The 114,518-nt window shown below is 69.3% G+C and carries 100 protein-coding genes, 1 tRNA gene and 1 pseudogene (1 of these 102 running past the window's edge); 63 read left to right on the forward strand and 39 right to left on the reverse strand.

The features are described from left to right. Positions 1-1,006 precede the first annotated feature (1,006 nt). The 3 genes from GGR24_RS10030 (at position 1,007) to GGR24_RS10040 (ending at position 3,467) form a co-directional block, all read left to right on the forward strand. Complete coding sequence (locus tag GGR24_RS10030) at positions 1,007-1,558, forward strand: response regulator (protein WP_183395234.1); 552 nt, start codon at positions 1,007-1,009, stop codon at positions 1,556-1,558. A gap of 361 nt (positions 1,559-1,919) precedes the next feature. After that, complete coding sequence (locus GGR24_RS10035; protein ID WP_183395235.1) at positions 1,920-2,447, forward strand: flavin reductase family protein; 528 nt, start codon at positions 1,920-1,922, stop codon at positions 2,445-2,447. A 153-nt stretch (positions 2,448-2,600) separates the two neighbouring features. Next, positions 2,601-3,467 (forward strand): MBL fold metallo-hydrolase, encoded by an 867-nt coding sequence (locus tag GGR24_RS10040; protein WP_183395236.1) that lies wholly within the window; start codon positions 2,601-2,603, stop codon positions 3,465-3,467. A 46-nt stretch (positions 3,468-3,513) separates the two neighbouring features. Here GGR24_RS10040 and GGR24_RS10045 read toward each other — a convergent pair whose 3' ends face one another. Together GGR24_RS10045 and GGR24_RS10050 are read right to left on the reverse strand one after the other, a co-directional pair. Beyond that, the gene (locus GGR24_RS10045; protein WP_183395237.1) at positions 3,514-3,720 is read right to left on the reverse strand and encodes a hypothetical protein; all 207 of its coding nucleotides are present in this window, start codon (positions 3,718-3,720) and stop codon (positions 3,514-3,516) included. A 97-nt stretch (positions 3,721-3,817) separates the two neighbouring features. Then, a complete protein-coding gene (locus GGR24_RS10050; RefSeq protein WP_183395238.1) occupies positions 3,818-4,246 on the reverse strand; it encodes a cupin domain-containing protein in 429 nt (142 codons plus the stop codon). A 477-nt stretch (positions 4,247-4,723) separates the two neighbouring features. Here GGR24_RS10050 and GGR24_RS10055 point away from each other — a divergent pair, with 477 nt between their 5' ends. The 8 genes from GGR24_RS10055 to GGR24_RS10090 all read left to right on the forward strand — a co-directional run bounded on the left by GGR24_RS10055 (position 4,724) and on the right by GGR24_RS10090 (position 10,705). Next, positions 4,724-5,524 (forward strand): SH3-like domain-containing protein, encoded by an 801-nt coding sequence (locus GGR24_RS10055; protein WP_210286146.1) that lies wholly within the window; start codon positions 4,724-4,726, stop codon positions 5,522-5,524. Positions 5,525-5,557: 33 nt separating this feature from the next. Next, positions 5,558-6,319, forward strand: a complete 762-nt coding sequence (gene scnC / locus GGR24_RS10060) for a thiocyanate hydrolase subunit gamma (RefSeq protein WP_183395240.1) — start codon at positions 5,558-5,560, stop codon at positions 6,317-6,319. Further along, entirely contained in the window at positions 6,316-6,696 is a 381-nt protein-coding gene (locus GGR24_RS10065; protein WP_210286147.1) for a hypothetical protein, read from the forward strand. Before scnC ends, GGR24_RS10065 begins: the two co-directional genes overlap by 4 nt. Before the next feature lie 70 nt (positions 6,697-6,766). After that, positions 6,767-7,396, forward strand: coding sequence for a HupE/UreJ family protein (locus tag GGR24_RS10070; RefSeq protein ID WP_183395241.1), 630 nt, complete (start codon positions 6,767-6,769; stop codon positions 7,394-7,396). 173 nt (positions 7,397-7,569) lie between these two features. Continuing rightward, positions 7,570-7,881 (forward strand): hypothetical protein, encoded by a 312-nt coding sequence (locus GGR24_RS10075; RefSeq protein WP_183395242.1) that lies wholly within the window; start codon positions 7,570-7,572, stop codon positions 7,879-7,881. A gap of 315 nt (positions 7,882-8,196) precedes the next feature. Further along, positions 8,197-9,009, forward strand: coding sequence for a sulfite exporter TauE/SafE family protein (locus GGR24_RS10080; protein ID WP_183395243.1), 813 nt, complete (start codon positions 8,197-8,199; stop codon positions 9,007-9,009). A 393-nt stretch (positions 9,010-9,402) separates the two neighbouring features. Beyond that, positions 9,403-9,696: an Arm DNA-binding domain-containing protein gene (locus tag GGR24_RS17930; RefSeq protein ID WP_183395244.1), complete on the forward strand. Its 294-nt coding sequence runs from the start codon at positions 9,403-9,405 to the stop codon at positions 9,694-9,696. A gap of 391 nt (positions 9,697-10,087) precedes the next feature. After that, positions 10,088-10,705: a site-specific integrase gene (locus GGR24_RS10090; RefSeq protein WP_281375362.1), complete on the forward strand. Its 618-nt coding sequence runs from the start codon at positions 10,088-10,090 to the stop codon at positions 10,703-10,705. Here GGR24_RS10090 and GGR24_RS10095 read toward each other — a convergent pair. The 8 genes and pseudogenes from GGR24_RS10095 to GGR24_RS10130 form a co-directional block, all read right to left on the reverse strand. Then, positions 10,678-10,835 (reverse strand): annotated as a pseudogene (locus tag GGR24_RS10095) (IS481 family transposase); the annotation flags it as partial. The gene GGR24_RS10090 and the pseudogene GGR24_RS10095 overlap by 28 nt on opposite strands. Before the next feature lie 41 nt (positions 10,836-10,876). Next, positions 10,877-11,971, reverse strand: coding sequence for a 5-methylcytosine-specific restriction endonuclease system specificity protein McrC (gene mcrC, locus GGR24_RS10100; RefSeq protein ID WP_428978225.1), 1,095 nt, complete (start codon positions 11,969-11,971; stop codon positions 10,877-10,879). Positions 11,972-11,974: 3 nt separating this feature from the next. After that, the gene (locus GGR24_RS10105) at positions 11,975-14,083 is read right to left on the reverse strand and encodes an McrB family protein (RefSeq protein ID WP_246398308.1); all 2,109 of its coding nucleotides are present in this window, start codon (positions 14,081-14,083) and stop codon (positions 11,975-11,977) included. A 282-nt stretch (positions 14,084-14,365) separates the two neighbouring features. Continuing rightward, entirely contained in the window at positions 14,366-15,565 is a 1,200-nt protein-coding gene (locus GGR24_RS10110; RefSeq protein WP_343066235.1) for a GIY-YIG nuclease family protein, read from the reverse strand. After that, entirely contained in the window at positions 15,558-17,633 is a 2,076-nt protein-coding gene (locus GGR24_RS10115) for a DEAD/DEAH box helicase (RefSeq protein WP_183395248.1), read from the reverse strand. Before GGR24_RS10115 ends, GGR24_RS10110 begins: the two co-directional genes overlap by 8 nt. 3 nt (positions 17,634-17,636) lie before the next feature. Then, entirely contained in the window at positions 17,637-20,465 is a 2,829-nt protein-coding gene (locus tag GGR24_RS10120) for a class I SAM-dependent DNA methyltransferase (protein WP_183395249.1), read from the reverse strand. Between the two features lie 184 nt (positions 20,466-20,649). Beyond that, a complete protein-coding gene (locus GGR24_RS10125; RefSeq protein WP_183395250.1) occupies positions 20,650-21,327 on the reverse strand; it encodes a hypothetical protein in 678 nt (225 codons plus the stop codon). Then, the gene (locus tag GGR24_RS10130) at positions 21,324-21,845 is read right to left on the reverse strand and encodes a hypothetical protein (protein ID WP_183395251.1); all 522 of its coding nucleotides are present in this window, start codon (positions 21,843-21,845) and stop codon (positions 21,324-21,326) included. The genes GGR24_RS10125 and GGR24_RS10130 overlap by 4 nt, the downstream gene beginning before the upstream one ends. Positions 21,846-22,199: 354 nt before the next feature. Between GGR24_RS10130 and GGR24_RS10135 the strand changes: the two genes are divergently transcribed. From GGR24_RS10135 to GGR24_RS10150, 4 genes are all read left to right on the forward strand, one after another. After that, positions 22,200-22,757 carry a recombinase family protein gene (locus GGR24_RS10135; RefSeq protein ID WP_183395252.1) on the forward strand — a complete coding sequence of 186 codons (558 nt, stop codon included), beginning with the start codon at positions 22,200-22,202 and terminating at the stop codon, positions 22,755-22,757. A 182-nt stretch (positions 22,758-22,939) separates the two neighbouring features. Next, positions 22,940-24,778, forward strand: coding sequence for an AAA family ATPase (locus GGR24_RS10140; protein WP_183395253.1), 1,839 nt, complete (start codon positions 22,940-22,942; stop codon positions 24,776-24,778). After that, positions 24,775-25,683, forward strand: a complete 909-nt coding sequence (locus GGR24_RS10145) for an ATP-binding protein (RefSeq protein ID WP_183395254.1) — start codon at positions 24,775-24,777, stop codon at positions 25,681-25,683. The genes GGR24_RS10140 and GGR24_RS10145 overlap by 4 nt, the downstream gene beginning before the upstream one ends. After that, positions 25,664-26,893 carry a phosphotransferase gene (locus GGR24_RS10150; RefSeq protein ID WP_183395255.1) on the forward strand — a complete coding sequence of 410 codons (1,230 nt, stop codon included), beginning with the start codon at positions 25,664-25,666 and terminating at the stop codon, positions 26,891-26,893. The genes GGR24_RS10145 and GGR24_RS10150 overlap by 20 nt, the downstream gene beginning before the upstream one ends. A gap of 90 nt (positions 26,894-26,983) precedes the next feature. Here the strand turns inward: GGR24_RS10150 and GGR24_RS10155 are convergent. Further along, positions 26,984-27,058: transfer RNA gene (locus GGR24_RS10155), tRNA-Gly, on the reverse strand. A gap of 387 nt (positions 27,059-27,445) precedes the next feature. Here GGR24_RS10155 and GGR24_RS10160 point away from each other — a divergent pair. From GGR24_RS10160 to GGR24_RS10195, 8 genes are all read left to right on the forward strand, one after another. After that, the gene (locus GGR24_RS10160; protein ID WP_183395256.1) at positions 27,446-28,186 is read left to right on the forward strand and encodes a hypothetical protein; all 741 of its coding nucleotides are present in this window, start codon (positions 27,446-27,448) and stop codon (positions 28,184-28,186) included. Beyond that, positions 28,183-30,603: a T6SS phospholipase effector Tle1-like catalytic domain-containing protein gene (locus GGR24_RS10165; RefSeq protein ID WP_183395257.1), complete on the forward strand. Its 2,421-nt coding sequence runs from the start codon at positions 28,183-28,185 to the stop codon at positions 30,601-30,603. Before GGR24_RS10160 ends, GGR24_RS10165 begins: the two co-directional genes overlap by 4 nt. Positions 30,604-30,663: 60 nt before the next feature. After that, positions 30,664-31,185, forward strand: a complete 522-nt coding sequence (locus tag GGR24_RS10170) for a prolyl-tRNA synthetase associated domain-containing protein (RefSeq protein WP_183395258.1) — start codon at positions 30,664-30,666, stop codon at positions 31,183-31,185. A gap of 150 nt (positions 31,186-31,335) precedes the next feature. Then, the gene (gene rplU, locus GGR24_RS10175) at positions 31,336-31,656 is read left to right on the forward strand and encodes a 50S ribosomal protein L21 (RefSeq protein WP_183395259.1); all 321 of its coding nucleotides are present in this window, start codon (positions 31,336-31,338) and stop codon (positions 31,654-31,656) included. A 23-nt stretch (positions 31,657-31,679) separates the two neighbouring features. Continuing rightward, a complete protein-coding gene (gene rpmA, locus GGR24_RS10180; protein WP_183395260.1) occupies positions 31,680-31,955 on the forward strand; it encodes a 50S ribosomal protein L27 in 276 nt (91 codons plus the stop codon). Positions 31,956-32,086: 131 nt separating this feature from the next. Further along, entirely contained in the window at positions 32,087-33,253 is a 1,167-nt protein-coding gene (locus tag GGR24_RS10185) for a GNAT family N-acetyltransferase (protein ID WP_183395261.1), read from the forward strand. A gap of 51 nt (positions 33,254-33,304) precedes the next feature. Next, positions 33,305-34,351, forward strand: a complete 1,047-nt coding sequence (obgE, locus tag GGR24_RS10190) for a GTPase ObgE (protein WP_183395262.1) — start codon at positions 33,305-33,307, stop codon at positions 34,349-34,351. 171 nt (positions 34,352-34,522) lie between these two features. Beyond that, positions 34,523-36,340 carry a calcium-binding protein gene (locus GGR24_RS10195; RefSeq protein ID WP_183395263.1) on the forward strand — a complete coding sequence of 606 codons (1,818 nt, stop codon included), beginning with the start codon at positions 34,523-34,525 and terminating at the stop codon, positions 36,338-36,340. 48 nt (positions 36,341-36,388) lie between these two features. On the opposite strand, the gene ahpD is transcribed toward GGR24_RS10195, so the two are convergent. Further along, positions 36,389-36,934, reverse strand: a complete 546-nt coding sequence (ahpD, locus tag GGR24_RS10200) for an alkylhydroperoxidase, AhpD family (protein WP_183395264.1) — start codon at positions 36,932-36,934, stop codon at positions 36,389-36,391. 82 nt (positions 36,935-37,016) lie between these two features. After that, positions 37,017-37,571 (reverse strand): peroxiredoxin, encoded by a 555-nt coding sequence (locus tag GGR24_RS10205; RefSeq protein ID WP_183395265.1) that lies wholly within the window; start codon positions 37,569-37,571, stop codon positions 37,017-37,019. A gap of 193 nt (positions 37,572-37,764) precedes the next feature. Here GGR24_RS10205 and GGR24_RS10210 point away from each other — a divergent pair, with 193 nt between their 5' ends. From GGR24_RS10210 to GGR24_RS10260, 11 genes are all read left to right on the forward strand, one after another. Next, the gene (locus GGR24_RS10210) at positions 37,765-38,691 is read left to right on the forward strand and encodes a LysR substrate-binding domain-containing protein (protein WP_183395266.1); all 927 of its coding nucleotides are present in this window, start codon (positions 37,765-37,767) and stop codon (positions 38,689-38,691) included. Between the two features lie 104 nt (positions 38,692-38,795). Next, entirely contained in the window at positions 38,796-39,920 is a 1,125-nt protein-coding gene (gene proB / locus GGR24_RS10215) for a glutamate 5-kinase (RefSeq protein ID WP_183395267.1), read from the forward strand. A 100-nt stretch (positions 39,921-40,020) separates the two neighbouring features. Continuing rightward, complete coding sequence (locus GGR24_RS10220) at positions 40,021-41,307, forward strand: glutamate-5-semialdehyde dehydrogenase (protein WP_183395268.1); 1,287 nt, start codon at positions 40,021-40,023, stop codon at positions 41,305-41,307. Positions 41,308-41,422: 115 nt separating this feature from the next. Then, positions 41,423-42,007, forward strand: a complete 585-nt coding sequence (locus tag GGR24_RS10225) for a nicotinate-nucleotide adenylyltransferase (RefSeq protein WP_183395666.1) — start codon at positions 41,423-41,425, stop codon at positions 42,005-42,007. Between the two features lie 130 nt (positions 42,008-42,137). Beyond that, on the forward strand, positions 42,138-42,518 hold the full coding sequence (gene rsfS / locus GGR24_RS10230) for a ribosome silencing factor (protein ID WP_183395269.1): 381 nt from the start codon (positions 42,138-42,140) through the stop codon (positions 42,516-42,518). Positions 42,519-42,529: 11 nt separating this feature from the next. Next, positions 42,530-43,012: a 23S rRNA (pseudouridine(1915)-N(3))-methyltransferase RlmH gene (gene rlmH / locus GGR24_RS10235; protein ID WP_183395270.1), complete on the forward strand. Its 483-nt coding sequence runs from the start codon at positions 42,530-42,532 to the stop codon at positions 43,010-43,012. Between the two features lie 51 nt (positions 43,013-43,063). Next, complete coding sequence (locus GGR24_RS10240) at positions 43,064-44,353, forward strand: murein hydrolase activator EnvC family protein (RefSeq protein ID WP_183395271.1); 1,290 nt, start codon at positions 43,064-43,066, stop codon at positions 44,351-44,353. Next, positions 44,350-45,675, forward strand: coding sequence for a S41 family peptidase (locus GGR24_RS10245; protein ID WP_183395667.1), 1,326 nt, complete (start codon positions 44,350-44,352; stop codon positions 45,673-45,675). The genes GGR24_RS10240 and GGR24_RS10245 overlap by 4 nt, the downstream gene beginning before the upstream one ends. Positions 45,676-45,776: 101 nt before the next feature. Then, positions 45,777-46,946 (forward strand): divergent polysaccharide deacetylase family protein, encoded by a 1,170-nt coding sequence (locus GGR24_RS10250; protein ID WP_183395272.1) that lies wholly within the window; start codon positions 45,777-45,779, stop codon positions 46,944-46,946. Further along, positions 46,943-47,461 (forward strand): RNA pyrophosphohydrolase, encoded by a 519-nt coding sequence (locus tag GGR24_RS10255; protein WP_343066236.1) that lies wholly within the window; start codon positions 46,943-46,945, stop codon positions 47,459-47,461. Before GGR24_RS10250 ends, GGR24_RS10255 begins: the two co-directional genes overlap by 4 nt. A 15-nt stretch (positions 47,462-47,476) precedes the next feature. Next, positions 47,477-49,087, forward strand: a complete 1,611-nt coding sequence (locus GGR24_RS10260) for an AMP-binding protein (RefSeq protein ID WP_183395273.1) — start codon at positions 47,477-47,479, stop codon at positions 49,085-49,087. Between the two features lie 27 nt (positions 49,088-49,114). Here GGR24_RS10260 and GGR24_RS10265 read toward each other — a convergent pair whose 3' ends face one another. The 6 genes from GGR24_RS10265 to GGR24_RS10290 form a co-directional block, all read right to left on the reverse strand. Next, entirely contained in the window at positions 49,115-50,065 is a 951-nt protein-coding gene (locus tag GGR24_RS10265; RefSeq protein WP_183395274.1) for a cupin-like domain-containing protein, read from the reverse strand. Further along, entirely contained in the window at positions 50,062-52,716 is a 2,655-nt protein-coding gene (locus tag GGR24_RS10270) for a GNAT family N-acetyltransferase (RefSeq protein WP_246398310.1), read from the reverse strand. The genes GGR24_RS10265 and GGR24_RS10270 overlap by 4 nt, the downstream gene beginning before the upstream one ends. Before the next feature lie 129 nt (positions 52,717-52,845). Further along, complete coding sequence (locus GGR24_RS10275; RefSeq protein ID WP_183395276.1) at positions 52,846-54,654, reverse strand: long-chain-acyl-CoA synthetase; 1,809 nt, start codon at positions 54,652-54,654, stop codon at positions 52,846-52,848. Between the two features lie 100 nt (positions 54,655-54,754). Continuing rightward, positions 54,755-55,789: a CobW family GTP-binding protein gene (locus GGR24_RS10280; protein ID WP_183395277.1), complete on the reverse strand. Its 1,035-nt coding sequence runs from the start codon at positions 55,787-55,789 to the stop codon at positions 54,755-54,757. A 20-nt stretch (positions 55,790-55,809) separates the two neighbouring features. Continuing rightward, positions 55,810-57,150: a D-alanyl-D-alanine carboxypeptidase family protein gene (locus tag GGR24_RS10285; RefSeq protein ID WP_183395278.1), complete on the reverse strand. Its 1,341-nt coding sequence runs from the start codon at positions 57,148-57,150 to the stop codon at positions 55,810-55,812. Between the two features lie 105 nt (positions 57,151-57,255). Continuing rightward, the gene (locus tag GGR24_RS10290; RefSeq protein WP_343066237.1) at positions 57,256-59,025 is read right to left on the reverse strand and encodes a glucan ABC transporter ATP-binding protein/ permease; all 1,770 of its coding nucleotides are present in this window, start codon (positions 59,023-59,025) and stop codon (positions 57,256-57,258) included. A 260-nt stretch (positions 59,026-59,285) separates the two neighbouring features. On the opposite strand from GGR24_RS10290, the gene GGR24_RS10295 reads away from it, so the two are divergent. From GGR24_RS10295 to GGR24_RS10305, 3 genes are all read left to right on the forward strand, one after another. Continuing rightward, complete coding sequence (locus GGR24_RS10295; RefSeq protein ID WP_183395280.1) at positions 59,286-62,807, forward strand: tetratricopeptide repeat protein; 3,522 nt, start codon at positions 59,286-59,288, stop codon at positions 62,805-62,807. Positions 62,808-62,917: 110 nt separating this feature from the next. Beyond that, positions 62,918-63,400 (forward strand): DUF3429 domain-containing protein, encoded by a 483-nt coding sequence (locus GGR24_RS10300; RefSeq protein WP_183395281.1) that lies wholly within the window; start codon positions 62,918-62,920, stop codon positions 63,398-63,400. Between the two features lie 88 nt (positions 63,401-63,488). Continuing rightward, complete coding sequence (locus GGR24_RS10305; protein ID WP_246398312.1) at positions 63,489-64,184, forward strand: hypothetical protein; 696 nt, start codon at positions 63,489-63,491, stop codon at positions 64,182-64,184. Between the two features lie 21 nt (positions 64,185-64,205). On the opposite strand, the gene pdeM is transcribed toward GGR24_RS10305, so the two are convergent. Continuing rightward, positions 64,206-64,922, reverse strand: coding sequence for a ligase-associated DNA damage response endonuclease PdeM (pdeM, locus tag GGR24_RS10310; protein ID WP_183395282.1), 717 nt, complete (start codon positions 64,920-64,922; stop codon positions 64,206-64,208). A 59-nt stretch (positions 64,923-64,981) separates the two neighbouring features. Then, positions 64,982-67,435: a ligase-associated DNA damage response DEXH box helicase gene (locus GGR24_RS10315; protein WP_183395670.1), complete on the reverse strand. Its 2,454-nt coding sequence runs from the start codon at positions 67,433-67,435 to the stop codon at positions 64,982-64,984. A gap of 928 nt (positions 67,436-68,363) precedes the next feature. On the opposite strand from GGR24_RS10315, the gene GGR24_RS10320 reads away from it, so the two are divergent. The 3 genes from GGR24_RS10320 (at position 68,364) to GGR24_RS10330 (ending at position 72,183) form a co-directional block, all read left to right on the forward strand. After that, the gene (locus GGR24_RS10320) at positions 68,364-69,407 is read left to right on the forward strand and encodes a ligase-associated DNA damage response exonuclease (RefSeq protein ID WP_183395283.1); all 1,044 of its coding nucleotides are present in this window, start codon (positions 68,364-68,366) and stop codon (positions 69,405-69,407) included. 672 nt (positions 69,408-70,079) lie between these two features. After that, complete coding sequence (locus tag GGR24_RS10325) at positions 70,080-70,376, forward strand: GIY-YIG nuclease family protein (RefSeq protein ID WP_183395284.1); 297 nt, start codon at positions 70,080-70,082, stop codon at positions 70,374-70,376. 157 nt (positions 70,377-70,533) lie between these two features. Next, positions 70,534-72,183 carry a cisplatin damage response ATP-dependent DNA ligase gene (locus tag GGR24_RS10330; protein ID WP_183395285.1) on the forward strand — a complete coding sequence of 550 codons (1,650 nt, stop codon included), beginning with the start codon at positions 70,534-70,536 and terminating at the stop codon, positions 72,181-72,183. On the opposite strand, the gene GGR24_RS10335 is transcribed toward GGR24_RS10330, so the two are convergent. After that, on the reverse strand, positions 72,180-73,568 hold the full coding sequence (locus GGR24_RS10335) for a GntP family permease (RefSeq protein ID WP_183395286.1): 1,389 nt from the start codon (positions 73,566-73,568) through the stop codon (positions 72,180-72,182). The genes GGR24_RS10330 and GGR24_RS10335 overlap by 4 nt on opposite strands. A 15-nt stretch (positions 73,569-73,583) precedes the next feature. After that, positions 73,584-74,135 carry a gluconokinase gene (locus tag GGR24_RS10340; RefSeq protein WP_246398313.1) on the reverse strand — a complete coding sequence of 184 codons (552 nt, stop codon included), beginning with the start codon at positions 74,133-74,135 and terminating at the stop codon, positions 73,584-73,586. A 184-nt stretch (positions 74,136-74,319) separates the two neighbouring features. Here GGR24_RS10340 and pabB point away from each other — a divergent pair, with 184 nt between their 5' ends. Genes pabB through GGR24_RS10355 form a run of 3 tightly spaced genes read left to right on the forward strand, consistent with a single transcriptional unit; the run spans position 74,320 to position 77,161 of the window. Next, the gene (pabB, locus tag GGR24_RS10345; RefSeq protein ID WP_183395287.1) at positions 74,320-75,750 is read left to right on the forward strand and encodes an aminodeoxychorismate synthase component I; all 1,431 of its coding nucleotides are present in this window, start codon (positions 74,320-74,322) and stop codon (positions 75,748-75,750) included. Further along, a complete protein-coding gene (locus GGR24_RS10350; protein WP_183395288.1) occupies positions 75,747-76,340 on the forward strand; it encodes an anthranilate synthase component II in 594 nt (197 codons plus the stop codon). Before pabB ends, GGR24_RS10350 begins: the two co-directional genes overlap by 4 nt. After that, a complete protein-coding gene (locus GGR24_RS10355; protein ID WP_183395289.1) occupies positions 76,328-77,161 on the forward strand; it encodes an aminotransferase class IV in 834 nt (277 codons plus the stop codon). The genes GGR24_RS10350 and GGR24_RS10355 overlap by 13 nt, the downstream gene beginning before the upstream one ends. A 14-nt stretch (positions 77,162-77,175) precedes the next feature. Here the strand turns inward: GGR24_RS10355 and GGR24_RS10360 are convergent, their stop codons facing one another. Further along, positions 77,176-77,655, reverse strand: a complete 480-nt coding sequence (locus tag GGR24_RS10360; protein ID WP_210286159.1) for an invasion associated locus B family protein — start codon at positions 77,653-77,655, stop codon at positions 77,176-77,178. Positions 77,656-78,029: 374 nt separating this feature from the next. Here GGR24_RS10360 and coxB point away from each other — a divergent pair, with 374 nt between their 5' ends. The 12 genes from coxB (at position 78,030) to GGR24_RS10420 (ending at position 90,900) form a co-directional block, all read left to right on the forward strand. Then, a complete protein-coding gene (coxB, locus tag GGR24_RS10365; protein WP_183395291.1) occupies positions 78,030-78,890 on the forward strand; it encodes a cytochrome c oxidase subunit II in 861 nt (286 codons plus the stop codon). A 32-nt stretch (positions 78,891-78,922) separates the two neighbouring features. Further along, positions 78,923-80,530: a cytochrome c oxidase subunit I gene (gene ctaD / locus GGR24_RS10370; RefSeq protein ID WP_183395292.1), complete on the forward strand. Its 1,608-nt coding sequence runs from the start codon at positions 78,923-78,925 to the stop codon at positions 80,528-80,530. A 134-nt stretch (positions 80,531-80,664) separates the two neighbouring features. After that, on the forward strand, positions 80,665-81,633 hold the full coding sequence (locus tag GGR24_RS10375) for a heme o synthase (protein WP_183395293.1): 969 nt from the start codon (positions 80,665-80,667) through the stop codon (positions 81,631-81,633). 4 nt (positions 81,634-81,637) lie between these two features. Then, the gene (locus GGR24_RS10380; RefSeq protein WP_183395294.1) at positions 81,638-81,802 is read left to right on the forward strand and encodes a hypothetical protein; all 165 of its coding nucleotides are present in this window, start codon (positions 81,638-81,640) and stop codon (positions 81,800-81,802) included. After that, positions 81,799-82,398: a cytochrome c oxidase assembly protein gene (locus GGR24_RS10385; RefSeq protein ID WP_183395295.1), complete on the forward strand. Its 600-nt coding sequence runs from the start codon at positions 81,799-81,801 to the stop codon at positions 82,396-82,398. Before GGR24_RS10380 ends, GGR24_RS10385 begins: the two co-directional genes overlap by 4 nt. Positions 82,399-82,463: 65 nt before the next feature. Continuing rightward, on the forward strand, positions 82,464-83,297 hold the full coding sequence (locus GGR24_RS10390) for a cytochrome c oxidase subunit 3 (RefSeq protein ID WP_183395296.1): 834 nt from the start codon (positions 82,464-82,466) through the stop codon (positions 83,295-83,297). A gap of 76 nt (positions 83,298-83,373) precedes the next feature. Next, positions 83,374-83,754, forward strand: coding sequence for a DUF983 domain-containing protein (locus tag GGR24_RS10395; RefSeq protein WP_183395297.1), 381 nt, complete (start codon positions 83,374-83,376; stop codon positions 83,752-83,754). Then, complete coding sequence (locus GGR24_RS10400) at positions 83,751-84,506, forward strand: SURF1 family protein (protein ID WP_183395298.1); 756 nt, start codon at positions 83,751-83,753, stop codon at positions 84,504-84,506. The genes GGR24_RS10395 and GGR24_RS10400 overlap by 4 nt, the downstream gene beginning before the upstream one ends. A gap of 90 nt (positions 84,507-84,596) precedes the next feature. Then, a complete protein-coding gene (gene thrC / locus GGR24_RS10405; protein ID WP_183395299.1) occupies positions 84,597-86,015 on the forward strand; it encodes a threonine synthase in 1,419 nt (472 codons plus the stop codon). Beyond that, positions 86,012-87,286 (forward strand): insulinase family protein, encoded by a 1,275-nt coding sequence (locus GGR24_RS10410; RefSeq protein ID WP_183395300.1) that lies wholly within the window; start codon positions 86,012-86,014, stop codon positions 87,284-87,286. Before thrC ends, GGR24_RS10410 begins: the two co-directional genes overlap by 4 nt. 11 nt (positions 87,287-87,297) lie before the next feature. Next, positions 87,298-87,882 (forward strand): GNAT family N-acetyltransferase, encoded by a 585-nt coding sequence (locus GGR24_RS10415; RefSeq protein WP_343066239.1) that lies wholly within the window; start codon positions 87,298-87,300, stop codon positions 87,880-87,882. A gap of 96 nt (positions 87,883-87,978) precedes the next feature. Next, positions 87,979-90,900, forward strand: coding sequence for an EAL domain-containing protein (locus GGR24_RS10420; protein WP_210286150.1), 2,922 nt, complete (start codon positions 87,979-87,981; stop codon positions 90,898-90,900). 138 nt (positions 90,901-91,038) lie between these two features. On the opposite strand, the gene pyk is transcribed toward GGR24_RS10420, so the two are convergent. From pyk to GGR24_RS10435, 3 genes are all read right to left on the reverse strand, one after another. After that, entirely contained in the window at positions 91,039-92,469 is a 1,431-nt protein-coding gene (gene pyk, locus GGR24_RS10425) for a pyruvate kinase (RefSeq protein WP_183395301.1), read from the reverse strand. Further along, positions 92,466-92,927, reverse strand: coding sequence for a DUF1036 domain-containing protein (locus tag GGR24_RS10430; RefSeq protein WP_246398357.1), 462 nt, complete (start codon positions 92,925-92,927; stop codon positions 92,466-92,468). The genes pyk and GGR24_RS10430 overlap by 4 nt, the downstream gene beginning before the upstream one ends. Before the next feature lie 99 nt (positions 92,928-93,026). Further along, positions 93,027-94,346 carry a glycerate kinase type-2 family protein gene (locus tag GGR24_RS10435; RefSeq protein ID WP_183395302.1) on the reverse strand — a complete coding sequence of 440 codons (1,320 nt, stop codon included), beginning with the start codon at positions 94,344-94,346 and terminating at the stop codon, positions 93,027-93,029. A gap of 102 nt (positions 94,347-94,448) precedes the next feature. On the opposite strand from GGR24_RS10435, the gene GGR24_RS10440 reads away from it, so the two are divergent. The 3 genes from GGR24_RS10440 to GGR24_RS17660 all read left to right on the forward strand — a co-directional run bounded on the left by GGR24_RS10440 (position 94,449) and on the right by GGR24_RS17660 (position 96,002). Further along, positions 94,449-95,276 carry an N-formylglutamate amidohydrolase gene (locus tag GGR24_RS10440; protein WP_183395303.1) on the forward strand — a complete coding sequence of 276 codons (828 nt, stop codon included), beginning with the start codon at positions 94,449-94,451 and terminating at the stop codon, positions 95,274-95,276. Further along, positions 95,273-95,587 (forward strand): DUF1244 domain-containing protein, encoded by a 315-nt coding sequence (locus tag GGR24_RS10445; protein ID WP_183395304.1) that lies wholly within the window; start codon positions 95,273-95,275, stop codon positions 95,585-95,587. The genes GGR24_RS10440 and GGR24_RS10445 overlap by 4 nt, the downstream gene beginning before the upstream one ends. A gap of 160 nt (positions 95,588-95,747) precedes the next feature. Continuing rightward, positions 95,748-96,002 (forward strand): DUF2312 domain-containing protein, encoded by a 255-nt coding sequence (locus GGR24_RS17660; RefSeq protein WP_343066240.1) that lies wholly within the window; start codon positions 95,748-95,750, stop codon positions 96,000-96,002. Between the two features lie 15 nt (positions 96,003-96,017). On the opposite strand, the gene GGR24_RS10455 is transcribed toward GGR24_RS17660, so the two are convergent. From GGR24_RS10455 to GGR24_RS10475, 5 genes are all read right to left on the reverse strand, one after another. Continuing rightward, entirely contained in the window at positions 96,018-96,314 is a 297-nt protein-coding gene (locus tag GGR24_RS10455) for a hypothetical protein (protein ID WP_183395674.1), read from the reverse strand. 5 nt (positions 96,315-96,319) lie between these two features. After that, entirely contained in the window at positions 96,320-97,018 is a 699-nt protein-coding gene (locus GGR24_RS10460; protein ID WP_183395306.1) for a tetratricopeptide repeat protein, read from the reverse strand. A 3-nt stretch (positions 97,019-97,021) separates the two neighbouring features. Beyond that, positions 97,022-98,125 carry an aromatic ring-hydroxylating oxygenase subunit alpha gene (locus tag GGR24_RS10465; RefSeq protein WP_183395307.1) on the reverse strand — a complete coding sequence of 368 codons (1,104 nt, stop codon included), beginning with the start codon at positions 98,123-98,125 and terminating at the stop codon, positions 97,022-97,024. Between the two features lie 79 nt (positions 98,126-98,204). Next, complete coding sequence (locus tag GGR24_RS10470; RefSeq protein WP_183395308.1) at positions 98,205-100,598, reverse strand: N,N-dimethylformamidase beta subunit family domain-containing protein; 2,394 nt, start codon at positions 100,596-100,598, stop codon at positions 98,205-98,207. A 130-nt stretch (positions 100,599-100,728) separates the two neighbouring features. After that, complete coding sequence (locus GGR24_RS10475; RefSeq protein ID WP_183395309.1) at positions 100,729-101,169, reverse strand: N,N-dimethylformamidase alpha subunit family protein; 441 nt, start codon at positions 101,167-101,169, stop codon at positions 100,729-100,731. A gap of 865 nt (positions 101,170-102,034) precedes the next feature. On the opposite strand from GGR24_RS10475, the gene GGR24_RS10480 reads away from it, so the two are divergent. The 5 genes from GGR24_RS10480 to GGR24_RS17860 all read left to right on the forward strand — a co-directional run bounded on the left by GGR24_RS10480 (position 102,035) and on the right by GGR24_RS17860 (position 108,851). Continuing rightward, positions 102,035-102,706 carry a response regulator gene (locus GGR24_RS10480; protein ID WP_183395310.1) on the forward strand — a complete coding sequence of 224 codons (672 nt, stop codon included), beginning with the start codon at positions 102,035-102,037 and terminating at the stop codon, positions 102,704-102,706. Then, positions 102,699-104,255, forward strand: a complete 1,557-nt coding sequence (locus tag GGR24_RS17855) for an ATP-binding protein (protein WP_183395311.1) — start codon at positions 102,699-102,701, stop codon at positions 104,253-104,255. Before GGR24_RS10480 ends, GGR24_RS17855 begins: the two co-directional genes overlap by 8 nt. Positions 104,256-104,277: 22 nt before the next feature. After that, positions 104,278-105,525 (forward strand): ABC transporter substrate-binding protein, encoded by a 1,248-nt coding sequence (locus GGR24_RS10490; protein ID WP_343066241.1) that lies wholly within the window; start codon positions 104,278-104,280, stop codon positions 105,523-105,525. Between the two features lie 192 nt (positions 105,526-105,717). Further along, positions 105,718-106,554: a CbbQ/NirQ/NorQ/GpvN family protein gene (locus GGR24_RS10495; protein ID WP_183395312.1), complete on the forward strand. Its 837-nt coding sequence runs from the start codon at positions 105,718-105,720 to the stop codon at positions 106,552-106,554. After that, positions 106,551-108,851, forward strand: a complete 2,301-nt coding sequence (locus tag GGR24_RS17860) for a VWA domain-containing protein (RefSeq protein WP_183395313.1) — start codon at positions 106,551-106,553, stop codon at positions 108,849-108,851. Before GGR24_RS10495 ends, GGR24_RS17860 begins: the two co-directional genes overlap by 4 nt. A gap of 97 nt (positions 108,852-108,948) precedes the next feature. Here the strand turns inward: GGR24_RS17860 and GGR24_RS10505 are convergent, their stop codons facing one another. From GGR24_RS10505 to GGR24_RS10535, 7 genes are all read right to left on the reverse strand, one after another. Beyond that, positions 108,949-109,797 (reverse strand): urease accessory protein UreD, encoded by an 849-nt coding sequence (locus GGR24_RS10505; RefSeq protein ID WP_183395314.1) that lies wholly within the window; start codon positions 109,795-109,797, stop codon positions 108,949-108,951. Continuing rightward, positions 109,794-110,387 carry an urease accessory protein UreG gene (gene ureG, locus GGR24_RS10510; RefSeq protein ID WP_183395676.1) on the reverse strand — a complete coding sequence of 198 codons (594 nt, stop codon included), beginning with the start codon at positions 110,385-110,387 and terminating at the stop codon, positions 109,794-109,796. Before ureG ends, GGR24_RS10505 begins: the two co-directional genes overlap by 4 nt. A 260-nt stretch (positions 110,388-110,647) precedes the next feature. Further along, a complete protein-coding gene (gene ureC / locus GGR24_RS10515; protein ID WP_183395315.1) occupies positions 110,648-112,360 on the reverse strand; it encodes an urease subunit alpha in 1,713 nt (570 codons plus the stop codon). Between the two features lie 12 nt (positions 112,361-112,372). Continuing rightward, positions 112,373-113,068, reverse strand: coding sequence for an urease subunit gamma (locus GGR24_RS10520; RefSeq protein ID WP_183395316.1), 696 nt, complete (start codon positions 113,066-113,068; stop codon positions 112,373-112,375). A gap of 15 nt (positions 113,069-113,083) precedes the next feature. After that, positions 113,084-113,749, reverse strand: a complete 666-nt coding sequence (locus GGR24_RS10525; RefSeq protein ID WP_183395317.1) for an urease accessory protein UreF — start codon at positions 113,747-113,749, stop codon at positions 113,084-113,086. After that, positions 113,746-114,210 carry an urease accessory protein UreE gene (gene ureE / locus GGR24_RS10530; protein ID WP_183395318.1) on the reverse strand — a complete coding sequence of 155 codons (465 nt, stop codon included), beginning with the start codon at positions 114,208-114,210 and terminating at the stop codon, positions 113,746-113,748. Before ureE ends, GGR24_RS10525 begins: the two co-directional genes overlap by 4 nt. A gap of 48 nt (positions 114,211-114,258) precedes the next feature. Further along, positions 114,259-114,518 carry the final stretch of an aliphatic amidase gene (locus tag GGR24_RS10535; RefSeq protein ID WP_183395319.1) on the reverse strand. It continues 778 nt past the right edge of the window, so 260 of the gene's 1,038 nt are visible here — the last part of the coding sequence; its start codon lies beyond the right edge, outside the window; its stop codon occupies positions 114,259-114,261.

Here is a 114,518-nt window from a genome sequence, read left to right on the forward strand (position 1 = left end):
CCAGCTAAGTCACAACGTTTGACGAGGAACCACGCTGCCCTGACCATCTCACGATGATCGAGCGGCGTATTCCTTGAAACGTATAACCGCCGAAGCCTCTGTACATGCCCCCAGCTTAAAGCCAGAGGCCGCAAGAACCCCGCCGACCACGTTTCTCTTTCTCAAGATCAACTTGTCAAACAGCCAGCACCCAGCCGAAACCAGATGCGCACAGCCAAACGGGCATCCCCATCCAGCCGCTCAAGTCCGTCACAACCGGCTCCGGTCGATCGCTCGACTTTGCCGCTCTTTTGAGACAGATATCCAGGCCGCCGAGGCCGTTGTTGGCCGCCCCGTCGTCCGGTGTGAGGGCTATGTACGCCCGGGCCCTCGGGGTGTCAACGCCGGCTTTTTGAAAAACGTGCGGCGGAGCCCCGGCAGGACGGCTTATCCACAGAGGGCAGGGTGGCTGAGAGGCAGCTTGCGCCTTGAGAAATGAGCGTTCGACCACGGGCTCGGCGCGGCCTTCCGAAATCCCTCCACGCGGCGCCGAGCGGCGGCTCTCGGCTCGCCGTTACGGCCGCCCCGGGGGGCGATGACGGGCCTCGGGCCCCAAGCGACCGGACGGACGGCCGGGCCGAGCCGTCGCCGGCTGGGTCTCGGCGCCCGCCCGGCGCTCACCGGGAGGGGCCGGGCCGCTCCCGAGCCGACGTCGGGGGGGGCGCCGGCTAATCCTGAAGTCCGCAGGCCCCCGGCGGTTCCAGCCAATGCGCCGGCGTTCGATGAATTCGCCCGCCGGACTGGAGCGCGGGGGACGGGGTGTCCCCCAACGGTTCACCCGAGCTGCTTCAGCGTCTGCAGCATGCCAGATGGGTCTGGATAGCCGGAACGGCGACGATCGAGGCGCCCTGGGCCACGGGATCAGGCGCTCCGAAGCGTCTTGTGCGCCGCGGAGCGGGAGCGCCGGCCGCCCAGTTCGCGGAACGAAACGGCCTCCGAGGCGTTATGGCGCCCTTGTGAGGGACGCATGTCAGTCGAAAGCGCGTTGGTCGAGGAGCCCCGGGAAAGCGTCGCGAGCGGCGACCATCGGCTCGGCCTCGGCGGCGCCTCGCTCGCGCCTCTCGCCATGGCCCAGCGGGGCGGGCTCGACCCCGATCCGGCGGCGCCCGGCGCCTCGGCGCGGCCGGAACCCGAAGGCCTGACCGAGGCGGCCTCCGTGTCGGGGCTGTTCGCCCAGCGCCACGTTCTGCTCGTGGAGGACGACTTCCTGCTGGCGCGTCAGCTGAAGCGCGCGCTCGAGGCGCGCGGCGCAGTGGTGCTGGGGCCTGTGGCGCAGGATCGGGAGGCGGCGAGGCTCATCAAGGGCGCGACCCGGCTGGACTACGCCGTGCTGGACCTGGACCTCGACGGCCGCAGCGCCGCCCCGATCGCGATGGCGCTGCGCGAGCGCGGGGTGCGGATGGTGGTGGTGACTGGTTGCGACCTGACGGCCCTGCCGGCGCCGCTGCACGACGTCCCGGTTTGTCAGAAGCCCGCGACGATCGAGCAGATCGAGGCCGCCCTGTCGCGCATCGGGTGACCGGCCCCCGGTCCGGCTCGGCTCCCGCAGGACGAAGCAGGGCGCGGACCCCAGACCCGGCGGCGCCGGGGGGCAGGGTTGCCCGAACCGGTCATCCGCGCCAAAGACCCGCAGGATAATATCCCCGTGAGGGTCAGCGCAGCCGCGCCGATCCGCGCCCAGGCGGCAAGCTGCGGATTCGGACGCCCGCGGACGTCGTCGATCGGATGGAGACATATATGGACGAGGGCGGCGCTCACGGCTTGATGCGGGCGAGGCCGGGATGCTTCGGGGCGTTCGTCGACCTCGCGCCCGAGCCGCGGCGAGGGCGCCTGCCCACCGCCAATGGGGGCGCCGCCCTGCTCGAAAACCTGCTTCGCGCATGAGCGGCCCCGCCACAGATGCCGCGCAGCAGCCGCCGGCGACCTCCGTGGTCGAGGACTTCAAGGCGGCGTTCCGGCGGCTCGCCTCCGGCGTGTGCGTGGTCACGTTCGCGCGGGGTGAGGATCTCCATGGCTTCACCGCGACTTCGGTCACGTCGATCTCGGCGGACCCTCCGATGCTGCTGTTCTGCGTCTCCCGGCGTAGCGACAGCTTCGACAGCATGGTCCCGGGCGCGAGGATCGGCGTGTCCGTGCTGTCGGAGGAGCAGCGCGGCCTGTCGGACGCCTTCGCGAGCAAGGTCCTGCCGGGGCGCTACCGGCATATCCCGAGCTCACGGCTCGGCGGCGCGCCCGTGCTGCGGGACGCGCTCGCGCGGATCGCGGCCGTCGTGGTCCGGATCGTGCCGGCGGGCGACAACATCGTCGTGTTCTGCGAGGTCGAGGCCGCGGAGCCGGGCCGCCCCGGGCGGCCGCTGCTCTACGGCGAAGGCGGCTATCTGGCCGCCGACACGGAGCCCGCGGGCTGAGAGCCCGCGGTCCGGGGGCGCCGCCGCGTCCGATCGGTGATATGGTCTGGAGCCGATCCGGGGCCGCGAGGAGCGAGCGAGGCTCGGATGGGCAGGTCGCCGCGATCCGCCCGACCGCGGCCGCCGCCCCGCCACGGGTGAAGGAGGCAGATCATGACCGGTCGTCCGAACGTCGCGACATTTTTCGATCCCGCGACGAACACCTTCTCCTATGTGGTCCGGGACGCGGCGAGCGACGCCTGCGCGATCGTCGATAGCGTTCTGGACTTCGACTATGCGTCGGGGCGCGTTAGCCACGCCTCGGCCGACGCGGTCATCGCGCATGTCCGCGATCGCGGGCTCAAGGTCGCGTGGCTGCTCGAGACCCATGTGCATGCGGATCACCTGTCGGCGGCGCCCTACATCCAGGGGGCGCTCGGCGGGCAGGTCGCCATCGGCGCCGGCATCCGGGTCGTTCAGGAGACCTTCGGCAAGGTCTTCAACGAGGGCAGCGAGTTCCAGCGCGACGGCTCGCAGTTCGATCGGCTGTTCGAGGATGGCGACACGTTCCGCATCGGCGCCCTGGAGGGGCGCGTCATGCACACGCCCGGCCACACCCCCGCCTGCGTCACCTATGTGATCGGCGACGCGGCCTTCGTGGGCGACACGCTGTTCATGCCCGACGGCGGCACGGCGCGCGCGGATTTCCCGGGCGGCGACGCCCGCGCGCTGTTCCGGTCGATCAGGAAGGTCCTCGAGCTGCCGCCCGAGACGCGCCTGTTCATGTGTCACGACTACGGCCCGAACGGGCGCGAGATCCGCAGCGAGACCACCGTGTCCGACGAGCGCGCCCACAACATCCATGTGCGCGACGGCGTGACGGAGGATGAGTTCGTGGCGATGCGCACCGCGCGCGACGCCACGCTGCCCATGCCCAAGCTGATCATCCCGTCGCTGCAGGTGAACATGAGGGCAGGGGAGCTCCCCGAGCCCGAGAGCAACGGAAAGCGCTACCTCAAGGTCCCGCTCGACGGCCTGTGACGGCGAGCGCGCCGCGCGTCGCGGGCGGCCCGCCTGGTCGTGCGGCTCACAACCAGCGGCGAGGCGCCTTCCTGGTCGACACCCAGATGATCGGCACGACGGACAGCAGGATGCCGCTGACGAGCGCCCCGACCGCGATCAGGCCGCGACTGGAGATCTCGACCTCCGCTTCCGAAGAGAAGGGCCCGCAGCGCAGCTTCAGGGACGCGCGGTGCGGCTCGGTGCGGCGGACGGGAACCTGAGTGTCTGACATATGCGATCTCCTTCGCTGCTAAGGCGCAGCGAAGGGCGTCGGTTCCTCATGACGGGGGCTGCCTCGCGCGACGTCGCGCGGGCCTTCGCGTCCGCGCTCACTCGTCGAGGACAACGTTCGGCGTGTTCTTCTCGGTCTGGTCGATCACGAGCAGCTTGACCGGATCCGGCCCGACGCTGGCGCCGCGGTGCCGCTGTCCGATGGCCTCGAGGATGAAGTCTCCCGTCTTGAAGATCGTCGTCTCGCCCGTGACCGAGTTCGTGACGCTGAGCGTGCCCGCGAGCACATAGGCATAGCGGGGGTAGGGGTGCTCGTGCCACGGCAGCACCGCGCCGGGCTGAATGTCATAGGTGGAGACGGACACCTGGGCGTCCTTCTGCGGCAGCGTGATCGGCTGGCCGCTCGAGGTCTGCGACGTCGTCATGAGCGGCGTGACCACGATCGGCTTCTGCTCGGCGAGCGCCGCGCCGGACGACGAGGCGAGGGCGAGGGCTCCCGCGCAGAGGGCGCGCGTCAGAAACTGCATGTCGATCTCCAGCCTTGATGCCGCGCAGGAGGGTGACGACCGGAGCAGGTCCGCAGAACGTCGCCAGCCGCAGCTCGTCGTCGAGCCGGGCGAGGTTACACGGAAAGCGCGGCGACGCGACGCCGGGGGCCCGCTCGTATCTCACGGCGCGTTTTCCGGTCTTGCGGACTGACCGGGAACGCTCCGTCGGCGCCTTTGATAGCTGATCCCCATTGCAGCTCCTCAAGGCTGAGACCGACAGATCAACAGGCTGGCCGACAGCCTTTCGGCTCAACAAGCGACCGCTGCCAAAAGTTGATCGAGCGCAAAGCCACGTTCGGTCTCCGGTCGTAGAAACCATGAATTCTGCCCGAGCAGGGCGCCAGCCGATGTCGCGAGCGATGTAGAGCCGCCTGTCTCGACCCGGGAAAACAAAGGAGAAGCGCGATGCCGTCACCCAAGGAAACCCGAAGGATTTACGATGCCGGCTCCCATTTGATGCCGGCGATCCATCAAGCTCAGGATTGGCCTTACGAGGTCCCGCATACCCTGTACGAGGCCTATATTTGGCCGACGCATGACGTCGGCGGGCAGCCCTACGCGCCTCAGATATTCGAAGAAAAAGAAGATGAGGAGTGGGAGAACAACGTCTACATCACCTGCGAGGTGCTCGGCTTCAGGGGCATGTGGAACGCCGAAGAACGGCGCCGCCGCTACGCCAACGATATCGGCCTGACCCTCTATTACGGCTTCCCCTACAACGCGCGCTGGATCTGGGGCGCCGCGAAGATGCTCGTCGACAAGAACTATGTGTCGCTGCTCGAGCTGCAGGGGAAGATCGCGGAGATCCGGGAAAGGCTGGGCGTCAATTCCAACCGCCGAGGTCACGCTCCGTCGAACATCAACCACGGCGACACGACCAAGATTCACACCGGAACCGGGAAATCACCATCCTCTCCCGGAAAATACATCGACTATGGGCCCACCCCCCCTTGGGAACCCACCGGCGAGGTTCAGCCTGCCCGCTTCAAGGTCGGCGACCGCGTTCGCGTGAAGGACTTGCCCGCGATCTTCTACACCCGGACCCAGATGTATGTCCGGAACATGACCGGGACGATCGCTGCCCTGACATACCCGGACCTGGTTCCCGCCGACGAGGCCTGGGACCGCTACGATGCTCCTCAGGAGCAGTATTACATCGTCCGGTTCCAGCAGAAGGATCTCTGGGCGGAGTACCCGTTCGAGAACGACACCCTCCAGAGCGAATACCCGGACATGTGGCTCGAAGCTGCGGACTGACCGAAGCATTCGACCTCGCCATAGGAGCAGGACATGGCAGATAAACATAAAGATGGCGACCATCATCATTCGGGAGACCATGGTCACGACCATGCGGCGGCGCCGATGGTCGACGAGATCTCCGACTTCGAAATTCTCGAGCTGGCCGTCCGTGAGCTGGCGATCGAGAAAGGCCTGTTCACCGCCGAAGATCATCGCGCGTTCTCCGAGTGGAACGACGCGAGATCCCCGGCCGCGGGCTCACGCATGGTCGCGAGGGCCTGGACCGACCCGGCGTACAAGGCCCGGGTATTTGACGACCCGCTGAACGCCAGCAAGGAGGTCGGGGTCGACTGGAGCGAGCCGTCCGGCTTCGGGACCACAAGCGACTACATGCACCTGACCGTGCTTGAGGACACGCCGACGCTGCATCATGTGATCGTCTGCACCCTCTGCTCATGCTATCCTCGCCCGATACTCGGCCACTCGCCCTATTGGTACCGCGCGCCCAACTATCGTCGCAGGATTGTCCGCTGGCCGCGTGAAGTCCTGGCGGAGTTCGGACTGATCGTGCCGCCCGAGGTCGAGCTGCGGGTGGAGGACTCCAACGCGAAAAGCCGCTTCATGGTGCTTCCCGTGAGGCCCGAGGGCACCGAGGGCTGGACGGAGGATCAGCTCGCCGAAATCGTCACCCGCGACACCATGATCGGCATCGCCATGCCGAAGCCCGGCAGGACGACGGACGGTCCCCGGCCGATCCATAGGGCCAGCCGGCCGGTGCATAGCGGCGGCAGACCGACGGAGGCCCCAAAATGAGCGGGGAGAGCGTCGGCATCCAGGAGCAGACGGAAGGTCGGTACGTCGACCTTCGCCGCATCGATCTGCTCGAGTCCATACAGGACGAGGATCAGACCTGGGCGAAGCTTGCGCCGCGCTGGTGCGTCACCAATCCAGAACCGCCATGGAAGGTGTGCCTCGACGCGACCTGCGACTGTCTATCGGCGGGCGGGGCTCTTGATAACCTCGAGCGACGGCACGCCGAGGATGAGCTTGAGACGGTTTACAGCGCGATTCCGAATCCGGAACGCCAGCTTCTGACGCTCGCTCACATCATGGTCAGCCGCGGCCTTCTGACCGAGGAGGAGCTCGCCCGCCAGATCAGCGCCGTACGAGCGCGGCTCGAAGCTGTTTAGGACTTGAAGCTGTCTGGTGACAGCGCCAATAGAGGTAGATCAGGTCATGGCAATACATAAATCTCACGCGATGCGCTTCGCATGTGCAGGGCCTCTCCTTCTGGCCGGCACCAACGCGGCGCTGGCCCACCACGCGATGGGCGGTCTGCTTCCGCAGACTTTCGGACAGGGCATGCTTTCCGGCCTGGCGCACCCGGTGATCGGAATGGACCACTTCGCGTTCGTCGTCGCCGTCGGCATTACGGCCGCGCTTGCCGGGCGCGTCTGGGGGCTCACGCTCCCGTTCATCGGCGGGACCCTGGCCGGATGCCTCATCCATCTCGCGGGCGTCACGCTGCCGGTGGCCGAACTGGTCATCGCCGCGACGGTGCTCCTGCTCGGCGCCATCATCGCCACGAACCGCGAGCTTCCCGCGCTCATGCTCGGCGTTCTCTTCGCCGGCGCGGGGCTGTTTCATGGCTGGGCTTACGGAGAGTCGATCTTCGGCGCCGAGCAGACGCCGCTCATCGCCTATCTGGTCGGCTTCACGCTGATCCAGCTGGTCGTGGCGGTGCTCGCCGGTCTCGTCACGCGCTGGGTCATCGACAGCGATGCTGCGCGCCGGATGAATGTGCGCCTGGTGGGCGCAGCGGTCGCGGGCATGGGGCTGGTGCTGTTCGTCGGACACGTCGAAGGCGTCCTGTTCGCCGGCATCAAGTGACCGCGCCGGCCCGGGCCGAACTCGGGTCCGACGAAGCGAATACGTCGCCGTTCCGGCAATGAGCTCCGGCTCATCGCCGGAACGAAAGATCAGCAGTGCTTTGGCGCCGGGCATAGGCGGTGGAGATCGTGCCGCCTTACTGCGGAGCGCGCCGACAATTCTGGAGAGAGCAGATGGCGAAGTTCGAGAACCGGTTGGCGTGCGTGATCAAGGCGGATGGCACGATCGCCCGCGGCTACATGATCGACAAGTGCGAGAAGAAGGGCGAGAACGAATACCTGATCACCTGGAAAATCCCGCTCCAGGGCGAGGCCAAGACGAACTTCTCAGGCACGATCGGCAGCGCCATGGAAGAGGATGTTCAGCCCGGCTTCATTACGGTCGGGCTCACTCAAGATCCAAGTCAGATGCAGGTGCATACGTATGACGTGAGCGGCAAGCCTGCGCCGCGTCCATTTCATATTGCATGCTTCAGAGACGAGTAGGACGACAAGCGGGCCAGAGAGAGCCGATTGGATCTGCTTGCCCGCATCTACGCCATGAATCGAAGGCGGGACGTAGTCGATGGCGAATGTGGCCCCTGCCTTGACCCCGGCTGCATCCGGCTGAAGCCGGAGTTCTTCGCTGGATCGCCCAGGAGCGCTGGATGAGCAAGGGGCAGGCGGCGGAGCCGGGTTGGGCGGCCGAGCGCCCGTTGCGGCGCGATGGTCGGCGTCGGCCGCTGGCCTGATAGCTGGCGCCGGCCTCAGACAGCGCCACACGCCAACGCGCCCCTAGGCAAGGCAGAGGGACGCCACGCCATGGATGACCTCCTGCTCCGCGTCATCATTTTCGCAGCAGCCGGCCTGGCGTCCGGCTTCTTCGCGGGGCTGTTCGGCATCGGCGGAGGCACCATCCGCATGCCGATCTTCATCTATGTTTTCCCATGGCTCGGCATGGCCCATGCCGTGATGATGCATGTCGCGACCGCGACCTCGATGGCGCTCGTCATACCAAGCGCCATCTCCTCGACCCGCAAGCACTACGCGCTCGGCGACCTTGATCTCGCAGTATTCAAGACCTGGGCGATTGGCCTTTTTATCGGAGTCGCCATTGGTTTGATTCTGCTGCCTTTCGGCTCCACGGAGATTCTGCAGACCCTTTTCGCGATTTATATACTTCTGGTTGGCCTCTATATTGCGCTCAATCATGGGCGCTTTTTCTTCGGTCGGGAGCCGCCGAAAGGCGCGAAGATGGTTGGCGTCTCCTCGGTGGTCGGCTTCATCGCCGCGATGACCGGCACCGCCGGCGGCACGGTGGCGACGCCGATCCTCACGGCCTTCAATATGCAGCTGGAGCGTGCGATGGCGATTTCGGCCGCGACCGGTCTGATCACCGGCACGGTGGGCGCAATCGGATCCATCATCAGCGGCTGGAACGCCAAGGATCTGCCGTCTTACTCGCTGGGCTATGTCGATGTCGTCATCTTCCTTGTGATGATGCCGACCGTCATGATCGCCGCGCCGATCGGCGTGAGGGTCGGCCACAGGATGAACGAGCGGACATTGCAGCTCACCTACGCGGGCCTGCTGATTGTCATCGGCGTCGATCTCTTGCGGCGTCTCTTCGTCTGACCAGCCCGGCGGCCTCGGCCGAACCGCTGGCGCGAGAGGTGCTCCCGGGCCGAAGCGACGACCAGACGGTCGTTCTCGGCACAAACTTCACCGGGCGGAGAGTCCCGCGCCGGACGACGCCCCGGCTTCCCCGCCTTCCGAGCGGCGCCCCTGAAACGACGAAAGCCGCGGAGCGATCCGCGGCTTTCGTCGTTTGAAGAACTGGAGCGGGCGAAGGGATTCGAACCCTCGACCCCAACCTTGGCAAGGTGCGGCCGTATGTCCGCCAACGTTCGCCGAAATCCAGAAACTGTTCAAAAAGGAACGAAAAGCAAGATGCGGTGTCCGCCCGCATCCGCTACTGTCCCCCGACAGTCGACCATAAATGACACCCCAGACGACACCCCAAATTCCATGGCGCTATCAGACACCAAATTGCGGGCGATCCGACCGACCGGGAAGCGGCGCGAGATCGCTGATCAGAACGGCCTCAGCCTGCGGGTTTCGCAACGGGGCGTGATGACATGGACCGCGACGTTCCGCCTTAACAAGGGAGGGGGAGGGAGTGCGGCATCCGCCGCTAATCGGCGAAGGATGGCGTTGGGCGAATATCCGACCGTTAGTCTGGCCGAGGCACGGCAGCGCACCCTGGAGATTAAACGGATGGCCCCGGGCTGGGGTCGATCCCTCTCCGGCTCTAGTTCCTGAGCCAATATCCGTTCGAGCGTTCACGGTCTCCGATCTACTCGATCGCTACAAGGATGAGCACCTCACCCGAAATTTGAGGTCTGGAGCGAATGTCGAACGGCTCCTGCTGAGGCATGTGACGCCTGCGTGGGGAGAGCGGGAAGTCGCCTCGATTGGGCCCCGTGATCTCGTCGACCTCATCGAGCGCATTAGGACGCCTGCAGCGATGAAGATCGCGAGCAGGGCCGGGTCGTACGAGGGCAGCCGAGGAGGGCCCGGCGCGGCGGCTGAAGTCCGCAAGTGGACGCGGGCGATGTTCCAGTTTGCGGTCGAACGGCAGTACCTTCTCGAGAACCCTCTCGCGGGTGTGAAAAATCGCGACCGGCAGCGGCCCCGCAGTCGCGTTCTCACTATGGAAGAGCTGCGACGCGTCCGGGACGCTGCTTCTGCAATGGGGTATCCTTGGGGCAGCTATTTTCAGCTCATCTTGCTAACCGGCGACCGCCGGGGTGAATGGGCAAACGCTCAAATCTCTTGGCTATCGGCGGACGGAACGAGGCTTGAAATTCCGGCAGTCCATTACAAGACGGGAAAGGTGCAGGTAGTGCCGCTATCCGCTCAGGCGCTACGCGTAATCGACGCGATGCCTACGCCGGAGTATGGTCCTTACCTCTTGTCGTCTCTCGGTGGCGCGAAGCCGATCTCGGGCTTCAGCCGGGCGAAAAAGAGACTTGATGAGGTGATCGCAAGGGGCGGTCAAATGGAGCCTTGGGTCGTTCACGATCTCAGGCGATCCATGGCAACGCACATGGAGAGACTCGGCGTAGCTCCCCACATTATAGAAGTCTGCTTGGGTCACGCGCTAAAGGGAATCGGCGCGACCTACCGCCACTACACGTATCTCGCCGAAAAGACCGCAGCGCTGCAGATTTGGGCGAATGAATTAATGCCCTGGAACAGGCGCATTGAAAAACGAACGTGGGCGTTCAAACCCCACTCCCTGAACAGACAGGCCTTGCCGTCTTCGTAGCGCAGCTCGGCGATGTCGATGTGGAAGTAGCAATCTTGTAGGTCTTGAACCGCTTGAGCATCTCGCGATCGGCCTTCGGCAGGCGCGAGATGCCATGGCGCTGCAGGCAGCGGTGCAGCGACGATCGGGTCCGGGGGCCAGTTGGCAATTGGCACACCAGTTCAGCGCATGTCACGCTCCCACGATTTCAAGAAGCCTAGCACGAACATCAGCCCCGGACCGAGCGAGATCAACCGTGGCGAACCGGATGCGATGCCCCTGTATGGTGACGCTCTCGTCCACGTGGCGATCTAGGGAGGGATGGAGCAGCACCCCCTCGGCCGTGTCTCCCCGCGCATCGCCTCTTCCGGCCTGAGACCGGAGGTAGGCGTACATCTGGTAGAGGTGCGGGCTTTTGAACGACTCACCCCCGTAGGGCCGGGCCGTGAGGATTCCGGTGAACTTAGTATCAATCACCGTCCTTTGCTTCTCGTCATCTAGAACCACGTCGGCCTGCATGCCCGGGAGAAGCGCGGCTAGACCGGGTGTGGGCGCTGTCATGTCCCAATCGAAGCCGTGCTGTACTCGCACGTTCCATGTGCGCGCGAGCTCGTGCCGGTAGAAGCCCGCGATAGCCTTCTCAAATATCCGGCGGAGCAGCCGCTCGTCACGATCTAGACGCGTGAGGTGGAGATCGCCCGCCGCCTCCGCGGGGACCAGCAGGTCCAGCGCCATCGTCGCGACCGCCACCATCAAGCGGTCTTCGACCTCGTGACGCGCGACCGGGTCCTTAGAAGACTCCGAGCGGGTCGGGCGATTAGCGCTAACACGCTGAGCGGCCAGGGTGCGCGCGAGAGTCGCGCAGCGCCGGGACAGCTCCGGCCTTAAGACAATGGTCGCCATACGTTCGAGGGCGGCCCGCACCAGCCTGTTTCGCGGTGTGTCGTTGGTCAGCTCCTCAAAGCGGCAGGCGACAAGTCCGCGTCGAAGAAGAGAGCCGCTCTCCGTCACCAGCCAATCGATGCGGCCGCGCACCCTCGGAAGCGCGGCCTCGGTCATCCGGTAGCCGCGCGAGAGGCTGCGCCGCAGACGGCGCTCGACGACAGTCGCGAGCAGGGTCGCCAGGAGCTCGGGCAGCTCGGTTTTCTCGTCGACGTCCGCCTCTGCCCGTTCCAAGAAGCCGGCTAGGTCCGCGGCGTAGACCAGCAGCATCCAAAGGTTGCGGACGGGTATGCCGACGTGGCTGTTCCACGTCGTGTGCCCGTGGGCGCCCGAGGTAACGCTCACCTCTCAAGCCGTTAGACGGAGCGCGGTAGTGCGCTCATGCGCCTTATTCGGCTCGTCGAACCAATATTCCGCTAGCAGCGGCGCGACCTCGGTGTCGATGGTCACTTGGTACCACCGACGCCAGCCGTCCTCCGTCAAGGCGTCGTCGCTCGCCGGGGTCACGAAGCTGTGCCCGACCTGAAACTGGGGGCCGAGCGCCCGATCCTCGGCGATCGCGGCGTTGAGCGCGTTCATGCGCGCCCCAATCTCGGAGACCAATGCCGACGGGACTCCGCGATCAACGCACCATGCCCGCCACAAGGAGCCGAGTTCTGGCATGAGCGTGAGGAAGGCGAAGCGTCGGCGCAGTGCCAGATCGATCAACGCCAGCGAACGGTCGGCGAGGTTCATAGTGCCAACGATGTACAGGTTTTCGGGCACGTATACGCGCTCGTCGAGCGACCGCGGGTAGGCGAGGCGCAGCGCCTCGTCAGGGCCGCGTTTCGTGGCCTCGACTAGCGTCAGCAGCTCCCCGAGGATCTGCGCCGGGTTGCCGCGATTAACCTCCTCGATCACGAGGACGAAGGGCCGTCTCGGCTTGGCGGCGGCCGCTTGAACCGCCTCCAGGAAGGCACCGTCGACGAGCCTGAGGCCGCCTCGCCCGTCCGGCCGCCAGCCTCGCACGAAGTCCTCGTACGAGAGCGAGGGCTGGAACTGCAGCGCGACCAGCCGCTCAGTGTCCTTCGCACCGATCAGCGCGTAGCCTAGCCGCTTCGCGAGCCAGGTCTTGCCCGTGCCAGGCGGTCCTTGGATGATGATGTTCTTTTTGCGCCGCAGAAGCTCCACGGCGGCCTCGATGCGGTCCTTTCCGAGAAAGCAGCCCTCGTTGAGGATGGATTGCGCGTCGTAAGGTGGTGCGGGCGTCGCCGGCTGCACCGGCAGGCCGACAGGGTCCTCATCAGGAATCGCGTCGACTACGACGTCCTGCTCGGGCATGAGCCGCCACAGCCGTTCGAAATCCATTGGCAGCGCCGCAGCGTAATCATCCCCATCCTCCGTCAGCACAAGCCGCCCGCCCCCCGCCGAGCCGTCTAATTGGACGAGGCCAGCTAGCCTTGCCCAGGAGACAATGTGCGAACCGGGGAGAGTTGACGTCCACGTTGGTACGAGATCTTGCAAACGTCTGGCGGCCTCGCTGTGCCGGAGCGCGCCCGGCTCGCGGCCGATCATGAGCAGAAGGTGGCCCATCCCGAAGACCCGTCCCACCAGGGGCCCCCGGAGGACCTGCACGGGGTCGCTCGCGATTAGAAGCTCCTGGCCGCGCTCTGTAGGACGGTAGCTACCGTCCTCAAGCCGGATCAGCCCCAAGCCGCCCATCGCCTGGGAAATCATGTTGGGCGCCGAACTGGCGTTTAGCTGTGGCGCCTCGTTGAGGATGACGTCGATCAGGTCCTCCCGGGCGATGCCCTGCTCTGCCTCGCGCACCATCGCCACGAGCAGGTTGACATTGTCCTTGACTGCCGCCAGCGCCCGGCGCTGTGCGTTGGCCGGGAGGAGAGAAAGGGCGGGGAGCGCGTTGGCCTCGCGCTGGGGCGGCGGCAGCGCCACAGCGCCGTCGTCTGCGCGATCGACCTTTGTCTGCCACAGGAACCAGCAGAAGATCGACTGGTCGACTGCCTCCTCGATTGTCGCCGCCGCGCCGACCGCCTCGCGCACCCGTTCCCGCAGGCTCGAATGCTGTGCGACATAGGAGCCCGGCAGACGCGGAGCCCCCAGTGCACGCTGGACCCCGAACACGCGGCCCGCGTCCATCAAGCAGCTCATGTCGTGTGGGAACATGGAGGCGAGCAGCCGGACTAATCGGGCCTTGGGCCTCCGTTTAGTGTAACGGGGGTAGATCCAGGCCAGAACCTCTTCGAAGAACATTTGCAGGCGCTCGCCGCGCTGCTCTACGCCGAGCCCGTCCAGCGAGCCTCGCGCGTCGAACAGAAGGTCTGCCAACTGCGTGTCGGAGTAGGCCTCGACAACGGTGACGGCTTGGCCGGGCCCGATGCCAGATACGTCCGACGCGTCCCAAAGCATCCGCTGGAACTCCGGCGCACGCCACTCCTCCCGGCTGGCGTCGAGCACCATGTGGACGTGGCTCGCGTAACTGCGGCGCCAAGCCCTCGCCCAATCCTCCCCCCTGTATGCAGCAAATGCGCCTTCGTATAGGTCACGCACGTCGGCCGGACCGAGGCTATGCATCTCCAATCCTTTCCCGATTTCTACCGCTGAGGGTTGGCCTGCGGATGTGCGTAAATTGGATTAAGCCGCCGTCTCTAGTGGCACCGAGCGGCTGCAGGTCGCTGACCCCAAGGCGCTTGTTCGAGACGTCCGCTTTTGCTGTTGCTTCGTGGCTGCATCGCCGGTTCATCAATCAGATCTAGTGAGGGATGCTGTAGCGGGATCGTAGGACATGCCCGTGATTGAGCTGTCTCGGATCCGGGCGACAACCTCATCGATCAAAGGCAGGGGAGCGAGAAACCACTCTCTCGGGCGCGCCGACCCGCCAAAGCGGTCCGGGATCGCGAGGTCCAGCCGGGACGCGGCGAAGACCCGATGGAAGATCGCCTCGAGACGCTTCCGATCGATGCCAGCGAGTTTGTAGGTCGCGACGACTTCGACCGGCGCCATCAGGTAGGTCGGGTCCGCCGCAGCGCCGGCGATCCTGGCTTCGACAGCTCCGCCGGTGACGCCGATCTTGTGAATCACGTCCCGGTGAGTGGCGATGAACGGATGATCGGAGCGGCTACGGAGGACATAGATCGTGCCGCTCTCGACGTCGCCGTCCTCCGGCTCTGAACCGAACAGCGGGCCTATGTCGGGATCGCTGACGCGGCGGCCGTCCAGTTCCGGCTTGTAGAGTGCGCGCTGGAAGGAGCGCAGAAGCGTCTCGCTCTGCGTGGCGTTGTCATAGATCACGCGCAGCCGCCCTTGGGCGTGGCCATGCTCCGTGTCCAGTACCTCCGGTACGGAGGCGACGTAGGCGAGCTGCCCGCCGAGGACGAAGAACTCGCCTTGTTTGATCGAGGCGTCGCGCTCGAACTTTCGTGCCCGGCGCGCGCCGGTGCGTAGGTCCTCGCGCACCGCCTCGAACAGCGGCTTGAAGTCTTCGAAGTCGGGACATGGGACGCGGGTGGCTACTTCGTCCGCCGGTGTGACGGAGGTCCGCGACGGCACGTGACGCAGAGTTGTGATGTCGGCGGGATCGTCGCCGCCGACGCCGAGCTCCGCGAGTAGGGCGTCGTCGTCCAGCGCTTCCAGGGCCGCGCCGTCGCCGGCCGCTGGCTTGAGCAGGCTGTCAGCGTCCATGGGGGCCAGGAGGTCGTGGAACCGCGTCTGTTCGCGCAGCCGGTCGAGCCGCACCGCATAGAGCCGCTCGAAGATGTCTCGTTCCTCGCCGTGCTGAGGCGGGCGTCCGTGGGTGGCGACGAACTTCAGAATATCCTCGAAGCCGGCGATCACTCGTTCTTCTTCGGCGGTGTGGGTGCGCGCCGCCTTGGGCTCGGCAAGCGCGCCAAGCTCGGCCAGCATCTCCTCATCGGTCTGCTCGGCGATCGGCGCGTCAGCCACTGACAGCTCCCTCCCGCGCGGCCTGGGCTTTCATGCGGGCGAAAGCGGCCACGCCTTGCGCTAGGCGCTGCTCCCAGGCATCCGCCGCGTTGATGTCGGGCGCGCGTCCTCGCTCCCGCTGGAACTGCACGGCGCGCCGGGTGAGGTCGCGCGCCTCTTCCTCGGTGAAGGTCGCCTTGCGGGCCTCCACAGCCGCTTTCACCTGCTTCAGCGTCCCCTCGTTCAGCGCTTTCGCGAGAACGGCATAGGCGACGGAGAAGGGATTCACCCGGTCGATCATGTCGATGTCGAGGGTCTTCACTTCCAGCGCATAGCGGCGGGCTCCGTCGATGAAGGCGGTGTTGGAACGGGGTTCGCCGTCTTCGCCGTCCACGCGCTTCTTGATCTCCTGCACCACGTTCAGGGCGGCGATCGCGTGCTGGCGCACCGCCTCCACATCGTCGGGCGTGAGCTCGGGATATTTGTCGCGCACGATCTTGCCCATGCGCTCCTGCGTCAGTTCCTGGGGCGCGGTTTCCTCATCGAACAGGCCGCGCTCGGCGGTGCGCTTGTCCTGCACAAAGGCGGCGATCACCTCGTTGAGGTCCTCGCGGCAGATGCGCGTCGCCTCCGGGCTCTTCGGCTCGACCAGGCCGCCGATCTCCATGTGGAAGCGAGCGCCATCTTCGCTGACGCCGACATTCGCGCGGCCCTCCTGATAGCCGCCCTCGCCGTAGTCGAAGCCCTCCTTCTTGCCGCTGTTCTTCGGCGTGAAGTCGAAGCGCGGCGCCAGCACCTGCTCCATCAGCAGGCTGCAGGCGATGGCCTTCAGCGTGTCGTTGATCGCCTCGAGCACCGCCTCCTGGCTGGCGTCGGGTTCAGCGATCAGGTTGGTGAACATCGCCCGCGGCTTGCCGGGCGCATCGCGCGTGGCGCGCCCGATGATCTGGACGATCTCGGTCAGCGACGAGCGGTAGCCGACGGTGAGGGCGTGCTCGCACCAGATCCAGTCGAAGCCCTCCTTCGCCATGCCGAGCGCGATGATGATGTCGACGTGGTCGCGGTTGTTCCGCTGCTTCGGGTCCTTCAGCGCAGCGACGATGTGGTCGCGCTTAACCGGGTCGTCGTCGACCAGGTCGGCCACCTTCAGCACGCGCCCGTCGGGCTGGACGATGCGGTGGAAGCCCGTGACCTCGTCCTCGCCGTCCCATTGGCCGAGCGCATCCATGATGGCGTTAGCCTCGGAGGTCTTGCCGATCCTGGTGCTCTCGCGGGCGTTGACGTTGGGGATGTGCACGATCGTCTTCTTGGCCGGATCGAGCACCTTCATGATGTCGTCGAGATAGGGCCCCGAGTAGAAGAAATAGCCGATGTCCAGCGTCTTCAGGTGCGCGTAGCCGTTGAGCTGTTCGTAGTAGGTGTAGGTCACCGTCTGGAACTTGGCCTCGTCGCCGGGCGCCAGCACGGCGGTGGCGTCGCCGCGGAAGTAGCTGCCGGTCATGGCCACGATGTGGGCCTTGTCGCGGGCGATCAGTTCGGCGAGCTGGGAGCCCAGGCGGTTGTCCGGGTTGGCGCTGACGTGGTGGAACTCGTCGATCGCCACCAGACGGTCGTCGAAGGCGTCAGGCCCCAGCTCATCGAAGGCGAAGCGGAAGGTGGCATGGGTGCACACCAGCACCTTGTCGTCGCTCGCCAGGAACTCGGCGAGGGCCTTCACCTTGGACTTCGCCACCGGCGCGTCGTCCGTGCCCGGCACATTGCAGAGGTTCCAGCGGGGCCGCACGGTCCAGTCGGCCCAGAAGCCGTGCTTCCTCAGCGGCTCGTCGGCGAAGCTGCCGCCGATGGAGCGCTCGGGCACCACCACGATCGCCTGCTTGACGCCCTGATTGGTCAGTTTGTCGAGCGCGACGAACATCAGCGCCCGCGACTTGCCCGACGCCGGCGGCGACTTGATCAGCAGGTACTGCTCGCCCCGGTGCGCCCACACCTTCTGCTGCATGGCGCGCATGCCGAACTCGTTGGGCGTGGTCGAGGCGCCGCTGGCCGCAGTGGTGACGGAGACGGAGGTGACGCGTTCGCCGGTCGGCATGGGTCAGGCGGCCTTTTCTTTGCGCTTGCGCGGCGACTTGGACAGGCTCTTCTTGCCCGGCCCTGCGTCAGACGCGGTCATCTTGGTGTAGAGCGCGAACAGGTGCTCCAGCCGCTCGGTGTCGTTGCGGAAGCGCCGGCCGATATAGATGCGCTCCAGCGTCTCGTCGTTGCGCTCGTGGGCGCGGCGCAGGTCGTCGGGCATGGCCTCGGGATCGTAGAGGTCGGCGATGGTCGCCGGGAAGTGCGCCTCACGGGCGAGCAGGATGTCCTCGGCGCAGCGGGTGAGGTCGGCCTTGTCTTGCGTGGTAAGCGGCGGGACCGGAAAGGTATTCCAGCCGAGAGTGTTTGTATAAGAATAGCGCATCTCAAGTCGGCCACAAACCGTCGCTATCCAAACTAGATGCATCTTGGAGCTGAGTAGGGCTAAGTTCCACAGTTCCCCATCGAAGATGCCGTAGTTTCTGTTAGTTAGTACATCCGAAGCGCCGATGAGGCCGGCTGTGAGATATGGCCGATTTTCAGACGAAACGGCAGGAATCACTATAGTGAGGCGATTACCTGCATTCATTTCACGGAAACGATGAGGTGTAAGCGCCAATGCTTGCGCTCCCACATCGGAGCTCCGGAGTCGCGCCTCTCGCGTCAAGCCGATACGCTTTGCGATCGAAGGGGTCTCCATTGCCCAATCGACTACATCGTCTCTGATCCAAAGGCAGTACCTGACAGCCCCATAGATAAATTCCTCAGACCCAAATATCCTTCGAACTAATGACATCCTGTCCGTCGGGATCTCCGCGGTCACCTGCTCTGGAGATAGGAGCAAATTGCCTCCATCATATGGCATGTTCCCGCGGGCCATGTTTGCGACCGCCGCCAGCGGCCGGCTCGCCTTCCGAACGATCAAGTCCGGCCCCGGCACTAAGTAGGGACTTATGTTCTCAGCCTCGCGGCGTTCCACGGCCTTGTTCTCACATTCCGAGTAAAGCACAGGCCGTGCCCTGATTTTGGTGTTGCCGGACAGGCCGACAATTACCACTGTAACGCCAGCATTATTGGTAGATAGATTGCTCCACTTAAAAGAGGTGTGCGCAAACTCGATGTGCACACCCAGTCTCAAGAGGCTGGGCCACAGCAATTCTACGTGCTGCCCTTGGCAGATCGTATTTATGGAAACAAACGCACTGTGGGCACCGTGTGCCGAGTTGTACTCAGCTGCTTTGATAAACCAGCCACTCACATAGTTTAGTTGTTTCCACCCCTTCGTTCGGGACGAGAACGATATTTCAATCTCTTCTTTTTGCGCGGCAGTCTGGTCGTTCGACCAGATGTAAGGTGGATTTCCACAAATATACGTCTCCACCTCGTCGCGATCGCTCAGCCGGCTCTCCTCCAGCGCCAGCTGCCCCGTCGGGCCGCCAAGGTCCCTTTCCTCCGTTACGGGCGCGGCGGGCGGGCACACTTCGAGCCAATCCAGCCGCAGCGCATTGCCCTCCACGATCTTCCCCGACTTGTGCAAGGGCAGCACCATCGACCGAGCGGCCTGCTGGCTGATCAGGCGGGAGTCCGCCTGGAACTCTGCGATCAGGAGCGCCAGGCGGGCGATCTCGGCGGCGAAGCCCTTGATCTCGATGCCGTAGAAGTTGGTGAGCGGGATCACCGACTTGGGGTCGTCGCCCGTGCGCTTGACGATCTCGTGCTCGATCTCGCGCATCTGCCGATAGGCGATGACGAGGAAGTTGCCCGACCCGCAGGCGGGATCGAACACGCGGATGCGCGAGAGGCGCCGCCGCAGGGCGCGCAGCTTGCGCACGCTGTCGCCCGCCTCGCCGAGCTTCTCGTTCAGCTCGTCCAGGAAGAGCGGGTTCAGCACCTTCAGGATGTTGGGCACGCTGGTGTAGTGCATGCCGAGCGAGGCGCGCTCGTCGTCCTCGGCCACCGCCTGGATCATCGAGCCGAAGATGTCCGGGTTGATCTCCTTCCAGTCGAGCTCGCCCGCATGCAGCAGGTAGTTGCGCGCGGCCCGGCTGAAGCGCGGCACCGCGCCCGCATCCTCGAACAGACCGCCGTTCACATAGGGGAAGACGTCGGCGTAGGCCTTCACGCCCGCCGCCTGACGAAAACGGGACGTCGGGTTCCCGTTCTCCTTGGTGGGCGTAGACATGGCGAGGAAGAGCTGCGCCAGCACCTGATCGGTATTCGTGAGCCCCGCGCGATCCTCGCTGAATTGGCGGATCGATGCGGTGAAAAGGGTGTCGCCGATGAAGATGCCGGTGTCCTCGGCGAAGAAGCAGAACACCAGCCTCGCCATCAGGCGGTTCAGCTCCGGCCGCTTCTCCTCCTTGGCCCAGTCAGGGTTCTCGCGCAGGAGCTCAAGGTAAAGTTTGTTCAGCCGCCCCACCGCCTTCACGTCGATGGGGTTGTCCTTGATCTGCCGCACCGCGGAGATGCCGGCGAGCGGCAGGAAAAACCCGAAGTGGCGGTCGAGCTCCGGCAGCGGGAAGCTGCGGAATTCGCCTGTGGCGGTCTCTTCCGCCTGAACCTCATCGCCGTCGGTGGCGATAAGGAACTTCACGCGGTTGGCCGCGGACTTCGGGCTGTCGCGCAGCGCAGCGAGGGTCGCGCCCACCTCGCCCGGCGCGGCCACCGCGATGTGTATGCTGTCGCGTCTCAGGACCCCGCCGACGACGTCGGACGTGTTGTTCTTCCGGAGCCGCTTCAGCTCCACGTCCTTGCGCCCGAACGCCTGCAGGAAGGCGTACGGGAACTCGTCCGCGTCGAACGGCTGGCGTGCCAGTGCGGAAACAGCTTCCTCGATCTCGACGGCGTTCAAAGCGATACTCGACCTGGTGACGCCCGATCAAACACGCCCCAGCGTGCGAGAAGGGCGAGCGCTAAGGTACCGCGCCTAGCTTCCGATTCGATAGCGCCCAAGGTCCAAAGTCGGGAGCAATCGTGATGTTCGCTACTATCACGCTTAAGGCGCCGCTGCCCGTGGCGTCCGCGCGATGAGCGAACTAGGTCCACGATGACTTGAAGTCTCTGAAGGTCTTTTCGAACGCGTGTTGCAAGCGCTGCTCGAGATGAGGATCGAGCGGCGAGAGCCCGAGCTCATATTCCTTGTTGTGCTTGCCCAACAACTTGCCCACCGACGCAGAGGGGCGGCTGCCGACGAAGAAGCGATCCCCGTTATAAATGTCGTGCAGGAGTCCTAGGAACGACCTGCCGAGATCGATGCCAATGTTGGCGTTCAGGTAGAATTTGCACTCGACGGTCAGCAGAACCTTGCCGCTTCGTGGGTGCACTCCCTCCTGCCGGCATGTCGTGGCTTCGCTTTGGTAGAGCACGGCGACGTCACACTCGTGCTTCACCTGCGAACGACCTGCGACATAGATGCCTACATGCGCTTCGAGGACGGGACAGCCGGTGAATGCGATCTCCGCGTGGCAATAATTGTGGGCTCTGGAGAAAATTCCAGAGGGTTGTGTACGGAACCAAAAGAGGCTGGGCCAAGCCCCGTCGCGGTCCTTGAAGGCGATGGTCGCGCCCTCGTGCGTAGCCGCGGCCAGCACAATAGACCAGATGTACGCCTCATAGAGATCGGCACCATCAGAGCCGGCCGTCAGATTTGCCGGCATGGCAGCCAGGGCGGCGTCGACTTCCTGCCAAAGCCGGGCTGGAGTCGCTACGGTCATAGGAGATCCGTCACGGCCGCGGTCTCTGGCCCAAGTTCGGCTTTGATTTCGTCGAGGACCGCGGCCAGCTTCTGCGTCGCAGGTAGGGCAGCGGCCACGTCATCCGCTGTAATTGTGCGCACAGGCGCATCGGCCTGATCGTGGGCGAAACAGAGTGTCAAATTTTTGTTTGGCGACAGCTCGCGAACCAGACTGAGAATTTGATCGGCCATTCGTGCCGGTGCGATACGCGCAAGCTCAATGCAGTCCAACGTGATTGCGACCTTCTCCTTCGACGTGAAGTCGCGTTGCTGGACAAACTCAGCGCGGGAGCGGCTCGCTGTCGTCCGACTGCCCGCTAACGGGTCTTCAGTCCTTTGCTCACTCGCAACTGTCAGGTTCACTCGCACCTGCTTGCCGGCTGCGATTTCGTCTTCGATGGCGCTCGGGAAGCCAATCACATCTTCGTCACTGCGCGCGCGGAGGGGCAGGCCGTCGCGCAATAGTTTGTATAAGCTCTCGGCTTCGGCTTGGTTCATCTCGATACTCTCGCAGCGGACCTTAATGCTCAAGGTCGACTTTGGCGCACCGCGCGATGCGGAGCGAAGTTGGACGTCTGCCCCGGCGCGACCAGGGGGAGGCTATTTGACAGCATGTTTTTTGGCCAGATGCCAATGTCTGTTTTCGGCACTGCCCTGAACGACCGCTCTTTAGCGCAAGGCGGCGGTGCGCGGCCGAGCCGCGATCAGCCGCGTAGCGACGCCCAGTCACATCAGGGCATACCCCTTCGTTGCACCTGATCGCCGCGCGTTCGAGCCGTCACATCTGAGTTGACGCAGCTATTTGTGACCCTGCTAGCGTCGAGCTTAAAGCTTGAAGTTACAGGGGCTGCCGTGGCGCGCATCGGATACGCGAGGGTGAGCACCCTCGATCAGGATCTCGCCAGCCAAATCGAGCGGCTACGCGCCGAGGGCTGCGAAATCATCCGGTCCGAGAAAGTGTCAGGCGCGAGCAGGGACGGCCGTGGCGAACTGGAGATCGTCCTCCAGTTCCTGCGATCAGGTGACGAGTTGGTGGTCGCCCGCCTCGATCGGCTCGGCCGCGACACTCGCGATGTGCTCAACATCATCCACGAGTGCGAAAGCCGAGGCGCCTTTGTCACCGTGCTTGATCCGCATGTCACGACGCGCGGAGAAATGGGGCATGTCATCCTGACGGTTCTTGGCATGGTCGCGCAGATGGAGCGGCGCTTCATCAAGGAGCGGCAGAAAGACGGGATCGAGCGGGCGAAGGCTTCAGGCCGTTACCTCGGCGGGAAGCGTCGCATCGATCGACATGTTGTGCGCGAACTGCTGGCGCAGGGGCAGAGCGTCGCCGCCGCGGCACGCACCCTCGGGTGCTCGCGGATGCAGATCTACCGCATCATCGGCGAGGCTCCCCCCGCCGTTTAGCGGCAGCTCGGCGCCAGAACTGACCCTCGGACTCGGTCTGAAACGAGACATTCGCACGTTTCTTGCCGCGGTCGGAAACGCCCCGCTCAGCCAGGTCGCGCAATGTTGCCCGCCAGATCGAAAGCCGGGGCGGCCTTTCAACGGGAGACCGTGTCGCGCTAAGGTTCTTTCGGAGAACCGACGTGCATATCAAACGAATTCAGATCGAAGAAGGCTTCCTGAGCGGGCTCGACTTGCGCCTGCCGTCGGGGCTGGTCGCTGTTATCGGCGCGCGAGGAACCGGGAAGACGTCGTTGATCGAGGCGATTCGATTCGGTCTGGGCGCCCGCAACCACACAAGCGAGGCCACCGCGGCGTCCGTTGAGCACGCCAAATACACGCTGGCTGGTGGTGAGATCACTATAACGCTGGACGACATCATCGAGGATGTTGTCGTGTCCAGGACGGCGGAAGATGACGAGCCGAGAGCCACCCAGGTGTTCCAACCTGCGATCATCTTCTCGCAAAAGGAAATCGAGACCATTGGGCTCAGCGAGGCAGGCCGGCTGAGTTTGCTGGACGGCTTTGTCCGCGACCGCGCGAAGCTTCGTGCCGAAGAGGCGGAGAAGGCCAACTCGATCAAGTCGCTCTACCGCGAGATCGCAAACCTAGAGAGCGAGATCGCCCGCACGTCTACGGGACTTGACGAGCTTCCGGCGCTTCGTGCCCAGATCGTGACGCTCGAAAGCCGGGCGACGGAGGTTAGCACGACGTCGGCGGCCACTGCAGAGAAGTCCACCCGGCTGGAGGCTTTGTCAGCCAGTTTGACCGCCATAGCCGTCAGGGCCGACACCCTAGAACGGTTCAAGCATCGTCTGGGCGAATGGGCTGACGCCCTCGACGATTATATGGACGACGACTTCGGTCCTGAACCTTGGGAAGGCGAAGCGGCGGTCGATCCTCTGGGTGCATTCCGAGCTGGCTACGACGACGCCCTTGGTCATGTCAAAACCGCCAGCACAAAGTTCAAGGCACTCGCTGCGCGCGTGGAGGCCTCGCGCTCCGCCGCTGCCGCCGACCGTCAGAAGGTCGAAGGCGAGGCCCGGACGCTGCGCGGTGATGTCGACAAGCTTGTCGAAGGCGCCGGCGCGATCACCCGCCAACTGGCGGCGACGCGTAGCCGGGTCGCCCAGCTCGAAGCCTTGGAAAAGGTTATTATCGACCGACGGAGCCGGTTGGCGTCGCTGCGGCTTCGGCGCGATGGGCTGCTGAACGAACTAGAGGCTGTACGAGATAAACGCTTCCGCGCGCGCGTGATTGTGGCCGACAGACTGAATGCAGCACTTGGGCCGCGCATCGGCGTAGCCGTGGAGAAGTTCGGTCAGTATACTGAATACACGCGCGCGCTGACCGAAGCCTTTCGCGGAAGCGGCCTAAAATACAACGACTTGGCAACCTCGATCGCCGAGGCGGTCAGTCCGCGCGAGCTGGTGCGGCTCGTAGAGGAACAGGCGTTCTTGGAGTTGGCTCAAGCCGCCGGGCTTCCGCGTGACCGAGCGGCACGCGCGCTCGGTGTGCTGCAGGAAACTGGGCTGGGCGACATCGTCACCTGCGCCATTGAGGACAACGTGCGCCTGCGTCTCCTCGACGGAGCGGAATACAAAGACATCGCCTCCCTTTCGGCGGGACAGCGCTGCACGGTGATCCTGCCGATAGTCCTGCAGCACGACGAGCGGGTGCTGATGATCGACCAGCCGGAGGATCACATCGACAACGCCTTCATCACGGACAGCCTCATTAAGGCGATCCGGGCGCGGTCTCCAAATTCCCAGCTCATCGTGTCGACCCACAACGCTAACATCCCCGTGCTCGGTGATGCGAAGCTGGTCGTTCAGCTCATATCGGACGGCCGCAACGGCTCCGTCGAGGTGTGCAAGCCACTCGACGATGACGCGGCCGTGAAAGCGATCACGTCGCTCATGGAAGGCGGGATCGAGGCGTTCAGGAACCGGGCTACGTTCTACGACGCGCACCTTCCATGACGCGCGATGAGGCGACGACGGCTCTTAGTTCTGACGCGACCGAAGTCCGACTGAGGGGCGCACGATTCTTTTCACGTGTCGCCGAGGCGGATGACCTCCCTAGGATCAAGGCGGCCTTAAAACGCGAAACGGTGCCTTGGATCAAACGCGCGCTCCTGTCGGCCGTCGCGCGGGCTGAGAAGGTGCCAGGACCCCAACGGATCGTAGAGGCACCGGCTTCTGACGAGCTGGACGGTTTGGACGCTCAGAAGATCTTCGCGAAGGCGGCCGAAGAAGTCGCCGAAAGCCTCATCCATGAACTCGCGCCAGTCGTCGGCCTCCTTCGGGTCGTCCTGCCGAGGGAGTTGAACGGCGCCTATGACACGTCGAAGTCACGTCTGTATCTCGATCAGCTCCATGGGCTGATGACGGCGATCCGCGACCTCAAGCGCGCGAACGCTGTCCCCACCTACAAGGACTTTCTGCTCGGTGAACTGATTGCCTCGATCATCGAGGCCGCGCCCAACCCGGAAGGAGTAGCGATTCAAACGGCAGGACCGGCCCGGCTGGTGGTCTCAGCTGACAAGGAACAACTGCGCCTCGCGATCAGCAACGGTCTCCGAAACGCGCTGGAGGCGGTGCGCCTCTACTCGATAGCTACACCGCCCCGGATCGTCATCACGTGGGGCTCGACCCAGAGCGACAACTACGTCGTCATCAAGGACACTGGTCCAGGCTTCAAAGGTGACCCTTCGGCCGCTCTCAAGCTCGGTGCGACGAGCAAGAGCGGCCATGTCGGTTACGGTCTAGCTCTCGCGCAGCAGGCCATGCTGTCCATGCAGGGTGACATCGCATTAAAGAACGACGAGGACGGCGCGCACTTCGAAATCCGTTGGTTCAGAGACAATGAAGATCCTGTTCGTTGAGGATCATCTCAGTTTCGGCCCCTCCATGGCCGAAATCCTGCGGGGAGTTGCGGGCGTCGAGCGCGTGGACCTGTGCCGCAGCAAGGCTGTGGCGCTGGAGGCGCTGTCGCAGGACTTCTATGACCTGCTTATCCTCGACCTGACCATCCCAGCAAATGAAGGCGACCTGGACATCGCGCCAGTCCACGGTCAGGCCGTCTTCTACAAGGCCATCAAGGTCTGTCCCGGTATCCCGATCTTCATCCTGACCGGGTCGGAGATGGACGACTTCATCAAGGACCTGGTGCGCCACGGCGAGCAGGCGGACCTCTGGGGGTCGCGCGTGAAGAGAAACACCCTCGACTACTTCGAGAAGGAGAACGCCGACCGCCTCTTCACCGAGGTCGAGCATGTGGCGCGCGAGGTCAGCGCCGTGAACGCGATCACGATCAACACGCGCGGCAAGCAGCTTGGTCTTTCGGCCGGAGCCGAGCGATGCATCCGCGTCGCGGCTCGGCGAACCGGCGCCGCCATCGCCGAGGTGGTTCCGCTCAGCGGCGGCTTGTCGAGAGCGCGGGTCGTACGCGCGACGATGCGCAATGAGGCCGACCAGGTGCTCCAAGGTACGGTGGCGAAGCTCGGCTCCTTGGAGGAAATCCAGATCGAGATTGCCGCCTTCGACAAAGACGCCAAACGCCTGCCGCTCGGGTTCTACCCGCCGATCACTGATACCATCGAAAAAGGAGCCTGCGGCGAGGCCGCAGTGTTCTATGCCTTGGCGGAAGGGTACGCGCGATCATTGTTCGATCTACTGGCACAAGACGAAGCCGCAGCCGTCGCGGCCGTAAATCTGGTTCGAGACCGGCTTGGCATTTGGATCAAGGCGAAAGGGATGCGCAAAGGCACCGTGGCGGATGCCAGGAGGCGCATCCTTTGGGACCGGACATGCGAGCAGATCGTCGCCGACAATGGCCTCGATATCGCCGACGTCGAGGCCAAGCCACTCAGCTTCGGAGAGTGCTGCCTACATGGCGACTTGCACGGGATGAACATCTTGTTCGATGGCTCGGGTCAGCCGGTGCTCATCGACTTCGGAGATGTTGGGGTCGGTTCGTCATGCGTCGATCCCGTGACACTCGAACTAAGCACGGTCTTCCATCCGGACGCTGTGCGCCTTGCCGTGCCGATCGTCCATGACGTGCCAACCGCATGCAACAAAGGCCAAACGTAACTGACACCCCAACTTGCACCCCAAAAGGGAAAAAAAGAAAAGGGCCGCTTTCGCGGCCCGTCGTAAGTCGTTGCATTTTCTGTTGAAAACTGGAGCGGGCGAAGGGATTCGAACCCTCGACCCCAACCTTGGCAAGGTTGTGCTCTACCCCTGAGCTACACCCGCTTGAAGTCCGTCCCGCGGGTGGGTGCCCCGCGAGACGCGCTCTATGCCGCAACGCGATCTGGATTGCAAGACGGATTTGTCGGCCGCCGCAAGCCGCGACGACGTCGGCCGCAGGACGCCTAGGGGCGCAAGGGTTCCGCCCTTTTTGGGGTTGGTCCCGGAGGGTCCAGGTCGGCGCTCCGGAGGCGCTGGCGGGCTGAGATCGACCCCGAGAATCGCGCAACGCCCCCGCTTCCAAGCCCGCGCGGTCGCTCGCGCGTCAACTAAAGATTGTAATTGCGCCCCTCGGCCGGGCGTGTAAAACTTTAAGTTGTGTACAGGCGGGGTTGTAACCCCCGCTTGGCCGGGGGGCGCCGGAGGGGCGCGGACGAACGACGGGGCGGGGGAATGATGCCCATCTGGAGAGCGGCGCCGACCATCGCGGCCGCTGCGACGCTCGCCGCGTGCAGTTCGGCGAACCAGCGCGTGGCGCATGCGGATTTCGGGACCACGAAGGCGCTGGCCACGACCGGCGCGCTGCGGCTCGTGACGGAGCGGGCGAGGCCCGGCTACCAGCCCGTGGTCTGCTCTGAGCCGAGCCCCGACTATGCGGTCGCTTTCGGCCGGACCGCAAAGGCCACGCTGGTCGTCAACGGCGCGGCGCCTCCGCCGGAAGCGACCGTCGGCGCCGCCACGGCGGCGGCGGCGGGCGCCCCGGTCGGAAGCGGCGCGGCCGGGTTCGACGGCTCGACCACCGAGGAGGTCCACAAAGGAGACGGGCGCGCGGCGGCGGTGCTCGCGCTGCGCGACGGCCTCTATGCGGCGTGCCAGAGCTACGCCAACGGGATCATCGGGCATGACGCCTATGCGGTGATCCTCAGCCAGTACGGCCACCTTCTGGTGGCGCTGTTGGGCGGGCGCGCCGATCCGGCGAAGCCCGGAGCGGTCACCGTGGCCACCGCGGACGCGCGCAAATCGACGCTCTCGACGCTGCTGGTCGCCTGCGTCAGCGGCCATGACAGGACGCGGATCGGCTCAGGGGGGCCGAACCCGATCCTCACCACGACCTTCTGCCGGAACGTGATGGCCGCGGCCCTCCGGCAGGCGACGGGGCCCGAAAGCAGGCGGGCGACCGCCATCGCCAAATGAGCGCGTACGGCGGGTCGCGGCGGCCCTGCAACATCGTCGTGCTCTCCGACGGCACCGGCAACAGCTCGGGGGCCCTGTTCCGCACCAATGTGTGGAGGCTTTACAAGGCGCTCGACCTCGAGGACCGGCAGAACCCTCCGGAGCCGCGCCAGTTCGCGCTCTACGACGACGGCGTCGGGACGTCATGGTTCAAGCCGCTCGCGCTGATCGGCGGGGCGTTCGGCTACGGCCTCGCGCGCAACGTGCGGGAGCTCTACGCCTTCGTCTGCCGCACCTATCAGCCCGGCGACCAGATCTACGTCTTCGGGTTCAGCCGCGGCGCCTTCACGGTGCGCTTCCTGCTCGGGCTGATCTACCGCCAGGGCCTCGTGCCCTATGACGGCGACGAGGCGCAGTTCCAGGCGGACGTCACGGCGGCCTACCGGGCCTATCGGGCCGAGCGTTTTCACACCATCTTCCGACATGAGCGGATATTCCGCGCGATCCGCGACGCGGCGATCGCGGCCAAGAACCTCGTCACAGGGACGAAACCTTATCGGCGGCTCGATCAGTCGAGGCTCGGCCGCTGGGGGACCGACCCGATCCCGATCCGATTCCTCGGGGTCTGGGACACAGTCGCGGCCTATGGCCTGCCGATCGAGGAGCTCACCCGCGCGGTCGATCGCTTCGTCTGGCCGATGTCCTTCCGCCACCGGGAACTCGGCAAGTCGGTGAAAGCGGCGTGCCACGCGCTTGCGCTGGATGACGAGCGCCAGAGCTTTCATCCGCTGCTCTGGACGGAGGCCAAGCCGGAAGACGCCGCACGGCTGCGGCAGGTCTGGTTCGCCGGGGCGCACAGCGACGTCGGCGGCGGCTATCCGGACGACGCCGCGGCCTATGTGCCGCTGAACTGGATGATCGAGGCGGCGGCCGCCGCCGGCCTGCGCTTCCTCCCGGAGGTGCGCGCCGACTATCTGACCCTCACGGACGAGAACGGGCTGCTCCACGACAGCCGGACGGGGCTCGCCGGCTACTACCGCTACAAGCCGCGCCGCATCGAGAGGCTGCTGCGGGCCGACGCCGGCAAGGTGGAGATCTCCCGGATCAAGGTCCATGAGAGCGCCCTGCGGCGCATCCGCGTCGGCGAGGACGCCTATGCGCCGATCGTGCTGCCGGACAATTTCATCGTCGAAAGGATCGACGGCCGCATCGAAACCGGCGACGCCTATCTGGGCCATGGCGAATGGAGCCGGCTCGCGGAGGCGCGCGAGGACGTCTTCAACATCGTCTGGCTGCGCAGGCTCGCCTACTACCTGACGCTTTGCTGCACTCTGTTCCTGGGGCTGATGCCGCTGTGGTGGCCCGGAACGCCCGACGGCGCGTGCCGATCGGCGCTGTGCTGGATCTCGCCGATCTTCGCGCCCGTCAGGGCGTTCACCCCGGCCTTCGCGGGGACGTGGCTGGACTCCTTCGCGGCCAATCCCGGGATCTTCCTCGTCGGCTTCGCCGGGGTGGTGATCGGCCTGTCCTGGGGCGCGGCCCTGCAGCGTTCGATCGGGACCGCCATGCGGGCGGTCTGGTACAGCATCCTCAAAACCCGGCCGCCGCATCTCGGGAATCCGGTCAAGCCCAGGACGCCGGGCCTTGCGCAGCGGCTGATCCGCCGGCTGCGGCTCTTGCCCGGCTACGAGGCGACGGTGCGTGTCCTGGCGCGCGAGGTCATGCCGGCCATCGCGTTCGCCGCGGCGCTGTTCGTGGCGCTCGGCGTGGGGGCGAAGGCCTGGTTCTCGGTCGACAGCGCCCGGGGCCGCGTCTGTCTGGGCTCGCCCGATCCGAAGCCGCTCGGGCCGGGGGCCGTGACCGCGCCGGCGCCGTTCCTCACCAGCGAGCCCTGCATGGCGACGGGCGTGAAGCTTCTCGAAGGCGGCGCGTACCGGCTGACCTTTTCGGTTCCGGCCGACCGGGGGTGGTTCGACGCGAGCTTGCCCGCCGGGCCGTACGGGAACGATCCGGAGGCCGAGGGCGCGGCCCTCATCACGCCGTTCGTGCCCTACCGGCGGCACTGGGGCCAGAACTGGTTCAAGCCGATGGCCAGGATCGGCTCCCACGGCACGGACGTCTATCCGCTCACCCCTCGGCCGTCGGCCGCGCTGGCCTATCCGCCCGGTCCGCCGCCAGCCGATCAGCCGCCGATCTCCTGTCCGGCGGCGCCCTCCGCCGAGCTCTCCTTCGCGACCGAGATCGTCGCGCGCACCACGGGCGAGCTGTTCCTCTACGTCAACGACGCGATCTGGCCGGGCATACCTTTCCTGTCGGACCGCTACGGCGCCTATCGCAACAATCGCGGCGGCGCCTGCGTGACCGTGGAGCGGCTCGTCGCGCCGGTCATTACGCCGGACGGCGTCGGGGTCTCGCAGAACCTTTCGGAGCGCTCCTGACGCGGTTTGTCATCGCGCCCGCTTCCCGCTATCCGGCTTTCGGGCAGTGGGAAGGGCGCGATGACGGCGACGCGGACGGAGCTGATGGCCTATCTGGACGCGCTCGGCGTCAGGACCTCGACGATCGAGCACCCGGCGGTGTTCACGGTCGCCGAGTCGGCCGCCCTGAGGGGCCGGATCGCTGGCGGCAAATCCAAGAACCTGTTGCTCAAGGACAAGAAGGGGCGGCTGTTCATGCTGAGCGCGGAGGACGACGCCGCGATCGACCTCAAGCGGCTGCACGAGAAGCTCGGCGCGCAGGGCCGCCTGTCGTTCGCTTCCGCGGATCAGCTTCGCGCGGTGTGGGGCGTCGAGCCGGGCTCGGTGACCCCGTTCGGGGCGATCAACGACCGCGACGGCCTCGTGACGGTGGCCCTCGACGCCGCCCTGATGGCGCATGACACCGTGAACTTCCATCCGCTCGAGAACACCGCCACCACCGCGATCGCGCCCGGCGACCTCATCCGGTTCCTGCAGGCGACGGGCCATGAGCCGATGGTGGGAGCCTTCGCGGACCCCGCTGTGGCCGAGGCCGGGGATTGACCCGGGAAGGTCCGATCCTGTAGAAGCGCGCGATCGGCGCGGTGGGTCTCCTATCCGCGCCTTTCCGTTTGGGAACAATCCCGGACTGAACAAAAAGCCGCGCCAGGGACGACCGGTCCCGGAGCCCGGATCGAACACAGGAACTTCAAAATGTTCGCAGTCATCAAGACCGGCGGTAAGCAGCACCGGGTCGTCGCCGACGACGTGCTGACCGTCGGCAAGCTCGACGGCGACGTCGGCTCCAAGATCACTTTCGGCGAGGTTCTCGCCATCGGCTCCGGCGACGACATCACGATCGGCGCGCCGCTCGTCTCGGGCGCCTCGGTCGCGGCCGAGATCGTCGAGCACGCGCGCGGCCCGAAGGTCATCGCCTTCAAGAAGCGCCGTCGCCAGAACTCCAAGCGCAAGCGCGGCCATCGCCAGGACTACACGATCGTCAAGATCGTGAGCCTCGACGGCGCGAAGAACTGAACGGCTGAGGCAGGAGAGACCAGATGGCTCACAAGAAGGCAGGCGGCTCCTCGCGCAACGGCCGCGACTCCGAAGGCCGGCGCCTCGGCGTCAAGAAGTTCGGCGGCGAGAACGTCGTTCCGGGCAACATCATCATCCGCCAGCGCGGCACCAAGTGGCACCCGGGCGCGAATGTCGGCATGGGCAAGGACCACACCCTGTTCGCGACCGCGACCGGCAAGGTTCTGTTCGTCTCCAAGGCGAACGGCCGCACCTATGTGAACGTCGCCACGGCCGTCACGGCCGAAGCTGCGGAATGACGGCGGGCTGACGCCACGCAGCCGCCGGGCGCCTGACCCTCCGGCGGCGAAAACTCAGACCGAAAGGTCCGGGACGACGGGGGAGACGGGACGCCGTTCTCCCCCGTCGCCGTTTCAAGGGTCTGGTCTCCATGTCCGCGCGCATCGCTTTCGATGACGGTCTGCTCGCCGAGGATTGCCTCACGGCTGTGCCCGGCGTGCGCCTTCGGCGGCTGACGCCAGCGGACGCCGCCGCGCTCGCCGCCGGACTGAACGACCTCGAGGTCTCCAAGAACCTGGTCGCGGTGCCGCACCCTTACGGGCCCGAGGACGCCGCGGTGTTCCTCAAGGGGCCGGCGGCTTCGCCGCACATGCTTTGCGCGGGCCTCTGGGTGGACGACAGCTTCGCGGGCTGCGTCGCGATCGACGCGACCGCGGGGTTCCCGGAGCTCGGCTACTGGCTCGTCCGCGCCCATTGGGGCCGCGGGATCGTCTCGGCCGCGACGCGGGCGATCGTCGATCTCGCCTTCGGAGCGACGCGGATCGAGAAGATCGTCTCCGGCCACTTCGTGGACAACGCGGCCTCGGCGGCGGTGCTCAGGAAGCTCGGCTTCAAGCCCGCCGGGGTCGTGGAGACCCGCTCGCGGGCCCGCGCCGAGCCGGTGCGACTCGTCGCGATGAACCTGGACCGGGAGACCTGGGAGGCGGATCGGCCGACGATCGAGACGTCGCGGCTGGTCATGCGGCCGCCCCTGATGACGGACGCGGAAGAGATCGCCGCGCTCGCCAATGACGGCGGGCTGCCGCTGACCACGGCGGCGACGCCGCGCGTGCGCCGGCCCGAGGAGGCGCGCGCCTTCGTGCTCGAGGCGCTGCGCCGCGGCTTCCCGCGCGAGGCGAGCTTCTGCATGCGGCTCAAGGAGGGCGGCGCGCTGGTCGGCGGCGTCGGATGGCGCGAGGCGGGCGCCGACGAGGTCGAGCTCGGCTACTGGCTGGGCGCGGACCATCGTGGCGTCGGGCTCGCGACCGAGGCGGCCCGGGCAGCCCTCGAGGCGGCGTTCGAGACCACCGGGGCCGCGACCGTGAAGGCGTGCTGCCGGCTGATCAATTCCGCCTCGCGGGGCGTGCTGGAGCGGTGCGGGTTCCAGTGGGCGGGCGCGGGCCATATGCGCGCGCAGACCTCCGGCGGTCCGGCTCCTGTCGACCGGTTCCGGCTGGAGCGTGAGGTGTTCTTCTCGCTCAAGGCCTGGGGGGCGGCGGCCATCCGCACCGGGCAGGCGCCCGGGCCGTCCGCCCGGCGCCCTGTCGCTCTCGGCTGAACCGGCCTACATCAAACGCTGGCGCGCGACGCCAAAACGACTGGACCGATCATGAAATTCCTCGACCAGGCCAAGATCTATGTGCGCTCCGGCGATGGCGGCGCTGGCTGCGTCTCCTTCCGGCGCGAGAAGTTCATCGAGTTCGGCGGTCCTGACGGCGGCGACGGCGGGCGCGGCGGCGATGTCATCATCGAGTGCGTCAACGGCCTCAACACGTTGATCGACTACCGGTTCAAGCAGCATTTCAAGGCCAAGACCGGCGTCCATGGCATGGGCAAGAACCGCACCGGCGCGAACGGAGCCGACGTGGTGCTCAAGGTGCCGGTCGGCACGCAGGTGCTGGACGAGGACGAGGAGACGCTGCTCGCCGACCTGACCGAGGTCGGCCAGCGCATCGTGCTCGCCAAGGGCGGCAATGGCGGCTTCGGCAACGCCTATTTCAAGACCTCGACCAACCAGGCGCCGCGGCGCGCCAATCCGGGGCAGGAGGGCGAGGAGCGCTGGATCTGGCTGCGGCTGAAGCTGATCGCCGACGCCGGCCTGGTGGGGCTGCCCAACGCCGGCAAGTCCACCTTCCTGGCGGCCGTCTCCGCCGCCAAGCCCAAGATCGCGGACTATCCGTTCACGACCCTGCACCCGAACCTCGGCGTGGTCGGCGTCGACGGACGCGAATTCGTGATGGCGGACATTCCCGGCCTGATCGAAGGCGCGCATGAGGGCGTGGGGCTCGGCGACCGCTTCCTCGGCCATGTCGAGCGCTGCCGGGTGCTGCTGCACCTCGTCGACGGAACCTGCGAGCACGCGGGCGAGGCCTACAAGGTGGTGCGCCGGGAGCTCGAGGCCTATGGCGGCGGTCTGACCGACAAGCCGGAGATCGTCGCCCTGTCCAAGGCCGACGCGCTTTCGCCCGAGCTGCGCAAGGAACAGCTCGCCCGCCTGAAGCGGGCGGCGAAGCAGACGCCGATCGCCCTGTCCTCGCTGTCGCGCGAGGCCATCGAGGACACGCTGCGCCGGCTGCTCGCCGTCATCGACGAGGCGAAGCAGCAGGAGGCTGCGGAAGCCATGCCGAAGGTCGCCGAAGAGGCCTGGCGGCCCTAGCGCCGACGTCGGCTCGGGCTCGGGGGAGCAGATCCCGGCGATCCCCGCTCCCGGGTCTGCTTCCAGATCCTTCTGGTCGACTGACAATATCTAAGTCGTCGACAGGTCTATTCTGTGCGCCTAGCCTGCTGAGCTTGCCCATGGCGGGTCTCACAGGAGGTCTGTGCAATCATGCCGATCATCTCAAGCGACTACGACGCCGGCAATGCGGACGGCTACACGATCAGCGGCTTCAACGTGCATCTCACCATCAAGGCGGGCGTGGCGCTGACGGCCAGCGCCGGCTACTCGGGCGTCAACATGGGGAGCGGCGGCTTCAACTGGGTCCAGAATGACGGGGCGATCAATGCCGGCGGGGGAATAGCGACCTTCGGCTCCGAGTCGTTTATCTGGAACAGCGCGTCCGGCCGCATTTTCGCGTACAATGGCATATACTGCAGTGGAGCAAGCAGTGATATTGTCAATGACGGAAGTATAAATGCGTCGGGGTGGGCCGTCAACGTAACGTCAGCCAACAACACATACGTTGCAAACAACGGTTACATCACTGGTTCTTCAGGTATTTTCTGCCAGAATTCGAGTGGAATTGACATATCAAATTCCGGACTCGTGCGTGGGTCGAATTACTCGGTTGAGGTGAGTAGCGGCGGAACAGTGCGGCTCACCAACAGCGGCACGCTCGAGGGCCACGCCACTTTCAGCAACGAGAGCACGACGTTCCGCAACACCGGTCACGTCGAAGGGTCCGTAGCGCTGTCAGGGGCCGGCGGGAATGTTTTCGACGGCCGCGGCGGAACGGTCAGCGGCTCGATCGCGAGCGGCGCGGGCGCGGACTGGCTGATCGCTGGCAATGACGGCGCGTTGATCAGCGGCGGGGGAGGAAACGACACGATCAGCGGCGGCGCCGGGATCGACTTCCTGGATGGCGGCGATGGTCTCGACACGCTCGATTTCGCGTTTTCGACATTCGGCGTCACGATCAATCTCGCCAACGGGGGCGGCTACGGCGACACCTATATCGGGTTCGAGAACGTCTCCGGCTCGGGCTTCGCCGACACGCTGCGCGGCGACGGCGGAGCGAACGCGCTGAGCGGCCAGGCCGGGGCCGACAAGCTCTATGGCCTCGCCGGGAACGACACGCTGGACGGCGGCAGAGGCGCGGACCGCATGGAAGGGGGCGGCGGCGCCGACACCTACTATGTCGACAATGCGGGCGACGTGGTGATCGAGGCCAACGTCGCCGGGGTCGACACGGTGAACGCCTCAGTCACGTTCTCGCTCGCTGGGCAGTACGTCGAAAACCTGGTGCTGACCGGATCGAGCGTCATCAACGGATCCGGCAACGCCATGGCGAACCGGCTCACCGGCAACGCCGCAGCGAACGACCTCGACGGCGGCGCGGGGGCGGACACCATGACGGGCGGCCTCGGCGACGACGACTACTATGTCGACAACGCAGGGGACCGGGTCATCGAGACCAAGGACCAGGGGCTCGACCGGGTCTATTCCTCGGTCACCTTCTCGCTCGCCGGGCAGCACGTCGAACGCCTCGCCCTGACCGGGTCGGGAAACATCGACGGCACGGGCAACAGCCTCGACAACCTGCTGGTCGGAAACGCGGGGGCGAACCTGCTCGACGGCGGCGGCGGCAAGGATCGCATCGCCGGCGGGGCGGGCGCCGACACCTTCGCGTTCACGACCGCCATCAAGGCCTCGAACGTCGACACCATCACCGACTTCGTGGCGGCGGACGACACGATCCGGCTGGAGAACGGCGTGTTCGTCGGGCTCGCGACAGGGGCGCTCGCCGCCGGCGCGTTCTACGCCGGGGCGGCCGCGCACGACGCCGACGACCGCATCATCTACGATCAGGCGTCGGGCTCGCTGTTCTTCGACCGCGACGGGACGGGAGGCGCCTATGCGGCCGTTCGTTTCGCGATCCTGGAGAACAACGCCGCCATCACGGCGGCCGATTTCGTGGTCGTCTGAAGTCGCGGATGATCCCGGCCGCGCCGGCCGGGATCATCCGCCAGCTGTTCAGGCCGCGAGCGCTTCCGCGCCCGCATCAGCCGCCTCGAGCGCGATCGCCGCGGAGGCGATGATCGCGGCGAAACGCACGGCGGTCTGGATCTTGTCGCTGCCGACGCCGGCCTTGCGCAGCGTCTCCTCATGCGCGTCGATGCACATGCCGCAGCCGTTCATCGCCGAGATCGCGATCGACCAGAGCTCGAAGTCGACCTTGTCGACGCCGGGATTGCCGATGACGTTCATGCGCAGCTTCGCCGGCATGGACTGGTAGTCCTTGTTCGCCGCGAGGTGCACGAAGCGGTAGTAGACGTTGTTCATCCCCATGATCGCCGCCGCCGACTTGGCGGCCGCCAGCGCGGCGGGGGAGAGCTTCGGCGCGGCTTCGCCGATCAGCGCGTCGCGCAGCTGCGGGTTGCGGGAGGCGATGCCGCAGGCGACGAACAGGCCGTATTTCTGCTGGTCGGTCAGCGTCTCGTCGCCCGCCATCGAGGACAGGTTGAGACGGACGTCCTTGGCGAAGTCAGGGATCTGTTGCTTCAGCGCTTCGATCGACATGACGGTGTCCTCAGAGTGCGTGAACCGGAGCCCGCGCGCGCTCGTAGCGCGCGCGGGGCAGGGCGGAGCGTCGAGGGCCGGATCAGGCGGCCTTCAGCGTCTCGCCGCCGACCTGGCGGTTGCACGGGCAGAGCTCGTCGGTCTGCAGCGCGTCGAGCACGCGGAGCGTGTCCTTCGGCGCGCGGCCGACATTGAGGTTCGTCGCGTAGACGTGCTGGATCACGTTGTCCGGGTCCACGACGAAGGTGTAGCGGTACGGCACGCCATCCGCGGAGCGGACGCCGAGGCCGTCGATCAGCGAGCCGTTGGTGTCGGCGAAGGACCAGATCGGGAGCTTGTCGAGGTCGGCGTGGTTGCGCCGCCAGGCGAGCTTGCAGAACTCGTTGTCCGCCGAGCCGCCGAGCACGACCGCGTCGCGGTCCTCGAAGTCGGAGGCGAGGCGCGCGAACTCGGCGATCTCGGTCGGGCACACGAAGGTGAAGTCCTTCGGGTAGAAGAAGATGATCTTCCACTTGCCCGGGAAGCTCTCCGCCGTGATCGGCTCGAACGCCGAAACCCCGTTCTCCTCGTGATTGTTGAAGCCGGGCTTCACGCCCGTGACGGTGAAGTCGGGAAGCTTGTCGCCAATGCCCAGCATGTGTCCGCTCCGAATAGGGTCCTGAACCATGTCCGGCCGGGCGCGCACGAGGTCGCGCCGCCGCCGGCTGCTCGCCCTCCGGCTCGCATGCGCGCGAGCAGTAATCCAACCGATAAAACGGAAGTGTTGGATCGGTTTTTTCGATAACTTCGCCGGCGACCCATTCACGCCTTGATTCCGAGGAGATTGCGCGGTGCTGAACGTGAGCCTCCGCCAGCTGCGGTATTTTGTAGCTCTTGCGGAAACGGCCTCCTTCTCGAAGGCGGCAAGGCGGGTCGGCGTCAGCCAGTCCACGCTCAGCGGCGCGATTCAGGAGATGGAGACGGAGCTCGGCGCGCGGCTTGCGGAACGCGCGGGCCGTCGATTCGAACTCACCGCCGAGGGCGCCCTGCTCGCCGCGAGGGCCTCGGAGATCCTCGCCGAGGTGGAGGACCTGCCGTCGCTGCTCGCCCGCGCCGGAAGACCGTTGACCTCTCGGCTGAGGCTGGGCGTCATCCCCTCGGTCGCGCCGTTCCTGCTGCCCCGCGCCTTGCCCAGCATCCGCGGCGCGTTTCCCGAACTGGCGATCTCGGTCCGCGAGGGCCTGAGCCGCTCGCTGATCGCGGACATCCGCACCGGCGAGCTCGACGCCGCGATCATCGCGCTGCCTTTCACGGCCCACGGCCTCGCGGTCGAGCCGTTCTGGCGCGACCGTTTTCTGCTCGCCGTGAACAGCCGCCACAGGCTTGCGCAGCGCGGGGAGATCGCGGCGGAGGAGCTCGCCGAGGAGCGCGTGCTGCTGCTCGAGCCCGGGCACTGCCTGCGCGACCAGGTGCTGTCGCTGACCGGCGCGAGCTTCGCGCATGAGGGCGGCGACCTGAAGGCCATGAGCCTGATGACGCTGGTGCAGATGGCGGCGAACGACCTCGGCGTCACCTTCCTGCCGGAGATCGCGATCGCGGCCGGCATTGCGGAGGGCGCGCCGCTGGCGCTGATCCCGTGCCGCGGCGAACGCTCGTCGCGCGAGCTCGCGCTGATCTGGCGGGAGCGCGCGAGCCGCGCCCCGGAGTACCACGTGCTGGCCCGCCATCTGGGCGAGCTGTGCAGGGCGCATTTCGGCGGCGGGACGCGCGCGGAATGATCCTCGACCGCCGGCCGCTTGAAACCGGCACCGCTTCTAACCTATCGATCCCGCGATCCGTGACGGCGCGCCGCCCGCCGTCCTCCAGCAGAAAACCTTGTCCCGTGACCGCGCCTTCGCTCGCCTCCTTCCGCCGCATCGTCGTCAAGATCGGCTCCGCGCTGCTGGTCGATCGCGAGGCGGGCGCGCTGAAGCGCGACTGGCTGGAAAGCCTCGCGGCCGATCTCGCCCGCCATGCCGCGCGCGGCGCGGAGATCATCGTGGTCTCCTCCGGCTCGATCGCGCTCGGCCGCACCGTGCTGGGCTTTCCCGGCGGCGCGCTGCGGCTCGAGGACAGCCAGGCCGCCGCGGCGGTCGGCCAGATCGCGCTCGCCCGCGTCTGGAGCGAGGTGCTGGGCGCGCACGGCATCACGGCCGGGCAGATCCTTCTCACGCTCGGCGACACCGAAGAGCGCCGACGCTACCTCAACGCCCGGGCGACGCTCGCCCGCTTGCTGGCGCTCAAGGCGATCCCGGTCGTCAACGAGAACGACACGGTGGCGACGTCGGAAATCCGCTACGGCGACAATGACCGGCTCGCGGCGCGCGTGGCCTCGATGGCCAGCGCCGACTGCCTCGTCCTGCTGTCCGACGTCGACGGGCTCTACGACGCCCCGCCGGACCGCGACCCGAACGCGCGACACATCCCGATCGTCGAGCGCGTCAACGCCTCCGTCGAGGCGATCGCCGGCGGCCCGGCCTCGGAGCTGTCGCGCGGCGGCATGCGCACCAAGGTCGAGGCCGGCCGCATCGCGACCGGGGCCGGGGCGCATATGCTGATCGCCTCCGGGAAGGTGATGAGCCCGCTCGGCGAGGTCGAGCGCGGCGGGCGCTGCACCTGGTTCCTGCCGCACGAGAACCCCGGCCAGGCGCGCAAGCGCTGGATCGCCGGCGTGCTGGCCCCGCGCGGCTCGATCTACGTGGACGCCGGCGCGGCCTCCGCGCTCAACCGCGGCCGCAGCCTGCTGCCGGCCGGCGTCACGCGGGTCGAGGGCCATTTCAGCCGCGGCGACGCGGTCGTGGTGCGCGCCCCCGACGGCGTCGAGGTCGCCCGCGGGCTGGTCTCCTACGATTCCGGAGACGCCAACCGCCTGCTCGGAAAGCCCTCGGCCGAGATCGAGAAGATCCTCGGCTTCAAGGGGCGCCCGGCGATCATCCACCGTGACGACCTGGTGCTGACCGGGGCGTGAGGCGCCGGGGTCACGAAGACGCAACCCGGCCCGGCCGGGGCGCGTGATGACGAGCCGGCCCAAAAGCGCTACGTGAGCAGTCCGTTTCGAGGAGGCCCGCATGACGGCCGTCGCCGAACTCAGGACCGATGACGTCTCGACGCTGATGCGCGATGTCGGACGGCGCGCGCGCGCCGCCTCGCGCGTGCTGGCGCTTGCGCCGCGCAGCGCCAAGGACGCCGCCCTGCTGGCGGCCGCGCGCCGGCTGCGCGAGACGGAAGCGGCGGTTCTCGACGCCAACGCCGCCGACGTCGCCGCCGCGCAGGCCGCCGGGGTGGCGGCCTCGTTCATCGACAGGCTGACCCTGACGCCCGCGCGTCTCGCCGGCGTGGCGGACGCCCTCGAGGTGGTCGCCGGGCTGGCGGATCCGGTCGGCGAGACCATCGCGGCGTGGACGCGGCCGAACGGGCTCGCGATCGAGCGGGTCCGCACGCCGCTCGGCGTCATCGGCGTGATCTATGAGAGCCGGCCGAACGTCACGGCGGACGCCGGCGCGCTTTGTCTCAAGGCCGGCAACGCCGCGATCCTGCGCGGCGGCACCGACAGCTTCCGCTCCTCCGCCGCGATCGTCGAGTGCATAGCCCACGGCCTTCGCGAAGCCGGCCTCCCTGAGGACGCCGTGCAGTTGGTCCCGACCCGCGACCGCGCCGCGGTGGGCGAGATGCTCGCGGGACTTGGCGGTGATCTCGACGTCATCGTGCCGCGCGGCGGCAAGGGTCTCGTGGCTCGCGTCCAGGCCGAGGCGCGCGTGCCGGTGTTCGCGCATCTCGACGGCAACAATCACGTCTTCATCGCCAAGGGCGCCGATCTCGACATGGCGCGCTCCATCGTCCTGAACGCCAAGATGCGGCGGACGGGCGTGTGCGGCGCGGCCGAAACGCTGCTGGTCGACCGCGCGGTCGCCGGCACCCATCTGGTCCCGCTGGCGCAGGCCCTGATCGCCGCCGGCTGCGAGATCCGCGGCGACGCCGAGACGCGTCGCGCCGTTCCGGAGGCGCGGCCCGCGACCGAGGAGGACTGGCGCACCGAGTATCTCGACGCGATCATCGCGGTCCGGGTGGTCGACGGGCTCAACGGCGCGCTGGCGCATATCGAGGCCTATGGCTCGCATCACACCGACGCGGTGGTGACCGAGGACGCCGCGATCGCCGAGCGCTTCCTGCGTGAGGTCGACAGCGCCATCGTGCTGCACAACGCCTCGACGCAGTTCGCGGACGGCGGCGAATTCGGCTTCGGCGCCGAGATCGGCATCGCCACGGGAAGGCTGCACGCCCGCGGGCCGGTCGGCGTGGAGCAACTCACCTCGTTCAACTATCGCGTCCGGGGCCAGGGCCAGACGCGGCCGTGAGGCGAGGGGACGGCCGCCTGCCGCCTGCGGCGGCGCTTTCTTGAGCCGGGTCGCGCGGCTGCGCCTTCCCGGCGGACGCACCGGGCTGCCCCGGCTGCCGCCGCACGCGCCCGGCATGACGATCGGCCTGTTCGGCGGCACGTTCAATCCGCCGCATGAGGGCCACCGCCGCGCCAGCCTGCTGGCGCTGCGCCGGTTGGGCCTGGACCAGGTCTGGTGGCTGGTGACGCCCGGCAATCCGCTCAAGAACAACGACGCGCTCCCGCCGCTGCCCCAGCGCATGGAGGCGGCGCGGCGGGCGGCGGCGCATCCGGACATCTCGGTGTCGGACGCCGAGGCCGCGATCGGGGTGCGGTTCACCTATGACGCGATCGCCTATCTGGCCGCTCGCTGCCGGGGGGTCTCGTTCGTCTGGATCATGGGCGCCGACAACCTCGAGAGCTTTCACGGCTGGCAGCGCTGGCGGGAGATCGCCGACCTGGTCCCGATCGCCGTGGTGGACCGGCCCGGGGCGACCTTCTCGCCGTCCTCGCGGGCCGCGCACGCGCTGGCGCGCTACCGCGTGCCGGAACGGCAGGCGCGTTCGCTGTCCCGCATGAAGCCGCCCGCGTGGTGCTTCCTGCACGGTCCGCGCTCCGCGCTGTCGTCCACGATCCTGCGCAAGGAAGCGCTGCATCCTGGGCAGAACGCGCCGACGTGAAGATGCCGCGGTTGAAATGTCGCAGCCTCAGGGCGTATGTTAAGCATTGGCCGGAGCTGGATTCCGGCCTGAGGACGGCAGACGGAAGGCTAAAACTCTGTCCACCATAGCGCTGAAGGAGACGTCCGACATGGCGTCTCACATCGGCGCCGGAGCGCCCGCAGCGGCGAACCCGGCGTTGCTTCACCTCATCCTCGACGTGCTCGACGAAAACAAGGCTGAAGAGACCGTGGTCATCGACCTGCGGGGCAAATCCGCCTTGGCCGATGAGATGGTCATCGCCTCCGGGCGGTCGAACCGGCACGTCGGCGCGATCGCCGACAAGCTGGTCGAGGAGATGAAGAAGGGCGGTCACGGCAAGGTCGTGGTCGAGGGACTGCCACACTGCGACTGGGTTCTGATCGATGCGGGCGACGTGATCGTCCATCTGTTCCGCCCGGAAGTGCGCGCGTTCTACAATCTCGAGAAGATGTGGTCGGCGGGTCGTCCCGTCGAAGGCGCACTCTCCTGATCTGAGGGCGCATGCGGCTCGTGATCGCGGCGGTCGGCCGTCTCAAGGCCGGGCCGGAGCGTGAGCTTGTCGCCCGCTATGTGGAGCGCGCCGGGCAGATCGGCCGCTCGCTCGGCCTCGACGCGCCCGAGATCATCGAGCTCGAGGAAAGCCGCGCGCGCCGGCCCGAGGATCGCAAGCGCGACGAGGCGGAGCGGCTGCGGGCGGCGCTCGATGCGCGGTTCTCGATCTGCGCTCTCGACGAGCGCGGCAAGACCGTGTCGAGCGAGGCCTTCGCGGCCGATGTCGGCCGGCGCCGAGACGACGGCGCCGCGGGGCTGGCTTTCGTGATCGGCGGCGCAGACGGCTTCTCGGCCGAGTTCCTGGCGGCCGCGGACATGCGGCTCGCCTTCGGGGCCATGACCTGGCCCCACCAGATCGTCCGCATCCTTTTGGCGGAGCAAATCTACCGCGCCGCGACCATCCTGGCCGGCCACCCCTACCACCGCAGCTGACACGCTCTCGTGGTTGACGAAGGCTTAACGGCGGGCGTTTCAAATGGCCCGATGACGTCACGGCCGCTTCGCGCTCTGCTGATCTGTCTCGCCCTCGCCGGAGCCGCCTCGGCCGCGCGCGCCGAGACGACGCCGGCCTCCGAGGCGGCCGCGCGGCAGCGCGAGGCGCTTGAACAGGCGCGCCAGAGCCTCAAGGAGACGCAGGAGCGCCGCCAGCGGCTGGCCGCCGAGATCGAGGCGCTGAAGGGCGAGCGCGGCAAGCTGCAGGCGAGCCTGGTCGACACCGCGACCTCCATCCGCGAGCGCGAGCGGCAGGTCGAGGAGCGGGCGGGGCGGATCGGCGACCTCGGTGAGTCGGAGCGCCAGCTCAAGGCGTCGCTGGAGCGCCGCCGCGGGGTTCTGGCGGACGTGATCGCCGCCCTTCAGCGCATGGGGCGGCAGCCGCCGCCGGCGCTGCTGGTCCGTCCGGACGACGCGCTCGAGGCGATCCGCTCCGCGATCCTGCTGGGCGCCGTGGTTCCCGACATGCGCGCGGAGGCCGAGTCGCTGGCCTCGGATCTGCGCGAGATGGCGCGCCTGAAGGAGATGTTGACCAGCGAGCGCGACGCGATGGCGGGCGAGCTCAAGCAACTCGGCGAGGAGCGCGAGCGGCTCGCCGCGCTGGTCGACGAGCGCCAGCGCCAGCTCGGCCAGCGCGAGGGCGACCTCTCGGCGGAGGCCAGCAAGGCGGCCACGATCGCGCACAATGTCAGCGACCTTGAGGCGCTGATCGCGCGCATGGAGCAGGAGCAGGCGGCCCGCGCGGCGGCTGAAGCCGCCAAGACGCCTCCTGCCGCGCCGGGGGGAGGACGTGATCTTGCAGCGTTGCAAAACTCGGCTCGGCTGGCGCCCGCGATTCCATTCGCCGAGGCGCGGGGCATGCTGCCGCTGCCGGTTGCGGGCAAGCGCCTGCGCACCTTCGGTCAGCGCAACCCCTCCGGCGGCGAGGAGCAGGGCGTTTCGTTCGCGGCTGCGCCGGGGGCGTCGGTGACCGCGCCCTCCGACGGGTGGGTGGTCTACGCCGGACCGTTCCGGTCCTACGGCGAACTCTTGATCCTGAACGCCGGCGGCGGCTATCATATCCTTCTTGCGGGAATGGAGCGCATCACGGTCGGCTTGAATCAGTTCGTCCTTGCAGGCGAACCCGTGGGAACGATGCGCGGCGAAGCGAGCCCGTCCGGACAGGCGGCGACTTCCCCCACCGCACGGCCCGTGCTCTACGTCGAGTTCCGCAAGGATAGGGGAACGATCGACCCGTCGCCCTGGTGGGCCGGGACCCCTGGCGAAAAGGTAGGCGGATAATGCGGAAAGTTTCCCTGATCCTTTTCGGAGCGGTGATCGGCGCGTCTGCCGCCGGAATGGCCCTGCAGCCGCGCGCCTTCTTCGGCTCCGTCGCCGAGGCCGCCGGCGCCGCCGACACCTATCGCCAGCTGAACCTGTTCGGCGATGTGTTCGAGCGGGTGCGGGCCGACTATGTCGAGAAGCCCGACGACGCCAAGCTCGTCGAGTCGGCGATCAACGGCATGCTGTCGGGGCTCGATCCGCATTCCAGCTACATGGACGCCAAGGCGTTCAAGGAGATGCGCACCAACACCGACGGCGAGTTCGGCGGTCTCGGCATCAAGGTCCAGATGTTCGAGAACGCGATCCGCGTCGAGGGCGCGATCGACGACACCCCGGCCGCCCGCGCCGGCATCCGGGCCAAGGACGTCATCACCAAGCTGGACGGCGAGCCGGTGGACGGGCTGAGCCTGGAGCAGGCGGTCGACAAGATGCGTGGTCCGGTCAACACGCCGATCACGCTGACCATCCAGCGCGAGGGGCAGGAGAAGCCGCTCGAGGTCAAGATCGTCCGCGACAAGATCAAGCTCGACTCGGTCAAGTGGGAGCTCGCCGGCGACGACATCGGCTACATCCGCGTCAGCCAGTTCAACGCCACCACCTTCGAGGGCCTGAGCAAGGCCATCGACCAGATCTCCGACAAGGCGGGCGACAAGCTCAAGGGCTACGTCGTCGACCTGCGCAACAATCCGGGCGGGCTGCTCGACCAGGCGATCGCGGTGTCGGACGCGTTCCTGGAGCGGGGCGAGATCGTCTCCACCCGCGGCCGCAACCCGGACGAGTCGCAGCGCTTCAACGCGCGCTCGGGCGACCTCGCCAAGGGCAAGCCGGTGATCGTGCTGATCAATGGCGGCTCGGCCTCCGCGTCGGAGATCGTGGCCGGCGCCCTGCAGGACCAGAAGCGCGCGACCATCCTGGGCACGCGCTCCTTCGGCAAGGGCTCGGTGCAGACCATCATCCCGCTGGGCACCGCCGGCGCGATCCGGCTGACCACGGCGCGCTACTACACGCCCTCCGGCAAGTCGATCCAGGCCAAGGGCATCATGCCCGACATCGAGGTCGGGCAGGACATCCCCGACGACGTCAAGGGCAAGGACGAGACCAAGGGCGAGGCGGGCCTGAAGGGGCACCTCAAGAACGGCGAGCAGGAGCAGTCCGGCTCTTCGGCCTACATCCCGCCGGAGCGCAAGGACGACAAGCAGCTGAACTACGCTTTCGACCTGATGCACGGCATCCAGTCGAACGCCAACTTCCCGCCGCAGAACAAGACCAGCGCGAACTGAGGCGCGGTCGCCACGCTCTGACGCATTCACGGCCGTCGGGAACCAAGTTCTCGGCGGCCGTCTCGCGAATCCGTTAGACTCGTCCGCGATCGGCGGGCCTCATGACGCAGGACGACCTCGAAAAGCCGCTCATGCCGCGCGCGGGACGCAAGTCCCTGCGTCCGCGGTCGCGCGTCGACGGCGCGTTGGCGCTGGCCTGCGTGGTCGGGGCGACGCTCGCCTTCGTGGGTCTGTGGGCGATGCTGGCGGACGATCCGCTCGGCGGCGAGCCGGTCGCGGTCGCCGCGATCGAGCGCCGCGCGCCGCCGCCCCCCGCCCAGCCCGGCCAGACGACGCCCACGCCCTCTCAGCCAGGCGCCGGCGTTCGTGACGGCGTTCCGATCGTGCGGCCCGGCGACCCGATGCCGAAGGCGGGGCCGGTGATCATCCGGATTCCCGGCGCCGACGATCAGGCTGCCGACGGCCAGGCCCCGTCCTCCGCGATCCAGACCGCGCTGCTCGAGGACAGCCGTTACGGGCCGCTGCCCCGGATCGGCGCCGACGGCCGACGGCCGCTCGACGTCTACGCCCGGCCGCAGCTGGCGACCGCCGCCAAGGCCCGGGTCGCCCTGATCGTCGCCAATCTGGGCGTGAGCCGCGAGGCGACGGAGACCGCGACGGGCTCGCTGCCGGCTCCGGTGACGCTCGCCTTCTCGCCCTATGGCAAGGACGTCGGCGAGCAGGTCGAGAAGGCGCGGGCGCGCGGCCACGAAATTCTCATCCAGGCGCCGATGGAGCCTTACGGGTATCCGGGCAACGACACCGGTCCGCAGACGCTTCTGACCAGCCTGCCGGCCCCCGCCAATCTCGAACGCCTGCGATGGGCGCTCGGTCGGGCGAAAGGCTATGTCGGGGTGGCGCCGCTCGGCGGCGGCAAGTTCCTGGAGACGGACGCCGCTCTGACGCCGATGTTCACCGAACTCGCGCGCCGCGGCGTGATGTTCGCCGCCCCGGCCGGCGGCGAGAGCCGCGCGGACGTCGCCGCCGCGCAGGCCGGGCTGGTGCATGCGCGCCCTGCGACCCAGATCGACCTCGTGGCCGAGGCCTCCGCGATCGACGCCGCGCTCGCCGATCTCGAGCGCGCCGCGAAGGCGGACGGGACCGCGGTCGGCTGGGCGACCGCTTCGCCGCTCAGTCTCAAGCGCATCGCCGCCTGGGCGGAGAAGCTCGCCGACCGCGGCGTGGCGCTGGCCCCGATCAGCGCGGCGGTTCGGCCGCAGGGGCCGTCGTGACGCCGCGCGACGGGGGCGGAAACGGGTCCGCGCGGCTTCCCTACCGGCGCTGCGTCGGGGTGATGCTGCTCAATCGGGATGGTCTGGTGTTCGTCGGCAAGCGGCGGGGCGGCCAGCACGACCCGGACAAGATGGATTACCGCTGGCAGATGCCGCAGGGCGGCATCGACCGAAACGAGGATCCGCTGGCGGCGGCGAAGCGCGAACTGGTCGAGGAGACAGGCGTCCGCTCCGTCGAACTGCTCGCCGAGGCGCCGGAGTGGTACTGCTACGACTTCCCCCCAGAGGTGCTGGCGCGCACCCGCTCCGGAAAATTCGCCGGCCAGACGCAGCTCTGGTTCGCCTTCCGGTTCACCGGCGACGATTCCGAGATCGACCTCACGCCGCCCGGCCACAAGCCGGAGTTCTCCGAGTGGCGCTGGGCGCCGATGTCGGAGCTTCCGGGGATGATCGTGCCGTTCAAGCGCTCGGTCTATGAGAACGTGGTTCGCGCCTTCGCGCATCTCGCCGGCTGACGGGCGACGGCCCTGATGGCTGCGGCGGATCCGCATGAAAGTCTGCGCCGGCGTTTCCGCTGGCGCCTGCCGGCGCGCTTCAGCATAGCGGAGGCGATCTGCGACCGCTGGGCGCTGCGGAGCCCCGGCCGGACGGCGCTCCTGACCAAGCGTCCCGGAGAACCGCTCGTCGCCACCAGCTATGGCGCGCTGCGCGACGCCTCCCAGGCGCTCGCCGCCGCGCTCGCCCGCCGGGGCGTCGGGCGCGGCGACCGGGTGGCGATCTTCCTGCCGCAGGGCGCGGAGGCCGTGGCGGCGCATGTCGCCACCTCCCGGCTTCGGGCGATTGCGACGCCGCTCGCGCTCGCCTTCGGCCCGGACGCGCTGTCGTTCAGGCTGAGGGATTCGGGCGCGCGGGCGCTCGTCACCTGCGCGGCGGGGCTCGCCCGGCTGCGCCAGGTCGACGAGCCGCTGCCCGCGCTCGAGACCATCGTGTCGACCGACGGCGCGGAGGGGGATGCGCTCGACTACGCGGCCCTGCTGGCGGCCGGCGGCGGCGTAGAGCCGGTCGCCGGATCGCCCGACGATCCGGCGCTGATGATCTACACGTCAGGCACCACGGGGCCGCCGAAGGGCGCCCTGCACGCCGCGCGCGTGCTGCTCGGCCACCTTCCGGGTTTTCGCATGACGCATGACGGCTTTCCGCGCCCTGGCGATCTCGCCTGGACGCCGGCCGACTGGGCTTGGGCCGGCGGCCTGCTCAACCTGCTCGCGCCTGCGCTCCATCACGGAGTCCCTGTGGTGGCGCAGCCCGCCGCCAAGTTCGATCCGGCCGGCGCATTCGCGCTGATCGAGGAGACTGGCGTGCGCAACGCCTTCATCCCGCCGACCGCGCTGCGGATGATGGCGCAGGTCGAGGGGCCGGGGGGCCGGCTGCGGGCGCCGCTCCGCAGCCTTGTCTCGGCGGGCGAACGGCTGAGCGAGGCCGCCTTCGAATGGGCGCCGGAAGCGCTGGGAGCGCCGGTCAACGAGGTCTACGGCCAGACCGAGTGCAACTATGTGCTCGCCTCGGCGGCCGCCCTCGGCGTCTCGAAGCCCGGGTTCACGGGCAAGCCGGTCCCCGGGCACAGGGTGGCGGTTCTGGACCAAGAAGGCCGCGCGTGCGCGCCCGGCCAGGCGGGCGAGATCTGCATCCGCGCGCCCGACCCGGTGATGTTCCTCGAATACTGGCGCCAGCCGGAGGCCACCGCCGCCAGGTTCCGCGACGGCTGGCTGACGACCGGGGATCAGGCCTTGGTCGACGAGGAGGGCTATTTCCGCTTCCTCGGCCGCGACGACGACGTGATCACCTCGTCCGGCTACCGGATCGGGCCGAGCGACATCGAGGACTGCCTCGCCCGCCACCCCGCGGTCGCGCTCGCCGCGGTCGTCGGCAAGCCGGACCCGCTGCGCACCGAGATCGTCAAGGCGTTCGTGCAGCTGAGGCCCGGCGCTTCGCCCAGCGCTGAGCTCGCGCGCGAGCTCAGCCGCTTCGTGCGGGAGCGGCTGTCCGCGCACGAATACCCGCGCGAGGTCGCCTTCGTGGAGGCGCTGCCGCTCACCACGACAGGCAAGCTGATCCGTCGCGCGCTCCGGGACGCGGAGTGAGCGCCCGGACGCGTGCGGCGCTTCGGCCTACGCCGCCTTCTTCTGCTCCGCCGCCTTGTGGGCAGCGTCGAAGTAGTTCGCCTTCTCGCCGAAGATCACCCGGCGCAGCAGGCGGCGCATCGACTCGTTGCGCCGCAGCGGCTCCAGCGCGGAGCGGGCCGCCGTGTAGGCTGCGACCTTGAGCCCGTCGAGCGCAGGGCGGGCGCCGGGCGCGGCCTGCGGAAAGCCCTTCTCGCGCAGCCAGGCGTTCATGAAGATCAGCTTGTTGCGCCGGACCACGTCCGCCGACCGCCAGGTGATCGCCATCGAGATCGAGTAGTCGTCGCCCGTCCGCACCCAGTGCGGCACCTGGTAGGGCACGAACACGCCTTCGCCGGGCGCCAGTTCGTAGACCGTCGCGCGGCTCTCGAACTCCGGCCGGTAGGGCAGGTTGCGGTGCTTGGTGGGCGCGCTCTCCAGCAGCTCCTCGGAGACCAGCGATCGGTCGTCATTGTCGAACAGGTGGAAGAACTTCGGCCCGCGGATCTGGACGAAGAAATTGTCTTCGTTGTCGCAATGGAACGGGGTCACCGAGTTCGCCGAGGACACGAAGATGAAGCCTTCGATCTCCCGGAAGCTCGCGCCGTCGAGACTCTTGTGGCCGAGCTGCCGGGCGATCGAGAGCAGCGCCTCCTCCATCATCGCCCGGTAGGCCGGAACGGTGTCGACGCGCTTCAGCACCATCCAGGCGCCCGCCGTCTCGATCTTGCGGACGACCTCCTCCGGCGGCATGTCGACCAGCGGCGTCTCGTCGGCCTTCTGGTTCACCTGCAGCTTGCCGGAATTGTACTCGATCCGGTCCCGGTCGAGCTCCCGGGTGAGCTCGATCAGCCGCGGCAGCTGCAGCAGCGGATGCGAGGCGAGGTCGTGCGAAATCCGGAAATGCCGGAGCGGATAGTTCGCGGCGAGCTCGGCCGCGTCGGCGCTGAGGGCGGTCATCGGGTTCTGTCCTTCAAGCGGTGATAGAGATCGCGGGCGATCGCGCGAAGTCGTCGGCGCAACGTTTCGGCCCGCGCCGAGGCCATCACCAGCGGTCCGGCTCCGGGACGGACGGCGATCAGCCAATCCCCGAGCGCGAGACGCTCCCGCCAGATGTGATCGATCATCGGATGATCCGCGATCGCGGTCGAGTCGACCAGGTCGACTCCATCGTCATCGAGCATCCGGCGGGTGAGCTCGAGGGTCAGCTGGACGCCTGGCGAGCACTTCGAGCGCTGCTCGTCATAGGCCGTCTTGTAGAACCAGGCGGTCCGGCCGCTGGTGAGCACAAGTCCCGAGGAGATCAGGTGCTCGCCGACGAAGAGCTCAAGGACGCGCGCCTCGCCCTTCTCGGCGCGGCGGGCGAAGAGCTCGCGCAGGAAGCCTGTCTGGCAGGCGTGGAGGCGCATCGCGGAGCCCTTCTGGCCCTTCCAGCCGCGCGCCTCGAGGTCAAGGAAACGCTCCAGCGCGGCGGCGACGTCGGCCGGCGCGCGCGCCTCCCGGAAGTCCACGGGACCTTCGTCGGCGAGGCGCCGGAACTGGCGGCGCAGCTCCTTCAGCTTCTTGGCCGAGAGCGAATGCGTCAGATAATCCTCGGCGTCGCGGGCGGAGCGCAGCATCGCCCGCTCGTGGCCCGAGACCCGCACGATCGGCCGTCCCAGGAGGGCGGCCGCCGCCCGCACCGCGTCGGCGGTCGGGCCCCTTTCGGGCAGGAAGCGGAACAGGAACATCGTCTGCCCGAGACCGCGCAGGCCTTCGAGGAAGCTCTCGAGGGCGAGCGTCGGCCGCTCGCGGTCGAGCAGCGGCGTTCCCAGCGCGCCGAAGAACGCCCAGTCGGTGTTGGTCAGCATCCGCACGAGGGGGAGCAGGCGGCGAGGCCTGACCGCGACCGCCAGCATCATGCGCGGCGCGCCGGGGCCTTCATCGTCCCACACGACCGCCATGCGCACCCGCCGGTTCGCCGCCATGCGCCGGGCCGCGAGCGCGAAGTCCGCCTCGCAGAACAGGTTCGGCTCCAACGCGCGCGACGCGAGGTCGTCCCAGGCGGAGCGGCGCCCCTCGAGGTCTTCGAGCGTCATGAGCTCGAACCGGAAGGGCAGGGGGGCGTCGGCGGGAGGCGGCGGCGCGGAGGCGCGGCCGGGCGAGGCCGGGACATCGGCCACGGTTGCGGCCGCAGCCGCTGCGGCGCCGTCGGCCATGGCCGGCGCCGCACGCCGCCAGGGAAGGGCGCCGAGTCCGAGCCGGCGGCGGGTGAGGCTGAAGAGCACCACGGTTTCGAGGACCTGCGTTGTGGAGGTGGCGATCGCGGCCCCGATCGCGCCCCAATAGGGAACCAGGGCCACGCAGAGGCAGAGGTTCAGCAGGAAGGCGGCGCCATAGACGGCGGCGCAGAGGTTCTGTTGCCCCAGCATGTTGAGCAGGCGCTCGAGGGGGCCGACGCTGGCGCGGGCGAGGAGCCCGACCGCTATCACGGGCAGCAGCGGGTAGCCGTCGGTGAAGCCGGGGCCGAACAGCCACAGGATCGGCCAGCCGCAGGCGAGGATGATGACGGTTCCGGCCAGCGACGGCCAGAACGTCCATCGGGCCGCGTTCCGCACCATCTTCTCGAGCCGGTCCCGCTCTCCCGCGACCGAGTATTCGGCGAAGCGATGCGCGACGGCCGCCGCCACCGAGAAGGACACGAAGGCGACCAGCGACATCACCTTCACGGCCGCATAGTAGACGCCGACCTCGTCCGCGCCCCGGAACGCGGAAAGCACCAGCACGTCGGTGTAGGCGAGGAGCAGGTAGAACCCCTCGACCATGAAGATCGGCAGCGAGATCTTGAGCCAGGTCACGGGCGCGTAGGCGCGCGGTCCCGGCGGCAGCCGACGCTTCAGCCTGCGCTCGAGCATCGTGAGCTGGGCGATGGAGGTCGCCCAGGTGGCGATGATCGTGGCCGCCATCGCGGTCGTCGCGGTGGCTGCGAAGTTCTCGTAGCTCAGCGCCCCGAGCAGCAGCAGGATCAGCAGCGGCCGCACGAAATAGGCCGGCGCGAGCGCGACGTCGATCCAGTTGAAGGAGCGGGCGATGCCGTCCTGCACGTCCGTCAGCACGTACATCGGCACGCAGAAGCATGCGAGGTAGAGCGGGACCACGGTCCAGCTCTCGAGCCGGTCGCCGAACAGCCAGATCCCCAGCACGCCGAGCCCTGCGATCACGGTCGCGGAGACCATCGACATCACGCGGGAGCCGATCAGGAAGCCTCGCAGCAGGGACTGCTGGCCGGACTCGCTGTATTCGGGGATGAAGCGCTGCGGCGCGGAGCCGAGGCCGAAACTGGTCAGCCCTCCGAGGAGCAGCACCCAGGTCCAGACATAGACGTAGACGCCGTACTCGGTCTCGCCCATCCAGCGCGCCAGCAGGATTTGCGACACGAAGGCGATGCCGGCGTTGACGACGCGGATCAGGAAGGCGCCGCCCGCGACCTTCTGGGCGATGGCGGTGTCGGAGCGGTCGGACAGCAGCCGGCGCACGCGCTCCACGAGCCGTGCAGGCCCGCTCATGCGAGCCGGCCCTCCCGCCTCGTAAGGCGTGCTCGCCTCGACGTTCATGTCTGGCTTCGTCCTCATCCGATCCTCGACGAGTAGCGGAGGCCGCTTAAGGATGGGTTCGGAAACGCCGTAAATGAAGATCGAGAAGGACTTCGGAAAATCCGCGCAGGAGCGGCAAGGTTCCGTTAACCAGAGGGCGCCGCGCAGCTAGAGCCGGACCTTGCGGGCGCCGATCTCCGCGTGAAGCTCCGGGTCGAGCGGGCGGAAGCGCCGTTCCTCCGGCTGCGCGACGTAGAGCGGGTCCGTCACGCGCGACGGATCGTAGCCCTCCGTCACCAGCTCCACCTTGCGCTGCTTCAGCGTGCCCGTGACCAGCAGTTCGCCGGTGACCCGCAGGAACACCGGGCGGGCGTAGGAGGGCAGATGCTGCTCGATATGCGCGTGCAGGCCCTGGAGATCGAGCTCCGCGCAGGCGGGGGAGATCGCCGCCATGCCGGCGCGCCCCTCATAGCCGGGCGCCGGCACGCCATAGACCGACACCTCGCGCACGCCCGGATAGGTCGAGATAACCTCGGCCACCTCCGTGGTGGCGACGTTCTCGCCGCGCCAGCGGAAGGTGTCGCCGATGCGGTCGACGAAATAGAAGTAGCCGCGCTCGTCCTGCCGCAGCAGGTCGCCGGTCCGGAACCAGCGGTCGCCGTTCTGGAACGCGTCCGCCAGGATCTTGCGCCGGGTGGCTTCCGGATCGGCGTAGCCCTCGAAGCGCGCCGAGGGCTTGGCCGGATCGTTCAGGATCAGGCCGATCGCCTCGCCCGTCTCGCCGGGCGCGCATTCCACGCAGAACCCGTCGGGCCCGCGCGCCGGCTCGCCTGTCGCGAGATCGCAGCGCACGATCTTCACCGGGAACTTGTGCTTCAGATACCAGGGGATGCGGCCGACCGCGCCCGGCGTCCCGTCGAAGTTGAACAGCGCCACATTGCCTTCGGTCGCCGCGTACCATTCGAGGATGGTCGGCACCCGGAAGCGCTGCTCGAACAGCGGCCACACATCCGGCCGCAGGCCATTGCCACAGACGAGACGCAGCTTGTGGGTCTTCTCGGCCGCGCATTCCGGCTGATGGATCAGGTAGCGGCACAGCTCGCCGATATATTGCGCGAGCGTGCATTCGGTCGCGGCCACGTCGTCCCAGAACCGCCGCGCCTGGAACTTCTCCCGGATGACCACCGAGGCTCCGGCGAGCAGCGGGCTGCCGGCCGCAATGACCCCTCCGGCCGTGTGGTACATCGGCAGGCAGTCATACATCCGGTCCTCGGCCTCGATGCCCATCGCGCCGCAGAAGCCGTGGCTGATCGACATCAGCCGGTAGTGGTTGATGTTGGCGGCCTTCGGCAGCCCGGTCGTGCCGCTGGTGTAGATGAACAGCGCGCGATCCTCGATCGTGAGCTCGGGCAGCTCCGAGGCCGGCAGCGGCTCGCCCGCGAGCGCCTCGGCGGCCTCGTCGACGCGCGGCCAGCCCGCAGAGCCGCCGCCATGCAACCAGGCGGTCGGCGCGGGCGAAGAGGTCACGAAGGGCTGAGCCGACAGATAGGCCTCCTCGCATTCGGCCCCGACCACGACGTGCTTCGGCCGCACGATCGAGACGCAGTGCGCGAGCCCCCGGCCTGACAGGTTGGTGTTCAGCAGCGCGACCGCGCCGCCGACCCGCAGCACCCCCACCCAGAAGGCGAGGTAGTCGGGCCGGTTGAGCATCATCAACGCGACCACGTCGCCCTTGCGGACGCCGTTCGCATGGGCCCAGCGCGCATAGGCGTCGGCGCGGGCGTTCAACTGCGCGTAGGTGTAGGTCTCGCGGTCCGAGATCAGGGCGAGCCGGTCGCCATGCTGCTCGGCGAGTTCGGCGACGACGTGGGGAAAGACGCGGCTTCGGTTGCGGCCGATATGCGTGGTGGCCTTGAGCGCGCGCAGGATGCCCGCGAGGAAGGTCCATTCGCGCGCCAATCGTGACCTGCCGGCCATGTCCCCTCCTGCTCGCGCCCGTCTCGCCGGAACGGCGGGCGTCGTATTTGGGTGGACTGAAGCCCGCGCGGAGGCGCTCTGTCCAGCCCGCCGTAATGTTCTAGGAGAGCAGTCCACCGCCGCGCGGGGCGAGCGGATTGTCGAGCAGCGCCGCGCGGTCCGGCCGGTCGGGCGCGACCCGTCCGGCGAAGGCGGCGTAGAGCGTCGCGAGCAGGTCGGCCGGCAGACCTTCGCCGATCGCGACGAGCCGCGTGCGGGCGTCTCCGTCCGGCCAGGAGTCGAGGAAGCGCGGCTCGGCGAACACATGCCGCACGCCCTGCACGACGAGCGGGCGCCGCGGGTCCTCGGCGATCTTCACGAGGCCCTTCAGGCGCAGCAGCTTCGGCGCATGCGCCGAGCGCAACAGGTCGACGAACATGTCGTAGCTCGCCCGCGTCAGCGGCGCTTCGCTGGCGAGCGAGACGGCCCGGATCGCGCCATGGCCCTCCGCGAGCGGCGTCAGATCCAGCGCCCGCGGCGAGGCCTCGGCGAACAGGGACGAGGCGTCCGCGTCCTGCGCCTCCAGGAGCTCGGCGGCGGGGTTCAGCCGGCGGATCAGGCCGGTCGTGCGCTCGACGTCCTCCGGACTGGCGAGGTCGAGCTTCGACAGCGCGACGCGGTCGGCCATCGCGACCTGTCGGGCCGCTTCCGGATGCGCCGCCATGGTCTCGGGGGCCGTGGTCGGGTCGACGACGGCGAGCACGGCGGCGAGCCGGTAGCGCATCGCCAGATAGGGATGCAGCGTCAGGGTCTGCAGGATGGGAACCGGATCGGCCAGGCCGCTGGTTTCGATCGCCAGCCGCCGGAACGGCGGAATGCGGCCATTGTCGCGCGCCCGCAGGAGATCCTCGAGCGTGTTGATCAGGTCTCCGCGCAGCGAGCAGCACAGGCAACCCCCGGCGAGAGCGACCACGCCGTCCGCGACATGCTCGACCAGCAGATGATCGACGCCGATCTCGCCGGCCTCGTTGATCACCACCGCGGCGTCGGCGAGCGCCGGGTCGCGCAGCAGCCGGTTGAGCAGGGTGGTCTTGCCGGCTCCGAGGAACCCGGTCAGCACCGCAAGCGGGATCGGCTCCGGGCGTCTGTCGGTCATCTGCGGAACCGCGGTCGCGATCAGAAGGCGGACTTGCCGTTGGTGGGCGCGGCGTTGCGGTAGATCGAACCCGGCACCGGCTGGGCGCCGTCGCCCGTCTTCAGGGCGGGCTTGAGATCGATCTTCTTGTCGCGCTTGAGCGCCGCCGGCGCCGTCTTCGGTTTCGGAGGCGTCTTCCTCGATGCGGTCGACTTCTGGGATGCAGCCTTGCCTTTCGGAGCCGCGAGCGAGCGCACCTTGGCGGAGCCCGGCTTCACCGTCTGCCCAGCGACGGCGGGGGTCGTTCCCGGCGTCGGCGCGAAGGCCGACGGCGCGTCCTCGTTCACGCCGCTCGGCTCGCCAGCGACCTGGGTCTGCCCCGGCACGGGCGACGCGGACACCAGGATCGGCGACACCGCGGGCTTCGTCATCAGCCGCTCGGCCCAGGGATGGCTCTCCGCCGCCTTGCGGAGCGCCGTGCGCTCCTTGGCGTAAGCCTTGCCGCACATCTGCTCCCTGAGGTCGAGCGTGAAGGCGGCGGTGACGTCCCGCATCGAACCCAGCGCGCCCCGCGCCGACGTCGCCTGGAAGCCGCGCTCGAAGGCGTCGATCGCCTTCTCGGACCGCGTCAGCGGATTGGGCGCGCCGAGGATCACGGTGACCAGCTGGCGGCCGCCGCGCGTCGCGGTGGCCACCAGATTGTAGCCGGCCGAGCAGGTGTAGCCGGTCTTCATGCCGTCGGCTTCGGGATAGCGGCCGATCAGGCCGTTGTGGTTGCGCAGGATCCGGTCGCCGATCCGCAGCGCCTCGATGTTGAACAGCGAGGCGTGCTCGGGATGCTGCCGGAGCAGCGTCACGGCCAGCACCGCGAAGTCCCGGGCGGTGCTGCGCTGAAGATCCGGTCCCGGCCTGACCGGCAGGCCGTGCGGATTGACGAAGTTCGAGTTCGTCATGCCGATCTGCTGCGCCGTCCGGTTCATCTCGGCCACGAAGGCCTCGAAGCTGCCCGACACGCCCTCCGCCAGCGTGACGGCGATGTCGTTGGCGGACTGCACCATCAGCATCTTGAGCGCGTCGTCGACGGTGACCGTCTGGCCGACCTGGAAGCCCATCTTGCTCGGCGGCTCGGCCTGCGCGCGGGCGCTGTAGACCAGCGGGGTCTGCGGCGTCAGCCGGCCGGCCTTTATGGCGTTGAGCACGACCAGCGTCGTCATCAGCTTGGTGAGGGACGCCGGGTACCAGGGTGTGGTCGCCTCATTGGCCTCGAGCACGCCGCCGGTGCGGACGTCGACCACGATCATCGGGTTGGCGGCCGCGAAGCCGGTCCAGCCGAGCATGAGAGCGAGAAGGGGCGCCGCGAGGCGGCGGATCTGCATCGTCATCGGCGGACTCAAAACATGCGTGCAGGGTCGCCCGCGCGCGACGGCTGCGGCGAGCGGCGAGCGGCGATCGGCTTTTTGGCTGGGTCATGCTTAGCCTCTGGAGCCTCAATTGCCAATCGCGGGGGCGCCGGGAGGCGCCGTCAGCTCCTGGGCGGCGACCAGTCCGGCGAAGGCCCCGCCGGAGGCGACCAGCTCGGCGAAGGAGCCGCGCTCGACGATCCGTCCATGGTCGAACACAAGCACGAGATCGGCGCTGCGCACGGTCGCCAGCCGGTGCGCGATGACCAGCGTGGCGCGCCCGCGGCGGGCCTCGTCGAGCGCGGCCTGGACGCGCGTCTCGGTGCCGGCGTCGAGCGCGCTGGTGGCCTCGTCCAGCACCAGCACCGGCGGGTCCTTGAGCAGCGCGCGGGCGATCGCGAGCCGCTGGCGCTCGCCGCCGGAGAGCGACGCGCCGCGTTCGCCCAGAAGCGTCCCGAACCCCTCGGGCAGCCGGCGGACGACGTCGAGCACCTGCGCCTTGGCGCAGGCCGCCTCGAGCTCGGCCTCGGTCGCGTCGGGCTTGCCGACGCGCAGATTGTCCGCGATCGAGCGGGCGAACAGCATCGGCTCCTGGAACACCACCCCGACGTTCCGGCGCAGCCCGTCGAGCGTCATGTCGCGGATGTCGACCCCGTCGATCGTGACGCGGCCCGCCTGCGGGTCGAAGGCGCGGTGCAGCAGGGCGAGCGTGGTGGACTTGCCCGAGCCGGTGGCGCCGACGAGCGCCACCATCTCGCCCGGCCGCGCCTCGAAGCTGACGTCGACCAGCGTCGGCCGGCCGGGCTCGTAGGAGAAGCAGACGCCCTCGAAGGCGACGTGGCCCGCGAGCCGGCCCGGATCGCGGGCGCCGGGCCGGTCGGCCACCTCCGGCCGCTCGTCCACCAGATCGAGCATCTCGCCGATGCGGGGCGCGTTCAGCAGCAGCATGTTGATCAGCGACACGGCGTCGCCGAGCCGCGCGATCACCAGGCCCGCGAGCGCCGCGAAGGTCACGATCTCGCCGACGGAGGCCAGCCCCTGGGCGTTCAGCGCCGCGCCGGCGAGCACGACGCCGAGCACGGTCATCGTGCCGGCCGCCGGCGTCGCGGCCGCCGCGTAGGCCCACCAGGACAGCACCGGCATCTGCACGTCGAGCAGCCGGCGCATCACGCCGTTCAGCCCCGCCATCTCGGCGTTCACCCGCGCGAAGCTCTGCACCACCGCGACCGAGCCGATCGCGTCCGCGGCGCGCTGCGCGAGGTCGGAGTGGTAGCTCTCGACGTTCTCCTGCCGGTTCTGCGTCAGCCGCAGCAGCAGCGTGATCGCGATCCCGAACACCACCGCGAGCGCGATCAGGATTGAGCCGAGCCACGGGTTCAGCGCGAGGCTCGCCGGCAGCAGCGCGATCAGTCCGACCAGGGTGGCGCAGCCGGAGCGGAAGAAGGACAGCCAGACGTCCGCGAGCGCGTTCGCGCCGGTGATGAGCGCCTTCACGATCCGCCCCGAATGGGTGCGGCGGTGAAAGCTGAGCGGCAGCGACAGCGCGTGGCCGAACACTTCCGTCATCACGGCGAGCCGCCGGCGGTGCGAGAGGCGGTCGGCGTGCAGCCCCACCAGCACGCGCCCGCCGATGGCGGCGAGCGCGAGCGCCGCCCACAGCGCGGCCGTCGTCCCGATCCCGTCGCCGCCCTTGGTCAGCTGGTCGATGATCCGCCCGAACAGCACCGGCTCGGCGAACGCCGCGACCGCAAGCGCGACATTGCCGACGGCAAGCCAGCCGGCGAGCCTCCGCTCGTCGCCGAGCAGGCCCCAGGTGCGCCGGTAGATCGCCAGGACGCTGCGCGTCCGCGCGGGCACGGATGAAGTCGGCGCCGGCATCGGGAGGCTCGCGGGGGTTCGGAGGAACCGCTTGTTTGCCCCACTGCGCGGCTTCGCGCCAGAGCCCGTCAGGGAGCCTCTGGGGCCGCCCGGCGGCCGCGGGGACGTCGTCGATCGGCGGCATGGTTAACGGCTTGTTTACTATGGCGGTCAAAAGTGGCCGCAGGCGGTTCGGCGCGCCGCGTCGTCAACAGTTTCGCAAGGCTTCCGCGACCGCGGGGGCTCTCGGGGTGGGTCATATGAGCGTGAGCGATCCGAGGGGCCGCCGGTCCGAGCGCATGGCGCCGGAGCAGGAAGCGCGGCCGCTCATCGAGCTCTCCGAGCGTCTCGCCCATGCGCGGCGGTCCGGCGATCCGGCGCCCGAGGAGCTCGAAAGGCTGGTCGGCATGCTCGCGCAGCGTGTCCCGGAGGCCGACGACCGTCTGACCAAGGCGCTGGAGGGCCTCGCCCGCTGGGCCGAGACCGCCAAGCGCGTCGAGGCGGCCGAGCCCGCGCCGTCCGCTGCGGCCCTCGCGCCGTCCGCTGCGGCCCCTGCGCCGCTCGCGGCGGCCCCTGAGCCCCAGCCGGAGCCCCGCGTCGCGCCCGAGGTCGAGGCGCGTCTGACCGACTTCGCCCGCACGCTGACCGAGGCGCCCCGCGCCGCTCCGGCGCCCGCCGCGCCGCCGCGCCGCGACGCGCCCCCGATCGCCTCCCTGAGGGCCGCGCTGGCCGAGATCGCCGCGCGGCAGAAGACGCTCGACGACGAGGCCGACGCCTCGCCGGCCCTGCGGCCGGCGCCCGCGCCCAAGGCCGCCGCCCGACCCGCCATCGATCCCGACGTCATCGCCGGGATGCGCTCGGAGATCGAGCGGCTCAGCCGCACGGTCGAGGAGCTGCCGCGGCGCTCGGATCTCGACGAGCTCACCAGCGAGATGGCGACGCTGTCGCGGCTGCTCGGCGCCGCCATGCCTTCGGGCCTGGACTCCGGCGCGCTGAAGGCGATCGACGCCCTGGTCACCCAGGTCGAGGAGATGCGCGGCCACGCGGCCAGCCCCCAGGTCATTTCGGAGCTCGCCGAAGAGCTGAAGGCCATCTCGGCCCGGCTCGACGTGATCGGCCCGCGCAGCGCCGACGCTGTCGAGGCGCTCGCGCAGCGCATCGAGGAGGTGCGCGGCGAACTCGATCATTTCCCCCGCGCCTCCGCGGTCGGCGAGCTTTCGGCCGAGATCCAGTCGATCGTCGCCCGGCTCGACCGGCACGAGAGCGCCGCGATCCCGGCGCGCGAGGCGGTCGAGGGACTGACCGGCCAGGTCGAGGCGCTCGACGGCAAGATCGACGCGATCGCCGAGGCGTCCCGCGCCCGCGCCGAGGAACTCGATCGCATGAACGAGGCCTTCCGGGCCGAGCTCGATGCGCGCCCCCGGGCGGACGCGATGAGCGATCTCGGCCGCCAGATCGAGGCGCTGACCGAGGGCCTCAAGGCGCGGCCGCCGGTCGCCCCGAGCGCCGCAGCCTTCAAGGACATCACGGGCAAGCTCGAGGTCATCGACGACAAGATCGAGAAGATCGCCGCGGTCGCCCGGCCCGAGGCGATCGACGGGCTCGGCCGCAAGATCGACACGCTCGCCACCAGCCTCTCGGCGCGCTCCGTCGCGCCGGCGCCGGAGGCCGTCGGAGAACTCGTCAGCAGCGTCGACGGCCTGAGCGAGCGGATCGACGACATGGCCGCGGCGACGCGCGCCCGTGGCGCCTCGTTCGACCGCGTCGAGGAAGCGGTGCGCTCGATCGCCGAACAGCTGCTCGTCGCCCGTCCCGGCGAGGTTCAGTCCTCGGCGGCGCTGGAGGAGCAGATCGGCCGCATCGTCAGCGGCCTGGAGCGCAATGACGGCCGGCTGGACGATCTCAACGCCGCAATGAGCGGCGTCGCCGCCCGCATCGAGCAGAGCTGCGTCAGTCTTGGCGCCGAGGCCGCGCGCGCGGCCGCCGACGCCACCCGCTCCGCGCTCTCGGGCGGCGGGGCGAGCGGCGAGATCGCGCAGGCGCTCGCCGAACTGAGGGCTGCGGCCTCGCAGGCCGAGCGCCGCACCGCCGACACGCTCGACGCAGTCCGCCTGACGCTGGAGCGGCTGCTCGAGCGCATGGAGGACGGCCCGCGCGCGCCGGCCCCCGCCGCCGTGTCCGAATGGACGCCTCCGCCGGCGCCCGAACAGGAGCGCCCGCGCGCGCCCGTCGAAGCGCCGAGCGCCAAGGCCACGGAGGCCGCGCGCGCCGCGGCGCGCCGCGCGATGGCCGAGCTCGAGGCGGAGGCGCCCGAAAAGCCGCTCCCGCCCGTCCGTCCGGAGCCCGAGACCACGCCGTTCCGGCCGATCGAGCTCGACCTCGATCTCTCCCCCGACCATCCGCTGGAACCCGGCAGCGCGCCGCATGGCCGCGGCGAATTCGTCGGCCAGTCCTCCGCGGCCCAGACCGCGGCGTCCTTCATCGCGGCCGCGCGCCGCGCCGCGGTTCAGTCGGCGGCCGAAGACGAGGCGGCGGCGACCGCCGAGACCGAGCCGACGCCCGCCTCGCGGCTGTCCGGCGTCATCGCCGCTCTCAAGGCCCGCAAGCGGCCGGTCCTGACCGGCGTCGGCGCCGCGCTGATCGTTCTGGCCGCGCTTTACGTTGCGAGCGGGATGACCGGCGGCGATCCCGAGACGGCGCCGGAGACGGGGCCTGCCGCGCAGTCTGAACAGTCTGAACAGTCTGGGCAGTCTGAGCCGTCGAGCTCCGCGCAGGCCGAGGACGATGCGCCTGCGGCGGCGGAGCCCGCGCCCGAGCCTGAGCCCGAGCCCGGTTCCGAGCCTCAGGCCGAGCCTCGGACCGAGGCCGAGGACGCGCCTGCTCCTGCGCCGGCCGAGAAGCGCTCGGAGATCGCCCCGCCGGCGACCGGCGCCACGGCGGCGCCCGCGCCGGACGCTGACCTGGACGCGCCGGCCAAGATCGCGGCGCCGCGCGCCCCTGCCGCCGACCTGACCCAGTACGCCTTCGGGAGCGCCGCCCCGGCGACCGCGCCGAAGGGCCCGGACGCCTGGAAGGCCGCCGATCCGGTGACCACCGGTTCGATCTCCCGCGGCAAGGAGGATCTTCCGCCCGCGCTCGGCAAGTCGCTGCTGGGCAGCAAGGCGCTGGCGGGCGACCCCGCGGCGCAGTTCGAACTGGCCGCCCGCCTGCTCGAGGGCCGCGGCGCGGCGCCGGATCCGACGGCCGCCGCCCGGTGGCTCGAGAAGGCCGCCGGTCAGGGCCTCGCCCCTGCGCAGCACCGGCTGGGAAGCCTCTACGAGAAGGGCACGGGCGTCACGCGCGACATCCAGACGGCGCGCCGCTGGTACGAGCAGGCCGCCGCCTCCGGCAATGTCCGGGCGATGCACAATCTCGGCGTGATCCATGCCGAGGGCGGGCTGGGCAAGCCCGACTACAACGCCGCCGTGGTGTGGTTCCGCATGGCCGCGGAGCGCGGCCTCGTGGACAGCGAGTACAATCTCGCGGTGCTGCGGGCGCGCGGCCTCGGCGGCAAGCGCGACCTCGCGGAGGCCTACAAATGGTTCGCGCTGGCCGCCGCCCAGGGCGACGAGGACGCCGCCCGCAAGCGCGACGAGGTGGGCAAGGCGCTCGGCGCCGCGCTCCCTGCCGCGAAGGCGGCGGTCGACGCGTTCCGGGCGCGGCCCGTCGACGCGGCCGCCAACACGATCGCCGAGCCCCCGGGGGGCTGGGACCAGCCGGCGGCCAAGACCGCCAGGCGCTGACGCCGGGCGCGCGACTGTCTCCGAAAGGCGACGCTCGCGCGGCCGCTGCGGGCCAGGCGCCTGTTCGCCCTCGCGCCGGCTGCTATTCTCGGGGCGATTGAGGGCTCCGAATGACGCTCATCGCATCAGAGCCGGTCGGGGAGGATCGCGAGATCCCCGAGATTCCGCTGGCGCTCGGCCTGGCGGGGCTCGTGCCGTTCATCGCGCTGTCGCTGGTCATCGCGCTCCGTCCTGCGTCGGCCGAAGGCGTCGACGTGCCGGCCGCGCTCACGGCCTATGGCGCGGTGATCCTCTCTTTCCTCGGCGGCGTCCATTGGGGCCTCGCCCTGAGGCATCCGTCCCGCGAGACGCGGAACCTGCTCTACGCCCTGGCGATCGCGCCGCCGCTCTGGAGCTGGCTCGGCCTGATGGCCGGCGGGGCCACGGGCCTCGGGCTCATGGCCTTGGGTCTGGCGGCCCATGGCGCTGTGGACGCGGCGCGCTCCACCCGCTTCGCGGCGCCCCGCTGGTATCCCCGGCTGCGCATCCTGCTGGCGACGCTCGCCACGATCTCGACCACGGCCGCAGCGGTGGTGGTGGCCCATGCCGGATGAGCCCAGATTGGAAAACGTCGCCGGGAGTGCTAGCTGTGCCCTCCGAGCGGGCTCGGTAACGTCTTCGGGGGCGGCAGGTTTCGTGAAAATGAGCGTGGTGCTGCAGGCGGTCGGTGGCGCGGCCGTGGCGATGGTGTTGTGCATGGCGGCGGGTTCCGCCCAGGCCGCGGACCTGGCGTCGGAGGCGCCTGCGGTCGCGGCGCAGGCTCCGGCCGCGGAGAGCGCGCTGCAATTCCACTCGCCTTTCGGCCCCTGCGAGATGAACTGCTCGGCCACGATCTATGTCGGCCGCTACATCAGCACGCCGATGTCGGACATCTTCGCCAAGTTCAAGACCGCGCCCTGGAACTGGAAGACCAAGGACTCGACGCTGGTCAGCGGCTCGTTCTCGCGCGAGGTGCTGACCTATCGGGACCTCTGGGCGTTCGAGACCGAGATCGGCGTCGGCAAGCGCTTCGGCGCGCTGGAGGCGGCGGAAGCCTGGGGCGCGCTGTACTGGCGCTGGAAGGCGTTCCCCTGGAACGACTACGTCCGCACCACGGTGGCGGTCTCGACCGGCCTCAACTGGGCCTCGAAGATCGACGGCATCGAGCGCGACAAGGCGAGCCATACCTCGCACGTGCTGCACTATCTCTCGCCCGAGATCACCTTCGGCCTGCCGGACAATCCGAACTGGGACCTGGTGTTCCGCTTCCACCACCGCTCGGGCGGCAAGCTCGCCGTGTTCAACCACAACAGCGGCGGCGCGCAGTACCAGACGGTGGGCCTGCGCTACACGTGGTGAGCCGCGCCGGGCGCGGCCGCCTCAGTCGGGCCTGAGCCCGATCGACGGGATGGCGTAGACCGCCGTCTCCCCCAGCACCCACGCCGTCATCTCGCCCGCGCCGAACAGGTCGCCGAAGGCGGCGTCGCGCACGTTCAGGCCGCCCGCATAGGCCCCGAAGGCCGGCAGCACGACCCGCGCGCCGTCCGTCGCGAAGCAGCGCCGGCGGCCGAGGCTGCGGCCGCGCGCCGCCACCCTGGCGACCGGATGCAGGTGACCGGCGAGCTCGCCCGCGGCCGCGCCGGCGCGCGGCTCGTGGCGCAGCGTCAGGCCGCCGAGCCGCATCTCCGCCATCGCCTCGCCGCCGCAGCCCGCCGGCGCCTCCGGATCGTGATTGCCGGCGATCCAGATCCAGTCCCGCCGGGTCTGCAGCGCGGCGAGCGCCTCGCGGTCCCGGCCCGACAGCCGCGACGCGCCCCAGCGATCATGAAAGCTGTCGCCGAGCGCGATCACGGCGCGCGGCCGGTAGGTCTCGATCAGCAGCGCCAGACGGCCGAGCGTGGTCGCGGTGTCGTAGGGCGGCAGGAACTGGCCGCGGCGCGCGAAGGACGAGCCCTTCTCGAGATGCAGGTCCGCGACGATCAGCGCGCCCGAGTCCGGCTCGTAGAGCGCGCCCGAGACGTCCGCCACGAGCGTCGCTCCCGCGATGGAGAGCGTCGGCTCGATTTCGTCGCGGCGGAGGAGGGCGGAGAGAATCATCGCGCGGAACGTAGCAGGAACTGTTCGGCGCGGTCCATCGTGGGATACCGCCGACGGCCTCACCGCGGCCCCATCGCCTCCGCGACCAGGGTCTCGGCCGCCTCGCGCAGCAGCGCGTCCTGCGCCTCGCCATAGACCTGCTCGCGGCCGACATCGAGCAGGATCGGCACGGCGAGCGGCGAGATCCGCTCGAGCGCGCGGTGCGCGATGCGCCGCCGCGCGCGCGCCAAAAACTCCGCCACGCGTTCGAGGTCGATCAGCCCGCGCGCGGCGTCGGCCCGGGCGGCGCGCAGCAGCAGGTGGTCGGGCTCGTGCCGGCGCAGCACGTCGTAGACGAGGTCGGTCGACATGGTGACCTGCCGGCTGGTCTTCTCCTTGCCGGGGAAGCGCCGCTCGATCAGTCCGGCGATGATCGCGCAGTTGCGGAAGGTGCGCTTCATCAGCGCGCTCTCGGCCATCCAGGCCTCGAGGTCGTCGCCGAGCATGTCCTGGTCGAACAGCGCGTCGAGCGACAGCGCGCCCGCGTCGATCATCGCGCTGAGATCGCCCATCCCCCAGATCGCCAGCGCATAGTCGGTCGCCACGAAGCCCAGCGGCTTCGCGCGGGCGCGCTCCAGCCGGCGCGTGAGCAGCATGCCGAGCGTCTGATGCGCCAGCCGGCCCTCGAACGGGTAGGCGATGAGAAAATGCCGGCCGCCCCGCGGGAAGGTCTCGACCAGCAGCTGGTCGGGCTGCGGGATCAGCGAGCGCTCCTGCTGGAAGCCGAGCCATTCGCGCACCTGCGTCGGCAGCGCGCCCCACCGCGCCGGGTCCGCGAGCGCCGACCGCACATGGGCCGCGATGCCGGTGGTGAGCGGCATCTTGCCGCCGGCGTAGACCGCGACCTTGGGCGTCTCCGAGACGGCGCGGGTGACGAACACCTCGTTCTCGACCAGCGCCACGTAGCGCAGCACCTCGCCGCCGAACATGAAGGTGTCGCCCGGCGTCAGCGTCTCGACGAAATACTCCTCGACCTGCCCGATGACGCGCCCGCCCGCCATGCGGCCGACGGGGCCCTTCGACCGGGCGAAGCGCACCTTGAGCATGGTGGCCTCGACGATGGTGCCGACATTGAGCCGCCAGCTCTGCGCCACCATCGGGTTGGAGACGCGCCACAGCCCGTCCCTGGTGCGCCGGATCTTGGCGAACCGCTCGTAGCCCCGCAGCGCGTAGCCGCCGGTCGCCACGAATTGCACCACCTCGGCGAAGGTCTTGCGGTCGAGATCGGCGTAAGGGGCGGCGGACGTCACCTCGCTGTAGAGCGCGTCCTCGTCGAACGGCCCTCCGCAGGCGACCCCGAGCACGTGCTGCGCCAGCACGTCGAGCGAGCCGGGCTTGGCGGCCTCGGCGTCCTGCTCGCCGGCGAGCGCGGCCTCGCGCGCCGCCTCGCACTCGATCACCTCGAAGCGGTTCGCCGGCACCAGCAGCGCCTTCGAGGGTTCGTCGAGCCGGTGGTTGGCGCGGCCGGTCCGCTGCAGCAGACGGGAGGAGCCTTTCGGCGAGCCGACCTGCACCACGAGGTCGACGTCGCCCCAGTCGATGCCGAGGTCGAGCGTCGAGGTGCAGACGACCGCGCGCAGCCGGCCTTCGCCCATCGCGGCCTCGACCCGTCGGCGCTGGCCGACGTCGAGCGAGCCGTGATGCAGCGCGATCGGCAGATTGTCGTCGTTGATCCGCCAGAGCTCCTGGAAGGCGAGTTCGGCGAAGGCGCGGGTGTTGCAGAAGACGAGCGTGGTGCGGTGCTTCCGGATCGCCTCGTACACCGCCGGCATGGCGTGCGCCGCGGAGTGCCCGGCCCAGGGCAGCCGCTCGTCGGTCTCGTGGACCTCGATGATCGGCGCGGCGCCTCCTCTGACCTCGACCAGATCGGCGAGATCCTGCCCGCGGCGCGGGTCGACGAGCCAGCGGCGGAGCTCATCCGGATCGCGCACCGTGGCGGACAGTCCGACCATCGTGGCCGAAGGCGCCAGCGCCCGCACGCGGGCGAGCGCCAGCGCGAGCTGGTCGCCGCGCTTGGTGGGCGCGAGCGCATGCAGTTCGTCGACCACGATCCGCCGCACCGTCTCGAACAGTTTTGCGGCGCCCGGATCGCCGATCAGCAGCGCGACCTGCTCGGGCGTCGTCAGCAGAATGTCGGGCGGCTGGCGCTTCTGGCGCTGGCGGCGGGAGGCCGGCGTGTCGCCGGTGCGGCCCTCGATCCGGACGCCGAGCCCCATCTCGGTCACCGGCCGCTCGAGATTGCGCGCGACGTCGACCGCCAGCGCCTTGAGGGGCGAGACGTAGAGCGTGTGGACGCCCTCGCTCTCGCCGCGCGGCGCGGCCGCGAGCTCGACCAGCGTCGCCAGGAAGCCCGCGAGCGTCTTGCCCGCGCCGGTCGGCGCGATCAGCAGGGAATCCCGCCCGGCGCGGGCGTGCGCCAGCAGCTCGAGCTGGTGCGGGCGCGGGGTCCACCCGCGGCCCGCGAACCAGCGCATGAAGCGCTCGGGCAGCACGGCGGCGTTCTCTGGGCGGGGGAGGGCGGTCACAGCGAGAAAGATAAGCGCGCAGGAGAGGGAAGGGAGGGGCGAGGTCTTGATCCCTCCTCAAGCGCAGCTTGGGGAGGGTGGCCCGGCGCGCAGCGACGGGTGGGGTGGGGCTCTTGGTCGGCCGAGAAGCTCTGTCCTGGAGCCACCCCACCCGGCCGGCTCCGCCGTCCACCCTCCCCTCTGCGAGGGAGGGACAGGCGCGCCCCGCTGCCGGAGTGAGTGGCGGCGGTGCCCCTCCGGGAAATCCTCCCGCGCAACCGCTTATCCGGCCGCTGCCACGGCCACGTTCCCCCAAAGGGCAGGAAAAGGGTGCTCAGGCACCAAAAAGCATAACTGTTCGTCCCGGCGGGCAGCGGCGGAGTTGAGCGAGAGGCGATCGAGTGAAGGCAGATCGAAAAAGCCAATGGGTGATGGATTCAGCAATGGATGGGTCTAAGCTCCATTTGGTGGAGCTTCCTTACGCGGGCAGACATGACGCCTAAGATCTTTTTCAGGCTGGTTCATTCCACAGTGCCTGAGCTCATGAAAGTCGTGGAATGGATGACGCTTTCAGCTGCATTCCTAGTCGCGGGGGTGAAGACCGGGAGCGGTCTAGCAGTATGGTTTGGGGTTTCATTGGTAGTGTCGATAGTTTTGTATATTATAACAAGCAGTGTATTATTCAATATGACCAATTTTACATGGAGTTACATTAGAGATAAGCCGCTGCAAGCCGCGCTCCGTACGACGTTAGCCGTCGGTCTGACTTTAGTTCTACAGTACCTCATTTTTCGGCTGATCTTGGCGCTTGTCGCTGCCATTTGATTTTGCGTTGCAGGAATATTTGCTCGCCGTCACGGGTATGGTGTTCCGGATAGCGGAGCCTATGTCGTAGACGATGCGCCCCGAAGACCTGCTCTGTCCGAGCCCCAAGGGGCTCTATTGTCCGCCCGCCGATCTGCACATCGATCCGCTCCGCCCGGTGGAGCGGGCGCTGGTCACCCATGGCCATGCGGATCACGCCCGGCCCGGCAACGCCGCCGTGATGGCGACCCCGGAGACGCTCGCCATCATGGCGGCGCGCTATGGCGAGGCGTTCTGCTCGACGCGCCGGCCCGCCGCCTATGGCGAGGTCCACGACGTCGGCGGCGGCGTGAAGGCGAGCTTCCACCCGGCCGGCCACGTGCTCGGCGCGGCCCAGATCCTGCTCGAGTGGAAGGGTTTTCGGGCGGTCGTCTCGGGCGACTACAAGCGCGCCCATGATCCCACCGCGGCCCCGTTCGAGGTCGTGCCGTGCGATCTCTTCATCACCGAGGCGACCTTCGGCCTGCCGGTGTTCCGGCACCCGGACGCGGCCGGCGAGATCGCCAAGCTGCTGGACAGCGTCGAGCTGTTTCCGGATCGCGCGCACCTCGTCGGCGCCTACTCGCTCGGCAAGGCGCAGCGGCTGATGAAGCTGCTGCGGCAGGCGGGCTGGGACCGGCCGATCCACCTGCACGGCGCGATGGAGCGCGTCACCGAGACCTACCGGGCGCTCGGCGTCGACCTCGGCGAGACGATCCGGGTGATGGCCGCCGACCGCAAGGCGCTCGCGGGCGCGATCGTGCTGTGCCCGCCCTCCGCGCTGCGCGAGCTCTGGGCCCGCAAGTTCCCCGATCCGGTGACGGTCGCGGCGTCAGGCTGGATGCGGGTGCGCGCCCGCGCCCGCCAGAAGGGCGTGGAGCTGCCGCTGGTGGTCTCCGACCACGCGGACTGGGACGAGCTGCGCCAGACCATCCTCGACACCGGCGCCGAGGAGATCTGGGTGACGCATGGCGAGGAGGACGCGCTGGTGCACTGGTGCGGCTCCGCCGCCCTGAAGGCCCGCCCGCTGCGCCTCGTCGGCTATGGCGACGAGGGCGAAGCCGAAGAGACGCCCGCCGAGGAGGCGTCCGGCGAATGACCTCCACCCTCGTCATGGTGCGGCCTGACCGGACCATCCATGCCAAGCGTGGAGCTCGACGCCTGGGGTGGGTCCTCCGGTCGAGCCGGAGGACGACGAGGTTTTTCCTGGGCCGGCCGCGGCTGGTCGGAGGGGCCGCATGAACCGCTCCGCCGCCATGCCGAATGTTTCGAGCGCGCAGCCCCTCGTCATGGTCCGGCCTGACCGGACCATCCATGCCGAGCGTGGAGCTCGACGTCCTCGATGGGTCATCCGGTCGAGCCGGAGGACGACGAGGTCTGTTCTCGGCCGGCCGCGGCTGGTCGGAGGTCCCGCATGAACCGCTCCGCCGTGTTGCCGCAGGATTCTAGCCAGCCGCCCCTCGTCATGGTCCGGCTTGAGCGGACCATCCATGTGAAGCGTGAAGCTCGACGCCTGGGGTGGGTCCTCCGGTCGAGCCGGAGGACGACGAGGTCTGTTCTGGGCCGATCGAGGCTCCTCGGAGCGTTCGCATGAACCGCTTCGCCTTCCTGCCGACTGTTTGGAGCCCGCAGCCCCTCGTCATGGTCCGGCTTGACCGGACCATCCATGCCGAGCGTGGAGCTCGACGTCCGCGATGGGTCCTCCGGTCGAGCCGGAGGACGACGAGGTTTGTTCTGGACCGGCTGGGACTCTTCGACGACCATCGGATCGATGGCGAAGGTCTTCTACGTCTACATGCTTGCCAGCAGGCCCTTCGGCACCCTGTATATCGGGATGACGAACGACCTTGTGCGGCGGGTCTGGGAACACAGAGAGGGCGCGGTCCCGGGTTTCACGGCGACCTACGGCGTTCATCGCCTCGTCTGGTTCGAGCAGCACGCGACGGCGGAAAGCGCAATTCGCCGCGAGAAGCGCCTCAAGACCTGGCTGCGGGTCTGGAAGATCGAGCTGATCGAGAAGACAAACCCGCATTGGGAAGATCTCTGGGAGAGCGTCGCGCGCCCCTAGCCCCGGGACGACTTAGCGGACCAACCCTCGTCATGGTGCGGCCTGACCGGACCATCCATGCCGAGCGTGAAGCTCGACGCCCGGGGTGGGTCCTCCGGTCGGGCCGGAGGACGACGAGGTCTGTTCTGGGCCGGTCGAGGCTTCCCGGAGGCGTCGCATGAACCGCTTCGCCTTTCTGCTCGATCGGCTGGCCTATGAGCCGCGGCGCAACGCCAAGGTGCGGCTGATCGCGGACTACTTTCGGGAGACCCCGGACCCGGAGCGCGGCTGGGCGCTGGCGGCGCTGACGGGCGCGCTGTCGTTCCGGCACGCCAAGCCCGGGATGATCCGCGGCCTGATCATGGAGCGCGCCGACCCGGTCCTGTTCGGCCTGTCCTATGACTATGTCGGCGACCTCGCCGAGACGGTCGCGCTGATGTGGCCGGGAGAGCCGCGCGCCAACCGCGTGCCGCCGCTCTCGGAGATCGTCGAGGGGCTGACCTCGACCGCCAAGCTCGACCTGCCGCGCCGGCTCGCCGCCTGGCTCGACGCGCTCGACGAGGTCGGCCGCTGGGCGCTGCTCAAGCTCATCACCGGCAGCCTGCGGATCGGCGCCTCGGCGCGGCTCGCCAAGACCGCGGTCGCGGCGCTCGGCGACCACAAGCCGGACGAGATCGAGCTGGTCTGGCCCGGCCTTGAGCCGCCTTACGAGGAGCTGTTCGCCTGGGTGGAGGGCCGGGGCGAGAAGCCCTCCGCGCTCGACCCGGCGCCGTTCCGGCCGCCGATGCTCGCCCATCCGCTGGAGGACGCGGATTACCGCGCCTTCGATCCGGCGGACTTCGTGGCGGAGTGGAAGTGGGACGGCATCCGCGTGCAGGCCTCGGCCGGCCGGGACGAGGAGGGCCGCCACGTCGCGCGGCTGTGGAGCCGGTCGGGCGAGGACGTCTCCGGCGCCTTTCCGGACCTGATCGAGGCGCTGACCTTCGACGGCGCGATCGACGGCGAGCTGCTGGTGCTGCGCGAGGGCCGGGTGCAGAGCTTCAACGTGCTGCAGCAGCGGCTGAACCGCAAAAGCGTCACGCCGAAACTGATCGCCGAGTTCCCGGTGCACATCCGCGCCTATGACCTGCTGGTCGAGGGCGGGGAGGATTTGCGCGAAAAACCGTTCATGGAGCGGAGGGCGCGGCTCGAAGCCTTCATCGCCCGGGAGAAGAACCCCCGCGTCGACCTCTCGCCGATGGTGCCGTTCGCGGACTGGGACGAGCTCGCGGCGGCGCGGCTCGATCCGGCTTCGGCGGGGGCCGGAGAGGACTCGGCGGCCGTCGAGGGGCTGATGGTGAAGCGCCGCGACGCGCCCTATGTGGTCGGCCGGCCCAAGGGCCTGTGGTTCAAGTGGAAGCACGACCCGATGACGGTCGACGCCGTGCTGATGTACGCCCAGCGCGGGCACGGCAAGCGCTCGTCCTTCTATTCGGACTACACCTTCGGCCTGTGGACCGAGGACGACGCCGGGCCGCAGCTCGTGCCGGTCGGCAAGGCCTATTTCGGCTTCACGGACGAGGAGCTGGTCGAGCTCGACCGGTTCGTGCGCAAGCACACGATCAACCGGTTCGGGCCGGTGCGCGAGGTCTCCCACACCGAGGATCTCGGGCTCGTGCTGGAGGTCGCCTTCGAGGGCGTGGCGCGCTCCGCCCGCCACAAGTCCGGCGTCGCGATGCGGTTTCCGCGCGTCGCCCGGATCCGCTGGGACAAGCCGCCCCACGAGGCCGACCGGCTGGAGACGCTCGAGGCGCTGATCGACCTGCGGGGCGCCGCCCGCGCCTCCTAGAACAGCATGAAGATCAGCCCGGCGAGCGCGAAGCCCATCAGGCTGATCAGCGTCTCCAGCACCGTCCAGGTCTTGAGCGTGGTCTTGAGGTCCATCTCGAAGAACCGGCCGACCAGCCAGAACCCGGAATCGTTGACGTGGCTCGCGATCACCGAGCCGGCCCCGAGCGCGATCACGATCGCGGCGCGGTCGACGCCGACATAGCCCGCCGCCTCGACGGCCGGCTGCACCAGGCCGGCGGCGGTGATCAGCGCCACGGTCGCCGAGCCCTGCGCGATGCGGAGCGCTGCCGCGATCACATAGGCGGCGATGAAGATGTGCAGGCCGAGCCCGTCGAGCGCCTGCGAGAGCGCGCCGCCGATGCCGCTCGCGCGCAGCACGCCGCCGAACATGCCGCCGGCCCCGGTGATCAGCGTGATCGAGCAGATCGGCCCGAGCGCGGAATCGACCAGTTTCTCGATCTCCGAGCCGCTGCGGCCCCGCCGCCGCCCGAGCGCGTAGGAGGCGACCAGCACCGCGATGAGCAGCGCGATCGGCGTGGCGCCGAGCCCGCGCGCCACCTGGAACCACTTGTCCGTGCGGTCGAACACCCCCGCGGCGCCGAGCGCGTCGAGGCCGGTGTTGAGGAAGATGATCGCCAGCGGCAGGAGCAGCAGCAGGATGACGGTGGAGGATTTCGGCGGGTTCGCGACAGTGGCGGCCTGCGGGCCGCCGCTCAGGATGTCCGGGACCTTCACGTCGATCCGGCGGCCGATCCACAGGCCGAACAGGTAGGAGGTCACGTACCAGGTCGGGATCGCGATGACCAAGCCGACCAGCGTGACGAGGCCGATGTCGGACTTGAGCAGTTCGGTCGCCGCCACAGGGCCGGGATGCGGCGGCACGAAGACGTGCATGCAGGAGAACGCGCCGGCGGCCGGGATCCCGTAGCGCAGCAGCCCGCCGCCGACCCGCCGCGCGACCGTGAAGATGATCGGCAGCATCACCACGAGGCCGGCGTCGAAGAAGATCGGGAAGCCGAAGATCAGCGAGGCGACGCCGAGCGCGAGCGGCGCGCGCTTCTCGCCGAACAGCCGGATCAGGTCGTCGGCGAGCGTCTGGGCGCCGCCCGAGACCTCCACCAGCCGGCCGAGCATCGCCCCGAGACCGACCAGCAGCGCGACGCTTCCCAGCGTGGTTCCGAAGCCCGAGAGCAGGGTCGGCACGACCTTCTCGGCCGGGATGCCGGCGACGAGGGCCGTGACCAGGCTGACCAGGATCAGCGCCAGGAAGGCGTGCAGCTTGAATCGCATGATCAGGACGAGCAGCGCCGCGACCGCGACCGCCGCGATGATCAGCAGGGGGCCCGCGGAGAGCGCCGGGGCGGCGTCGGCGGCAGGGTTCATGGTCCCCTCCCGCCTTCAGAGCGCGCCGCGGCGGGTGGCCGGCCGGTCCGCCAGCCCGAGCCCCGCCAGCGCCTGCCGGACCACCTCGTCGGGCGCGGAGGCGACGCTGACCTCGACGCCGTCCTCGTCGGGCTCCAGCGGCTCGAGCGCCGCGAACTGCGAGCCGAGCAGCGAGGGCGGCATGTAGTGGCCCTTGCGGCGGGCGAGCCGCCCCGCGACCAGTTCGGGGTCGGCGACCAGTTCGAGGAACCGCACGCGCGCGTCCGCGCCCCGCAGCACGTCGCGGTAGCGGCGCTTGAGCGCCGAGCAGGTCGCGACCGAGCACCGGCCCTGCGCGGCCTCCGCGCTGATCCAGTCGCGGATCGCCAGCAGCCACGGCGCGCGATCCTCGTCCGTGAGGGGCACGCCCGCCGTCATCTTGTCGATGTTCGCCTTGCTGTGGAACTCGTCGGCTTCCGCGAAGCTCCAGCCGAGCCGCTCCGAGAGCCCCCGGGCCACGGTGGTCTTGCCGACCCCGGACGGCCCCATCACGATGACGCAGTGCCGCCGCCCCTCGGGCTTGTCCATGACCTTCCCCCTGACGCGCCGGCGCCGGTTCGGCCGGGGCCGTCGAGACGTTATAGAGCGCCGCGTCGATCTGGCGCGCTCTCGCCGGAGAGAGCGTGCCCCATGACGCGGCCGTTCGGGAAGCTTATCTTGAGGCCCGAAGCCGCAGCGCATTTCCGCCGCAGCGGCGCTACGCGTGCGGGCGATGCAGGTTCACGAGCTTCCCACCATCGACATGCCCGCGCTGGCCGAGCGACTCGCCGGCCTGCCGCATCTCGTGTTTCTCGACAGCGCGATGCCGCACGCCGCGCTCGGGCGCTATTCCTATCTGGCGGCTGACCCTTACGCCGTGCTCGACGCCCGCGACGGCGGCGCGACGCTTGGCGGCGAACCCGTCGCGGACGCGCTCGTCGCGCTCGACCGGGCGCTGGACGCCGCGCGCGCGCAACGCCAGCCGGATCTGCCGCCGTTCCAGGGCGGGGCGGCCGGGTTCGTCTCCTATGAGTTCGGCCGCCGGCTCGAGCGGCTGCCGGCCCCGGAGGTCGACGACCTCGGCGTGCCGGATCTGGTGCTGCCGCTCTATGACTGGGTGGTCGCCTGCGACCACGCGCGGGGCAAGGCCTGGCTGATCTCGACCGGCGCGCCGGCGCCCGAGGGCGCCGAGCGGGAGGCGCGCGCCCGGTCCCGCGCCGAGCAGGCGCTGGAATGGCTGTCGCGCCCGGCGCCGGCCCGCAAGCCCGCCGCGCCCGCGCCGCTCAGCTTCTCGTCCAACTTCGACCGGGCGGCCTATGAAGCCGCGATCGCCCGCACCGTCGAATACGTGCTCGCCGGCGACATCTTCCAGGCCAACGTCGCGCAGCGCTTCCTGGCGGACCTGCCGGAGGGGTTCGACCCCTGGGCGTTCTACCGGCGCCTCAGGACCCGCAACGCCGCGCCCTTCGCGGCCTATCTGGACTTCGGCGACGTGGTGGTGGCGTCGAGCTCGCCGGAGCGCTTCGTCCGGGTCGAGGGCGACCAGGTCGAGGCGCGGCCCATCAAGGGCACGGCCAAGCGCTGGACCGATCCGATCGCGGACGGCTCCTCATCGCGCGCGCTGCTCGGCTCCGAGAAGGACCGCGCCGAGAACGTCATGATCGTCGACCTGCTGCGCAACGACCTGTCGCGGGTCTGCCGGCCCGGCACCGTGGAGGTCCCGACGCTGTGCGGGCTCGAGACCTACGCCTCGGTCCATCATCTGGTCTCGGTCGTGACCGGACGGCTGCGCGAGGGGCTCGGGGTGGTCGACCTTCTCCGGGCGAGCTTCCCTGGCGGCTCGATCACGGGCGCGCCGAAGCTGCGCGCGATGGAGATCATCACCGAGATCGAGCGCCACGCCCGCGGCGTCTATTGCGGATCGATCGGCTGGATCGGCTTCACGGGCGACGCGGATTTCAACATCGCGATCCGGACCGCGACCCTCGCCCGGGGCAAGGCGCTGTTCCAGGCCGGCGGCGGCATCACGGCGCTGTCGGACCCGGCCGCCGAGTATGACGAGACGCTCACCAAGGCGCGCGCGGTGTTCGACGCCTTCGGAGGGCGGCTCGCCGAACAGGCCGAGGACGCCCGCCCGTTCGCGGCCGCCGGAGGCCTGCGATGATCCTCGTCCTCGACAATTACGACAGCTTCGTCTTCAACCTCGCGCGCTATTTCGAGGAGCTCGGGCGCGCGACCGAGGTCGTGCGCAACGACGCCGTGACGGTCGACGAGATCGAAAGAGCGCGGCCCGACGCGATCGTGATCTCGCCCGGACCCTGCACGCCGAACGAGGCCGGGGTGTCGCTCGACCTGATCCGGCGGCTGTCCGGGACGGTGCCGATTCTCGGCGTCTGCCTCGGCCATCAGGCGATCGGCCAGGCCTTCGGCGGGCGTGTCGAACGGGCGCGGCGGCCGCTGCACGGCCGCTCCTCCCGGGTCCGGCATGATGAGGCGGGGCTTTTCGAGGGGCTGCCGAACCCGGTCGCGGTCGCGCGCTACCACTCGCTCATCGTCGAGTTCGACGAGCGCTATGCCGGGCCGCTCGCCGTCACGGGCCGGTCGGAGGAGGGCGAGGTGATGGCGCTCGCCCATGCCGAGCATCCGACCTTCGGCGTCCAGTTCCACCCCGAATCGATCCTCACCGAGGGCGGGCACAAGCTCCTCGAAAACTTCCTGACGATCGCGGACCGCCGCCAGCCATGCATCGCCTGAACGGAGTTCCGGTCGAGGACGGCGCCGTCGCCTTCGACCTGTCGGATCGGGGCCTGACCCTGGGCGACGGCCTGTTCGAGACGATCGCCGTGTTCGGCGGCCGACCGGCGCTGCTCGACGCGCATCTCGACCGTCTGGCCGCCGCCGCCGCCGAAATCCGCCTGCCGGTCGACCGCGGGCTCCTCGAGGCCGAGGCGGCGGCGCTCGCGCAAGGGGCCGCCGACGTCGTGATCCGTCTGACGGTGACGCGGGGCGCCGGCGCGCGGGGCCTCGCGTTTCCGGGCGATCCGGCCCCGACCGTGATCGCGTCCTCGTCGCCCTATCCGGCAGGGGCGTTGTTTTCAGCCGTCCGCCTCGCCCAGGCGTCGATCCGGCGCAACCCGACCTCGTTCGCCTCGCGCGCCAAGACGCTCTGCTACCTCGACAACGTGATGGCCTTCGACGAGGCGCGGACGGCGGGCGCCGACGACGCGCTGATGCTGAACGTCGCGGGCCGCGTCGGCTCGACCGCGATGGCCAATCTGTTCGCGATCCTCGGCGACGAACTCGTCACGCCGCCGCTCGCCGAGGGCGTTCTGCCGGGCATCATCCGCGCCGCGGCGCTGGAGGTCGCGCCGACGGTCGGGCTGGAGCCCGTGGAGCGGCCGCTGACGGTCGACGAACTGATGCGCGCGGACGCCGCGTTCGCCACCAACAGCGTCCGGCTCGTCATGCAGGTGAAGGCGGTCGACGGCGCGGAGATCTCCGGCGCGGCCGAGCCGCTCATCCGCCGGCTCGCCTCAGCCGTGGCGCAAGTCTGCGGCGCGCCCCCGCCGGGCTGAGCGAGGCCGGAGGTTCAGGGCAGGGCGTCGTAGCCGGGGCCGAACCCGTTCAGCGAGACCGGCACCCCGATGCCCTCTTCGGGCGTCTGGAAGATGATGAACGTGGCCTGCTTGCCGGTCTTCAGCTGATTCACCAGCTTGTCCTCGAGCACCACCTCGGCGACGCAGCCGTTCGGCAGGCAGCGCACGAAGCCGGCGCGGCCGACCTCGGTCTGGTCGATCCTCAGTCCGAGCCCGGAGGGCAGCAGCACGCCGAGCGGCGCGAGCACGCGCAGCAGGCGGCTCTTCTTGTCGGCGGTCTTCAGCACGATCACGGTGAGGCCGACGTTCGGACGGTCCTCGGCGGTGACGCTCTGGACGAGCGCGCACTGCTCGCCCTGCGCGCCCGGCGGGGTGTCGCAGCGCATCTGCCAGTCCCCATGGGTCGCCTTGACGGCGCCTTGAGCCGCGGCTGCGACCGGCGAGAGGGCGGCGAGGGCGGCGGCGAGAATCAAGGCCGCGGAACGTTTGGAGGGCACGTTCGGCTGTCTCCCGGTGCGTGGTGTCAGGGGGCGTAACAGAGCCCGGGGCGGTGTCAAGAGAAGGTAGGCCGAGGGGGCCAGCGCTCTGAAAGCACACAGCTTCGGGGCGATTTCGCGCCCAAATGCCGCATCCGCGCCTACGATTGGTCACATTGAGCTTTCGTGCCGCTTATGGTTTCAGAAAGCCGCTAAATTGGGCGGGGACCACGGCGAGTGTGGTGCGCCGGAACCCAGCTAGGCGAAATGCGGCGCCGCCAAGGCATACGGCCTTGCGGGGCGGCGCGCGCGCGTGACAACAAAGGGGGCCCTGCCAAGGGGCTTCGGGAAGCGACGAGAGGCTCGCAGACATGCTCCGAACCGGACGTCCGACGACGATCCTGGCCGCCGCGCTCGCAGCGACGATCGCAGCCGCCGCTCCGGCTCTTGCAGGAACGGGGCAGCCCTCGCCGTGGCAGCTCGGCCTTCAGGGGGCGGTGACGCCCATCTTCCATCAGGCGCACTCCTTCCACGCCTTCCTGCTCGCGATCATCACGGTGATCGTGCTGTTCGTGCTGGCGCTGCTGGTCTACTGCGTCGTCCGGTTCCGCGAGGAAAAGAACCCGGTCCCGTCGAAGACGACGCATCACACCCTGCTTGAGGTGGCCTGGACGATCATCCCGGTCCTCATCCTGGTGGTGATCGCGATCCCGTCCTTCCGTCTGCTCTACGCCCAGTATTCGCCGCCGCCGGCCGATCTGACGATCAAGGTCGTCGGCCGCCAGTGGAACTGGGACGTCGTTTATCCCGACGCCAACGAGCTGACGCTGACCCAGATCATGCTCGAGCCGGAAGAGCTTCAGCCCGGCCAGCCCCGGCTGCTCGCGGTCGACAACAACGCCGTCGTGCCGGTGAACAAGGTCGTGCGCGTCCACGTCACCTCCGACGACGTCATCCACTCGTTCGCCATGCCGTCCTTCGGCGTGAAGGTGGACGCGGTGCCGGGCCGCCTCAACGAGACCTGGTTCAAGGCTGAGAAGGAAGGCATCTATTACGGCCAGTGCTCCGAGCTCTGCGGCCTCGCCCACGCCTTCATGCCGATCGCGATCCAGGTCGTGAGCGAAGACACCTACAATAAGTGGCTGGAAGCGGCGAAGACCGACCTCGAAGCCGCCAAGAAAGTGCTCCAGCAGGCGAGCGTGAGCTCCCTGACGTCGGTCGCGTCGCGCTGACGGCCTGAAAGAAGACTGAGGAGACGATCGCCATGGCGACAGCAGCGACGCACGGGCATACGCCCGCTCATCATGCGCACCCGACGGGTTGGCGCCGGTACGTCTATTCGACGAACCACAAAGACATCGGCACGATGTACCTGATCTTCGCGATCTTCGCCGGCATTCTCGGCGGAGCGCTGTCGATCGGGATCCGCATGGAGCTCCAGAACCCGGGGATGCAGATCTTCGGGGACCCGAACATGTTCAACGCGTTCGTGACCGCGCACGGTCTGATCATGATCTTCTTCATGGTCATGCCGGCGATGATCGGCGGCTTCGGCAACTGGTTCGTGCCGCTGATGATCGGCGCGCCCGACATGGCCTTCCCGCGGATGAACAACATCTCGTTCTGGCTGCTGATCCCGGCGCTGGGGCTGCTGATCATCTCGATGTTCGTGCCCGGCGCGCCCGGCTCGCACGGGGTCACGGGCGGCTGGACGATCTATCCGCCGTACTCGACGACCGGCCAGCCCGGTCCGGCCATGGACTACGCGATCCTCGCGCTGCACATCGCCGGCGCCTCGTCGATCCTCGGCGCGATCAACTTCATCACCACGATCTTCAACATGCGCGCCCCGGGCATGACGCTGCACAAGATGCCGCTGTTCGCCTGGTCGGTGCTGATCACCGCCTTCCTGCTGCTGCTGTCGCTGCCCGTTCTGGCCGGCGCCATCACCATGCTGCTGACGGACCGCAACTTCGGGACGACCTTCTTCACGCCGTCCGGCGGCGGCGACCCGATCCTGTTCCAGCACCTGTTCTGGTTCTTCGGCCACCCGGAAGTGTACATCCTGATCCTGCCCGGCTTCGGCATGATCAGCCACATCATCGCGACCTTCTCGAAGAAGCCCATCTTCGGCTATCTCGGCATGGCCTACGCCATGGTGGCGATCGGCGTCGTCGGCTTCGTCGTGTGGGCGCACCACATGTACGTCTCGGGCATCTCCGTGAACACGCAGGCCTACTTCGTGTTCGCCACGATGGTGATCGCGGTGCCGACGGGCGTGAAGATCTTCTCCTGGATCGCGACCATGTGGGGCGGCTCGATCTCGCTCCGCACCCCGATGATCTGGGCGATCGGCTTCATCTTCCTGTTCACGGTCGGCGGCGTCACCGGCGTCGTGCTGGCCAACGCGGGCATCGACCGCTCGCTGCACGACACCTATTACGTCGTCGCGCACTTCCACTACGTGCTGTCGCTGGGCGCCGTCTTCGCGATCTTCGCGGGCTGGTACTACTGGTTCCCGAAGATGTTCGGCTACATGTACAACGAGACCATCGGCAAGGTGCACTTCTGGGTGACCTTCGTCGGCGTCAACCTGGTCTTCTTCCCGCAGCACTTCCTCGGACTCGCGGGCATGCCGCGCCGCTACGCCGACTATCCGGACGCGTATCACGGCTGGAACATGGTCTCGTCGATCGGCTCCTACATCTCGGCCCTCGGCGTGCTGATCTTCCTCTACGGCGTGTTCGAGGCCTTCTCGAAGAAGCGGGTCGCGGCGGCCAATCCGTGGGGCGAAGGCGCCACCACGCTGGAGTGGACGCTGTCCTCGCCGCCGCCGTTCCACCAGTTCGAGACGCTGCCGCACATCAAGTGACGGCTCCCGGCGGAAGGCGTTCGCGCCTTCCGCCCCAAGCCGAGGATCGCGCCGGGGGGCGCGGCCCTCTTCGATGAAGGAACTGCGTTCGGCGCCGCCTCGCGCGCGCCCGAACGAGCAAGGCGTATCGCCCCATGTCGCTGATCCAGGAAGACCGTCTCGAGCGCCCCGCGCTCCCGGCATTGCCGGGGCCGAGCCTCGCCGGCGTCGAGGACTACCTCGCGCTGCTCAAGCCGCGCGTGATGTCGCTCGTCGTCTTCACGGCCCTGACCGGGATCGTGCTCGCCCCGCAGGGCATCCATCCGGTGCTGTCGGCGATCTCGCTGCTGTGCATCGCGATCGGGGCCGGGGCGTCGGGCGCGCTCAACATGTGGTGGGACGCCGACATCGACGCGGTGATGGCCCGCACCGCCAACCGGCCGGTTCCGGCCGGCCGCGTCATGCCCGGCGAGGCGCTCGGCTTCGGCGCCACGCTCTCCGTCGGCTCGGTGCTGATGCTGGGCCTCGTGGCGAACTGGCTCGCGGCCGGGCTGCTCGCCTTCACGATCTTCTTCTACGCCGTCATCTACACGATGTGGCTGAAGCGCTGGACGCCGCAGAACATCGTCATCGGCGGTCTCGCCGGCGCCATGCCGCCGATGGTCGGCTGGGCGGCCGCGACCGGCTCCGTCAGCTTCGGCAGCGCCGTCCTGGTCGCGATCATCTTCATGTGGACGCCGCCGCACTTCTGGGCGCTCGCCCTGGTCAAGTCGGACGACTACAGCCGCGCGGGCGTTCCGATGCTGCCCTGCGTCGCCGGTCCCGACGAGACCCGCCGGCAGATCCTGCTCTACGCCCTGGCGCTCGCGCCGCTCGGCGTCGCGCCGGCCTTCATCGGCCTCGGCGGCCCGATCTATCTCGCCGTCTCGACGGTGCTCGGTCTGATCTTCGTGCAGCGCGCCTGGGTCGTGTGGCGGGTGCGCGAGGGCGAGCCGGCGCGTCGCGCCGCGATGCGCCTGTTCGGCTTCTCGCTGGTCCACCTGTTCGGCCTGTTCTTCACCCTTCTGGCGGAGAAGGCGCTCGGCGTCGCCGCGCTGCCCGATCTGCTCGCCGGCTGGATGTGACGTCGTGGCGGATGAACCCGAAAAAGGCGTCGTCCTCACCGAGGAGCAGAAGCGCCGCCGCCGGTCTCGCAGCATCGCGATCGCGTTCGCGCTGGCCGCGCTGGTGTGCCTGTTCTACCTCGTGACCATCTTCAAGATGGGCGCGGACGTGGCGAACCGATCGCTATGAGCAAGGGCGAACCCGAAATCAGGCGCAGCCGCGGACGGCGCGACGTGGTGGTCGCGGCGAGCTGCGCCGCGGTCGTCGCGGCGATGGTCGGCGCCTCGTTCGCGGCCGTGCCGCTCTACGACATGTTCTGCCGGGCGACCGGCTTCGGCGGGACCACGCAGGTCGCGAGCAGCGCGCCCGCGAAGGTGCTCGACCGCGAGATCACCGTGCGGTTCGACGGCAACGTCGCGCCCGGGCTCGGCTGGAGGTTCGGGCCCGAGCAGAACGAGATGAAGGTCCGGGTCGGCGAGACCAAGCTGGCGCTGTTCCGCGCGCAGAACGTTTCGGACAAGCCGGTCACCGGCACCGCGACCTACAATGTGACGCCCGAGCAGTTCGGCGCCTATTTCTCGAAGGTTCAGTGCTTCTGCTTCACCAAGCAGACGCTGCAGCCGGGCGAGTCGATGGACATGCCGGTGGTGTTCTTCGTCGATCCGTCGCTCGCGGACGAGCACGAGCTTGACGGCCTGAGCCAACTGACCTTGTCGTACACGTTCTATCCCGACAGCGCGGCCAAATCGGCCTCCGCAGCCGGGCCGGAACGGCCGAAGACCTAAGAGCGCGCGCCGCGACGGCCCGGAGAACTGGCCGCGCGGAACCTGAGGAAACCTGGGGGACCCCGATGGCCGACGCCCACGCGAAGCATCACGACTACCACCTCGTCGACCCGAGTCCATGGCCCTTCGTCGGCTCCATGGCCGCCTTCGTCATGGCGGTCGGCGCGGTTCACTGGTTCAAGGGCGCGCCCCCCTATGTGGCGCTGATCGGCCTCGCGGGCGTCATCTACACGATGGTCGCCTGGTGGCGCGACGTCATCAACGAGGGCAACAGCGGCTTTCATAGCCGCGTCGTTCAGCTCCACATGCGCTACGGCATGATCCTGTTCATCGCCTCCGAGGTGATGTTCTTCGTGGCGTGGTTCTGGGCCTATTTCGACGTCGCGCTGTTCCCCGGCGAGGCCAACCAGTTCCAGCGCACCGAGCTGACCGGCGGGGTGTGGCCGCCGAAGGGCATCGAGACCTTCGATCCCTGGCATCTGCCGCTGCTCAACACGCTGATCCTGCTGACCTCGGGCACCACGGTGACCTGGGCGCACCACGCGCTGCTGCACAACGACCGCCGCGGCCTGAAGCTCGGCCTGCTGCTGACGGTCGTGCTCGGCGTGCTGTTCACGATCTGCCAGGTGATCGAGTACCGGGAGGCGGCGTTCAGCTTCCACGGCAACATCTACGGCGCGACCTTCTTCATGGCGACCGGCTTCCACGGCTTCCATGTCATCGTCGGCACCATCTTCCTGCTGGTCTGCCTGTTCCGCGCGATGGCCGGGGCGTTCACGCCGAAGGCGCATTTCGGCTTCGAGGCGGCCGCCTGGTACTGGCACTTCGTCGACGTGGTCTGGCTGTTCCTGTTCGCCGCGATCTACGTCTGGGGTCAGGGGCCGGCCGTCGCTCACTGACGCGCGCCCCAGGACTGAACATCGGAGGCCGCCGGCGACCGCCGGCGGCCTCAGCCGTTTGAGGGAAGAAGCCACGATGGACGACCGCCGCGCCGTCATGTCGAGCGGCGCCTCCGCTCTCGCCGGCGCCGCCGGGCGCTGCCCGGCCTGCGGGCGAGGGCGCCTGTTCGACGGCTACATCAAGCTGCGCCCGTCCTGCGCGGCCTGCGGCCTCGACTTCGGCTTCGCCGATTCCGGCGACGGTCCCGCGGTGTTCGTGATGCTGGTCGCGGGCTTCGCGGCGCTCGGCTTCGTGCTCTGGGTCGAGTTCACCTACAACCCGCCGTTCTGGGTCCACCTGCTGGTCTCTTTGCCGGTCGTGCTCGTCGTCTGCCTCGCGCTGCTGCGCGCCTTCAAGGGCGCGCTGATCGCGCTTCAGCACCGTCACGACGCCGCCGAAGGGCGGCTCGACCGTTGAGCGCCGCGGCCGCGCCCCGGCGGGGCCTGCTGCGCGCCGGGCTCGCGACTCTGGTCGCAGCCGCGATCCTGGTCGGCCTCGGCGCGTGGCAGCTCGAGCGTCTCGCCTGGAAGGAGGCGCTGATCGCCACCATCGCCGAGCGGATGGCGGCGCCGCCCGCGCCGCTGCCGGCGCCGTCGGAATGGTCGAAGCTCGACCTCGACCAGTGGCGCTATCGCCGGGTCCAGGCGATCGGGACCTTCGATCCGACCCGCGAGGTCCGGATCTACACGCTGCTCACCGACCAGAAGGGTCCGTACGCCGGCCCCGGCTACTGGATCATCGAGCCGCTGCGGCTTCGCGACGGCGGCACGGTGCTGGTCAACCGCGGCTTCGTGCCCGAATCCCGGGCCGACCCGGCGAGCCGGCCGGACGGCCACACGGTCGGCGAGACCACCGTGGTGGGGCTGCTGCGCGAGCCCGAGGACCGCAACATGTTCACCCCGGCGGACGCGCCGGAAAAGCGGCTGTTCTTCACCCGCGACCCGCAGGCGATCGCCGCCGCGCTCGGGCTCTCCGACGCCGCGCCGTTCACCATCGACGCCGACGCGACGCCCAATCCCGGCGGCCTGCCGCAGGGCGGGGAGACGCGGCTCGCCTTCCCGAACCGGCATCTGGAATACGCGCTGACCTGGTTCGGCCTTGCGGGCGCGCTGTGCGCCGTTTTCGCCGCTTTCGCATGGCAGACCCTTCGGCCAGGACGGCGCCGCTGAGGCCTCGCCGCCCTTGGGTCGCTTGCGACGCAGGGGCGGCGCGCCTAGGTTGCTGATCTTGCGCCGCTTGCTGGAAAGACCCGTCAAAACATGTCGCTGGCCTATGTTTCGACCCGAGGGGACGCGCCCGCTCTTGGATTTGCGGACGCCATGCTCGCAGGGCTCGCGCGCGACGGCGGGCTCTATGTTCCGGAGCTCTGGCCGACCCTCTCGACCGACGCCATCGCCGACATGGCGGGACGTCCCTACGCGGAGGTGGCCGAGGCGGTGATCGCGCCCTTCGTGGGCGACGCGATCCCGGCGGCCAAGCTCCGCGAGATGATCCGCGAGGCCTACGCGACCTTCCGTCATCCGGCCGTGACGCCGCTCGTGCAGACCGGCGCCAACCGCTTCGTGCTCGAGCTGTTCCACGGGCCGACCCTCGCCTTCAAGGACGTCGCCATGCAGCTGCTCGCGCGGCTGATGGACCATGTGCTCGCCGAGCGCGGGCTGCGGACGACGATCGTCGGCGCGACTTCGGGCGACACCGGCGGCGCCGCCATCGAGGCCTTCCGCGGCCGCGACCGCGCGGACGTCTTCATCCTGATGCCGCACGGCAAGGTCAGCGAGGTGCAGCGCCGCCAGATGACGACGCCGACCGAGGCGAACGTCCACGCGGTGGCGATCGACGGCTCGTTCGATGACGCGCAGGCGTTGGTGAAGGCGATGTTCAACCATCACGCCTTCCGCGACCGCGTCTTCCTCGGCGGCGTGAACTCGATCAACTGGGCCCGCGTGCTCGCGCAGGCGGTGTATTATTTCGTCGCCGCGGTGGCGCTCGGCGCGCCGCGCCGCGCCGTCGACTTCGTGGTGCCGACCGGCAATTTCGGCGATGTCTTCGCGGGCTATGCGGCCAAGCGCATGGGCCTGCCGATCGGCCGCCTGGTGGTCGCGACCAACGTCAACGACATCCTCGCCCGGACGCTGGCGACGGGCCGCTACGAGGTCCGCGGCGTGGAGCCGACCACGTCGCCCTCGATGGACATCCAGGTCTCGTCGAATTTCGAGCGCCTGCTGTTCGACGCCTGCGGCCGCGACGCCCAGGCGGTGCGGCGGGCGATGTCGTCGCTCTCCCAGTCCGGCGCCTTCGAGCTCGACGAGGCGACGCTCGCCAACATCCGCATGGACTTCGACGCCGGCCGCGCCGACGAGGCGCAGGTGTCGGAGACCATCGGCCGAGTCAGGCGGGAGACCGGCTACCTGCTCGATACGCACACCGCCGTCGCCTATTCGGTCGCCGAGCGCGCGAATCTCGATCCCTCGACCCCCACGGTCGTGCTGTCGACCGCCCATCCGGCGAAATTCCCGGAAGCGGTCGAGGCGGCGTCGGGCATCCGCCCCCCGCTGCCCGCCCACCTCGCCGACCTGCTCTCGAAGCCCGAGCGGCTCGACCGGCTCCCGAACGATCTCGCGGCCGTCGAGGCCTATGTGGCCGAGCGGGCGCGCGTCACCCGGGAGCGGGCTGCGTGAGCGCGCAGGTCACAATCCTGCCCTCCGGCCTCGCGGTCGTGACCGACCGCATGCCGGAGCTCGGCACCGCGGCGGTCGGCGTCACTTTCGGGGCGGGCGCGCGCGCCGAGGCGTCGGACGAGCACGGCCTCGCGCATCTGCTCGAGCACATGGCCTTCAAGGGCACGCGCCGGCGCTCCGCGCGCGCCATCGCGGAGGAGATCGAGCAGGTCGGCGGCGACCTCAACGCCGCGACCGGGGTCGAGCAGACCGGCTATTCCGCCCGCGTGATGGCGGGCGACATCCCGCTCGCGCTCGATCTGCTCGCCGACATCGTGGTGGAGCCGACCTTTGACCCGGCCGAGCTCGCGCGCGAGAAGAACGTCATCGTTCAGGAGATCGGCGCGGTCGAGGACACGCCGGACGACCTGATCTTCGACTGGCTGCAGGAGGCGGCCTTCCCGGGCCAGCCGCTCGGCCGCTCGATCCTGGGCACCGAGCAGACCGTGACGGCGCTCGACCAGGACGCGCTCCGCCGCTTCCGCGAGCGCGGCTACCGGGCGTCCGACGCCGTCGTGGTGGCGGCCGGCGCGGTCGAGCACGAGGCTGTCGTGGCTGAGGCCGAGCGCCGGTTCGCGGCGCTGCCGGGCGGCGAGGCCCGCAAGCCGGACCCCGCGACCTATGGCGGCGGCGACCGCCGGGAGAAGCGCGACCTCGAGCAGCTGCACGTCACGCTGGCCTTCGAGGGCCGGCCGTTCGACGCGCCGGACGCCTACGCGGCGCAGGTCTTCGCGAACCTCGTCGGCGGCGGCATGTCCTCCCGCCTGTTCCAGGAGGTCCGCGAGGAGCGCGGGCTCGCCTATGCGGTCCATGCGTTCCACTGGGGCTATTCGGACACCGGGCTGTTCGGCGTCTACGCCGGGACGGGGGCCGGCGACGCCGCCGACATCCTGCCGGTGATGATCGACGTGCTGCACGAGGCGGCGGAGGGCGCCGACGAGCGCGAGGTCGCGCGCGCTCAGGCGCAGATGAAGGCCGGCCTGCTGATGTCGCTCGAGCAGCCGGCGTCGCGCGCCGACCACCATGCGCGCCACCAGCTCGCCTATGGGCGCCCGCTCGACGTCGCCGAGACCATAGCCAGGATCGACGCCGTGACGGTCGAGGCGGCGCGCCGTGCGGGCCGCGACATGCTGGCGACGGCGTTCACGCTCGCGGCCATCGGCCCGGTGCGCCGGCTGACGCCGCCTGAACGACTCGCGGAGCGCCTCGGCGTCCGCGCGACGGCCGCCTGAGGAGCCCTGTGGTGGCCTTCTTCCGCACCCTTTCTGCGGTGGAGGCGGTTCCGACGCTCTCGGGGCAGGGCGTGTTCCTCCGCGTTCCGCAGATGATCGACTACCCGGCATGGGCGGTGCTGCGGGACGAGAGCCGCGGATTCCTGCAGCCCTGGGAGCCGACCTGGCCGCATGACGACGTGTCGCGCCTCGCCTACCGCAAGCGGCTCAAGCGCTACGTGCGCGAGCTCGAGCTCGACCAGGCCTACCCGTTCTTCGTGTTCCGGGAGGACGGCGAGCTGGTCGGCGGCGTGACCGTGAGCCAGATCCGGCGCGGCGTCTCGCAGACCTGCTCGATCGGCTACTGGATGGGTCAGCGCCACGCCGGCAAGGGCCACATGACCGCCGCGGTCCGGGCGCTGACGCCGTTCGTGTTCGAGTCGCTCAAGCTGCGGCGGATTGAGGCGGCCTGCCTGCCGCGCAACGCCGCATCCATTCGGCTGCTTGAGCGCACCGGGTTCAAGCGGGAGGGATACGCCCGCGAGTATCTGTGCATTGCTGGACTTTGGCAGGATCACCTGCTCTACGCGCTTCTTCGCGGCGACGCCGTAGGCTAACGTGCCGCCGCTTCGCCGTGTTCGGCGTCACGCCGCCGGCTGCCGCCGCCTCGGGTCGACGACCGCCGCCAGCGGGCAATAGGGAGAGCTGAGGCGTTGCGTTTTTCCCGCGCCCTCCTTCAGGCGATCATTCTCGTCGCCGCGTTGATCGGCTGCGTCGCGCCTTCGGCGGCCCTGCAGACGCTGTCGGTGCGTCCGGACGACCAGGCGCTCGACCTGACCCAGGCGCTCGAACGACCGCAGGGCGAGCCGGACCGCATCCAGGTCGCGACCGTTCCGGGCCCCGACGGCATCGCCCGGCGCATCGAGGTTCGCTCCGAAAGGCCCGGCGACGGCCGGCAGTGGGCGGTGTTCTCGCTGAAGAACGAAGGCGACGAGCAGATCGACCGGCTGCTGGTCTCGCCGCATTACCGCCTCGTGGGCTCCGGCGCGCTCTGGCCGGACCTCGGCGAGCAGCGGATCCAGGCCGTGACCGCGAGCCAGGGGTTCCGGCCGGACCGCCAGGAATCCGACGACGCCGACGTGTTCCTGCTCACGCTCGATCCGGGCGCGACCGTCACCTACGTGGTCGAGCTCAGTTCGCCGGAGCTGCTGCAGCTCACGCTGTGGGAGCCGGACGCCTACAAGGACAAGGTCAACTCCTTCGCGCTCTATCGCGGCATCCTGCTCGGGATCGGCGGCCTGCTCGCGCTCATCCTGACCATCCTGTTCGTGGTCAAGGGCAGCGTGATGTTCCCGGCGGCCGCCGCGCTCGCCTGGGCGGTGCTGTTCTATCTCGGGGTCGATTTCAGCTTCTGGCGGCGCGTCTTCGATCTCGCGCCCGAGGCCGAGCGCATCCTGCGGGCCGGCAGCGAGGCGACCTTCACGGCGACGCTGCTCGTGTTCCTGTTCGCCTATCTGAACCTCAACCGCTGGCACGTCCGCTACGTGCACATCATGGGCGGCTGGCTGGTGTTCCTCGTCGCGCTGGTGGCGCTGTCGGCCTATGACGCGCCGATCGCGGCCGGGATCGCGCGGCTTTCGCTCATCGCCGTGGCGGTCGCGGGCTTCGGGATCATCGTCTGGCTCGCCACCAAGGGTTACGACCGCGCGGTGATGCTGGCGCCGACCTGGCTGCTGCTGCTCGCCTGGGTGGCGGCCGCCGCCGTCGCGGTCGGCGGAGGGCTCGCGAACGAGCTCGTCGCGCCGGCGCTGGTCGGCGGCCTGGTGCTGATCGTCCTGCTGATCGGCTTCACGGTGATGCAGCACGCCTTCGCGGGCGGCGCGATCCTGCAGGGCAGCGTGTCGGACATCGAGCGCCGGGCGCTCGCGGTCACGGGCGCGGGCGACTACGTCTGGGACTGGGACGTCGAGGGCGACCGCATCTATGCGAGCCATGAGCTCGAAGGCGCCCTCGGCCTGCGCCGCGGGGCGCTCGAGGCCTCGCCCGCCGAATGGCTGCAGCTCGTGCATCCGGGCGACCGGGACCGCTTCCGGGCGGCGCTCGACGCGCTGCTCGAGGAGCGGCGCGGGCGGCTGGTCGAGACCTTCCGCCTGCGCGGCGAGGACGGCCACTATCTCTGGTACTCGCTGCGGGCGCGGCCTGTCGTCGGCGCGGACGGCGAGGTGGTGCGCTGCGTCGGCACCCTGCTCGACGTCAACGCCGCCAAGACCACCGAGGAGCGCCTCCTCCAGAACGCGGTGCATGACGCGCTGACCGGCCTGCCGAACCGCGAACTGTTCGTCGACCGGCTCGACGTCGCCCTGGGCTTCGCCCGCGCCAACCAGGCGCTGCGCCCGGTCGTGATGGTGCTCGACATCGACCGCTACAAGAAGATCAACGAGACCGTCGGCGTCACGACCGGCGACACCATCCTGATCACGGTGGTGCGGCGGCTCTCCCGCCTGCTGAAGCCACAGGACACGCTGGCGCGCCTCGGCGGCGACCAGTTCGGGGTGCTGCTGCTGTCGGAGAGCGACCCGTCGGCCGCGCCGGCCTTCGCGGACACGCTGAAGCGCACGCTGCGCGCGCCGATCGCGTTCGGCGGCAAGGAGCTGTTCCTGACCGCCTCGATCGGCTTCGCGGTCGCGGACGGGTCGTCGGAGGCCTCGGCCGAGGAGCTGGTCAAGAACGCCGAGGTCGCGATGTACCACGCCAAGCGTTTCGGCGGGGACCACATCGAGGCCTTCAGGCCCAACATGCGCGCCGCGACGACCGATCGGCTGCTGATCGCCGGCGAGCTCAACCGGGCGCTCGAGCGCAACGAGATCAAGGTCTTCTACCAGCCGATCGTGCGGCTCGACGACCGCAGCATCGCGGGCTTCGAGGCGCTGCTGCGCTGGGAGCACCCGCGCTACGGCCGCCGCCCGCCGTCCGAGTTCATCGCGATCGCGGAGGAGACCGGGCTGATCGTCGACCTCGGCCTGTTCGCGCTCGACGAGGCGGCCCGCCAGCTCGCCCGCTGGCAGGAGGAGGTGCCGGGCGAGCCGCCGCTGTTCATGTCGGTCAACGTCTCGACCCGGCAGTTCCTGCGTCAGGACATCGTCCAGGACATCAAGAACGTGCTCGCGCGCGCGGATCTGCCGCCCGGTTCGCTCAAGATCGAGCTGACCGAGGGCCACGTCATGGAGAACCCGGAGCACGCCGCGCAGATGCTGACGCGCCTGCGCGAGCTCGGCGCCGGTCTGTCGCTCGACGACTTCGGCACCGGCCATTCGAGCCTCGCCTATCTGCAGCGCTTCCCCTTCGACGTGCTGAAGATCGACAAGTCATTCGTCCGGCCGCGCGGCGGCGGCCAGCGCCCGGTGATCCTGCAGTCGATCATCCGGCTCGCGCACGACCTCGGCATGGAGGTCGTGGCCGAAGGCGTCGAGACGGACTCCGACGCCGTGGAGCTGTTCCATCTCGGCTGCGAGTACGCGCAGGGCTACGCGTTCGGCGAGGCGATGCCGGCCGACGCCTGCGACCGCATGCTCGGGCTCGCCCCGGCCGCCGGCGCCGTGCGCCGGGTCATGCGGGGCGCGCTCAGGCGCGTCTGAGTTCTCGGGCGCCTGCGCTGCGGGCGGCCCGGGCGCCTTCCTTTCGGACACAAAAAAAAGAGCCCGCTGCGCGGGCTCTTCATGCGCCGGCCGTCCGGCCGGGACGCCTCCCCCTGGCGGGGGAGGGCAGGGTCGGCGTCAGCTTTCGAAGCCGCCCTTGATGCTCGCGATGCGCAGCATGTTGGTCGCGCCCGGCACCCGCAGCGGAACGCCGGCGGAGATGATCACGCGGTCGCCGTCGAGCGCGAAGCCCTCGTCATGCGCGAACGCGCAGGCGCGGTCGACCATGTCGTCGAGATCGTGCGCGTCGGGCGCGAGGATCGAATGCACGCCCCAGACCAGCGTCAGCCGGCGGCTGGTGTCGACGTTCGGCGTCAGCGCGATGATCGGCGTCTTCGGCCGCTCGCGGGCCGCGCGGCGCGCGGTGGTGCCGCCGGAGGTCCAGCAGATGATCGCCGCGAGGTCGAGCGTCTCGGCGACCTGGCGGGCGGCCGCCGAGATCGCGTCGGCGCCGGTCGCCTCGGGCTCGGCCCGCTGGGCGTCGATGATCCCGCGGTAATAGGGATCGCTCTCCACGCTGCGCGCGATGGAATCCATCATCGCGACCGCTTCCGTCGGGAACGCGCCGGCGGCGGATTCGGCGGACAGCATGATCGCGTCCGCGCCCTCGAACACCGCGGTCGCAACGTCGGAGGTCTCGGCGCGGGTCGGCATCGGCTGCGTGATCATCGACTCGAGCATCTGCGTCGCGATGATCACCGGCTTGCCGGCGCGGCGGCAGGCGCGGGTCATCTGCTTCTGCATGCCCGGGACCTTCTCGATCGGCATCTCGACGCCGAGGTCGCCGCGGGCGACCATCAGCGCGTCGGACAGATCGATGATCTCGGTGAGCCGCGTCATGGCCTGCGGCTTCTCGATCTTGGTCATCACCGCGGCGCGGCCCTGGATGATCTCCTTGGCCTCAACGATGTCCTCGGGACGCTGCACGAAGGACAGCGCGATCCATTCGCAGCCGACGTCGAGCGCGGCCCGCAGATCGGCGTGATCCTTCTCCGTCATCGCGGAGGTCTTGATCATCGTGTCCGGCAGGCTGACGCCCTTGCGGTCCGACAGGCGGCCGCCGACGATGACCTCGGTGACCGTCTCGGTCGGGGTCGAGGAGCGGGCGACGAGCCGCACCTTGCCGTCGTCAAGCAGGAGATGATGGCCCGGCTCGAGCGCCTCCAGGATCTCCGGATGGGGCAGGTGGACGCGCGTCTTGTCTCCGGGCGTCGGGTCGGAATCGAGCGTGAAGGTCTGGCCCTTCTCCAGCATGACCGCGCCGTCCGCGAAGCGGCCGAGCCGGAGCTTGGGACCCTGCAGGTCGACCAGGATGCCGATCGGACGGCCGACGTCCTTCTCGATCGCGCGGATGGAGCCGATCAGCTCGCGCATCCGTTCGTGCGAGGTGTGGCTCATGTTGATGCGGAACACGTCGGCGCCTGCGTGGAACAGGCGCGTGACCATCTCGGGCGTCGAGGACGACGGGCCGAGCGTGGCGACGATCTTGACCTTGCGGAGCCTTCTCATCGAACCGCGGCGCCGGAATCGAGGGCTGCCCGGGCGGCGGCTGTCGCCGGCGTGGTGGTCGCGCCCGAGGGCGCGGCTGCCGCGGGATTCGCGGTCGGTTCCGTCAATTGCACGGTCCAGCTCTTCTGTTCGCCAGTGTCTATTTCGAAAAAGCCCGAGCGTTCATAACCGCGGGCGAGGCAGTCTTCTATGCCCTTGATCGTGAACTCTTTGTCGCGGGTGCACATGTAGGCCTTGCCGTTCCATTCCCCGCCGCGGTCGTAGTCGATCGCATAGACATAATAAAAACGGGCGGAGAGCGGCCCGCGCAGCAGCGTCTCGCAGGAATTCGAGGCGACGTTCCACCAGCCTTCGGTGGACCAGGTCTCGTGGTCCTTGTAGCCGATCGAGACCCCGACCCGGCTGTCCGTCTTGTTGCACAGCCGGAAGTCGGCCAGCGCCGGAGACGCGACGGCCATGGCCGCCGCCGCCACGCAGCAGCGTCCGAACCAGCCTGGGGCGCGAAGGGAGATGCGGTCGCGAATCAGCATGAGGACGGGGACGCTCGCTTGGCCTCGTCAGGCGCGGTTGTGCGGCGATGGGCCCGCGCTGTCAACGAGCACGATCCTGAGGTCGTTGACGTTGGTGCAGGTCGGGCCCGTGAGCAGAACGTCGCCCGTCGCCTCGAAGAATCCGGTGCTGTCGTTGTTATCCAGAAACCGGGCGGCTTCGAGGCCTTTGGCGCGGGCGCGCTCGATCGTGCCGGCGTCGACCACCGCGCCGGCCGGATCCTCCGGCGAGCCGCCGCCGCCGTCCGCCCCGTCGGTGTCGCCGGCGAGCGCCGCCCAGCCGGGCAGGTCGCCGAGGTCGCGCACCAGCGCCAGCGCATATTCCTGGTTGGGGCCGCCGCGTCCGCCTTCGCCGCGGATCGTGACGGTGAGCTCGCCGCCCGAGAGCAGCGCGATCGGGTGGTCGGCGCCCACGAGGCCGCGGGCCATCGCGGCGTGCTCGGCCGCCACCTCGCGCGCCTCGCCCTCGAGATCGGCGCCCACCAGCCTGACCTCGACGCCGGCCTCCTCCAGCGTCCTGATCACGGCGGCGACGGCCTCGGCCGGGCGCGAGACCACGACATAGTCGGCATGCTCGAAGGCGGCGTCGCCCGGCTTGGGGCTTTCGTTAGCCGGATCGGAAAGCGCCTTCGCCACATCCGGATGCGGCGTCACCTTGTAGCGCTCGAGGGCCGCGCGGGCGTCGGCGAGCGTGGAGGGGTCCGGCACCGTCGGGCCGGAGGCGATCACCGACGGATCGTCGCGCGGCACGTCCGAGATCGCGAGCGACACGACCTTCGCCGGATGGGCCGCGCGGGCGAGCCGGCCGCCCTTGATGCGCGACAGGTGCTTCCTGACCGTGTTGATGGCGTCGATCGGCGCGCCGGAGCGCAGCAGCGCCTTGGTGGTGGCCTGCTTCACCGCGAGGTCGAGGCCCTCGGCCGGGGAGACCCAGTTGGCGGAGCCGCCGCCGGTTATCAGCGCCAGCACCAGATCGTCGGGTCCGGCCCCCTCGGCGAGCTTCAGCGTGTCGGCCGCGCCCTGCAGGCCGGCGGCGTCCGGCACCGGATGGCCCGCCTCGATCACCTTCACGAACTCGGTCGGCCGCGCGTGGCCGTGGCGGGTCACGGCGAGGCCGGTGAGGCGGTCGGGGCCGAGCCCGTATTTCTCGCGATAGAACTTCTCCGCCACCTCGGCGCAGGCGCCCGCGCCCTTGCCGGCCGCGAGCACGATCACGCGGCCCTTCGGGGGGGCGGGCAGATGCGGCGGGATGCACACCGCCGGGTGCGCAGCCGCCACTCCCGCGTCGAACGCCCGGCGGAGGAGCGAGCGGCGTTCGTCGGGACTCATGGGCGCTGCTCCAAGAGAATGAGGTTCAGGGACGGGATGGGGGCGTTCAGGGCGCCCTTCCTATGGCATCGGGCCGGCTGCGTCACTATTGTCCGGCGGGCCATGAGCTGCGACGCATCTTCGCTTTCGACCAAAGACCAAGAGCCGCCTTTCGAGGTCGTCGAGGGGCTTCCGGGCTCGCGGCTGCTGATCCTGTGCGATCACGCGTCGAACTACGTTCCCCCCGAATTCGGCGGCCTCGGGCTTTCCCCGGCGGAGTTCGAGCGGCACATCGCCTATGACATCGGCATGCGCGGCGTGACGCTCGCGCTGGCGCGGCTGCTCGGCGCGCCGGCGGTGCTGTCGCGGTTCTCGCGGCTGGTGATCGACCCCAACCGCGGCGAGGACGATCCGACGCTGCTGATGCGGCTGTCCGACGGCGCGGTGGTGCCCGGCAACGCCAAGGCCGGCGCCGACGAGATCGCCCGACGGGTCGCGCGCTTCCATCGCCCCTATCACGACGCCATCAGCGCGCAGCTCGACGCCATCGTGGACGCCGGCGACACGCCGGTGATCCTGTCGATGCACAGCTTCACGCCGGCCTGGAAGGGCGCCCCGCGCCCCTGGCATGTCGGCCTGCTGTGGGACCGCGACGACCGGCTGACCCGGCCTCTGCTCGAGGCGCTCGGGCGCGAGCCCGGGCTGATCGTCGGCGACAACGAGCCCTATGACGGGGCGCTGGTCGGCGACACGCTGCACCAGCACGGCACGCGGCGCGGGTTCCCGCACACGCTGGTCGAGATCCGGCAGGATCTCGTCCGCGACGAGGCCGGGCAGACGGAGTGGGCGCTGCGTTTCGCGCGGCTCGTCCCGCCTCTGCTGGAGCTGCCGGAGACGCGGCGCATCACGCATTACGGCTCGCGCGCCGAGATCAGGAGATCGAAATCATGAACCAGCTGCCAGGGATCGACGACAGGACCCGCGACGAGCTCGAGGCCGAGGTGTTCCGCCGTCTCGTGCAGCATCTGCGCGACCGGCCGCAGGTGCAGAACATCGACCTCATGAACCTCGCGGATTTCTGCCGGAACTGCCTCTCCAACTGGCTCAAGGACGCCGCCGACGCGCGCGGGCTCGCCCTGAGCAAGGAGCAGTCCCGCGAGGCCGTCTACGGCATGCCGTATGACGAGTGGAAGGCGCTCCATCAGAAGGAGGCGACCCCGGAGCAGCAGGCGGCCTTCGCCGGACGCCAGCCGCAGCACTGACCGTCCCCGCTATACCCAGGCCGTCGGGTCTCTGCGCCTTGACGGACTCGCCCGGTTCTGCGAACCGGACCCCTCCCTTTTCGAGGAGGCTTCGGGACGTCCCGAGCGGCGGCGCGCAAACGCCCGTCGTCGCCTCCGTCACGCTCTGGCAGGTACCGAAGTGGCTCAGGACATCACCAATGACGGCGTCGCCGGCGAAGAGCTGAAGCAGTTCGTCGAGCGCATCGAGCGCCTCGAGGAGGAGAAGAAGGGCATCTCCGACGACATCAAGGAGGTGTTCGCCGAGCTCAAGGGCCGCGGCTTCGACGTCAAGATCGTGCGCAAGATCGTCCAGATCCGCCGCCAGGACGCCTCCGAGCGGCAGGAGCAGGAGGCGATCCTCGAGCTCTACATGCAGGCCCTCGGCATGCAGTGAGGCGGCTCGTCCGCCTCAGGCGGCGCAGCCCTCGCGCCGCCTGAACAGGAAGACGCAGGCGCCGTCGGTGGCGCCTTCGGCCGCCGGCACGTGGAACTGCTCGGTCATGTAGCGGAACACGGTCCTGGCCGCGGCCGCGGACAGGGCCGGCTTCCACAGCCAGACGTCGGCGTCCGGGTCGACCTTCTGGGCCCCGAACAGCGCCGCCGGCGCGTCGGCCGCGAGGCCCACCCGCCAGTCGGCCGCCCGGCCGCCGAATTCCTTGATGTACATCAGGAATTCGAACTTGATCTGCTGCACGCTGAAGACCATCGCGGTCACGCCGGGACGGGGTCGAGCCGGGCGTGCCGCGAGATTTCGGCGGTCCGCGACCGCCAGTGCGCGACGCCCGCCGCGCCGCGGCGCTTTTCATCCGCCGACATCTGGGAGGCGATCGCCTCCAGCGCGTTGAGCGCGTTCCCGACCCCGTGCTGCGCCGCGAGCGAGAGCCACACATAGCCCTCGACGCGGTCCTTCTCGACGCCCACGCCGTTGGCGCAGATGAAGCCGAGCCGCGCCTGCGACGGATAGTGCCCGGCCTCCGCCGCGCGGCGGTACCAGCGGACCGCCGCCGTGTCGTCGCGCGCCACGCCCTGGCCCCTGGAGTAGAGCGTCGCGAGATTGTACTGGGCGAACAGGTCGCCCTGCTCGGCGGCCATCTCCAGCCAGCGCGCGCCCTCGGCGCAGTCCTGAGCGACGCCCTGTCCCATCGCGAGCATCGCGCCGACATTGGTCTGCGCCAGCACGTTCCCGGCCTCCGCCGCCCTGAGATAGAGCGCGAAGGCGCGGGCGAGCGAAGCCTCCACCCCCTCGCCATGGGCGTAGAGCGCGCCGAGCCAGGTCGTGGCCTCTATGTCGCCCGCCGCGGCGAGCTCCGAGAACAGCCCGGCGGCGGCGACGAAATCGCCCCGGTCGTAGGCCTCGACGGCCTCGGCCAGCGGCGTCGGCGCATGATGGGCGGCGCGAGCGGAGAGCATCGGTCAGCTCCTCGGGTTCTGGAAAAGCGGCTGGGGCAGGGCCTCGCGCGGCACCCGCGCGACGCGTTCGGCGAGCATGCGGGCGAGCCACAGGCCGTGCGGATCGGTCTGGAGCGGAAGCGGCGCGCCGGCGGTCGCGGGCCGGAAGCTCGTGCCCCAGCGGGAGATGGCGAGATGCTCGGCCGCGGCCGTTCCGGCGCGGGCCTCGACGGTCTCCCGCCAGCGCGCCGGCGCGTCCGCGCCCGCCGCCTCGCCATAGACGCTGACCCGGCAGAGGGTCTGGCCGATCGCGGTCTGCTGCAGGACGACGACGCAGGTCTCCCGCGCGGTCGCGAGCAGCACGAGGTTGGGAAACAGCCAGGCCGTGACCGCGTCGCCGCCGCCGTCAAGCGCGGTTCGCGCCAGCAGCCAGCGGGCCCCGGGGTCCTCGGCGAACGGCTCTCCGGCCGCCAGCGCCTGTGCGAGCAGCTTCCAGTTCGCCGGAAACTCCAACCAGAGCTCCTCGGAGCGGGCCGGCTTGTGGTTGCCGAAGAATCCGGCGGCCTTGTTGAGCGCCGCGAGGTCCGCCTCCGGGCTTTGCGGCGCGACGTCGAGATTGACGAAGATCAGCGGGCCCCAGCTGCGGGCCTGCGCGGTCAGCAGCCGCTCGGGCCTGAGCCCGAGATACTGGTGCATCGCCGGGGCGCCGTCGCCGAGCTCGCCGGCCGGGATCGCCGGGCGGTCGCGGCTGTAGCCGCAGGAGGTGAAGGAGCAGCGGGTCTTGGCGCCGGTCTGGCACTGCAGCGGCACCATCCGGCAGCCGCCATGCTGGGCCTTGTTGAAGCGGGCTCTCAGCCCGTCGGGGGTCCGCTGGACGTGGACGCCATGCGTGCCGATCGTGAAGGGCAGCAGGTCGCCGACATGGGGGATCGCCTCATGCGAGCCGACGCAGATCCAGTCCCGGGTCCAGACCGCTTCGTCCTCGAGCTGCGTGAAGGCGAGCGACCGGAAGGCTGCGGGCGGCAGCAGGCGCGCCTGGCCCTCCGGCCTCAGCGCCTCCGCATAGAAGGACGGGCTCGCGAGGTCCTGGCCTTCGTCGAAATAGCCGAGGTCCGGGCGGTTCGACACGGGGTTTGCGCCTTTCCGATGGAGTGCGGAAGGCCGGTCCGCGGACGCAAGGCGTCGCGGACCGGAAGCGTCGTCGCCGTCAGGCGCTGGCGAGAGCGGGGGACTCGTAGTCCGCCCGTCCGCGATGCCTGATCGCGTCCGCCGGCGGGATCGGCAGCGGGCCGTCCTGCGAGAACCGGTCCAGCACGTTCTTCACCAGCGTGGAGATGTTGTTCCGGCACTCGTTCCAGGGCAGCGAGCCGCAGAAGGCGATCGACGAAAAGGCGAAGCACGCGCCGCCATTCGGGGTCTCGTGATAGGCGATGTCGCCGCGCACCCGCGGATGGGTGGTGCCGTCGAGGCCCTGCTGGTTGAAGCCGAAGTCCTCCATCACGAGGAGGTAGGCCTCGGTGTGCCGCCCGGCCGAGGTCGCGACCGCCAGCGTGTGGGGCGGCGAGCCCAGCATGGTGTCGACGATGTCGAGCTCGAGGCCAGCCGCGCCGCCGCCGACCAGCCCGAAATTGCCGAGCTTCTCGTCATAGTCGATGCCATCGAACGCCCAGCTGGCGCGCGGGTCGAGGCTTTCCTTCGTCCGGCTGAAATAGCTCGAGATGTCGAAGCCTTCCGACGACATGCCGACGCCCGCGACCGAATGCAGGTAGCGGCCGCGGAAGCGCCACATGCCGCCGAGTTCGCCCGTGCCCTGGTGGTAGTATTCGCCCGGATCGGCGCGCCATGTGCGGATGCCGGATTCGCAGCGCCGCATCTCGGTGACCACGCCGCGCCCGAGATGATCATAGGCCGGGTGGAAGGAGTGCACCCAATACCAGGCGTCGGCGCCCATATACATCAGTCGTCCGCCGCGCTGCGTGTAATTGTGCAGGGCGTCGAGCTGCGGCCCGGAATTATGCTCCGGATGCGAGCCGGTGATGATGACGTTGTAGTTCTCGAGCCGGGCGAGGCCGTCATAGGTGACGTCCTCGTCCGTGATCACGTCGTAATCGTAGCCCATCGTCTCCAGCCAGTAGATCAGATGGAGATCGGCCGGGTACTGCCACGGCGCCTGGGCCAGGAAGTGATCGTATTTCGGCCGGATCGAAAGGATCGGCCTCAGCCGCGACGACAGGCAGATCCCTGAGCCGTCGGTGTGGGTGTCGTAGATCGAGCCGCCATACTCGCGATGCTCGGCCAGGAACATGTTCTGCTGCTGCATGATCGGCACGCGGTAGACGAACAGCTCCGCGCCGCCGGCGTTGCAGGCGACATGCTCGTTGGCGTAGGCCATGTAGCTGATGGTCGGAACCATCACGGCGATCCGGGACTGCTCCTCGCCGATCCGCGGAACGATCCAGAACGGGATGTAGTCCTCGTCGCCTTCGGAGGTCGTGAGCTTCAGCGCGTAGAAGCGGCTCTTGATCTCCTGCGGAACGGTCCATTCCAGATCAGAGATCCAGCGCGCGTCGTCGACGTCGTCGTCATGGAAGTGGATCGCGCCATATTCCTTCGGGGCGTGCTTCCAGTCGAAGTTGTCTCCGGACCAGTTGTAGCCTGTGAGCGCGCGTGTCGGGCAGTTCACCAGCTGCGCGTCGAACCGGTAGGGGCCGTTGTCCTTCGCCACGATGGTGTCGATGCCGTCCCAGAAGTCCCAGGCGGCGACGATGACTTCGGAGAGCGGCCCGGTCGGGCCGGAGTTGCGGCGCTCGGTCAGGCCGGGCTGCGCGCCGGCCTTCATCTGCTCGATCTCGAACCGGCTGAGCGCCCTGTTGCAGATGCGCGGGCTGTCGATCTTGCCGTTGTACTTGCCGGTGAACCAGACGCCGGCCGGCCGCGAGGAGGCGGCGAGCGGGCTGTCGTCGATCTTCTCCACATAGGCCGCGAGCGCGACCGGGGCGGCGCTGTGCGCGATCGTGGTGCTGATCGAGGCCGTCACCGGCTCGATGACGGGATCGAGCGCATAGACGACCTGCGGCTCGTGATAGAGCACGACGTCGCCGGTCGCGGCGTCGAAGCTCGCCGCCAGGAAGTGCCAGGCGTGGTCGCGGATCGGCGCGCCGGTGGTCACCTTGTGCTCGTTGATCCGGAGCTCGACGAAGCCCTCTTCATTGATGAAGAGCCCGTAGCCCTTGCCGTCGCACCATTTGGTCACGAGGCCCTGCGCGCCGTGCTTCCAGTAGCGCGGATGGGTCCTGGGCGTGGTCGGCCAGATCCAGCACTGGAGGGTGAAGCTCTCGACGTGGAACTGCCTGGCGTCCGGCACGTAGCCGTAGGAGCCGCCATGGATGATCTGCTTGCGGCCCTGATAGGCGCCGTTCACCTCCGCGGAGATCGGCTTCTCGATGAATCCGGGCCCGCGCGGGTTGGTGTCGCCGTTGATCATCTGCACGACCTCGGCCTTGTACTCGGCCGGACCGTCGCAATTGACGTAGAACCTGATCTTGTCGCCCGGATGCACTCCGAACTTGTCGGCGTATCCGGTCAGTCGCATCGCGCACATCTGCGCTCTCCTTGCGAAATCGTCCAGTCGTCTGGCAAGCCGCCGTCATTCGCGGCCCGCGAGGGCCGCGTTCGGCGCTGTCTTGATCGAAGCCGCCCCCGTCGGGAGCGCGGGCGAGGTGGCGCGACCTTCAGGTCACCGGCCAGTTGTCGTCCCGGCGCTTCCAGCCTTCCGAGAAATGCTCGGGCATTCCGGCGGTCTCCGGCAGTTCGTCCAGCCGCATGAGGAAGATGTCGTGCTGGATCTCCTGCTCGTCCGTGTAGACCTTGTCGGTCACGAACTCCGGCGGCACGCCGCGAATGCCGGACAGGCGGCCGATGCGCCACTCCGCGTCGACCTTGGTGCAGATCACAACGAGCTTGCCCTTGGTGGATTCGCCGCGCATGCGCAGCAGGACGCGCTTCAGCAAGGGGTCTTCATGCACGCCGCCGGTCACCACCGTGGTGTCGCCGGGCGTTTCGCATTTGAGCACCGAGAACCCCGCGACGCCCTTCATGGAGTCGACGCACTCGCGGTGCTCCCTGATGAGCGCCTCGCGCTCGGGCGTGCCTTTCCTGGGAATCGGGATCATGTCGGCCCTCTTCGAAGCAACGCGCCGCCGCGAGGGCGCGCAAATCCTGCAGCCTCGCGGTCCGAAGCTGTCTATACTGAGCGCCGGCGTCGCCTTTGCTCGATTTGTGAGAATTAAAAGCTACAACGCCCCCGCGACGCCCGTCAATTCCGCACAGCAGTAATTTCTAGATATGTGCGCGGAGGCGTCTAGACGTTCGGGCGTAGAGTCTATCTCCGGGCGGCGTTTTTCCGGGCGCTCGGCGCCCCGCAGATAAGCGCCCGGCGGAAGGTCGCCGCGGCGCCTTGGGGTGGCGGCCTGCCGCCTCCGATCAAAGTTGAGGCGCCGGCGCGAGGCGCCTGCGGCGCCGTGACGCTGGCGGTGATCAGGGACTGAGAGCGTTTCGGCCGGATGCGCGGCCGCCGGCGCCGCCCGCCGCGCCTGGCCACGCGGTCCGGCCTCGCGTGGTGGAACCCCCGACGCGGCTGCCCCGCCTCGACCGCACGCGCGAACTAGATATGGCGTCTAGAGTGCGGCGGCTGCTGCGCAGACGCTGCGAGGCGATCGTCCGGCCTCGGGAGGGCGTTCTGGCGGTCGGGCGGGGCGGTCCGGGATCGCAGCGGCGCGTCCGCCATGCGCTGCGCCTGTCCGGCGCGGTGAATGGTCGGCCGCAGGGGCCGGATTGGCTCGGCGGCGGATGTCTAGATATATTGGCGTCCTCGGGAGAGCGGGCGGGGCCGAGTCGCCGCTACGTCTTGTGTCCTCCTTGGAAAGGGCCGGTGAGCGTGACAGAAGGGCGCAGCGTGCGGATGAACGGCCGTGGGTCTGCGCGCCCCGCGAAGTCGGGAAGGCGGCTAACGAACGGAAGCGTCTGGCGCGTGCTGGCATGAAGGTCTTGATCGCAGACGACCACTGGGTGGTCCGGGAGTCGCTGAAGCAGGTGATGCGTCGCCTGCGGAAGACGCTCGAGGTTTACGAGGCGGAGACCTTCGAGGAGGCCGCCGCGACGCTCGCCGCGCATCCGGACGTCGATCTCATGCTGGTCGACCTGGTGATGCCGGGCTTCGACGAGTTCGAGGGCCTGCGCCGGCTCCGCGCCGATTTTCCGGACGTGCCCGTGGTGGTGATCTCCGTCCACGAGGACGTGGAGTATGTGCTGCGTTCGGTCGAGCAGGGCGTGATCGGCTACATCCCGAAGTCCTCCGACGGCGAGCAGATCGAGCGCGCGCTGGAGCGGGTGCTGGCGGGCGAGGTCTCGTTTCCGCGCCGGATCATCGAGCGTTCGGCGCCGGCGGGCGCGCCGAAGCCCGCCGAGATCGCGCCGCCGCATCAGGCCAGAAGCCTGCACGCGCTCACTGGACGCGAGCGGGACGTGCTGTCGCTGCTCGGCCGTGGCTATTCGATCAAGCGGATCGCCGAAGAGCTGGAGCTCAGCAGCCAGACGATCCGGGTGCATCTCGGCAGCGTCATGAAGAAGCTGAACCTTCACGACCGCTCCGCCGCGATCCATTACGCGATCAGCCTCGGCAAAGACGTCGTAGCGGCCGGGCGTGGCTGAAGCGGCGTCCGGCGCGACGGAGCGCGCCGACGCGGCCGCCCTTTCCGAGCTTCGGGCCGGTCTCGAGGCCGTGCCGGCCGGCGTCGCGATCTGGTCGGCCGACCGCGCGCTGAGCTACGCCAATCAGCGGTTTCGCCGAACCTTCGAGTTTCCGATCGCGGCGGGCGTGTCGTTCGACGCCTTCGTGGGCGACCTGGTGGCGTCTCGCGAATGGCTGCTGCCGGGCGCGCCCGAGGAGTGGGAGCGCGCCGAACGGGCCGATTTCGGGCGCGACAAGCAGGGCGACTACGTGCTCGCCGACGGGCGGGTGATGAACCTGTCGCAGGCCCCCTCCGAGGGCGGCGGCATGGTGCAGACGCTGACCGATGTCACCTCGGTGAAGCGCAACGAGGGCGCGCTGCGGGAGGCCAAGGAGGCCGCGGAGGCGACCGACGAGGCGAAGTCCCGCTTCCTGCGCGCGGCGAACCACGACCTCAGGCAGCCGCTCGCCTCGCTCAAGATCCTTATCTACAACTGCATGCGCGAGGCCGACGAGACGCACCGCGCCGAGATGCTGCACGCCATGAGCGTCGCGGTCCTCATCATGGAGGACCTGCTGGGCGCGCTGCTCCAGATCGGCCAGCTCGACGCCGGCCGCATCCAGCCCCGCGTCACCAGCTTCCAGCTCTCCCAGATCTTCGAGCGGCTCGACATCCAGTTCCGCCACCAGGCGCAGGAGAAGGGCCTCAGGCTGAAGTTCGTGACGCCGCGCGGCACGGTCGCCACCGATCGCGCGCTGCTCGAACGCATCCTCAGCAACTTCGTCGCCAACGCCATCCGCTTCACCGAGGTCGGGACCGTGCTGGTCGGCTGCCGCAAGGAAGGCCGCCTGCTGCGCATCGAGGTCGTCGACACCGGCAGGGGCGTGCGGGACGAGGACCGCGAGCGCGTGTTCGAGGAGTTTTATCGCGCGGCGGAGGAGCGCAGGGGCCAGAAGAGCGGCCTGGGGCTCGGGCTCAACATCGTGAAGCGGCTTGCGGATCTGCTCGAGCTGCCGGTCAGGCTGCGGTCGCAGGTCGGGCGCGGCTCGATCTTCTCGGTCACGGTTCCGCTCGGCAACATCTGGCACAGCGAGGGCGGCGAGATCGAGATCAGCGAGATGGTGGGCGGCGAGTTCGCCGGCACGCCGGTGCTGCTGGTCGAGGACGACGACATCCTGCGCCGGAGCATGACCCAGCTCCTGCAGCGCTGGGGGATCGAGGTCCACGCCGCGGCCGACGAGGCGGAAGCCCTCGAGCTCGGACGCAGCGGCGTCGCGATCAGCCTGATCATCGCCGACTACAACCTGAAGAGCCGGACCGGGATCGACGTCGTGCGGGCGCTCCGCCAGCAGTTCGGCGTGGAGACGCCGGCGATGATCGTGACCGCGGACGCGGAGCCGCGCGTCCTCGAAAGCATCCGGGAGGAGGGGCTGCCGGTGCTGATCAAGCCCGTGAGCCCTCCACGGCTTCGCGTGCTCATGCACAATCTGCTGTTCGAGCCGGGCCTGATCTTCGGCTCGCGCCAATGACCGCCTGTTGAGGATCCGAGCCGTGTCCGCCGACCTTCCGCCCGTCCCGATCGGAAGCATGATCCCGCTGACCGGGCCCTCGGCCGCGGACGGCGCGGAGTTCCGCAAGGGGATGATCTTCGCCGTCGAGGAGCTCAACGCCCGCGGCGGGCTGCTCGGCCGCAGGTTCGAGCCGATCTTCGCCGACACCTGCCGGCAGACCGCCGAAGAAGTCGTCGCAGCCGCGCGCTGGCTGATCGAGAAGCACAAGGTCCACGCGATCATCAACGGCTACAACATCGGCGCGCAGAACTCCGAATACGAGCCGATCGCGGACGCCGGTATCATCTACGTTCACGCCAATACGCTGCTTCAGCACCACGATACGGTGATGAGCGATCCCGACCGCTACTTCGGATGCTTCATGGCCGATCCGGCCGATTACTGGTACGGACCCGGGTTCATCAAGTTCATCTCGTGGCTTCGGGATTCCGGCCAGTGGACGCCGAACTCGGACCGGCTCGCGATCATTTCGGGCTCGAAGCCCTACAGCATCGTCATCGCGCAATCGATGGCGGCGGCCGCCGCCGACTATGGCTGGCGGCTCTGCTTCGGGCCGCGCATCATCCAGACCCCGACCAACCAGTGGCGCGACGTCATCGAGCAGGTGCGGGAGACGCAGCCGGCGGTGGTGGCCAACACGCATTTCTACGCGGGCGACCTCGCTTACTTCCAGCGGCAGTTCATGGAGAAGCCGATCGACTGCCTGGTCTATCTGCAATACGGCGCGATGCACCGCACCTTCACGGACATCGCCCAGGAGGCGAGCGTCGGCGTCATCGTCTCGTCGGTGATCGGCCTGCTGCGCGACGACATGGGGAAGCGCTTCGAGGCCCGCTACAACGCCCGCTTCGGCGAGGGCTCGACCGCCGGCATCGGCTGCCAGACCTACAGCAACATGCATCACTACGCGGTCGCGGCCGCGATGGCGGGCGGCTCGGGCGCGCCGGGCGATTTCGAGCAGAACCGCAAGGTCGCCTTCGCGATGAAGGGCATGATCTACCGCAGCGTCCAGGGCGTCATCCGCTACCATCCGCAATGGCAGGCGGTGCAGCCCTATCCGGTCGTGACGCACGACCCGTCGCTCGGCATGCCGCACATCTTCTACCAGATCCAGGATCACCGGCGTCCGCTCTCGATGATCGCGCCCGAGCCCTACAACACCGAGCGCTTCGTCCTGCCGCCCTGGATGAGCGGCCGGCGCCCCGCCGCGAAGCCGGCCGTGGGGTGAGGCGCGCGCCGCCCCAAAACGCTTGCGCGAGAGGCGAAACCCGTCCCCAATGCGGGCGCGGCCTGCGCGCCGCCTGATCCGGTCGACAGGGCTGTCGCCGGATGTCCTCGGCAGAGACGCCGGCGGCGGAGGACCCGCCGCGCGTCTGAACGCGTCCGGACCCTCGGTCCGGCCGGCGCCGGAGACCCTTCCATGACCACGGACCTGATGCCGGGCGCGCTGTCCGCCCATGCGATCCGCGACGAGCCCTACTACCGCGCGGTCGGCGACGAGATCGAGATCTTCGCCGCCGCCTACGCCGGCCGGCTGCCCGTCATGCTCAAGGGGCCGACCGGTTGCGGCAAGACGCGCTTCGTCGAGCACATGGCCTGGCGGCTCGGCCGCCCGCTCGTCACGGTCGCGGCGCATGAGGACCTGACCGCCGCCGATCTCGCCGGCCGCTTCCTGCTCGCGCCCGAGGGCACGGTCTGGCAGAACGGGCCGCTCACCATGGCGGTGCGCGGGGGCGCGATCTGCTATCTCGACGAGATCGTGGAGGCGCGCCAGGACGCCACCGTGGTGATCCATCCGCTGACCGACGCCCGCCGCGCGCTGCCGCTCGAGAAGAAGGGCGAGCTCGTCCCGGCGCATCCCGACTTCCAGCTCACCATCTCCTACAATCCCGGCTACCAGAGCGCCGTGAAGGACCTCAAGGAGTCCACCAAGCAGCGCTTCGTGGCGATCGAGTTCGACTATCCGGCGCCGGCCGTCGAGGCCGAGATCGTGGCGCGCGAGGCGGACGTCTCGGGCGAGCAGGCGCGCGGGCTGATCGAGGTGGGCCTGCGCTCGCGCAATCTGCGCGGGCAGGGGCTCGCCGAGGGGGCCTCGACCCGGATGCTGATCCACGCCGGCAAACTGCTGCGCGCGGGCGCGCCGGTCGACGCCGCGATCCGCGCCGCGATCCTGCTGCCGATCACCGACGAGCCCGACCTGCGCGAGGCGCTCGGCGCGGCGATCGCGGCCAGCCTGCCGGCGGGCCTGGCGGCGTGACCACCGGCGCTCTGTCGCGGCCTGACGCGCTGCCGCGGCCCGCTGCGGCGGCCGGCGCCGCCACGCGTCTGCTGCGTCTTGCGGGCGACCGGGCGGACGTCGGCCAGCAGCTCCGCGCCACGCTGGACAGGCTGCGGCGGCGCTGGAGCGCAGAGGATGTCGACGACTGGGCGGAGGGCGCGCTGGCGCTGGTCCACGCCAACGCCGGCGGCCGCTGCCTCGCGCTGTTTTGTCGGCTCACGGACATGTCCCGCGGCGCCGGGGCGGCTGCCCTCGCCGCCGACGCCTGCGCCGCCGCGGAGCTCGCCCGCCGCGCCGGCTCGAAGGCCGCCGCCGCGGCGCTCGAAGCGGCCCCGGCCGTCGCTGCGCGTCTCGCGCCGCCCGACCGGGCGCGCTGGTGGGCCGCGCTGAGCCGGCTCGCCCGCGCGGCGCCTGACTGCGTCGAGCCTCTGGTCGAGCGCTCCGCGATCGTGCTCGCGGCCGGCGGCGCCCACGGCTTCAAGGACTTCGTGGCGGCAGGCCTGAAGGCGGGCGGGGGCGATCGCGGCCGGCTGAAGGCGTTCTTCACGCTCGCGGACCCGGCCGCGCGGCGCCTGCTGGAGCGCAGCGCCGGCGAGGGCGGATTCCATGAGCTGGAGCGCGGCCTCGTGCTGTTCGGCGCGGCGCTGTGGGGCGCGCCGCCGCGTCTCGCGGCGCTTGAGGGCGTCGGCGCCGCGCCCGCGGCGCAGCGCGTCTCGCTCGCAGGCGACCTGATCCGCATGCCGCACGTCTATCGCGGCGTCCCGGCGGACGCGGCGCCCGGCCTCTACCGGGCCGCGCTCGCCCACGCGATGGCGCACCGCGTCTTCGGCGGCCCGCGCCGGCCCGCCGGCAAGCTGAAGCCGCTGCAGATCGCCCTTGTCGGCCTGATCGAGGACGCCCGCGTCGAGGCCCTCGCCATGCGGCGTTTCCCGGGCCTTCGTGCGCTGTGGGGCCCCTGGCATGTCGCGCGGCCGGTCGCGGCGACCAACGCCGCGCTGCTGATGGGGCGGCTCGCGCGCGCCCTGTTCGACCCGGACTATGAGGACCCTGACGGCTTCGTCGCGAAAGGCCGCCGCCTGTTCGCCGACGCCTCCGGCCGGCTTGAGGATCCGACGCTCGCCCGCGCCATCGGGGGGCTGCTGGGCAACGACATCGGCCAGATGCGCCTGCGCTTCGACCCGAAGGGCTATGTGGTCGAGCCGCTTTATCGCGACGACAATCTCGGCCTCTGGGACTTCGGCGACGAGCCTGACGCGCAGGCGGAGGAGATCGAGCAGGCGGTCGACGCCGCCCGCCCGCGGCCCGAGGAGGACGACGACGGGCGGGTGGCCGACGCGCCCCCGCGGGAGGAGGCCGGGCGCGCCCGCGAGGTCGAGCCGGACGGCGCCGGCCAGGCGATCGCGAGCTATCCGGAGTGGGACCGCGCGGCGGGCGTCGAGCGCCCGCGATGGACCACGGTTCGCGACGCCCCGGCGGCTTCAGGCGACCGGCGGGCGCTCGCGGCCGCGCTCGAGGCGCTGCCGGGCTTTCGCCAGCGCATCGCGCGGCTCGTGCGCGGCGCCCGGGTGGGCCGCACGGCGCGGCTGAAGCGCCAGCCGGAGGGCTTCGACCTCGATCTCGACGCGGCCGTGGAGGCCGGCGTCGCGCTGCGGGTGGGCGACATTCCGGAGGAGCGCATCCATCGCGCCGACGGGCGGCGCGCCCGCGACGTCGCCACCGTCGCGCTGGTCGACGTCTCGGAATCGACGCGCGACCGCGTCGGGGCCGCCACGGTGCTGGAGATCGAGAAGCTCGCGGTCGCCGCGCTCGGCGCCGCCATGGACGCGATCGGCGACCGCTTCGCGGTGCGGGCCTTCGCCTCCTGCGGCCGCGACGAGGTGCGGCTCACCCGCGTGAAGGAGTTTTCCGGCCGTATGGACGACGCCGCCATGGCGCGGCTCGCCGGCCTGTCCTCCGGCCTCTCGACGCGGCTCGGCGCGGCGCTCCGGCACGCCGGCGCCGAACTCGCGCCGCTGCGCTCGCACCGCAAGCTGGTTCTGGCGCTGACCGACGGCGAACCCTCGGACATCGACGTCGCCGACCCGCTCGACCTCGCCGAGGACGCGCGTCGCGCGGTGCTGGCCTTGCGGCGGACCGGCGTCGACGTGTTCGGCGTGACGCTCGGCGAGGGCTGCGACGCGCGCATCTTCGGCCGCGCCAACACGCTGCCTGTCCGGCGCATCGAGGAGCTGCCGGCGCGGCTCTCGGAGCTCTACTTCAGGCTCGCCCGGCTGTAGCGCTTTGGCCCGCTGCGCGTGGTCATGAACCGCCCCGTCATCCTCCGGCTCGTCCGGAGGATCCATGTCCGACATGGAGCGCGACGTGCCGGCGGCGCTATTTCCGCCGCCGCGCCGGCGAAATGCCCAGCATGGCCTCGGCGCCGAGCGCGAACACGGTCTCGACGCCCGTGACGATGCGGCCGCCATTCGGGGCGATCATCCGCACGCTCAAGCCTGCGCCGTTCGGCGCCGGGCAGGCGGCGGCGAGGCAGCCGACCGCGTCGAGCGCCGCCTCCAGCGCGGCCGGGTCCGGCAGGCGCCCTTCGGGGCCGAGCAGCAGCGCCGAGCCGTAGGCCGCCATGCCGGGACCGAGCAGCTCCGCGAACTCCGCCCCCGGAACGGTCGAGCGGTCGGCGAGCAGCAGTTCGCCGTCGGGGCCGAACACGGAGGTCTCGGCGCAGAGCTCGCCGAACGGCCGGCCCGCGCCGGAAAAGTCGTGCGCGGCGACGCCCTCGGCGAGGATCGCGAGCGCGCCGGGCCCGAGATGGACGGAGGTCTCCACCGTCAGCTCGGCGCCCGGGAACAGGATCAGCGGGTCGAGCGTCAGCGCGGCGAACGCGCCTTCCGCGACGCTGAGGCGGGTGATCTGGCGCGCCCGCTGCGCTCCGGTGTGGTGCACGACCGTCGCGGCCTGGCTGGTGACATGGGCGGCCGCGCCCGGGCGCACGGCAAGATCGAGCTCCAGCCGGTCGCCGCGATAGATCCCGCCGGAGGCCGACTGCAGATAGAGGGTCGCAAGGTCCGGCCGCGCCGCGTCGAGCGCGAAAGGCCGGGTGACGTGGAACGGGTAGGGCGTCACCTGCCGGACCAGGGCCGAGCGGCCGCCGCCTTGCGCGAACGCCAGCTCCGCCCGCCGCTCCCGGAACGCCGCGCCCGAATACTCGCCGTAGAGGGCCGGCTTCATTCGCGGAACAGCACCGCGCGGCAGATCGCGTCCGCGACCGCCGCGACGCCTTCTCCGCTGCGGGCGTTGGTGGCCGCGACCGGCCTGGCGCCGCGCACGCCCTGCGCCTCCGCCAGCATTTTTTCGAGATCCACCCCGACATGCGGCGCGAGGTCGGTCTTGTTGACGACCAGCAGGTCGCATTTCAGCACGCCCGGCCCCCGCTTGCGCGGGATGTCGTCGCCGCCCGCGACGTCGATCACGAACATCCACCAGTCGACCAGGTCGAGCGAGAAGGTCGAGGCCAGATTGTCGCCGCCGGACTCGAAGATCACCAGCTCGAGGCCCGGAAAGCGCGCCTCCATCTCGTCGCCGGCGGCCATGTTGAGCGTCGGGTCCTCGCGGATGACGGTGTGCGGGCAGGCGCCGGCCTCGACCGCCGAGACCCGTTCGGGCTCGATCAGGCCGGAGCGGCGCAGCCGCTCGGCGTCCTCCTTGGTGACGAGGTCATTGGTCACCACCGCGAGGTTCACCCCGCGGCCGCGCAGCTCCGGGATCAGCCGCTCGATCAGCGCCGTCTTGCCGGAGCCGACGGGGCCGCCGACCCCGATGCGCGCCGCGACTGATTTCGGCGTCGTCCAGGTGTCGTCAGAAGCAGCAGGCGCCGGTCTGCCCCCCTCCCCCTTGTGGGGAGGGGCGGGGGGTGGGGGTGGCGCCGGATGATGTTCGAACGTGGCCGTTGCTTTACGCCTGAGCGCGGCGCTGGGCCTTGGACCACCCCCACCCTTACCCTCCCCGCAAGGGGGAGGGGGCGGAGCCGTGGAGGCTGTAATCCGAGGCGCTTCGGTCTGCTCAAACTCCAGCATCTCCGTCACCTCAGCATGTAGCGCTGCGCGAGCGGCAGCTCGGTCGCCGGCTCGCAGGTGGCGAGCTCGCCGTCGACGAACACGTCGAAGGTCTGCGGATCGACGCGGATGTTCGGCAGGGCGTCGTTGTGCAGCATGTCGGATTTCCTGAGCCCACGCGTGCCCTGCGCCGGCAGCAGGATCTTCGAGACGCCGAGCTCCTCGCGCAGGCCGCGCGAGATCGCGAGCGGGTGGACGAAGCAGGCCGAGAGGGCAGGGGCGGCCCTGCCGAACGCGCCCCATTGCGGGCGCAGCGTCACGGGCTCGCAGGTCATCAGCGAGGCGGCCGAGTCGCCCATCGCGCCCCAGGCGATGAAGCCGCCCTTGACGATCAGCTCCGGCTTGATCCCGAAGAACGCCGGCCGCCAGATCACGATGTCGGCGATCTTGCCGTCTTCCAGCGAGCCGACATGGTCGGCGATGCCGAAGGTCTTCGCGGCGTTGATCGTGTATTTGGCGATGTAGCGCTTGATGCGCTCATTGTCGCCGAAGCCCGGCTTGTCTTCCGGCAGCAGGCCGCGCTGGTCCTTCATCTTGGAGGCGAGCTGCCAGGTCCGGCAGATCACCTCATGGATGCGGCCCATGCCCTGGCTGTCGGAGCCCAGCATCGAGATCGCGCCGATGTCGTGCAGCACGTCCTCGGCGGCGATCGTCTGCGCCCGGATGCGGCTCTCCGCGAAGGCCACGTCCTCCGGGATCGCCGGGTTGAGGTGGTGGCACGTCATGGTCATGTCGAGATGTTCGTCGAACGTGTTGACCGTGTAGGGATTGGTCGGGTTCGTCGACGACGGCAGGCAATAGGCCTCGCCGGCCACGCGGATGACGTCGGGCGCGTGGCCGCCGCCGGCGCCTTCCGTGTGGTACATGTGGATGGTGCGGCCGCCGATCGCGGCGAGCGTGTCCTCCAGGAAGCCGCTTTCGTTCAGCGTGTCGGTGTGCAGCTGCACCTGGTAGTCCAGCTCGTCCGCCGAGCGCAGGCAGGCGTCGATCGTCGCCGGCATCGCGCCCCAGTCCTCATGGATCTTGAGCCCGAGGCAGCCGGTCTCGAGCTGCTCCCGGAGCGAGCCGGGGATGTGGCTGTTGCCGCGCCCCAGGAAGCCGAAATTCATCGGCCAGGCCTCCGAGGCCTGGATCATCTTGCCGGTGTTGAACGGACCGCCGGAATCGATGCCGACCGTGATCGGCCCGAGCGAGCCGCCCAGCATGGTGGTGACGCCGCTCGCAAGGGCGTGCTCGACCAGCCCGGCGGAGTCGAAGTGCACATGGACGTCGATGCCGCCCGCGGTCGCGATCAGGCCCTCGCAGTCCCGCACCGTGGTGCCGGCGCCGACGATCAGCCGCGGGTCGACGCCGTCCATGATCGCCGGGTTGCCGGCCTTGCCGACGCCGACGATGCGGCCGTCCTTGATGCCGATGTCGCCCTTCACGACGCCCAGCACGGCGTCGATGACGGTCGCGTTGCAGAGCAGGAAGTCGAGCGCGCCGTCGGCGTTGGTGATCCCGGCCGCGAGCCCCAGCCCGTCGCGCAGCGTCTTGCCGCCGCCATGCAGGCATTCGTCGCCATAGGCCGCGTAGTCCTTCTCGACCACCGCGACCAGCGAGGTGTCGCCGAGCCGGACCCCGTCGCCCACGGTGGGGCCGTAGAGAGCCGCGTAGTCGCGCCGCGCGATGCTGACCATGACCCTATCCCCTCACGCGCCGCGGAAACCGGCCGCGCGGGCCTTTTCGAGCGCGGCCTCGCGCGCGCCGGGCGCCGTCGTGTCGCCGTCCGTCAGCGCGTTCAGCCCGCCGACGAAGCGCCTGCCGCCGAAGGCCACCAGCGTGACCTCCTTGCTCTGGCCCGGCTCGAAGCGGACGGCGGTGCCGGCCGGAATGTCGAGCCGCATGCCGAAGGCCTGCGCGCGGTCGAACTCCATCGCCCGGTTGACCTCGAAGAAATGGAAATGCGAGCCGATCTGCACCGGCCGGTCGCCGGTGTTCACGGCGGTCAGCGTCACGCGCGGCCGGCCGGCGTTGAGCTCGATCTCGCCGTCGAGCGGCAGCGACGCGCCGGGCTCCACCGGATCCGGGGCGGAGCCTTCGGCGGGACGGATCGGCTGGTGGACCGTGACGAGCTTGGTGCCGTCCGGAAACACGCATTCCACCTGCAGGATGTCGATCATCGCCGGCACGCCGGGCATCACGTCGGCGCTCGTCAGCACCGTGGCGCCGAAGCCGATCAGGTCCGCCACCGAGCGGCCGTCGCGCGCGCCCTCCAGGATCTCGTCGGTGATGAACGCCACCGCCTCGGGGTGGTTGAGCTTCAGCCCGCGCGCGCGGCGCTTTCGGGCGAGCTCGGCCGCCGTGAAGATCGTCAGCCGTTCGAGTTCCGTCGGCGTCAGCAGCATGCGGCTCTCATCATGTCAGTTCGCGAACAGGCGGAGTTCGCCGCGCGCGTGGCGGATCGCCGCCACGTCGAGACGGGGCGAGAAGCTTTCGATCCGCGCCGGGGGCGGCGCGGCGGCGAGTTCGGCCACGACGCCCAGCAGGTCGCGCAGCACCGACTGCGCCGCGACCGCGCCGATGATCCCGAGCCGGATGGCGGCGGTGACGAAGCCGGACGCCGCCATGTAGCCGGAGGCGAGGCTCGCGCCCTGCGCGTCAAGGCCCGCGCCGCGCCAGACGACGCCCTGCGTCGCCGCCAGATGCCCGAGAGCGGCGCCGGAGCGCACCCGCGCCTGCCACTCCCGCGCGCCCGGCGTGCCGATCCGCGCATGGGCGGCGAGCAGGCCCGCGCCGTTCTTGCGGGAGCCGGAGCGGAACGGCTCGGCGAGCGTGGCGGCCTCGATCTCGCGGTCGATCTCCGCGACCGCGTCGAGGTCGTGGCCGCGCGCGAGCGCGCCCAGCAGAGCGGGGCGGTCGGCCGTCGCCCAGCGGCGCCGCAGCGCGCCCTCGATCACCCGGCGCAGCGCCTCGGGGTCGAGCGCCGCGCCGCCCGCCGCGAGCCCCTCCATGCCGTTCGAGAACGCGAAGCCGCCGCTCGGAAAGGCCGCGTCCGCCTGCCAGATCGCAAGCAACTGGCCGATCATGCGGCGAGATCGTCGCTGACGATCGAACTCGGGACCGTGCGACCGGCGAGCAGCGGGTCGAGGCGCGCCAGATAGTCCTCGACCGGTCCCTCGAGCGCGACCAGCAGGTTCTCGCCCTCGAAACGGACCCGCCAGTGCAGGTTGCCGGCGTGGTAGCCGATCTCGATGGCGTCCGCGATCGAGCGGGGCTGCAGGCGCAGCCAGCGCTCGACCTCGGCCCGCAGCACGATGGCGCGCGCGTGCTCGAGCAGCAGAACCGCGCCGTCGAACAGCTTTTCCTCGCGCGGCAGCGCGATGGCGAGCTCCTCGCCGGACGGCGTCGTGATGCGCAGCCGGCGCCGCGCCATGTCGGCCGCCGGCAGGGTGACGGTCTCCACGCGTCCGTGGTGCTCGAGATGATGGAGGCGGTCGTGGATGTGCGGGTCGGTGCGGTTGCCGACCAGCGTCTCGATCTTCAGCATGGCGCGCTCGGGCAAGGGGCGCGACGACCTGGCCGCCGCGCCGAAAGATCAGCGGTGCGTGGCGGCGGCGGTCGGCAGGCCTTCGATCGGGCACTCGTCGACCCCCACCGTCGGCCGGGTCATCGCCTCGACCATCTCGCGCGTGCCTTCGGGGTCGGCGATCCAGCGCTTGTAGAAGTCGTAGGGGCAGCCCGCCGCGCCCTTGTCGCCGTCGCCGGAGTTGATCATGCCGGTGTAGCCGCGGTGCAGCAGCTTGAAGAGGTGGTTGTTGGACTGGCCGGTGCGGCGGTGGTCCCGGATCAGCGACA

Origin of the sequence: Hansschlegelia beijingensis, assembly GCF_014196425.1 — a bacterium.
Classification (GTDB): domain Bacteria; phylum Pseudomonadota; class Alphaproteobacteria; order Rhizobiales; family Methylopilaceae; genus Methylopila; species Methylopila beijingensis.

Coding starts and splice junctions, on each gene's coding strand:
- GGR24_RS10030 (WP_183395234.1), top strand. CDS start 1,007: ATGTCAGTCGAAAGCGCGTTGGTCGAGGAGCCCCGGGAAAGCGTCGCG.
- GGR24_RS10035 (WP_183395235.1), top strand. CDS start 1,920: ATGAGCGGCCCCGCCACAGATGCCGCGCAGCAGCCGCCGGCGACCTCC.
- GGR24_RS10040 (WP_183395236.1), top strand. CDS start 2,601: ATGACCGGTCGTCCGAACGTCGCGACATTTTTCGATCCCGCGACGAAC.
- GGR24_RS10045 (WP_183395237.1), bottom strand. CDS start 3,720: ATGTCAGACACTCAGGTTCCCGTCCGCCGCACCGAGCCGCACCGCGCG.
- GGR24_RS10050 (WP_183395238.1), bottom strand. CDS start 4,246: ATGCAGTTTCTGACGCGCGCCCTCTGCGCGGGAGCCCTCGCCCTCGCC.
- GGR24_RS10055 (WP_210286146.1), top strand. CDS start 4,724: ATGCCGGCGATCCATCAAGCTCAGGATTGGCCTTACGAGGTCCCGCAT.
- scnC (WP_183395240.1), top strand. CDS start 5,558: ATGGCAGATAAACATAAAGATGGCGACCATCATCATTCGGGAGACCAT.
- GGR24_RS10065 (WP_210286147.1), top strand. CDS start 6,316: ATGAGCGGGGAGAGCGTCGGCATCCAGGAGCAGACGGAAGGTCGGTAC.
- GGR24_RS10070 (WP_183395241.1), top strand. CDS start 6,767: ATGCGCTTCGCATGTGCAGGGCCTCTCCTTCTGGCCGGCACCAACGCG.
- GGR24_RS10075 (WP_183395242.1), top strand. CDS start 7,570: ATGGCGAAGTTCGAGAACCGGTTGGCGTGCGTGATCAAGGCGGATGGC.
- GGR24_RS10080 (WP_183395243.1), top strand. CDS start 8,197: ATGGATGACCTCCTGCTCCGCGTCATCATTTTCGCAGCAGCCGGCCTG.
- GGR24_RS17930 (WP_183395244.1), top strand. CDS start 9,403: ATGGCGCTATCAGACACCAAATTGCGGGCGATCCGACCGACCGGGAAG.
- GGR24_RS10090 (WP_281375362.1), top strand. CDS start 10,088: ATGGAAGAGCTGCGACGCGTCCGGGACGCTGCTTCTGCAATGGGGTAT.
- GGR24_RS10105 (WP_246398308.1), bottom strand. CDS start 14,083: ATGGTGCTCGACGCCAGCCGGGAGGAGTGGCGTGCGCCGGAGTTCCAG.
- GGR24_RS10115 (WP_183395248.1), bottom strand. CDS start 17,633: ATGCCGACCGGCGAACGCGTCACCTCCGTCTCCGTCACCACTGCGGCC.
- GGR24_RS10125 (WP_183395250.1), bottom strand. CDS start 21,327: ATGACCGTAGCGACTCCAGCCCGGCTTTGGCAGGAAGTCGACGCCGCC.
- GGR24_RS10130 (WP_183395251.1), bottom strand. CDS start 21,845: ATGAACCAAGCCGAAGCCGAGAGCTTATACAAACTATTGCGCGACGGC.
- GGR24_RS10145 (WP_183395254.1), top strand. CDS start 24,775: ATGACGCGCGATGAGGCGACGACGGCTCTTAGTTCTGACGCGACCGAA.
- GGR24_RS10150 (WP_183395255.1), top strand. CDS start 25,664: ATGAAGATCCTGTTCGTTGAGGATCATCTCAGTTTCGGCCCCTCCATG.
- GGR24_RS10160 (WP_183395256.1), top strand. CDS start 27,446: ATGATGCCCATCTGGAGAGCGGCGCCGACCATCGCGGCCGCTGCGACG.
- GGR24_RS10165 (WP_183395257.1), top strand. CDS start 28,183: ATGAGCGCGTACGGCGGGTCGCGGCGGCCCTGCAACATCGTCGTGCTC.
- GGR24_RS10170 (WP_183395258.1), top strand. CDS start 30,664: ATGACGGCGACGCGGACGGAGCTGATGGCCTATCTGGACGCGCTCGGC.
- rplU (WP_183395259.1), top strand. CDS start 31,336: ATGTTCGCAGTCATCAAGACCGGCGGTAAGCAGCACCGGGTCGTCGCC.
- rpmA (WP_183395260.1), top strand. CDS start 31,680: ATGGCTCACAAGAAGGCAGGCGGCTCCTCGCGCAACGGCCGCGACTCC.
- GGR24_RS10185 (WP_183395261.1), top strand. CDS start 32,087: ATGTCCGCGCGCATCGCTTTCGATGACGGTCTGCTCGCCGAGGATTGC.
- obgE (WP_183395262.1), top strand. CDS start 33,305: ATGAAATTCCTCGACCAGGCCAAGATCTATGTGCGCTCCGGCGATGGC.
- GGR24_RS10195 (WP_183395263.1), top strand. CDS start 34,523: ATGCCGATCATCTCAAGCGACTACGACGCCGGCAATGCGGACGGCTAC.
- ahpD (WP_183395264.1), bottom strand. CDS start 36,934: ATGTCGATCGAAGCGCTGAAGCAACAGATCCCTGACTTCGCCAAGGAC.
- GGR24_RS10205 (WP_183395265.1), bottom strand. CDS start 37,571: ATGCTGGGCATTGGCGACAAGCTTCCCGACTTCACCGTCACGGGCGTG.
- GGR24_RS10220 (WP_183395268.1), top strand. CDS start 40,021: ATGACGGCCGTCGCCGAACTCAGGACCGATGACGTCTCGACGCTGATG.
- GGR24_RS10225 (WP_183395666.1), top strand. CDS start 41,423: ATGACGATCGGCCTGTTCGGCGGCACGTTCAATCCGCCGCATGAGGGC.
- rsfS (WP_183395269.1), top strand. CDS start 42,138: ATGGCGTCTCACATCGGCGCCGGAGCGCCCGCAGCGGCGAACCCGGCG.
- rlmH (WP_183395270.1), top strand. CDS start 42,530: ATGCGGCTCGTGATCGCGGCGGTCGGCCGTCTCAAGGCCGGGCCGGAG.
- GGR24_RS10240 (WP_183395271.1), top strand. CDS start 43,064: ATGACGTCACGGCCGCTTCGCGCTCTGCTGATCTGTCTCGCCCTCGCC.
- GGR24_RS10250 (WP_183395272.1), top strand. CDS start 45,777: ATGACGCAGGACGACCTCGAAAAGCCGCTCATGCCGCGCGCGGGACGC.
- GGR24_RS10260 (WP_183395273.1), top strand. CDS start 47,477: ATGGCTGCGGCGGATCCGCATGAAAGTCTGCGCCGGCGTTTCCGCTGG.
- GGR24_RS10265 (WP_183395274.1), bottom strand. CDS start 50,065: ATGACCGCCCTCAGCGCCGACGCGGCCGAGCTCGCCGCGAACTATCCG.
- GGR24_RS10270 (WP_246398310.1), bottom strand. CDS start 52,716: ATGAGGACGAAGCCAGACATGAACGTCGAGGCGAGCACGCCTTACGAG.
- GGR24_RS10275 (WP_183395276.1), bottom strand. CDS start 54,654: ATGGCCGGCAGGTCACGATTGGCGCGCGAATGGACCTTCCTCGCGGGC.
- GGR24_RS10280 (WP_183395277.1), bottom strand. CDS start 55,789: ATGACCGACAGACGCCCGGAGCCGATCCCGCTTGCGGTGCTGACCGGG.
- GGR24_RS10285 (WP_183395278.1), bottom strand. CDS start 57,150: ATGACGATGCAGATCCGCCGCCTCGCGGCGCCCCTTCTCGCTCTCATG.
- GGR24_RS10295 (WP_183395280.1), top strand. CDS start 59,286: ATGAGCGTGAGCGATCCGAGGGGCCGCCGGTCCGAGCGCATGGCGCCG.
- GGR24_RS10300 (WP_183395281.1), top strand. CDS start 62,918: ATGACGCTCATCGCATCAGAGCCGGTCGGGGAGGATCGCGAGATCCCC.
- GGR24_RS10305 (WP_246398312.1), top strand. CDS start 63,489: ATGAGCGTGGTGCTGCAGGCGGTCGGTGGCGCGGCCGTGGCGATGGTG.
- pdeM (WP_183395282.1), bottom strand. CDS start 64,922: ATGATTCTCTCCGCCCTCCTCCGCCGCGACGAAATCGAGCCGACGCTC.
- GGR24_RS10315 (WP_183395670.1), bottom strand. CDS start 67,435: ATGCGCTGGTTCGCGGGCCGCGGGTGGACCCCGCGCCCGCACCAGCTC.
- GGR24_RS10320 (WP_183395283.1), top strand. CDS start 68,364: ATGCGCCCCGAAGACCTGCTCTGTCCGAGCCCCAAGGGGCTCTATTGT.
- GGR24_RS10325 (WP_183395284.1), top strand. CDS start 70,080: ATGGCGAAGGTCTTCTACGTCTACATGCTTGCCAGCAGGCCCTTCGGC.
- GGR24_RS10330 (WP_183395285.1), top strand. CDS start 70,534: ATGAACCGCTTCGCCTTTCTGCTCGATCGGCTGGCCTATGAGCCGCGG.
- GGR24_RS10335 (WP_183395286.1), bottom strand. CDS start 73,568: ATGAACCCTGCCGCCGACGCCGCCCCGGCGCTCTCCGCGGGCCCCCTG.
- GGR24_RS10340 (WP_246398313.1), bottom strand. CDS start 74,135: ATGGACAAGCCCGAGGGGCGGCGGCACTGCGTCATCGTGATGGGGCCG.
- pabB (WP_183395287.1), top strand. CDS start 74,320: ATGCAGGTTCACGAGCTTCCCACCATCGACATGCCCGCGCTGGCCGAG.
- GGR24_RS10350 (WP_183395288.1), top strand. CDS start 75,747: ATGATCCTCGTCCTCGACAATTACGACAGCTTCGTCTTCAACCTCGCG.
- GGR24_RS10355 (WP_183395289.1), top strand. CDS start 76,328: ATGCATCGCCTGAACGGAGTTCCGGTCGAGGACGGCGCCGTCGCCTTC.
- coxB (WP_183395291.1), top strand. CDS start 78,030: ATGCTCCGAACCGGACGTCCGACGACGATCCTGGCCGCCGCGCTCGCA.
- ctaD (WP_183395292.1), top strand. CDS start 78,923: ATGGCGACAGCAGCGACGCACGGGCATACGCCCGCTCATCATGCGCAC.
- GGR24_RS10375 (WP_183395293.1), top strand. CDS start 80,665: ATGTCGCTGATCCAGGAAGACCGTCTCGAGCGCCCCGCGCTCCCGGCA.
- GGR24_RS10385 (WP_183395295.1), top strand. CDS start 81,799: ATGAGCAAGGGCGAACCCGAAATCAGGCGCAGCCGCGGACGGCGCGAC.
- GGR24_RS10390 (WP_183395296.1), top strand. CDS start 82,464: ATGGCCGACGCCCACGCGAAGCATCACGACTACCACCTCGTCGACCCG.
- GGR24_RS10395 (WP_183395297.1), top strand. CDS start 83,374: ATGGACGACCGCCGCGCCGTCATGTCGAGCGGCGCCTCCGCTCTCGCC.
- thrC (WP_183395299.1), top strand. CDS start 84,597: ATGTCGCTGGCCTATGTTTCGACCCGAGGGGACGCGCCCGCTCTTGGA.
- pyk (WP_183395301.1), bottom strand. CDS start 92,469: ATGAGAAGGCTCCGCAAGGTCAAGATCGTCGCCACGCTCGGCCCGTCG.
- GGR24_RS10430 (WP_246398357.1), bottom strand. CDS start 92,927: ATGGCCGTCGCGTCTCCGGCGCTGGCCGACTTCCGGCTGTGCAACAAG.
- GGR24_RS10435 (WP_183395302.1), bottom strand. CDS start 94,346: ATGAGTCCCGACGAACGCCGCTCGCTCCTCCGCCGGGCGTTCGACGCG.
- GGR24_RS10440 (WP_183395303.1), top strand. CDS start 94,449: ATGAGCTGCGACGCATCTTCGCTTTCGACCAAAGACCAAGAGCCGCCT.
- GGR24_RS10445 (WP_183395304.1), top strand. CDS start 95,273: ATGAACCAGCTGCCAGGGATCGACGACAGGACCCGCGACGAGCTCGAG.
- GGR24_RS10455 (WP_183395674.1), bottom strand. CDS start 96,314: ATGGTCTTCAGCGTGCAGCAGATCAAGTTCGAATTCCTGATGTACATC.
- GGR24_RS10460 (WP_183395306.1), bottom strand. CDS start 97,018: ATGCTCTCCGCTCGCGCCGCCCATCATGCGCCGACGCCGCTGGCCGAG.
- GGR24_RS10470 (WP_183395308.1), bottom strand. CDS start 100,598: ATGTGCGCGATGCGACTGACCGGATACGCCGACAAGTTCGGAGTGCAT.
- GGR24_RS10475 (WP_183395309.1), bottom strand. CDS start 101,169: ATGATCCCGATTCCCAGGAAAGGCACGCCCGAGCGCGAGGCGCTCATC.
- GGR24_RS10480 (WP_183395310.1), top strand. CDS start 102,035: ATGAAGGTCTTGATCGCAGACGACCACTGGGTGGTCCGGGAGTCGCTG.
- GGR24_RS10495 (WP_183395312.1), top strand. CDS start 105,718: ATGACCACGGACCTGATGCCGGGCGCGCTGTCCGCCCATGCGATCCGC.
- GGR24_RS10505 (WP_183395314.1), bottom strand. CDS start 109,797: ATGAAGCCGGCCCTCTACGGCGAGTATTCGGGCGCGGCGTTCCGGGAG.
- ureC (WP_183395315.1), bottom strand. CDS start 112,360: ATGGTCAGCATCGCGCGGCGCGACTACGCGGCTCTCTACGGCCCCACC.
- GGR24_RS10520 (WP_183395316.1), bottom strand. CDS start 113,068: ATGCTGCTGACGCCGACGGAACTCGAACGGCTGACGATCTTCACGGCG.
- GGR24_RS10525 (WP_183395317.1), bottom strand. CDS start 113,749: ATGATCGGCCAGTTGCTTGCGATCTGGCAGGCGGACGCGGCCTTTCCG.
- ureE (WP_183395318.1), bottom strand. CDS start 114,210: ATGCTGAAGATCGAGACGCTGGTCGGCAACCGCACCGACCCGCACATC.